Raw genomic sequence first — 114,821 nt, 5'->3', positions numbered from 1 at the left:
GTGGAAGACCGGTGACGGTTGGCGCGATACCGATACGCGGCTGGCGGTGTGGCCGGACTAGCTTTGGTGCTCGAAACTGCGCACGGATCGTCGAAACTGCGCACGGATCGCAAAATCGCCGCGAAACGCGATCTGGGCGCAGACTCGGCGGACTAGTGCGCAGACTCGCAGGCTCAGCGCATGACGTCGCGGACCTTGACGCTCTCGATGTCCTGCAGCATCAGGATGCGCGCGGTGTCGAGATGCTTGCGCCAATGAGCCTCGGCGGCGTCGCCGTCACCGGAGCGGATGATCTGGATCAGTTTGCGGTAGGACCGCATCAACTTTTCATAGTCGGTCTTGGAAACCGGCCGGCGCTCTTTGAACAGGAAGGCGTGGTGGCGCACGGTGATCTCGTGCAGCATGCCGGCGATGATGCCGAGGGTGGCGTTGCCCGACAGCTCCACGACGCGGCGGTGGAAATCGCCGGTGGTCTCGGCCAGCCGGTCCGACTGGTGGTCGGTCGGGATGTGCTCGTCGAGCATCTGTTCCAGTTCGGCGATCGCCGCCTCGTCACCCTTCTCGGCCAGCAGGCGTGCGGCCATCGGTTCGATCGCGGCACGCCCCACCAACAGGTCGGCGATATCGGCGCCGGAGAGCTCGAGCAGCAGGCCGGCCGGGCGGGCGACGATCTCGGGGCCGGGAACGCGCACGCGCGCCCCGGTGCGGGAGCCGCGCCGGACCTCGACCAGACGCTCGGATTCCAGCACCCGCACGGCCTCCCGCAGCGTCGGCCTGCTGACCCCGAAATGCTCCATGAGCTCGGCTTCGTTGGGCAGGAAGTCGCCCTCTTTGAGCTGGCCGTCGACGACCATGCGCCGCAACGTGCCTGCGACGAGTTCAGCGGTCTTCGGGGAACGGACCGGCGCCTGCGGTGCTATCGCGTCAGGGCCGATCATCGGCGCCAGTGGTGTGGTTCGAGCCACCAGACACTCCCAGGTGAGACAACTTTAAGCTGGCCGGATGGTCAGCTGTACAACTCAGTAAACCATCTGTACCCCGCAAGGACGGTACATCGGCATCTACCAACCAGTAGGTTGACCTAGTAAACCTACTGGTCTATTTTCACCTCGAGCGCCCCGTTGAGCTCCATGGGGGTCGCGCCACCCACCCTTCAAAGGAGAAGTCATGGCTGAAGCCGTCATCGTCGAGGCCGTCCGGTCGCCAGTCGGGAAGCGCAACGGCGCCCTGTCCGGTGTGCACCCTTCGGATCTGTCGGCCCAGGTGCTCAACGGCCTCGTGGAGCGCGCCGGCATCGACCCAGCCCTCGTCGACGACGTCATCTGGGGCTGCGTCATGCAGGCCGGTGAGCAGGCCCTGGACATCGCCCGCACCGCCGTGCTTACCGCCGGCTGGCCCGAGACCGTTCCGGGCGTGACGGTCGACCGTCAGTGCGGTTCGAGCCAGCAGTCCCTGCACTTCGCCGTCGCCGGCGTGGTCGCCGGCCACTACGACGTCGTCGTCGCCGGTGGCGTCGAGTCGATGTCGCGCACGCCGATGGGCTCCTCGCTGGCCAACGGCGGACACCCCTACCCGGAGGCCTTCCGCGAGCGCTACGACCACAAGACCCCCAACCAGGGTGTCGGCGCCGAGATGATCGCCGAGCAGTGGGGGCTGTCCCGCACCCAGCTCGACGAGTTCTCCCTCCGTTCGCACGAGAAGGCCGCGGCCGCACAGGATTCCGGTGCGTTCAAGGATCAGATCGTCGGCATCAAGGACCAAGACGGCAACGTCGTGCTGGAAGACGGCGGCATCCGCCGCGGCGGCACCGTGGAATCCATGGCTGCCATCAAGCCGGCCTTCAAGGAAGACGGCGTGATCCACGCCGGTAACTCCAGTCAGATCTCCGACGGGTCGGCCGCGCTGCTGATCATGTCGGCCGACAAGGCAAAAGACCTGGGGCTCAAGCCGCTTGCGAAGGTGCACACCGCGGTGCTCGCCGGCGCCGACCCGGTCATCATGCTGACCGCGCCGATCCCGGCCACCCAGAAGGCGCTGGCCAAGTCCGGCCTGACCGTCGACCAGATCGGCGCGTTCGAGGTCAACGAGGCGTTCGCCCCGGTTCCGATGGCCTGGCTCAAGGACATCGGCGCCGACGAGAGCCGGCTCAACCCCAACGGCGGCGCGATCGCCCTGGGCCACCCGCTCGGCGGCTCCGGCGCCCGCATCCTGACCACGCTGCTGTACCACATGCGGGACAACAACATTCAGTACGGCCTGCAGACCATGTGTGAAGGTGGCGGCCAGGCCAACGCGACCATCCTGGAGCTCCTGTGACCGACGAAGGCGCCCTCGGCGCGATTGTTGAAAAGCGCGGCAACGTCCTGCTCATCACGATCAACCGGCCCGAGGCGCGCAACGCGATCAACGGCTCGGTCAGCACCGCCGTCGGCGATGCGCTGGAGCAGGCCCAGAACGATCCCGAGGTCCGGGTCGTCGTGATCACCGGATCGGGCGACAAGTCGTTCTGCGCCGGCGCCGACCTGAAGGCGATCTCGCGGGGCGAGAACCTCTTTCACCCCGAGCACCCGGAGTACGGATTCGCCGGCTACGTCAGCCATTTCATCGACAAGCCGACGATCGCCGCGGTCAACGGCACCGCTCTGGGCGGCGGCACCGAGCTGGCCCTGGCCAGTGACTTGATCGTGGCCGAGGAGAGCGCCAAATTCGGTCTGCCGGAGGTGAAGCGGGGCCTGATCGCCGGTGCCGGCGGCGTCTTCCGCATCGCCGAGCAGCTGCCCCGCAAGGTGGCCAACGAACTGCTGTTCACCGGTGAGCCGATGTCGTCGGCCGACGCGCTCCGCTGGGGCCTGATCAACCAGGTGGTGCCCGACGGCACCGTCGTGGACGCGGCACTCAAGTTGGCCGAACGGATCACCGGCAACGCACCGCTGGCCGTGCAGGCCAGCAAGCGGGTCGCCTACGGTGCCGACGAGGGCGTCATCACCGGCGACAAGGATGGCTGGAAGCGCACCAATCGTGAGTTCAGCACCTTGCTGCAGACCGAGGACGCCAAGGAAGGGCCGCTGGCCTTCGCCCAGAAGCGCGAACCTGTTTGGAAGGCAAGGTAAGACATGAAGCGACAGATCTATACCGCAGAACACGAAGCGTTCCGTGAGACGGTCAAGGAGTACATCGAGCGCGAGCTCGTGCCCAACGCCGAGAAGTGGGAGACCGAGCGCATCGTCGACCGGTCGGCGTACACCGCTGCCGGCAAGTACGGCCTCATCGGTTTCAACATGCCAGAGGAGTTCGGCGGCGGCGGCTCGGATGACTTCCGGTTCAACGCGATCATCGATGAGGAGATCGCCAAGGCCGGTGTGCACGGCCCGGCGCTGAGCCTGCACAACGACGTTGTCGGCCCCTACTTCAAGGAGCTGGCCAACGACGAGCAGAAGCAGCGCTGGATGCCCGGCATCACCAACGGCGAACTGATCATCGCGATCGCGATGACCGAGCCGGGCGCGGGCAGCGACCTGGCCGGCATCCGCACCTCGGCGGTGCGCGACGGTGACGACTGGATCATCAACGGCTCCAAGACCTTCATCTCTTCGGGCATCAACTGCGACCTGTGTGTCGTGGTCGCCCGCACCGATCCAGAGGCCGGCCACAAGGGCTTCACGCTGTTCGTGGTGGAGCGGGGCATGGAGGGCTTCACCCGCGGCCGCAAGCTCGACAAGATGGGCCTGCACAGCCAGGACACCTCAGAGCTGCACTTCGAGAACGTGCGCGTGCCGAATGCCAACCTGCTGGGCAAGGAAGGTCGTGGTTTCTACCACCTGATGACCAACCTGCCCTCCGAGCGGCTCGGGATCGCCATCTCGGCGATCTACGGTGCGCGCGCGGTCTTCCAGGAGACGCTGCAATACGCCAAGGACCGCAAGGCCTTCGGCCAGCCGATCGGCAGCTTCCAGCACAACCGGTTCCTGCTCGCCGAGATGGAGACCGAGCTCGAGGTCACCGAGAACTACCTCGACCGCTGCCTGCAGGGCGTGGTCGACGGTGAGCTGACCGCCGTCGAGGCGGCCAAGGCCAAGTGGTGGGCCACCGAGGTCGCCAAGAAGGTCGTCGACCAGTGCGTGCAGCTGCACGGCGGCTACGGCTACATGATGGAATACCGCGTCGCCCGCGCCTACGTGGACGGACGAATCCAGACGATCTTCGGTGGCACCACCGAGATCATGAAGGAGATCATCGGCCGCGAGCTCGGCGTCTAACCCTTCGACGACAAGACGCGAAAGTCCCCCAAATCAAATGATTTGGGGGACTTTTGCTGGGGCCCCACCCGCTTGCGGGGGACTGCTCGCGCAGAGAAGCCGATCAGCCGATCGGCGCGTCGGCAGCCGGGGTCGCCTCCGGGGCCTTCGTGGTGGTCATGGTGCTGGTGCCCGTGATCGTCGGCACCAGGGCCTCCGGCGGGGTGTTGGGATCGAGCACGGTGTCGATCAGGTAGATCCGGGCGTTCTGCGCCTGGATCGGACCGCACACCAGCTTGGCGGTGTCGTTGACCTTGATGTCGCCGCCCTTGCCGGTCACCTTGACCTCGGCGCCCTGCTGGGTGGGCCGCTGGCCCTTGACGTCATCGGGGCCGAGCAGGCCGAGGAATGCGTGGTAGTAGTCGAAGCTCGTCAGCGCGGCCACATCGGCCTTGAGCGCGTCGAGCTTGCCGGGCTCCATGGCGGCGAACGCGTCATTGGTCGGCGCGAAGATCACGTACGGGCCGTTGTCGAGCACCGGCACGACGTTGACGCTCGGGTTCAGCCCGCCGGACAGCGCGGCGTTGAACGTGCTGATGTCGGGGATGCTGGCCAGAACTTTGCCCGCCGGCAGTTCGGCGAGGTTCTTCCAATCCGGCAGGGCCTTCTTGAAGTTGTCGCAGCCCGAGCCCTGCGGATCGGGGATCTCCACCACCGGGGTGGCAGTCGTCGTCGGCGCCGGGTCGGCGTAGGCGGTGACCGCCAACGGCAGCGAAGCCGTGATCGCGGCGACGGCCGCAGCAACGCCCAGTGTCTTGGTGCGAGTCTTCATTTGGTGGGTTTTCCTCCCGCTCATGCCTAGCCTGGTATTCGTCGGCTGTCGGTGACGCGTTACGCGGTTATCCGCGCGACTAAGGCGAGCAACCGCGAGCATGACAGCCTCAGCGTTCCCCGCGGCGCCGCATCGGATGGTAAGGGTAACGAAGCGGTTACGGCAAAGCCGAAGTGTCTACTCGCGGCAAATCGGGGGCTGTGAACTGGGCTTTTCGGATACTGAGGCAAAGTGCCGCGGCGACGAAACACAGGCCGGCAGCCAATTGGAAGGCCACGTCATAATTGCCGTTCAGATCGCGCAGCCAGCCCGCGCCCGCGGCGGCGATGGCCGCACCGACCTGGTGGGAGGCGAACACCCAGCCGAACACCACCGGCGAACGATCCCCGAAGTAGTCCCGGCACAGCACGATGGTCGGCGGCACGGTGGCCACCCAGTCCAGGCCGTAGAAGATGACGAACACCCAGGTGCTGGGTTCGGCGCGCGGGGACAGCAGTGACGGCAACAGCAGCAGCGACAACCCGCGGCCCGCGTAGTAGACGAGCAGCAGCAGCCGCGGGTCCACCCGGTCGGTGAGCCAGCCGGAGAACACCGTGCCCGCGACATCGAGGATGCCGATGGTGGCGAGCAGGCCCGCGGCCACCGTGGTCGGCATGCCGTGGTCGTTGGCGGCCGGGATGAAGTGCGTTCCGATCAGGCCGTTGGTGGTCATTCCGCAGATCGCGAAGCTGCCGGCCAACAACCAGAACACCCGGGTCCGCGCCCCGATGAGCAAGCCGTCGAAGGCCGTTCTGAAGCCACCCGCCGGGGTCGGGGCGGTAGGGGCGAGTTCGGTGGCGCCGTAGGGGGCCAGTCCGACGTCGGCGGGGCGGTTGCGCAGGAACGCGGCGACGAGGGGAACGACGGCCAGCGAGGCGGCCGCCACGATCAACGATGCCCAGCGCCAGCCGTGGTGTGTCGTGACGGCCGCGACGACCGGAAGGAACAGCAGTTGACCGGTGGCGCTGGCGGCGGTGAGCACGCCGGTGACGAGTCCTCGGCGCTGCTCGAACCAGCGGGTGGCGATGATGGCCACGAAACCCATCGAGATCGACCCGGTGCCGATACCGACCAGCACACCCCACAGCAGCACGAGCTGCCAGCTGGCCGTCATCGCGACGCTGCACGCCGAGCCGGTCGCGATCAGCAGCAGCGACACGGTCAGCACCGGCCGGACGCCGAAGCGGTCCATGAGTGCGGCGGCGAATGGCGCGGTGAGCCCGTACAACATCATGTTGACCGACATCGCCAGCCCGACCGTGCCGTGCGACCAGCCGAACTCGTGGTGCAGCGGGTGCATCATCACGCCCGGGATGGACCGGAACCCGGCCGCGCCCAGGATCGCCACGAAGCTGACGGCGGCGACCACCCAGGCCCAGTGGAGGTTTCGAGTCACCCGATCACTGTGGCCGAGGGGGCCAGTCGGTGCCAGTGGCATAAACGACAGCAATCATCAAAAACGTGCCACACTGGCGTCGTGCACCGTATCGCGGTCCTGCTGTTGGCTCCGGTGGTCGGCTTCGACGCCACCATCGCGCCGCTGCTGTTCTCCAATGCCACCGATGGCGACGGGAATCCCCTCTACGACGTGGTGACGTGTGGGCTCGCCACCGGCCCGGTGCCGTCGACGACCGGATTCGCGATGGTGCCCGCCTCGGGACCCGAGGCGTTGGAGTCCGCCGACACCGTGGTGATCCCGGGCACCAGATACGCCCCGGCGCGGGGCGACGGCGTGCTGGGTGCCGACGTGGCGGCGGCCCTGGCGCGGATTCGGCCCGGCACCCGGCTGGTGTCGATCTGCACGGGGGCCTTCGTGCTGGCCGCCGCGGGTCTGCTGGACGGGCGGCCGGCCACCACGCACTGGCGCTTCGCCGCGGATATGCGCCGGCTGCATCCACGGGTCCGCCTCGACGAGGACATCCTGTTCGTCGATGACGGTGACGTACTTACCTCGGCGGGCCTGGCGGCCGGAATCGACTTGTGCTTGCACATCATTCGCTCCGACCACGGTGCTCAGGTGGCCAATGCGGTGGCCCGGTACTGCGTGGTGCCGCCGTGGCGCGAAGGCGGGCAGGCGCAGTTCATCGATCACGGGTTCGCCGTCACCGATCACGCCTCGACCGCCGCCACCCGCGACTGGGCGCTGGGGCACCTGGACGAGGAACTGACCGTGACGCGGCTGGCCGCCCAGGCCCACATGAGCGCCCGCACCTTCAACCGTCGCTTCCGTGAGGAGACCGGACAGGCCCCCGGTGCCTGGATCCGCAGCCGACGGCTCGACCTGGCCCGCGAACTCCTGGAATCCGGCGATCTGTCCGTCGACGAGGTGGCCCGCCGGTCGGGTCTGGGCACGGCGGGCAATCTGCGCCATCATCTGCGACGCGGCGTCGGCATGTCTCCGTCGAGTTACCGCAAGGTCTACCAGGGCGCGTGAGCCGACCGCTCGGCCCTTTACCATGACCGGCATGCCTGAGCCCCTGATCGTGTCCGTTGCCGGTCATACCCCGCAGATCGACCCGGACGCCTGGGTTGCCCCCAATGCCAGTGTGATCGGCCAGGTTTCGCTGGCCGCCGGTGCCAGCGTCTGGTACGGCGCCACGCTGCGCGCCGAGGTCGAGCCCATCGAGGTCGGCGCGGGCAGCAACATCCAGGACGGCGTGACCGTCCACGTCGACCCCGGCTTCCCGTGCCGCATCGCCACCGGGGTGACGGTGGGTCACAACGTGGTGCTGCACGGCTGCACCGTCGAGCAGGACAGCCTGGTCGGCATGGGCGCGGTGGTGCTCAACGGCGCGGTGATCGGTGCCGGGTCACTGGTGGCCGCCGGTGCCGTGGTGCCGCAGGGCATGGTGGTGCCGCCGCGGTCGCTGGTGGCCGGAGTCCCGGCGAAGGTGCGCCGGGAACTCAGCGATGACGAGGTCGGCCACAACCAGCTCAATGCGGCGGCCTACACCCACCTGACGGGGTTGCACCGAGACGCGGAGTGACGCGTCCGACGATTGCCGCCGGCTCCGGCTGGGTACCAACCGGGGCGTGACGGACTCGGTGAGTAAACGGATTCTGGTGATCGGTGCGAGCGGCTACGTCGGTTCGCGCCTGGTGAGCGTGCTGCTGACAGGCGGGCACCGAGTAGTGGCGGCGGGGCGCAGCCTCGACAAGCTCGCCGACTACGGGTGGTTCCACGACGTCACCGCGGTGCAGCTCGATGCCGAGGACCCGTTGTCCACCGAGGCCGCATTCCGCGAGATCGGCCCGGTCGATCTGGTGTACTACCTGGCGCACGGCATCGGGCAGCCGGATTTCCGCGAGGCCGACAACCGCGCGGCGGCCAATGTGGCGGCCGCGGCCCGCGACGCCGGCGTCGAGCGGATCGTCTATCTCGGCGGCTTCGTGCCCGAGGGATCGCTGTCCGACCATCTCGCGGGCCGTGCCGAGGTGGCTGCGGCCTTGAACGTCGATGGCGGTGCCGAGGTGGTGTGGCTGGGTGCCGCGCTGATCGTCGGCGCCGGGTCGACGTCGTTCGAAATCCTGCGCTACGTGGCCGACCGATTCCCGGTCATGCCGGCCATGCCGTGGATGGACAATCGGACCGACCCGATCTCGATTCGCGACGTATTGCACTATCTGGTGGCTGCCGGGGACTCGGAGCGGGTTCCGGCCGGCAGCTATGACATCTGCGGACCGGAGACCACGACGTACCGGGCACTGGTGGCAACCTACGCGCGGTTGGCGGGCAAACGACGGCTGACGGTGCCGGTCCGCGGACTGACCGCGGGTATGACGGCACGGTTGTCGGCGGCGGCGCTGCCGGTTCCCGACGGCCTCGCAACGGATTTGATTGTCTCGCTTGATCATCCGACGATCGCGGCCGGTGAGAGCATCCGTTCGGTGGTGCCCGATCCACCTACCGGGTTGTTGGGTGTTGAAGAGGCGATCCGGCTGGCGCTCGGGCCCGGCGGGTCCGCTGCCGAGCGTGCGCCGGTCAATGCGCTGGCCGATCCACATGATCTGGCCGACACCGACCCGCAGTGGGCCGGCGGTGACACCGCACGGATCCGACAGCTCACCCCCGGATTCGTCCGGCCCGTCCTCGGGTTGATCCCGCCGATCCCGGGACCACTGGCGGCGGTGCTGCGCTCAGGTCTTGATGTGGCGGCCAGGCTGGTTCCGAGCGGGGCGTGACGCCGGGCCGATGACGACCACCACCGATCGGCAAGCCCCGAATGAGGGGCTGCGCCGGCCAGTCGTGGTCGCCGTCACCCTGTTGGCCGGAGCCGCGCTGCTGGCGGTTTCTCTCGGGACCGAACCGGGCGAAAGTTCTTTCTATTGGCTGACTCTGGCGCTGGCCGCGGTGTGGAGTGTGGGCGCCGTGGTGTCCGGACCACTGTTCCTGGGCAGCGCGTATCGGCCGGTGCTGCTCGGCAGCGCCGTGGGTCTTGGCCTCGGTCTAGGGTTCGTGCTGGGCGGGTTGGTCGCCCGGTTGATCCCAGGGATCCGCGAATACGTCAGTGCGGTACTCGAGTTCGCGAACCACGGCTCCCTGGCAGTGGTCGTGCTGATCACCCTGATCAACGGGTTGGCCGAGGAGTTGTTCTTTCGCGGCGCGTTGTACACCGCACTGGGTAACCGTCACCCGGCGACGATCTCGACGGTAATCTATGTCGCCGCGGTGATGGCGTCCGGCAATCCGATGCTCGGCTTCGCCGCCATCCTGCTCGGTGCGGTCTGCGCGTATGAACGCCGGATGACCGGTGGTGTGCTGGCGCCCATGCTGACCCACTTCTTCTGGGGCCTGATCATGGTGCTGGCACTGCCACCGATCTTCGGTGTCTAGCGCAGTGGGTGCGCCAGCTCGTCGCGCGGCATCCTGGCCGCCGTCACGGCCACCGCGGCCAGCAGGGCCGGCAGCAGCCCGGCCACCAGGAAGATGGCCTCCATCGAGACCACCTTGGACAACGGGCCGACGATCGCGAACGACAGCGGCATGAACGCCAGCGATACGAAGAAGTCCAGGCTCGATACCCGGCCCAGCATCTCCGTCGGCACCCGGCGCTGCAGCAGCGTTCCCCAGATCACCATCCCCGCACCGTCGGTGACACCGATGCAGAACGTGGCCAGCGCCATCAACGGGAACGACGATGTGACACCCACGATCACCAGCGGCACCGATCCCAGGCCCCACATCAGCATCATCGTGGTCAGGTAGCGCCGCGGCATCCGGCGGGAAGACACCGTCAACGCTCCCAGTGCGCTGCCGAATCCGAAGAACGCCAGGATGAATCCGTAGGCGCGGGCACCGTCGGCGAACCGGTCTTGGGCGATGAACGGCAGCAGCACCTCGATCGGCCCGAGGACGACGAGGACGAACATGCTGGCGAACAGCAGCGTCCACAGCAACCACGGGGTGCGCACCATGAATGCGAAACCCTCGCGCAGATCACGCAATACGTGCGGGCGCTCGTCATCGTCCTGCGCCGCAACCGAATCCACCGTGGGCCGGGTGGCGACCAGCAGGGCCAGGCCCAGGCCGAACAACACTGCCACCACGGCCGCGCCCAGTGACGGGAACGTCGCGGCGATCACCATGCCCGCCACCGCGGGCCCGACCGAACGCTGGAACACCGGGCGTACCACGCCCTCAACGCCATTGGCCGCCAACAGTTGTTCCGGCGGCAGGATGCGCGGCAGCAGCGCGCTGTAGGCGGGGAAGAAGAACGCCGCGGCGATACCGAGAATGCCTGCGGCGACGGCCAGATGCCAGATCTTGAGCAGGTCGAGCAGACCCAGCGCCGCGACGATCGTGACCGTCACCAGGTTGACCGTCTCCACCGCGATGATGATGGTGCGCTGGTTGACCCGGTCGGCGGTGATGCCGCCGACCAGAACGAACGCCACCAGGCCGAGCCCGAGGCAGGTGGCAACCAGGGACAGCGAGGCCGGATCGTTGTCGATCGCGATGACCTGCAACGCCATCACCACCGACCACATGCCCTCGGCGAAGATCGACAACGTGACCGCGGCGATCAGCAGCCGGTATTCGCGGATGCGGAACGGAGCGAGCACACGCCAGCCGCCGGTCTGGTCGACCGGCGGCTCCCCTTTCGCTACGGAGTGCTGCATGCTCACAGCATTCGATGGTGCCTACCCCGGGCCGGTTGAGTCCAACGATTTTCGGTGACCGTCCACGTCCTGCGGGTACTCTGTGGACGCATCGCTGAGGGGGAATTCGGAATGCGCACCGCGGTCAAGGGAATGATCTGGTTCGGCGCCTATCTGGCCCTCGTCGGGGCGCCGTTGATCTTCGCCGGGATCGGTGTCGCCGACGAGCACCGAGGCTTTTGGCGGGAGTTCGCGGTGGCGCTCGGCTTCGTCGGACTCGCCATGCTGGGCCTGCAGTTCGTCCTCGTTGCGCGGATCAAGGTGCTGGCCGCGCCGTTCGGCGAGGACGCCTTGGTGCACTTTCATCGCTACATGGGTTACGCCGGAACGCTGTTCATCCTGGCCCATCCGATCCTGTTGATCGTGCTGGTGGATCCCAGCTACATCGAGCGGGTGAACCCCCTGACCGCGCCGTGGGCAGGACGGTTCGGGACCTTGTCGATCGTGTGCCTGCTCGTCGTCATCGCGACGTCGGCGTGGCGGTTGGCGCTGCGCATCTCCTACGAGGTGTGGCAGGGCATCCATCTGGTGTTGTCAACCGTTGCGATCGTCGCTGCGGTGGCGCACGTCGAGATGATTCACCACTACGTCAACCATCCGTTGAAACGCGGGCTGTGGATCGTGATGAGCGCGGCATTTCTGATGATCTTCCTGTGGGTGCGCGTCATCCGCCCCATCATTCGGATGCGGCGCCCGTGGGAGATCGTGTCGGTGCACCGCGAACGAGGCGGCGTCAACACGATCACGATGCGGCCCGCGGGGCATCGCGGTTTCACGTTTGCCCCCGGGCAGTTCGGCTGGCTGTCTGTGCGCCGGTCTCCGTTCGCATTGACCCAGCACCCATTCTCGTTCGCGTCCAACGGTGATGACGCATCGGCTCTCCAGATGAGTGTCAAGGAGCTCGGGGATTTCACCCGCACCGTCAGTTCCATCGCGCCGGGAACCCGTGCCTACCTCGACGGCCCGCACGGTGTGTTCACACCCGATCGCTACAGCGGCCCCGGCTTCGTGTTCATAGCCGGCGGGGTAGGGATCGTGCCGCTGATGAGCATGCTGCGCACCTTCGCCGCGCGCGGCGAACGTCGGCCGTGTCACCTGTTTTTCGGCGTGAACCGCATCGAGGACGCCACCTTCGACGAAGAGCTCGAGACGCTGACGTCGAGGCTGTCCTTGACGGTGACATACGTCGTGAGTGATCCTCCGGACGACTGGACGGGCGAACGTGGTCACATCACGGCGGAAACGCTGCGCCGCCATCTGCCCGCCGGCCATGAAGGACTGCAATATTTCATCTGTGGCCCCGGGGTGATGATGGACGCGATGGAGGACGCGCTCGGTGCGCTCGGCGTCACCGACGACCGAATTCACACCGAGCGCTTCAACTTCGTCTGAGTTCTAGGAGATGAGCTGCCATGCGTCACCGGCACACCCGCTGGACCGCGGTCGCGGTGACCGCACTCATCCTGCTCGCCTGCGTGGCGTTCGCGCTGGTGCAGCAGTGACTTTCAGGAGTCGGTGAACTCCGGGCGCCGGTTCTGCTGGAAGGCCTGGGTGCCCTCGCGGAAGTCGTTGGACACCAGCAGTTGCAGCTGGCCCTTGCGCTCGCGGGCGAAGGCACCCTCGAGCTCGGTGAGCGTCGCGGCGTTGACGGCCTGCTTGGTCTCGCGCAGAGCCACTGCCGGGCCGGAGCGCAGCTTCGCGATGATCTTGTCCACGGCGGCGTCGAACTCGTCGGCCGGGTACACGGCGCTGATCAGACCCCAGTCGTAGGCGTCGGTCGCGGTGAGCCGGTCGGCGAGCAGGGCCAGGCGCATGGCGCGGATTCGGCCGATGTTGGCGGCGACGAGGGCTGAGGCGCCGCCGTCGGGCATCAGTCCGATCTTGGTGAAGGCCAACAGGAAGAAGGCGGCCTCGGAGGCCAGGACGACGTCGCAGGCCAGGGCCAGCGACACGCCCACGCCGGCGGCCGGCCCCTGCACGACGGCCACGACCGGCTTGGGCAGCGCGACGATGGAGGCGACCGCGCGGTTGGCGGCGTCGAGCACGCCCTCGGCGTCATGGCTGTCGGCGTTCTGGTCTTCCTCGCTGATGCCCGCGCCCGAGCTGAATCCGCGGCCCGCTCCACCCAGGCGGACCACCCGCACCTCCGGGTCGGAGGCGGCCAGGTCCATGGCGTCGGCGATCGCGACGAGCATGCCCTGGGTCAGGGAATTGAGACTGTCGGGCCGGCTGAGCGTCACCGACAGCACGCCGCCCTCGAGCGATACGGATACGTCTTTAACGTCGGGGTATTCGCGGGTCACGGTCATCTATGCACCTTAGGTCCGGCGGGCGGGAGGCCCGTTGGCGGCGGGGCCGGTTATGGCCATGCCGGTCGAGAAGGTTATACAAGTAAGCTATGTCACCGGTCAACCAAGGCCTAACACGCGAAGGGCGGAAGAGCATGGCAGGACCACTGCAGGGTTTGCGCGTTGTGGAGTTGGCCGGTATCGGCCCCGGTCCGCACGCGGCGATGATTCTCGGCGACCTGGGTGCCGACGTCGTGCGCGTCGAACGACCGGGCCGGAGCGGGGGAGTGCCCGCCGGTGAACGCGATTCGATGCTGCGCAATCGCCGCTCGGTGGCGGCGGATCTCAAGAGCGACGAGGGCCGCGAGCTGGTGCTCAAGCTGATCGCCAAGGCCGACGTGCTGATCGAGGGCTACCGGCCGGGTGTGACCGAACGTCTGGGGCTCGGTCCCGAGGATTGCGCCAAGATCAACGACCGGCTGATCTACGCCCGGATGACGGGGTGGGGTCAGCAGGGCCCGCGCGCCTTGCAGGCCGGCCACGACATCAACTACATCTCGCTCAACGGCCTGCTGCACGCGGTCGGCCGCAAGGGCGAGCGGCCGGTGCCGCCGCTGAACCTGGCCGGTGATTTCGGTGGCGGGTCGATGTTCCTGCTCGTCGGCATCCTCTCGGCCCTGTTCGAGCGGCAGACCTCGGGCAAGGGGCAGGTGATCGACGCCGCGATGGTCGACGGGTCGTCGGTGCTGATGCAGATGATGTGGAGCTTCCGTAGCCAGGGCATGTGGTCCGACGAGCGTGGCACCAACATGCTCGACACTGGCGCGCCCTACTACGACACCTACGAGACCGCCGACGGCAAGTACATGGCCATCGGCGCCATCGAACCGCAGTTCTACGCCGAGTTGCTCAAGGGGCTTGGACTGGAGGACGCCGACCTTCCGGGTCAGAACGACATGGCCCGCTGGCCCGAGCTGCGTGAGGCCTTCGCCAAGGCTTTCGCGGCCCACGATCGCGATCACTGGGCCAAGGTGTTCGCCGGCACCGATGCCTGTGCGACGCCGGTGCTGTCGTTCGCCGAGGTGCTCACCGAACCGCACATCGCCGAGCGTGACACGTTCTTCGACGACGGGGGCCACCTGCAACCGATGCCGGCACCGCGGTTCTCCCGCAGCACCACGGCCGAGCCGACGCCGCCGCGTCCCCGCGGAGCCGACACGGAAGCCGTTCTGCAGGACTGGGTTTAGTTCGACCACTGTTTGGTTCGACCAAAGGGGCCGGCGGAAGCCGGCTGGAAAGGAATGCGGTACATGGAGATCAAGGACGCGGTAGCCGTCGTCACCGGCGGTGCCTCCGGCCTGGGCCTGGCCACCACCAAGCGACTGCTGGATGCGGGCGCATCGGTGGTCGTGATCGACCTCAAGGGTGAAGAGGTCGTGGCCGAGCTGGGTGACCGGGCCAAGTTCGTCGCGACCGATGTCACCGACGAGGCTGGCGTGACCGAGGCGCTGGACGTCGCGGAATCGCTTGGCCCGGTGCGGATCAACGTCAACTGCGCGGGTATCGGCAATGCGATCAAGACGCTGAGCAAGAACGGTGCGTTCCCGCTCGACGGCTTCCGCAAGGTGGTCGAGGTCAACCTGATCGGCACGTTCAACGTGATCCGGTTGAGCGCGGAGCGCATCGCGAAGACCGAGCCGCTCAAGAACGAGGAGCGCGGCGTCATCATCAACACCGCCTCGGTGGCGGCGTTCGACGGTCAGATCGGGCAGGCCGCCTACTCGGCGTCCAAGGGCGGTGTGGTCGGCATGACCCTGCCGATCGCACGCGACCTGTCGCGTGAGCTGATCCGTGTGTGCACCATCGCGCCCGGTCTGTTCAAGACGCCGCTGCTGGGCTCGCTGCCCGAGGAGGCGCAGCGCTCGCTGGGGCAGCAGGTGCCGCACCCGGCCCGGCTGGGCGATCCTGACGAGTACGGCGCCCTGGCCGTGCACATCATCGAGAACCCGATGCTCAACGGCGAGGTGATCCGTCTCGACGGCGCCATCCGCATGGCCCCGCGATGAGCGCTTGCGCGAAGAGCAGAAAACACAGCTAAGGAATCCTTATGGCATTGAAGACGAAGTTCACCGAGACGTTCGGAGTCGAGCACCCCATCGTGCAGGGTGGTATGCAGTGGGTCGGCCGCGCCGAGCTCGTTGCGGCCGTGGCGAATGCGGGTGCGCTGGGTTTCATCACCGCGCTCACCCAGCCCACTCCGGCCGATCTGGCGAATGAGATCGCTCGCGCTCGCGATCTGACGGACAAGCCGTTCGGGGTGAACCTGACGATCCTGCCGACGATCAACCCGCCGCCATACGACGAGTACCGCCAGGTGATCGTCGATTCCGGCATCAAGATCGTCGAGACCGCGGGCTCCAACCCGGCGCCGCATCTGCCGATGTTCCATGACAACGGCATCAAGGTGCTGCACAAGTGCACCTCGGTGCGTCACGCGGTCAAGGCGCAGAGCCTGGGCGTGGACGGCATCAGCATCGACGGGTTCGAGTGCGCCGGGCATCCCGGCGAGGACGACATCCCGGGTCTGGTGCTGATCCCGGCCGCATCGGCCAAGATCGACATCCCGATGATCGCCTCGGGTGGGTTCGCCGATGCGCGTGGCCTGGTGGCCGCGCTGGCGCTCGGCGCCGACGGCATCAACATGGGCTCACGGTTCATGTGCACCGCCGAATCGGCGATCCATCAGAACGTCAAGGAAGCGATCGTGGCGGGCACCGAGCTCGACACCGAGCTGATCTTCCGCAGCCTCGGGAACACCGCCCGGGTCGCAAGCAACACCGTCTCGCGTGAGGTGGTGCAGATCCTCAAGGACGGTGGCCAGTTCGAGGACGTCAAGGATCTGGTGGCCGGCAAACGCGGCGTGAAGGTCTATGAGATCGGTGATCTCGACGCAGGCATCTGGTCGGTCGGAACCTCGATGGGCCTGATCAACGACATCCCCACCTGCGGCGAACTCGTCTCGCGGATGGTGTCGGAGGCCGAGGAGCTGATCAGTGGGCGCCTGGCGAACATGATCGGCGCGGGTGAGGCCGAGCCGGAGAAAGAAGCAGTCCTCGCCTGAAGCGAGGACTGCGGCCCGTAACGGGCAAACTCAAGATGGGAAACGCGCGCCGCGAGGCGCGCGTTTCCTCATACTGCGGTGGGCAGTTCTTGGAAGTCGTCAAACTGCTCGGAGGTTTCACCCTCGACGAGAACATCGCCGTGGTAGAGGGCCTCGAAGTCAACCTTGATGACATCGGCACTGGTGTCGTCGATCCACATGACACTGAGCGTATGGGTCACCATTAAGGAATCTTTGAGTCACGGTTCGGAAAATGGTGGCAATCCTACTTTTGGGTAGGTTTCTGGCGAGTAGCCCAGCCGCCGGCCGGTGTGTAGTGGCCGCGCCGATTCCTGCCGCAGAAGGGCCCAGCCCGGGTCTCATGCAGTAGGGCTGGTGAAGTGGATGGGGTTCGTCCCGTTCAGCGCGATCCAGGTCACCACCGCGACTGCGACGCCGATCACCAAAATGCCCACCGCGGCCCTGGCCGACAATCGGGAGCGGCCGAACGCCCGATCATCGACCGAGAACCGGCCGGAGCCGGTGAACAACAGCGCCGCGGCGGCGAACGCGACCAGGAACGGAACGTTGAACGGCTGGGACCAGAAGGCGTCCGCCGAGACGTTGACGGCCCAGGCGTCGACCATCGCGCCGATCACCGCGCAGGCCGCAAGTGGCGTGAGCAGGCCCAGGAGCAGGCCGATGCCGCCGAGGGTTTCGGCCGCGGTCACCAGGAACGCGCCGAACTGGGGGAGGCGCCAGCCGCTGGATTCCATGAATCCGACGGCGCTGCCGAAGTCGAATGCCTTGATCAGGCCGGCCTGCAACATGGTTGCGCCGGTGCCGATGCGCAGAATGAGCAGCCCGGTGTCGGTCATTGCGGTGGTGCTGGGCGCGGCGTCGAGGGTGTTGGTCATGACTTATTAGACGCATATCGGCGGCCCGATTCATCGCAGGTGCGTTCTTGGGTGAACCGCTGCGCGTCGGAGCCCGTATCCAGAGCGAGGCCCACATTGACGTCGGCAACTTACCGCTGTTAACTTAACGGCGATATCCATCGGGAAGGATGCCGAGTGCTGCACCGAATCGCCCATCTGGCCATCGCCGCGCCGCGCCGCGTCCTCGTGGTCGCCGCGCTGGTCATGGTGGCTGCCGGCATCTTCGGAATTCCGGTGGCCAACAGCCTGTCGGCCGGCGGCTTCCAGGACCCGACGTCGGAATCGGCCGAGGCCACCCAGCTGCTCTCGGACAAGTTCGCCCGGGGTGACATGCAGTTGGCCATCACAGTCACCGATGACCGCGCCGGGGCGGACAGTCCCGCGGCCAGGGCCGTGGGCACCGACATCGCCGCCCAGCTCAAGGCGTCGCCGTACGTGACCGAGGTCAGCTCGACGTGGACCGTGCCACCACCGGCGGCGGCCACCCTGATGAGTGAGGACGGCAAGACCGGTCTCGTCCTGGCTGGAATCACGGGCGGGGAGAGCGGGGCGCAGAAGCACGCCAAGGAGCTCACCGATCAACTCGTCCACGACCGTGACGGCGTGACCGTGCGGGCCGGCGGCGAGGCGATGATCTACGTCCAGATCAACGGGCAGAGCGAAAAAGACCTCCTGATGATGGAATCCATCGCGATTCCGCTGAGCTTCGTCGTGCTGGTGTGGGTGTTCGGCGGATTGCTCGCCGCGGCGTTGCCGCTCGCTGTCGGCGGATTCGCGATCCTCGGATCCCTGGCCGTGCTGCGCGGGTTCACGATGGTCACCGACGTCTCGATCTTCGCGCTCAACCTCACCGTGGCCATGGGCCTGGCGCTGGCCATCGACTACACCCTGTTGATCGTCAGCCGGTACCGCGACGAACTCGCCGAGGGCGTCGACCCGGACCGCGCGCTGGTGCGCACCATGGTCACGGCCGGGCGCACCGTGCTGTTCTCGGCGATGACGGTGGCGCTGTCGATGGTGGCGATGGTGCTGTTCCCGATGTACTTCCTCAAGTCGTTCGCCTATGCGGGCATCGCGGTGGTGGCGCTGGCGGCGTTCGCGGCCATCGTGGTGGCCCCGGCGGCCATCGCGTTACTGGGTGACCGGCTCGACGCCTACGACGTGCGCCGGTTCATCCGCCGCATCCTGGGCCGGCCCGAGCCGGTGGCCAAGCCCGTCGAGCAGACCTTCTGGTACCGGACGACCAAGCGCGTCATGCGTCGCTCGATCCCGATCGGGCTCGCGGTGATCGCGTTGCTGCTGATGCTGGGCGCACCGTTCCTCGGCATCAAGTGGGGCTTTCCCGACGACCGCGTGCTGCCGTCCTCGGCCTCGGCCCGCCAGGTCGGCGACGAGCTGCGCAACGATTTCGCCGTCGATTCCTCCACCGCTGTCACCGTGGTGCTACCCGATGTGACGGGACTGCCGCCGACCGAGATCGACCGTTACGCCGGGGACCTTTCGCGGGCTGCCGACGGGGTCTCGGTCTCGGCGCCCGGCGGCACCTTCATCGACGGTCGCCGGGTCGGCCCGCCGACCTCGGGAACCGGAATCGCCGATGGCAGTGCCTATCTGACCGTCGGCAGCGACGTGCCGCTGTTCAGCGACGCCTCCGAGGCCCAGCTCGACGCCCTGCACGCGGTGCCGGCACCGGCCGAGGTGAAGTTCACCGGCATCGCCCAGGTCAACCGGGACAGCTCGCACGCGATCACCTCACGCCTGCCGATGGTGCTCGGCATCATCGCCGCGATCACGTTCGTGCTGCTGTTCCTGCTCACCGGCAGCGTGGTGCTTCCGCTGAAAGCATTGGTGCTCAACGTGTTGTCGCTGTCGGCGGCGTTCGGTGCGCTGGTGTGGATCTTCCAGGACGGCCACCTCGGCGCGCTGGGTACGACGTCGACGGGCACGTTGGTCGCCAACCTGCCGGTGTTGTTGTTCTGCATCGCATTCGGGCTGTCCATGGACTACGAGGTGTTCCTGGTTTCGCGGATCCGCGAGTACTGGCTCGAATCCGGGCAGACCCGCGCCGACGGTACCGACCTTGCTCCTCGCGTCCGCAATGACGAGAGCGTTGCGCTCGGTCTGGCCCGCACCGGCCGAGTGGTGACCGCCGCGGCACTGTTGATGTCGATCTCGTTCGCGGCGCTGATCGCCGCGCAGGTGGCCTTCATGCGGATGTTCGGCCTCGGCCTGACCATTGCGGTACTGGTCGACGCCACGTTGGTGCGAATGTTGTTGGTGCCGGCCTTCATGCATCTGATGGGGCAGTGGAACTGGTGGGCGCCCGCCCCGTTGGCGCGCCTGCACAAGCGATTCGGGATCAGCGAGTCAGGTCCGGCCGAGTTGGACCCTGACGGGCCCGGCGACGGTCCCCCGGGTGGTGGCAACCGCGAACGGGCCGGCGCCGGTGTGACGGACGCGGGCTGAGCGTGGGGATCCAACCGTGTAAGCGGCGCCGCGCCCCCCGTGGCTCCGGTGAGCTGCTGCGTGATGAGATCCTCGATGCCACCACCGAATTGCTGTTGGAGACCGGGCATGCCAAGGCGGTTTCGATCCGCTCGGTTGCCCAGCGGGTCGGGGTCACCTCGCCGTCGATCTATCTACATTTCGCCGACAAGGATGCGCTGCTGGACGCGGTGTGCTCGCGGTATTTCGAAAAGCTAGACGAGGAGATGCAGCGGGCGGCCGCCGCTCATTCCTCGACCATCGAGGTGCTGCGGGCCCAGGGGCACGCGTATGTGAACTTCGCCAGGCGCACGCCGGAGCTGTACCGGCTGGCGACCATGGGAGAGGGCAGGCCCGGCAGCGATGTCGACACCACGCTCAACAGCTCGGCGTTCCAGCACATGCGCGCGGCCATGGAAGCGCTGATCGCCGAGGGTGTCTACCCGCCCGGCGACGCCACGATGCTGGCCCTGGAGCTGTGGACCGCGGCGCACGGGGTGGCCGCCATCCTGATCGCCAAACCGTATCTGCCATGGGGAAATGTCGAGGAGTTCACCGATCGCGTGTTGCGGGCGGTGTGTACCGGCCAGATCGTGTCCGGAATCATCGGAGCAGACCTCGAGCCGGCCGAGACCATCGCCCGGCTGCAGGAATTGGCCGGTGAATACGCCGACGGAGGAAGATCTTGACTGACAAGACCGTGGACAACCCGTTTTTCGCCCGGGTGTGGAAGACGCTGTCGAGTTCGGAGCCCAAGGCTCTGCGCCGGCTGCGCGGCGAGAACCTCGCCGGGCTCAGCGGGCGGGTGCTGGAGATCGGTGCCGGCACCGGGACGAACTTCGCCTTCTATCCGTCGACGGTGACCGAGGTGGTCGCCATCGAGCCGGAACGTCACCTGGCCGAGGTGGCCCGCCGCGCGGCAGCGGCGGCTCCGGTGCCGGTGACCGTCACCAGTGACACCGCCGAGAGGTTCAGCAGCGCAGAGCCGTTCGACGCCGTTGTGTGCTCGTTGGTGCTGTGCTCCATCGATCAACCCGACAGTGTGCTGCGCCAGTTGTTTTCGTTGCTCCGACCGGGCGGTGAGTTGCGATATCTGGAGCATGTCGCGGGCAGCGGCTGGCGGGCCGGGATGCAGCGCGTGGCCGATGCCACCGTGTGGCCGCGGTTGTTCGGAAACTGCCACACCCATCGGCACACCGAACAGGCCATCACCGACAGCGGATTCGAGGTCGCCGTTGCTCACCGCGAACTGGCGATGCCGGCCTGGGTGCCGCTACCGGTCACGGAGTTCGCGATCGGTCGCGCGGTCAGGCCTGCCTAGATCCGAGCAGCGTGGGCAACCGCTGCAGCAGGTGCGGCAGGGAGCCGGCCGCGGTCTCGCGCAGGGAGACCGTCGCGCTGTCGGACAGCGGCGTGCGTTCCGGATTGACCTCGATCACCACGGTCCCTGCGGCCACGGCGGCTTCGGCCAGCCCTGCTGCGGGATAGACCACCGAACTGGTGCCCACCACGATCACCACGTCGGCGTTGCCGACCGCCTGTACCGATCGTTGCCAGGCATCGTCGGGCAACGGCTCGCCGAACCACACGACACTCGGCCGGATCAGGCCGCCGCACGGGCACACCGGGGGTTCGATCGTCTCGACCGGCTCCGGCATCTGCGGCAGGTCGCCCTCGAACCTCGAACCGCAAGCATCGCAACGGAACTCGAACAGATTGCCGTGCAGGTGGTAGACGTTCGTACTGCCCGCACGCTCGTGCAGATTGTCGACGTTCTGGGTGATGACGTGGACGTCAGCGAAGTCCTGCCAGGCGGCCACGGCCCGATGCGCGTCATTGGGCTGCACGTGGGCCATCATGTAGTGGCGCCACAGGTACCAGGCCCAGACCTTCTCGGGGTGTCGCTGCCACCCTTCGATGCTGGAGATTTCGTAGGGGTCCACCTGTGCCCACAGACCCGTCTCGACGTCGCGGAACGTCGGCACACCGCTTTCAGCCGAGATTCCGGCACCGGACAGGACAGTCACTTGCACATCACCAACGTAGTCGGTTTGGGTGATACTGGGCACGTGGCCGAGTTGGGGGATTGGGTTCTGATTGATTCGAGCGCGGAAAAGCCGTTGTTCGATCAATTGAGAATCCAGATTATCGATGGGATAAGGCAGGGGCGTCTGGCGCCGGGTACCCGGCTGCCGACAGTTCGTGAGCTGGCGGGGAAGGTTGGGCTCGCGGTCAACACCGTGGCCAGGGCTTATCGCGAGTTGGAGTCGGCAGGGGTCTTGGAGACCCGAGGGCGGTACGGCACATTCGTCGCCCGGGCCGATCCGGCCGATGCCGCGATGGCCGCGGCCGCGCACTCGTTCGCCGAGGCCGCCCGTGCGCTGGGGATCGGCAAGACCGACGCCATGCGGTACCTGGACACCGCATTCGATTGATCTTGGCCTCACCCGGTCCGGTTGCCGTGCCAGCGCAGCACATCGAGCGCGACGGCGACCGCGATGCTGTTTTCGGCAAGTGGGCGGGGCAGGAGTTCATCGGCGCGGGCGAGCCGGCGCAGCAGCGTGTTGCGATGCAGGTACAGCCGTGCCGCGGCGCGCGAGGCGTTGCACTGCTCGTTGACGAAAACCCTTACCGTTTCCTGTAATTCGGTATCGGCGGTTTCGAAGGCGCCCAGGTTGTGGCTGATGAAATCAGTGGCGCGATCGGGCTCGGCGGTGATCAGGGCGACCAGTTCGACATCGGCGAACCGCGCGATCTGCTGTGTGGAGTGCAGCCGGGCCATCATCTGCTGGGTGGTGATGGCATCGAAATGACTGCGCCGGAAGCCATCCAGACCGTCGGCGGCCGGTCCGACGGCGATCCGGACGCCGTCCCACTCTGCGGCGGCACGGATCAGCGCCGGGAAGCCGTCCTGGACGCCGGGGCTGCCGGCGGCCCACACCCAGCGGGTGGCGGTGCTGGCCAGGACACTCAACGGCCGGGGATCGCCGCAGTCCTGGCCGAATGCCTCGGCAGCCCGGTCCAAACCGGACAGGTCGCCCGCCGGGTCTTCGCTCCAGATCACCGCCGCGGTGTGCGTTCCGGTGAGCGCGTGACCCAGTCGCGCCTCGGCGCGCTGCCGGGGGATCGGGGCGCCCTCCAACAGGAGCGCGACGGTCTCGCGCCGTTCGGCGTGGGTGCCGCGGGTCAGGTCGTCGCGTTCCAGCTCGATCTGGGCGGCGATTCCGGCCAGCGTGGCGTCGACGAACGCACTGATGGACTGCGAACACACGTCGAGCAGCTCGTGCAGTTCGGCTGGGTCGGACGTGAGCTCGAAGGCGATCTCCATGAGCCGACGCCACGCCACCCCTTCGCCTACCCGGTAGGCATCGAGGGGGAACTCGCTGACGCCGCGGCGCACCAGCTCCCGCGCGATGCTCAGCGGCTCCGGTCCGGTGTTGGGCGGCACGGGCGCACCCGGGTCGCGTACGTTCGCCGTGCCCCAGAAGAACAAGTTGGCGTGGTTGCTGCGGACCACCGCCGCGGCGAGTTCAGGGTCGGACGCAATGGTCGGGCTGGCGGCCAGGACCGCAGCGTCGAACTCGTCGAGCCATTCCTGGCGTGGGTTGAGGACGATGTGTGCGCACTGCCGGATCAGGTCCCTCACCCGTTGCGACGGTGGATGCCACACCATCAGCCCAGCGTAGATCTGTGGTGCAAAGTGCACCATCAGATGGGGGATGTTTGGCAGTTCCGACCTTGGGTGGCGGTGGGCCCGCGGCCACCATTGAGACATGAACCACACCGAGCACGTCGACGTACTGATCATCGGCGCCGGCATCTCCGGCATCGGTGCCGCCTATTACCTGCAGCGTGAACATCCGGGCCGCAGCTACGCGATCCTGGAGGCCCGTGGCGCCACCGGCGGCACGTGGGACCTGTTCCGCTACCCGGGCATCCGGTCGGATTCGGACCTGCACACCTTCGGCTACGAGTTCAAGCCGTGGCGCGACGAGCATGCCATCGCCACCGCCGACAAGATCCTGGCCTACCTGCGTGAGACCGTCGCCGAGAACGGCATCGACGGCCACATCCGGTTCCACCACAAGGTGTTGGGCGCGGCCTGGGATTCGGTGCAGGCGAGCTGGACGGTGGACATCGAGCGGACCGACGGTGAGGGCGCGGATCCCGAATTCGTGCAGATCTCGGCGAGCTGGTTGTTCTGCGGGGGCGGCTACTACCGCTACGACCAGGGTTACACCCCGCGCTTCGAAGGCCAGGAGCGGTTCACCGGACGCATCGTGCACCCCCAGCACTGGCCCGAGGATCTCGACTACACCGACAAGAAGGTCGTCGTGATCGGCAGCGGTGCCACCGCGGTCACGCTGGTCCCGGCGATGGCGGGGACCGCGGCCCACGTCACCATGTTGCAGCGCTCACCGACCTACGTGATGCCGGTGCCGGCCAAGGACAAGTTCGCCAACACCGCCAAGCGGCTGCTGGGCGACAAGCGTGGCTACGCGCTGACCCGGCGTAAGAACATCCTCAAACAGCGTGGGGTCTACACGTTCTGCCAGAAGTACCCGACGGCGGCCCGGGCTGTGATCCGCTGGATCAACGCCGCCAAGCTGCCCGCGGGGTATCCGGTGGACGAGCATTTCAGCCCCCACTACAACCCGTGGGACCAGCGGTTGTGCGCAGTGCCTGACGGTGACCTGTTCGCCGCGCTTGGTAACGGCGGTGCTTCGGTGGTCACCGACCGCATCGCGACGTTCACCGAGAAGGGCATCCTGCTGGAGTCCGGCCGCGAGCTCGACGCCGACATCATCGTCACCGCAACCGGATTGAACATCCAGCTGTTCGGCGGGATGACGCTCACCGTGGATGGCCAGCCGGTGAACTTCGCCGAGACCGTGGCCTACAAGGGCATCATGCTCTCGGGCGTGCCGAACTTCGCGTTCGCCTTCGGCTACACCAACTCGTCGTGGACGCTCAAGGTCGGGCTGCTCTGCGAGCACTTCTGCCGGCTGCTGAAGCACATGGACGACAACGGATTCGACACCGTGTCTCCGGTGTTCGACGACCCCGGCATCGCGACGCTGCCGCTGCTGGACTTCGCCGCGGGCTACGTGCAGCGCGCTGCCGACGAATTGCCGCGCCAAGGTGTCACGGGGCCGTGGGTGATGTCGATGAACTACACCTACGACGCCGATCTGCTGCGCAACGGTCCGGTGACCGACCCCAGCCTGCGGTTCGAGGCGGCCCGGGTGGAAAAGGTCGGCGCGACCGTCTGATTCGGCGGTCTAGCCGAACTCCAGCAGCCCGACCACCGGGCGGACGGGGTCGAAGAGCGCCAGCTGGTAGGTCTGCAGCAGGAGGTTGAAGATCCTGCCCCGGCCGGGCGGCATCGGCACGTCGCGCACCGCCCGCACCCCGGGGACGGTGTTGACCAAGTCGGCCAGCTCGGTGGGGGACAGGCTGAACGGCATGGGCGGCACCCGGTAGCGCATCGACGTCGGCAGCCCCTTCCGGGTCAGGAACGCGAAGAATGCCGGTGGCAGGTCGAACAGCATCTGCCCGCCCGGAAAACGTTGCGCGCAGGCGCGGATCAGCGACATGGCCTCCTCGGGCTGCAGATACATCAGCAGGCCCTCGGCCGTGATGAAGACGCCGTTCTCGTCGTCGACGCGGTCCATCCAGGTGAGATCGAGTGCTGACTGGGCACACTGGGTGACCCGGTCGGGCTTCGGCAGCAGCTTGTTGCGCAGCGCGATCATCGGCTCCAGATCAACTGAGAGCCAACGGAACTCATGTCCCAGTCCGGCGGCGTCCAGCCGATAGAAGCTGGTTTGCAGCCCTTCGGCCAGTGCCACCACCGTGGCCTTCGGATGGTCGCGCAGGTAGTTGCCGGTCATCCGGTCGAACAGCAGCGACCGCAGGGCCATGTCCTGGCGCCGGGTGTAGCCGAACTTGGCGAAGTCGAAATCGATCGAATCGACCAGCTGCACGGCCACCGGATCGTCGATGAGACCGTCCGCGCGCCGCGCCTCGTGGGCGCGGACCTGCAAGGTCATCAGTGCAGTCTCGGAAACACCGGTGAGCACGCTGCCGCTCACCTTGCCTGAGGTACCGGTCATTGGCGCGAATGTACCCGCGATCGGGCGGGGGGTGCCATCGCAGCCGGCGGCACGCGCAAAGATGACATCAGCCGCTGATCAGCTCAGTTGGAAGGAGCCTGCCGTGCCACGCTTTGCGGCCAACCTCTCCATGATGTACGCCGAACATGCCTTTCCCGACCGGTTCGCCGCCGCGGCGGCAGATGGATTCACCGCGGTGGAGTACCTCTTCCCGTACGAGTATCCGGCCGGGCAACTGCGTGGGCTGCTCGACGCCAACGGCCTGCGTCAGGCACTGTTCAACGCGCCACCCGGGAACTTCGAGGCCGGGGAACGCGGCACCGCGTCGCTGCCCGGGCGCGAGGCCGAGTTCCGCGACGGATTCGGCCGTGCGCTCGACTATGCCGAGACCCTGGACTGCCCGCGGGTGCATGTGATGGCCGGCGTCGTCCCTGCCGGTGCCCCCCGCGAAGACCGGTTGGCGGTGTATCGCGGCAACCTCAGCTGGGCTGCCGAACAGGCTGGGGAACGTGGCGTCGACGTGTTGATCGAACCGATCAACCAGCGTGACATGCCCGGCTACCTGCTGAGCCTGCAGGACGAGGCACACCGGATCGTGACCGAGATCGGGGCACCGAACCTCAAGGTGCAGCTCGACCTCTACCACTGCCAGATCACCGAGGGCGACGTGACCGTCCGGCTGCGGTCGGACATTCCGACCGGGCGGGTAGGGCATCTGCAGATCGCCGGAGTTCCCGACCGGCACGAGCCGGACAGCGGCGAACTGGCTATCGACTACCTGCTGGCGGTCATCGACGAGACGGGCTTCGACGGCTGGGTCGGATGTGAGTACCGCCCGGCGGCGGGCACGAGCGACGGGTTGGGGTGGCTGCGACGAGCGCGCGGGTGACGCCTCAGCGCAACACCTTGTCGAGCGTGCGCAGGTTTCGCGTCGTCGTCGAGGACTTGTAGCGCTTCTTGCCCATGGTCTTGCCGATCGTGCTGTCCAGCGTGGTGGCGCGCGCGACCTGCCAGTACAGCACACCGTCACCGCGCTGCACCTTCTCGCCGTGGCCCGGCGTCAGGGCTGCGAGCTCGTCGAGCATCTCGGTGTCACTGACGAACGTGACATAGGAGTGGTGGTCGGGCACCTCGCGCTCGAACGGGTATCCGTCGGAGATCTTCTGCAGCGTCGCCAGGTCGTACACCAGCACCCAGGCCTCGTAACCGAAGGCGTCGCGCAGTGCCCGCTCGGCCGTACTGCGCACCTTCGCGGCACCGGAAGTGCTGTCCAGCAAGACGTTTCCGCTCGCCAGGATGGTCCGCACCTCGGTGAACCCGGCGGCCTCCATGGCCTTGGCGACCTCGGCCATCTTGAGGTTGACGCCTCCGACGTTGACGCCACGCAGGAACGCGATGTAGCGGGTCACCGCTCCAGCGTAAACGTCACTTGACCGGAAGCTGGTCGGGTTCGGCCTCCGAAGTGGCGGTGATGAGCTGTAGGACCCGCCGGAAGCCGGGGGAGCGCGTCGACATGATCGACGTGTGGTTCTCGCCGGGCAGCAGTTCGACGCCGGCGCGGCCGCCGCGCTTCTTGAGCGCCGCGACATACCGCTGCGAATTGGCCGGTGCCACAACAGTGTCGAGCGTCCCGTGGATCGCGATCACCGGCACCGCCGGGTCGAGGTTCTGGATCGGGTCGACCGAGGCGTACCGCTGCGGCACCTCCGCCGGGCGGCCACCGAGCACCGCGACGATGTGCCTGTCTCCGTGGTTGGCGGCGTAGACCATGTCGAGCGGGCCGGCCAGGGAGATGACCTTGGTCGGCCGGAAGAGGGGCCGGGAGCCGACCTCGCCGCCCTGCAGGTCGTGGCGGGTACTGGCCCACACCGCCAGCTGGGCCCCCGCGCTGTGACCGACCACCAGTGCATCGTCGACGGCCAGTTGCGGGTACTGAAGATTCATCTCGGCGACGTAGTCCATGGCGTGAGCCACGTCGTCGAACGTGGTGGGCCAGCCACCGCCCGAGCCGATCCTGCGGTATTCGATGTTGTAGACGGCCATTCCGCGGCCGGCGAGCTCACGGGCCAATCCGTCGAACACGACGGCACCCATCGTGCTCCGCCACCCACCGCCGTGGATGAGCACCACCAGCGGAACCGAGTTGAACGCCTGCGCGCCGGACGGCAGGTAGAGATCGGCCCAGTTCTGGTCCGGGTACCTGCCGCCGGCGTCGCCCTCGGACAGGTAGTGGAACCGCGTCACGGTCAGATCGGGCAGCGTCAGTACCTCGGGCACCACCGCGATCTGGGCGGTTCTCTTCTCCGTCGCCGGTGGCGTCGCGCAGGAGAGCGTGGCCCCGGCGACGAGCAGTGTGGCGAGCGCCGCCGGCAGGCGTCGGTTCCGTAGCGCCATATCGTCGCGGCTGGTCAGAAGTCCAGCACCGTGATGGACGGGCGGATCCGGTGGATCAGGCCGATCCGGTCCAGCCATGGCTCGGCGGCCAGCTTGAACAGGCCGCGCCCCGGCTGCAACGCCACGTCGCGGGCCGATCGCACGCCGGCGATGGCCCCCGGCCCCGTCCCGGCCATGGCCAGGCCCTCGTCGGCGGTGAGGGCGAACGGCATCGGCGGCGCGACGTAGCGGTTGGACAGCCGCAAGCCCTTGAGAGTGCGCCGGCTTGCCCAGTGCGGAATCGAGTCGAAGATCATGCGGCCGCCGGGGAACCGCGCGGCGCAGTCGGCGATCAGGCTGCGCACATCGTCGGGTTCGAGGTACATCAACAGCCCCTCGGCGGTGATGAACACGCCGTCGCTTGCGTCGACGCGGTCCATCCAGCTGCGGTCCAGAGCGGATTGGGCCAGCGCCACGATGCGGTCATCATGGGGCAGTAGGCGCTCCCGGATCGCCATGACGGGCGGCAGATCGACCGAATACCAGGTCAATTCGTCGGCCACCCCGGCCTGATCCAGCCGCCAGAAACTGGTCTGCAGTCCCTCGGCGAGGGCCACGACGGCAGCCTTCGGATGCGTCGAGAGGTAGTCGCGGGTCTCGATGTCGAAGGCGCGGTCCCGCAGGGCATGAGCCTGCGTCGGCCTGCCGAACTTGCGGTAGTCGTAGTCGATCGCGTCCAGCAGGGCGACCGCCCAGGGGTCGCGGATCACGCCGTCGGACCGCCGGGCCTCCAGGCCGCGATTGCTCAGGGTCCATAATGTGGTCGCCGAGACGCCCTCGAGGGTGTTGCCGTCAATCACGCTCATCGAACCGATGGTAAAGACGTACGCTCGTCTCATGGGGCGCCAGGTTTTCGACGACAAGCTTTTGGCCTTGATCGGCGGCAACTCGATGGGAGTTCTTGCGACGATCAAGCAGGACGGTCGTCCGCAGCTGTCCAATGTGTCCTACTACTTCGATCCGCGTGCCGTGCAGATCCAGGTGTCGATCACCGAACCGAGGGCCAAGACCCGCAATCTGCGGCGGGATCCGCGGGCCTCAGTTCACGTCAGCTCCGACGACGGCTGGTCCTATGCGGTTGCCGAGGGCGATGCGATCCTCACGCCACCCGCCGCTGCGCCGGACGACGACACGGTCGAGGGGCTTATTGCCTTGTACCGCAACATCGCCGGTGAACATCCGGATTGGGACGACTACCGGCGCGCCATGGTCGACGACCGCCGCGTGCTGCTGACCCTGCCGATCTCGCACGTGTACGGAATGCCGCCGGGCCGGCGCTAAAGCGCGTGACTGTGGCGTCGTGGTCGCGCTACGCTGCGGCGTATGGCTGACGACACACCGGAAGACGACAACAAGCGCAAATTCCGGGAGGCCCTGGAGCGCAAGAAGGCGCAGTCATCGGGAGGAACGGCGCACAAGGACGGCGGCCGTAATCAACCGCGGGCGCACGGCCCGGTGGAGAACCGCCGAGAATTCCGACGTAAGAGCGGATAGCGGCGGCCCTCACCCTCACCGAGACTGCGCACAGATCGCGAATTTCCGCAGAATCGCGACCTGTGCGCAGTCTCGATGTCTCAGTCGTCTGCCAGCACGCGGGCCGCGACGAGCGCGGCGAGCATGACCGCCACGCAGTACACGCCCTGATCCTTCAGACCCCAGGCCACCGAGGCCAGGGTGGCCGCACCGGCCACGCACAGCAGCCAGCCCACCGCGGCGCTGCGGATCCCGGTGCGGGCCACGCTGCCGCCGTCCCACAACGGCAGGGGTGAGTTCTCCAGCGGGCGCAGCGCCACGAATGCGATCGCGACCAGGCCGGCCATCACCGCCAGCTGCAGTACCGACAGGGCGACGAATCCGGGGGACGAGGGGTCGTAGCGGTCCAGTCCGAGGTAGTCGAACACCAGGTGCAGGCCGAGCAGCAGCGGCATGTGCCACAGGTAGAGCGTCATCGCGCCGGAGTTGCCGATCGCGGTCAGCCACCACACCCGCGGCCTCTGCGCCCAGCGGTTGATCGCCGGGGCGGCGGCAATCGCGAACGCGCACATCATGATTGCGTGACCAGCCAGCAGCAGTGACGGCGGGGTCATGTTCTTCAGCTGCTGGGTCTCGATGCCGACCAGGCTCAGCTCGTAGGGGCCGAAGTACAGCAGCGCCAGGTTCACCCCGAGCATGCCGATCCCGATCTTGAGGGCGGCGCCGCTGGGCAGCAGGTTGCGCCGGTAGGCCACACCGAACACGCCGGGGATCAACCACACCACGGTGTTGAGGTAGCCCAGCGAGGCGTAGCCCTCCATGTTGATCCGGATTGCGTCGATCGCGGCGATGAGCCCGTAGGTGCCGATGATCGCGCCGGCCATCTGCGCGGTCGTGGTGATGCGGGCCAGCAGTGGCACCGCCGCGAGCACCAGGACGTAGGCACCCAGGAACCACAACAGCTGGATCGAGATCCCGGCGATGGGTTCGTAGACGTGCTCCGGAAGCACGAACCGCAGCACCGCCAGGGTGACGGTCCAGAACGCCAGGTAGTAGAACACCGGCCGGTACAACCGGGTGCAGCGCTTCAACAACCAGCCACCCCAGGAGGAGCCGGGCCGCCAGGACTGCACCGACGCGGCCACTCCGGCGAAGAAGAACAGCGGCATGATCTGGAACACCCAGGTCAGGGCCTGGAAGACGGTGGAGGAGGTGAGCAGGTTGCTCCAGATGAAGACGTCGTCGCGGATCGTGCTGGTGGCCATGACGGTGTGGCCGAGAACCACACCGACCAGCGAGACGATCCGGATGACGTCGATGGCCCGGTCCCGGTCGGCGGGGGTTTGAGCCTCGACCTCGGCGGGGGACGGGAAAAGCGCTTTCGCCGGGGCTTTCTCGGCAGCTGTGTCAGCAGCAACGGTCATGGCTAGAACGCTATGGTCCCGCGGCTGCGTAGTCCCTAGGTAGAAGCACTCAACTTCTCCCGGGACTCGGCGACCAGGATCGCCGCCAGGCAGATGGCGGCCAGCAGTGCGACGGCGATCGCGAAAGTCACCCCGGCGGTGCGCAGCCCCAGGGATTGCGCGGCCAAGCCTTCACCGATCACCGGCAGTGAGATGGCGACGTAGGCGACGACGAAGTAGGTGGAGCTGACCTCGGCGCGGCGTTGGGCCGGCGCCCGCTCGACCACCGCGGCCAGCCCGCGGCTGAAACTCATGCCCTGGCCGACACCGGACACCACCGCGGCCGCGATCAGGCCGGCCAGCGACGAAAAGTGCAGTGCCGCAGTCAGGATCGTCATCCCCGCGATCAGCAGGGCGCACCCCACTGCGACCGCCCGCTCGGCGGCCATGCGATTGGCGGCGATCTGGGTCAATGCCGAGGACGCGAAGATGGTGCAGGCGATCGCACCGGCCACCGCGTGGTTGCCGATACCGATCACCGTGGACAGGAACGACGGCGCGACCGCCGTGAACAGCCCGGTGACCGCGAATCCGGCGAAGGCCGCCAGCGCGGCGATGACGAACACGGTCCGCACCTCAGCGGGCACCGACAGGCGCTGCAACCCGATCCGGCCGGTGCGCGACGAGGTCTCGGGGACCACCAGCACCGCGATACCGGCCAGCAGGGCCAGTCCGATGTGCACGACGAACGGCAGGTGAAGTGGTTGCGGCGCGTACTGCACCAGCAGGCCGGCCAGCAGCGGACCTGCGCCGAGGCCGCCGATGTTGGCCACGGTCGCCACGGCCGCGGCCCGGGTCTTCCAGGCCGGTGGGGCAGCCTCGATGACGGCCGCAGTGGCGGTTCCGGGGAAGAGACCCGCCGACAGGCCGGAGAGCACCCGTCCGATCAGCAGCGTCGGGACCGAGTCGGCGACCAGGAACACCGCGGCGCTGGCCAGGGCTGCTGCCACACCGGCCAGCAGCATGGGTCGCCGGCCCACGGCGTCAGACCAGCGGCCGAACACCAGCAGCGCGAACAGCACGCCGCCGGCGTACGTGGCGTAGATGACGGTGGTGGTCAGGACCGCGAAATGCATGTGCTCGGCGTACAGCGCGTACATCGGGGTGGGCAGCGTGGTCCCCACCATGATCGCGGCGAACGCGTACGCGAGGAGGGGAAAGGCGAAACGCCCCCGGGAGTTGGGCATGTGCCATTGAAACGTCCCGGGGGCGCTTGAGCTTCCCTGCCTAGTGTGCGACGGCCTTCTCGGCGCCCACTCCGGTCAGCGACCGCACTTCCATCTCGGCGTTGAGCACGGCGTCCCCGGTGTCGCGCGAGGTGAGCGTGCCGATGATGCCGAGCGCGAACGCCAGTGGAATGGACACGATGCCCGGGTTGGCCAGCGGGAAGTACGCGAAGTCGGCACCGGGGATCATGGCCGTCTTGCTGCCGGACACGGCGGGGGAGAACACGATCAGCACGATGGTCGAGATCAGGCCGCCGTACATGCTCCACAGTGCGCCGCGGGTGTTGAACCGCTTCCAGTACAGCGAGTACAGGATCGTCGGCAGGTTGGCCGCGGCGGCCACGGCGAATGCCAGGGCGACCAGGAACGCCACGTTCTGGCCGTTGGCCAGGATGCCCAGTCCGATCGCGAACACGCCCAGCACGACCGCGGTGATACGGGAGACCCGCACCTGCTCGTCCTCGGTCACCTTGTGGGACTTGAGCACTGAGGCATAGATGTCGTGGGCGAAGGAAGCCGACGCCGTGATGGTCAGGCCGGCCACGACCGCCAGGATGGTCGCGAACGCCACTGCCGAGATGACGCCGAGCAGGATCACCCCGCCGAGTTCGAACGCCAGCAGGGGCGCCGCGGAGTTGACGCCGCCGGCCGCACCGAGGATCCGGTCGGGTCCGACCAACGCGGCCGCGCCGTAGCCGAGCACCAAGGTGAACAGGTAGAAGGCACCGATCAGCGCGATCGCCCAGACCACTGACCGCCGAGCCTCTTTCGCGGTCGGCACGGTGTAGAAGCGCATCAGCACGTGCGGCAGGCCCGCGGTGCCGAGCACCAACGCCAGCGCCAGCGAGATGAAGTTGATCTGCGAGGTGAGCGATCCGCCGTACTGTGCGCCCGGGGCCAGCACGTCGCGGCCGGACACGCCCTTGGTGGTGGCCTCGGAAATCGCCGACTGCGCCGAGCCGAGGATTTCGGAGAAGTTCAGCCCGAACTTGCTGAGCACCATGAAGGTCATCAGTCCGGCACCGGCGATCAGCAGCACGGCCTTGATGATCTGTACCCAGGTGGTGCCCTTCATACCGCCGACGAGGACGTAGACGATCATCAGGACGCCGACGACGGCGATCACGATCGACTGTCCGGCCCGGCTGTTGACGTCGAGCAGCAGGGCGACCAAACCGCCCGCGCCGGCCATCTGGGCCAACAGGTAGAACAGGGACACCGTCAGCGTGGAGATGGCCGCGGCCAGCCGCACCGGCCGTTGCTTGAGCCGGAAGCTCAGCACGTCGGCCATGGTGAATTTGCCGGTGTTGCGCAGCAATTCGGCGACCAGCAGCAGGGCCACCAGCCAGGCCACCAGGAAGCCGATGGAGTAGAGGAATCCGTCATAGCCGTACACGGCGATGGCTCCGGCGATGCCGAGGAAGCTGGCCGCCGACAGGTAGTCGCCGGCGATGGCGATGCCGTTCTGCGGGCCGGAGAAGCCGCGACCACCGGTGAAGAATTCGTCGGCGGTGGCGTTGCGCTTGCTGGCCTTGATCACCACGATCATCGTGACGACGACGAACAGGCTGAAGATGCCGATGTTGGCGGCCGGGTTGCCGACGGTTTCGGCGGCGAGGGTCGTGATGGTCATCAGGCGCCTTCCAGTTCTTCACGGATAGCCGTGGCCCGCGGGTCGAACTCCCTGTTGGCGAAGCGCACGTAGAGCCCGGTGATCACGAATGTGGTCAGGAACTGGCCCAACCCGATCAACAAGCCGACGTTGATGTTGCCGAAAACCCGGATGGCCATGAAGTCGTGGGCGAAAGCGCCGAGGGCGACGTAGAGGCCATACCAGACCAGGAAGAACGCGGTCATGGGAAAGACGAAGCGGCGCAGTCTGGTACGTAGTTCCTGGAATTCGGGACTTGCCTGCATGGCGAGGAACTGCTCGCCAGTGGGGGCAATCCTCTCGGAAAGGTCGGTTTCGGGCACCGAGGGCTCCTGACAGTTGGCTGTGCAAAGCGGATGGGCACTGAACCTAATTGAGAGGTGGGTCACACAGGAGTGGTATCGCCGTCGATACGCCGAATTCGGCCATCGTTGCGTTGAACGGTCGGTCGTCGGGGCTGAGCGGCAGGCGGTCAGCCCGCCGGGACCCGCTCGACGCCCAGGCCGAGGCGCTCCGGCACGTGCATGCGCGCGAAGATCTGCGCGACGCCGGGAGTCGGGTGGGTGAACAGGCTGACGACGATCATGGTGAGGAAGGCGATCGGCACGCTGACCGCCGCGGGGTAACCGACCATCACCGCGGGCCACCCGCCGAGCACCGCGTCGTCGACGCCGCCGGTGATCGCGACGAGCACCGCGCCGCCGCACACGCATCCCCCCACCACGAGCCCGCAGGCCGCGCCGACGACGGTCAGGCCGCGCCACCAGATCCCGAGTACCAACAGCGGGCACAGCGTCGAGGCCGCGACGGCGAAGGCCAGACCGACACTGCGCGACAGCTCCAGCCCGGACACCATCAGCGACAACGGAATCGGGATCAGGCCGCCGACCACCGCGGCGATCCGGAAATCGCGCACCCGGCCGCGCAGCACATCGGTGGCCAATGCGCCGGCGATACTGATCAGCAGCCCCGACGAGGTGGCCAGAAACGCCGCGATCGCACCGGCGGCCACCAGTGCGGCGAGCAGTTGGCCGCCGATCCCGCCGACGGCGGCGCCCGGTGCCAATAGCACTGCGGCATCGGCGGTTCCGGTGATCAGCAGCTGCGGGACGTACAACCGGGAGAACACGCCGAGCAGAATCGGGAAGAAGTAGAACGCCGACAGCAGCGCCACCACCGCGAGTGCGGTGCGCCGGGCCGCCCGCCCGTCGGGGTTGGTGTAGAAGCGGACCAGCACATGCGGCAGACCCATTGTGCCCAGGAATGTCGCGACGATGATCGACAACACCTGGTACAGCGGATGACCGCCGCCCAGGCCGCCGCCCGAGGCGATCCACTCGCTGCCGGTGCCCGGGGTGCCGGCTACCACGGGTGTGGCGGCGCCGGCCGCCAGCGTCAGCGTGGTGCCCGCGCCGAGGGTGTGTTGCCCCGGCACGGTGATCGTGGCGGATTCGACGTGGCGGCCGTCGAGATCGCCGGACACGGTGATGCCTGCCGGGTCGATCACCTGGACCATGACATCGTTTTCGATCTGCACGGTGGTCTGTTGCTGCACCGTCGGCGGCAGCGGTCCACCCAATTCGCCGCGATCGTTGATGAACAGCCCGAGCAGCGCCAGCGCCGGGACCGCGACGGCGGTGAGCTTGAGCCAGTATTGGAACGCCTGCACGAACGTGATCGACCGCATGCCGCCGGCCACCACGTTGGTGATGACGATCGCGGCGACCAGCAGCGGGCCGACCCAGACCGGAACGCCCAGAAGCGTTTTCAGGGCCAGACCGGCGCCCTGATACTGCGGGGCGAGATAGAACAGGCAGATCACCACGACGACGAGCATCGCCACCTTGCGCAGCCGGGCCGATCCGAGCCGGAACTCGGCGAAATCGGGCACGGTATAGGCCCCGGAGCGGCGCAGAGGCGCGGCCACGAACAACAGCACACCCAGATATCCTGCGGTGAAACCGACCGGGTACCACAGCGCGTCTGCGCCGTATTTCGCGATCAGCCCGGCTACCCCCAGAAATGAAGCGGCCGAGAGGTATTCGCCGGAGATCGCAGCGGCATTCCACTGCGGCCCGACGCTGCGGGAGGCCACCAGGAAGTCGGAGGTGGTGCGCGACAACCGGACTCCGTACGCGCCGATGGCGATGGTGGCCACCACGGAGGCCAGCAGGGCGGCGGCCGTCAGCGGTGCGCCGGTCATGGTTCGCTGTCGACGACGCGGACGAAGTCGCGCTCGCCCTGTTCGGCCAGCCGCACATACAGCCGCCCCACCCCGTACAGCAGCGGGTACAGCAGCCCGGCCAGGATCAGCCAGTTGAGCCGGATCCCGAACACGGTGAGCGCGGCCAGATCGGGGACGGCGGCATTGAGCAGTACGAGGGCGACGACGATCGTCACCACCACTGCCGCCAACCGCAGCGCGAGCCCGAGTTGCGTCCGCACCAGGCCCCGCACCAGGGCGTCGCCCACCTGCGTCTGCTCCTGAACCTCGACGCGGGTGCGGACCATGCGGGTGCCGCGGCGGTGGGCGAGCACGACCCGCTGCCGTTGCGGAGTGGGCCGGTCACTCATCGGTGCCCGCCGGCTTGAGATTGCGCATCGGGTCGCGGACCAACCGGTCGCGCAGTTCGCGGGCCTGACGTCGGCTCACCGGCAGTTCCACGGCGGGGGAGGATCCGTTGGCGCGCAGCCGGACCAGCACCGCGCCGTCGGCGGTGCGGAGTCCGGTGACCTGTCGCAGTGACACCAGGTAGGACCGGTGGATTCGCTGGAATCCGTGGTCGCGCCAACGGGTTTCCAAGGTGCTCAACGGGATTCGGACCAGATGGGCGCCGGTGGCCGAGTGCAGCCGGGCATAGTCGCCCTCGGCCTCGACCCAGCCGATGCTGTCGCGGGGCACCAGGTGGGTGATACCGCCCAGCTCGGCGGGGACCACATTCCAGTCCCGGTCCTCGGACTGTGCCGGTCCGGCCGGTTCGGCGGCGGCTTTCGGCGCCGCGGAGGCGACCCGGCGCACGGCCTCGTCGAGGCGGTTCTGCCGGATCGGCTTGAGCAGGTAGTCGACGGCGCCGACGTCGAAGGCGGCCACGGCCTTGTCCTCGTGGGCGGTCACGAACACCACGGCGGGCCGGTTCGTGTAATTGGCCAGCACACCGGCCAATTCGATGCCCGACAGGCCGGGCATGTTGATGTCGAGGAACACCGCGTCGATGGCGTGCTGGTTGAGTTCGCGCAGCGCCGAGGTGGCGTCGGATGCGGTGTGGACCTCGCCGATGTCGGGATGCCGGCCCAGCAGGTAGGCCAGCTCGTCGAGTGCGGGTGCCTCGTCGTCGACGGCGAGCACGGTCAGGCCAGAACTCATCCGAACGCACCTCCGCTGGCTCGCACTCCCGAGCGGAACTTCGGCACGCGCATCACCACTTTGGTGCCGGCACCGACCGCTGTCTCGACCACCAGACCGTAGTCGTTGCCGAATGCCGCGCGCAGCCGATGGTCCACATTGGTCAGCCCGACATGGGCCGATTCGCCGGTGCGGTCGGCCAACGCGTCGCCGGGCCCGGCGCGCAGCCGCTCCGGGTCCATGCCTGCGCCGTCGTCTTCGACGGTGATCACGCATTCGGTGCCGGCGTCGCGCGCGACGATCTCCACCGATCCGCCGCCGGTCCCGGCCAGCCCGTGCCGTACCGCGTTCTCCACCAAGGGTTGTAGCGCCAGAAACGGCACCACGACGTTGAGGACCTCGGGTGCCACCTGCAGCCGCACCTTCAGGTTGGGGCCGAATCGTGCGCGCTCCAGGGTGAGGTAGCGGTCGATGTTGCGCAGCTCGTCGGCCAGCGTGGTGTACTGCCCGGCCGCGCGGAACGAGTAGCGGGTGAAGTCGGCGAATTCGAGGATCAGTTCGCGGGCCCGGTCGGGGTCGGTGCGGACAAACGACGCAATCGTGTTGAGCGCGTTGTAGATGAAGTGCGGACTGATCTGGGCGCGCAGTGCCAGCACCTCAGCCCGATCCAAACGGGCGCGCGACGCGTCGAGCTCGGCGAGCTCGAGCTGGCTGGCCGCGTAGCGGGCCACCTCGCCGACCGCGCCGAGCATGCCCGGGCCGGGGCCGGCCGGTGTCAGCACGACCAGGGCGCCGAGCACCTCACCACCCTCGGTCAGCAGCGGCTGGGCCACGACCGCCGTCGAACGTGCCGTGTGCAGGACCCGGCGCCCGGCGCTTATCGACTCCCGTGCGGTGTCGGCGCAGACGTCGACGGTCCCGGACTGCCAGATCGACTCGTCGTCATGATCGCGGGCAAGCAGCGCCGCGTCGTCATCGAACAGGGCCAGGCCGGCGGTGCCGGTGAGCTCGCGCAGGTAGGGCGCGGCGGTCTGGGCGGATTCGGTGTCCAGGCCCTGCCGCAGCGCGCGTGCGGCCTGGGCGGCGGTGTGCAGCGCGGCGTGCACGGCGCGTTCGGTGGGGGTGGCGACCACTCTTCGGGTGCGCACCACGACGACGGCGGCGACCGCCGCCAGGATCAGCGCCAGGGCCAGCGCGACTGCAACTTCGCCGGACATCGTGCGGCCAACCTTAGATGGCCATCCGGCGAAACCGCAGCTAGGTCACCTATTGAACGGGGCAGGCGTACTTTCTGGCCACGTCGTACACACGCTGCTCCGAACCCGGACCGAGAACGCCCTGGGCAGCCAGCTCCCAACTGATGTATCCCGGGATGCCGCCCATGCAGGCCTGGTGCGCGACGCGCCATGCAGTGTCGGGATTCAGGTGGAAGCCGTTGCGTTCCAGGCCCTGCATGTAGTTGTCGAACTCCGGCGTGCCCTGATCGGGAATGGCGCCGGCCGGGGCCGCCAAGGCAATCGCGGTAGCCACCGCTGCAAATAGAAGTGCAACGACGCGTCTCATGTCCATCTCCTATGGGCATATCCACCGGTTATCGCGTACACATTCGCACACCGTGCCGACACAGGCGTCAAAATCCCCATGACCCGGGCATTCGCGAGAATCTCGCCGAAAGCGATGTTGTACTGGGCGCGTGACCCCAGAACAGTCGGTGCGTGCCGAACTCGAAGCATGGTCGACCCTGGACGTCGAGCAGATCGTGGCACCGTTTGCGCCGGACGCCGTCTGGGTTGCCCAGAGCACGGTGACCTTGCGCGGCATCGAAGAGATCCGGGTGGCGGTGACCGACTGGGTTGCCCGGATAACGTTCGCCGAGCTTCGGCTGGTCAACATCGCGACCAACGGCGACGTCGTGCTGACCGAGCGGGTCGACGCCTTCACCTTCACCGACGGCAAGAAGATCGAGTTGCCCGTCATGGGTGCGTTCGAGGTGGCGGACGGCAAGATCACGGGGTGGCGTGACTACTACGACCCGGGCGCGCACGGCTGACCCGTCGGCAGCGCGGAGCCCTAAACTGGCGACGTGGGAAAACTGCAGCTAGTCCAAGATCCGGAGGCCGACGCTCTGCTGGAGTCCAACCCGTTCGCGCTCTTGGTCGGGATGTTGTTGGACCAGCAGATCCCGATGGAGACGGCGTTCGCCGGGCCCAAGAAGATCGCCGACCGTCTCGGTGGCGTCGATGCGCGCGAGATCGCCGACTACAACCCGGACGCATTCATCGAGCTGGTGTCGCAAACCCCTGCCATCCACCGGTTTCCGGGGTCGATGGGCAAGCGGGTGCAGGACCTCGCGCGGGCCATCGTCGACGAGTACGACGGTGACGTGACGGCGCTGTGGACCGGCGGCGATCCGGACGGCAAAGAGGTGCTGCGCCGGCTCAAACGGCTGCCCGGGTTCGGTGATCAGAAGGCCCGGATCTTCTTGGCGCTGTTGGGCAAGCAGTACGGTGTGACACCGAAGGGCTGGCGTGAGGCGGCAGGGGATTACGGCGCGGCGGGCAGTTTCATGTCGGTGGCCGACGTGGTGGATCCCGGGTCGTTGCAGAAGGTCCGCACGTACAAGAAGCAGATGAAGGCCGCCGCGAAAGAAGCCAAGGCCGCCAAGTCTTGAGCGACTCGGGCTTGAAAGCTGGGCTACCTATGCAATGGTGAACATATGGCGAAGACACATCTGAACTGCCCTTGTGGCGAAGCGATCAGCGGGACCGACGAGGACGACCTGGTGGAGAAGGCACAGGCCCATCTGGCCCAGCAGCACCCCGGGCGTGAGTACGACCGCGAAATGATCCTCTTCATGGCCTACTAGGCCCAGCTTTCAGCCCTACACAAAATTCCCGGTCGCCGGCCATCAGGCCAGCGACCGGGAATTTCGTTTCCCCATTCATATGGTGTGGTCAGGGCACCACCGTGGATCCGATGGTGGGCATGAACTGGCACTGCTTCTCGGTCGTGGTGACCTGGCCGAAGATCGTCGACATGATGCTGCCGGAGCCGGTGTCGGCGATGGCGGTCAGCGTGGTCGGCCCTTCGGGGTTGATGTCCGAGCGCGGCTGAAGCGTCGCGCTGCCGGACTTGCCGGTGGTCAGGTTCACCCACGTGACGTTCAGCGGCAGCTTTTGCTCGGCGGCCGGGCCGGGCGTGCCGATCGCGGTGAACACGTACGCGGTCTGGCCGGCTTTCGGGCCGGGCAGCGGAATCGTGGCCGGGCCGGCCACTGAAATCGCCGTCGCCAGAACGTTTCCGCCGTCCTTGAGGCATCCGTTGCTGATCGACGGGTACATGAAGTCCTGCGTCGTCGGGGCATCGGGTCCGAAGCCAGGAGGAGGCGTGGGGGCCGGGGCCGGCAGAGCTTCAGGAGCAGGTGCCGGGATGGTGGCCGCCGCCGGAACAGCCCCGGGCGCGGGCGCCGCTTCGGGAGCCGGTGCGGGTGCGGGAGCCGGAGCAGCTTCCGGAGCCGGGGCGGGCGCCGGAGCGGGCAGTGCCTCAGGGGCCGGCCCGGCCGCATGGGCCGGGTCGACACCCATCGGCAGGTGAGCGTCGTTGCCGGCACCCAGAGCGGGAACATGCTCGGGTGCGGCGACGGGCTGTGCTGCGAAGTGGTTGACCGCCGTCGCGACGTTGCGGGATTCCGCCGTTTCCGACTTGTTGGCCGCGAAGGCCTGCGCGGCTGCCATCAGCAGCTGCACCGCGCCACCCGGGTCGGCCGCAGCCTGCTGGATGATCGGGCTCAGGTTCTCCATCGCCGGCAGGCCGGGGGCCTGCAGGTTGTCGATCGGCAGCGGTGCCGGGTCGGCATTGGCGACGGCGCTGCTGAACAGCAACAGGGTGGTGGACCCGATTGCGGCGGCGGTGCCGAACATCAGTTTCAGGGACTTACGCGGTGACATGGCTTTCCCAATCGTTTCGGGCGGTCAGACCAGTTCGGGGATCAGGGCAGGCCGGCGGTCAGCAGCGGAGCCAGCGCTGCGACACCCGGGTTGCTCATTCCGGGGGCCGCGGCCGCGGGAGCCGCCACTGCCGGAGCTGCGGCCCGGAACCAACGATCCCAGGGGCGCGTTGGCCGCCGCCGGCGTCACGGCAGTGGGCGCCTGCGGGAGGGTCACCGATGCAGTGGCCGACGGGGCCGGCGCCGGTGCGGCGGCGGGGGCGCCGGTCAGTGCGGAGCTCACGCCCTGCAGCAGCTGGGGCGCGGCTGCCGGCACGTTGGCGAGTTGGTTGACGATCGGCAGGTTCGGCGCGCCGGGGATCGCCGGGGCCGGTGCCACCGGTTCGGCGTTCGCTGTGGCACTGAGGGCCAACGCGACCGGGACTGCGCCGGCGGCCGCGATCATGCTGGTGGAAAGTGCTTTCCAGGTGAAGATCATGGTTCTCCCAATCGGTTGCTTGTGGTCTGAAGGCGAAACTATCGAGTTACTGGTGTTACTCAAGTGACACGTGTGGCGGTTATTCAACCGTTACTGCACCGGGCGAATTCGTTATCGCGCAGTGCCTCGGGCGTGATGCGCGGGCCCGGCGTCACCGCCCAGCGTCGTCAAGGCGAAGGCGTCACCCCGAATGCCACGCTGGAGTGGCCCTCGACCTCAGCAGCCACTCCAGCGTGACGATGTGGGCGAGTGTGGCGGTGTCTCGGCACTCCAGCGTGACGCTCGCCCTCGGGAGCCACTCTGACGTGACATACGGCCGGCGGGACCAACCCCTGGGATGCCGAACCGGATGAGCCGGGTCGCTAAAGTCGTGTCCGTTAACACCGAACCGGCCACCCACGTCTCAGCAACCGCGCGGCTCTACCGCCTGGCGCCTGTGTTGCTGGTCCTCAGCATTGCGGCACGACTGGCCTGGACCTACCTCGTCCCGAACGGCGCCAATTTCGTCGACCTGCACGTCTATGTCGGCGGCGCAGCCACGCTGGACGGCCACGCGGGCGCGCTCTATGACTACGTCTACGCGGACCAGACGCCGGATTTCCCACTGCCTTTCACCTATCCGCCGTTCGCCGCGGTGGTGTTCTATCCGCTGCATCTGCTGCCCTTCGGGCTGGTCGCGTTCTGTTGGCAGGTCGGCATCGTCGCGGCGCTGTACGGCGTGGTCCGGATCAGCCAGCTGTTGCTCGGCGGGCCGGCGCCCCGGCGTGTCGCGATGCTGTGGACCGCCGTCGGCATCTGGACCGAGCCGCTGCGCAGCACGTTCGACTACGGACAGATCAACGTGGTCCTGGTGCTCGCGGTGCTCTACGCCGTCTACAGCAACCGCTGGTGGCTGTCGGGGTTGCTGGTCGGCCTGGCCGCGGGGGTGAAGCTCACGCCTGCGGTGTCGGGGCTCTACTTCGTCGGCGCGCGCCGGTGGGGCACCGCGGTGTTCTCGGCGGTGGTGTTTTTCGGCACGGTCGCGTTCTCGGTGTTGGTGATCGGGGATGAGGCGCGCCGGTACTTCACCGAACTGCTCGGTGACGCCGGCCGGATCGGGCCGATCGGAACGTCGTTCAATCAATCGTGGCGCGGCGGGATCTCGCGAATCCTGGGCCATGACGCCGGATACGGTCCGGCGGTGCTGCTGGGCATCGCCGTCACCGCGGTCCTTGCCGTGCTGGCGTGGCGGGCTGTCGGCGGCAGTGCCGACCGACTCGGAGCGATCGTGATCGTGAGCCTGTTCGGGTTGCTGCTTTCACCGATTTCGTGGACGCACCACTGGGTCTGGCTGATCCCGCTGATGATCTGGTTGCTGCACGGCCCGCTGGCCGACCGGTTGGGGGCGCGGATCCTGGGCTGGGGCTGGCTGGCGCTGACGCTGGTCGGCGTGCCGTGGCTGCTCAGTTTCGCCCAGCCGACGATCTGGGTGATCGGCAGGCCGTGGTACCTGGCCTGGGCCGGGCTGGTCTACATCGTCGCGACGCTGGTGACACTGGCCTGGATCGCGGCAACCCCGACGAGCGGGCCTACGCGGACTGGTCGGACAGAATCCGGTTGATCTCCTCGGCCATCTGGACGTCCTTTTCGGTGATGCCGCCGGCAGAATGCGTCACCAGCGCGAACGTGACTGTGCGCCAGCGGATGTCGATGTCGGGATGATGGTCTTTTTCCTCGGCGAACTCGGCCACGCGGCGCACCGCGTCGATGCCGTCGAGGAACGTCGGAAATTTGGTGGATCTGCGCAGGGCGCCCGCCGCGCGTTCCCAGCCCGGCAGATCGGGCAGTGCGGCGTCGACCTGATCGTTCGATAACACGGCCATACCCGACGGTATACCGTCGGGCGCGATGGATGCGCAGATCGTGGTGGCCGGTGCACTGTTCTCGGCGGCTCGGCTGTTGGTCGCTCAACGGCAGCGGCCCCCGGAGCTGGCCGGTCTGTGGGAACTCCCCGGCGGCAAGGTGGGTGCCGGCGAGACCGACGCCGACGCGCTGGCCCGCGAGCTATACGAGGAGCTCGGTGTCGAGGTGGCCGTCGGTGCCCGCCTCGGGGTGGACGTCGCGCTGAAGGCGGGTATGACGCTGCGCGCCTACCGGGTGGCCCTCACCTCGGGCAGTCCACAACCGCACGATCACCGGGCCTTGCGCTGGGTCACGGTCGACGAGCTCGATGACCTGCCGTGGGTGCCCGCCGATCGGGCCTGGCTGGCCGACCTGGCCGCGACGCTGCGTTCGGGTGCCGCACTGGAATAGCCGCACTGCGGCGGGTGCGGACATTACTGTTCGGGCACATGCGGGTGCTGCAGTTCATCTGGCGAGGTGTGCTGGCGTTCGACCGGATAGGCTCGCGAATCCCGCAATTGATCCAGATCTGGCTGGTGGAGTTCTTCTTCGCACTGCCGTTGGCCTTCTTCGTCGCGAAGGTCGTCGACATCCGCGGCGGGTTCGGGGTTCCCGGCACGGGCGGATCGGTGCCCGGGGTGTTCTGGGGCGGGTTGGCGGTGTCACTGGTCTGTGGGTTCTTCTTCGTGCGCAACCTGATCCGCCCGCGCCTGGTGTCCGGCTCGTGGACGCCCATGGTGCATGCCGATGTCGGCGACTACACCGTGATGGCGGGGAATCGGGCGTGGAAGGTCGACTACCGGTACCTCACCAGTCACCCGTCGTACGCCCTGCTGCTCACACTCACCGCGCCGGTCCCGGCGGTGATGGTGCTGGCCACCGTCAATCACGGAGATGCGACGTTCTATTGGCGCGTGGCCGGGATCGCCGGACTGGTGATCCTGGCGTTGATGGCGCTGGCCCGCGTATTGGCTTGGTACGTCTTCCGTTTCGGCCGGAGCGCACTCGCCACGGAGGTCGAGGGGATGTCGTCGCGCCGGCTTAGCTGGGAGATCGCCTGGAAGCCGGTTTTGATGCTCATGGTGTTGATGTACGCCATCGTCGGTATCCCGCTGGGCTGGATGTGGTGGCAGGAGAAGCGCACGATCGCCGGGCTGCCGGAGGTGACGGTGGCCGACGGCGTCGACGCCGCAGGCCAGTACCGCCGGGTGCGGGGCAGCGTGATCGGCGAACCGGTGTACTGGGCCCCGCGTGGGACGGGCCGCGGCGGCAACAACTATTCGGGTGCCGGAGTGTTGGTCGAGTTGCCCTCGGGCGGACAGGCGCTGTTGCTGGCCGAGTCGTTGTCGGTGCCCGACTTCGTCGGGGCGCTCAAGCGGGTCGACGACGGTCACCTGGCGGCGCAGGGAAAGGTGGTCGATCATCTCACCGAGGATCAGCTCACCTACTACGGCTTGGACGAGAATGCCTTTCCCGCGGCCCCGGCCGAGGGGCGGGTAATGGTCCTGCTGTCCTATCCGTGATGCCGTTGCTGTCGGTCCCGCGAGTTAATCGGTGGAGCCGCAACGACATTAATTTCGGCATACTCATGTTGCGGATTACATTTCCGTGAAACTGCCTGCAACGTTTCCGGCAAAATGACGCGACCGCGCCGAACATGGTGTTTTGCTGTTGTGGTGACCACGGCAACTGCGCCGTACCTGGGCCAAGGGCAGAGAATCAATCTCTTGCTGGCCACCTGGGTCTCGGCCATCAACTTCTGGGCCTGGAACATGATCGGCCCGCTGTCCACTACTTACGCCGGCGACATGAAGCTGAGCAGCACGCAGGCTTCGATGCTTGTCGCCACTCCGATCCTGGTCGGCTCGCTCGGCCGGGTAGCAGTCGGCGCGCTGACCGACAGGTACGGCGGTCGCACGATGTTCCTGGCGGTGACACTGGCCTCGATCGTTCCGGTGTTGGCGGTCGGGGCGGCGGGGGAGGCCAGGTCGTATCCGATGTTGTTGGTGTGCGGGTTCTTCCTGGGCATCGCCGGCACCATCTTCGCGGTCGGAATCCCGTTCGCGAACAACTGGTATGAGCCCTCCCGCCGCGGCTATGCCACCGGTGTGTTCGGTATGGGCATGGTCGGCACGGCGTTGTCGGCATTCTTCACACCGAGATTCGTCCGCTGGTTCGGCTTGTTCCCCACCCATCTCATCATCGCGGTCGCCCTGGCGCTGACCGCGGTGTTGTGTCTGGTGGTGATGCGTAATTCACCGGTGTTCCAGCCGAATACCGATCCGGTGCTGCCGAAACTCAAGTCGGCCCTGAAACTTCCCGTCACATGGGAGATGTCGTTCCTGTACGCGGTGGTATTCGGCGGATTCGTGGCGTTCAGCAATTATCTGCCCACCTACATCAAGAATGTGTATGAATTCTCCGCCGTCCAAGCCGGTAGCCGTACAGCGGGATTCGCGTTGGCCGCGGTGCTGGCCCGGCCGATCGGCGGCGCGCTGTCGGACCGGATCCCGCCCAAGTACGTGGTGCTGACATCATTCGCGGGGACCGCCGTGCTGGCATTCATCGCGGTGTTCCAGCCGCCGCCGGACGTGTGGTCGGCGGCGACGTTCATCGGCCTGGCCGTCTTTCTGGGCATCGGCACCGGCGGCGTCTTCGCCTGGGTCGCGCGCCGGTCACCGGCCAAGGAGGTCGGTTCGGTCACCGGCATCGTCGCCGCCGCAGGCGGTTTGGGCGGCTACTTCCCGCCGTTGGTGATGGGTGCGACGTACGACGCGGTGGATCACGACTACACGGTCGGGTTGCTGTTGCTCGTGGCGACGGCGCTGCTGGCGTTCGGGTACACCGCACTCCGACTCCACGCTCATGAGCCCGAGCAGGCCAAGGAGGCGCGTCAATGACCAAGCCCCACATCGGCGGGTCGATCGAGGAGTTGCTCGAGCGCAGTGGCAGGTTCTTCACCGCCGGTGAGTTCTCCGAGGACCTCAGGACGGTCACTCGGCAGGGCGGCCGTCAGGGCGACGTCTTCTACCGCGACCGGTGGAGTCACGACAAGGTGGTGCGTTCGACCCACGGGGTGAACTGCACCGGGTCATGTTCCTGGAAGATCTACGTCAAAGACGGGATCATCACCTGGGAAACCCAGGAGACCGATTATCCGTCGGTCGGGCCCGACCGGCCCGAGTACGAGCCCCGCGGATGCCCGCGCGGTGCGGCGTTCTCGTGGTACACCTACTCGCCGACACGGGTGCGCTACCCGTACGCGCGCGGCGTGCTTGTCGAGATGTACCGGGAGGCCAAGGCACGCCTGAAGGATCCGGTGTTGGCGTGGGCCGACATTCAGGGCGATCCGGAGCGCCGCAGGCGCTATCACCAGGCCCGGGGCAAGGGTGGTCTGGTCCGCGTGGGCTGGGCCGAGGCCACCGAGATGATCGCGGCCGCGCACGTGCACACCATCAAGACCTACGGGCCGGACCGGGTGGCCGGATTCTCGCCGATCCCGGCGATGTCGATGGTGTCGTTCGCCGCCGGTTCGCGGTTCGTCGAACTCCTCGGTGGCGTGATGACGTCGTTCTACGACTGGTATGCCGACCTTCCGGTGGCCTCTCCGCAGGTGTTCGGGGACCAGACCGACGTCCCGGAATCGGGCGACTGGTGGGACGCGTCGTATCTGATGATGTGGGGTTCCAATGTCCCGGTGACACGCACCCCCGATGCGCACTGGATGGCCGAGGTGCGTTACCGGGGCACCAAAGTGGTCACGGTCAGCCCGGATTACGCCGACAACACCAAGTTCGCCGATGAGTGGATGCCGTGCGCGGCGGGCACGGACGGCGCGCTGGCCATGGCGATGGGCCACGTCATCCTCGACCAGTGCTTCGTGCAGAACCGGGTTCCGTACTTCGTCGACTACGTCCGCAAGTTCACGGATCTGCCGTTCCTGGTGAAGCTCGAAGAGCGTGGCGGTGTGCTGGTGCCCCGTAAGAACCTCACCGCCGCCGACCTCGGCGGGGTAATCGCAGAACAGGAGAACGCGGCGTTCAAGCCCGTTCTGCTCGACGGGGCCAGCAACAGTGTCGCGGTCCCGCAGGGCTCGCTGGGATTCCGATACGGCAACGACGGTCTCGGAAAGTGGAACCTCGACCTGGAAGACCTGGTCCCCGCGCTGACCGTGTTGGGAGACAGCTTCGAGACCGCCGAGATCACGCTGCCGCGCTTCGACACCGTCGACGGTAGCGGCGCGACGCTGCAGCGTGGTGTGCCGGTGCGGCGCGTCGGGCAACACCTGGTGTGCACGGTGTTCGACCTGATGCTGGCCCAGTACGGCGTGCGCCGGCCGGGCCTGCCGGGTGACTGGCCAGAAGGATACGACGACGCCACCCGGCCCTACACCCCGGCCTGGCAGGAGCAGATCACCGGGGTGTCCGCCGCTCAGGCGATCCGGGTGGCACGCGAATTCGCCCGCAACGCCGAGGAATCCGGTGGCCGGTCGATGATCATCATGGGCGCAGGCATCTGCCAGTGGTTCCACGGCGACGCCACCTACCGGGCCGTGCTGGCGCTGCTGCTGCTCACTGGTTCGATGGGGCGCAACGGCGGCGGCTGGGCCCACTACGTGGGCCAGGAGAAGTGCCGGCCTGTCACCGGATGGGCCGCCATGGCGATGGGCACCGACTGGTCGCGACCGCCGCGGCAGATGGCCGGTACGTCGTACTGGTACGCCCACACCGACCAGTGGCGCTACGACGGGTACCGTGCCGACGCGCTGTCCAGTCCGGTGGGCCGCGGACGGTTCCGCGACAAGCACACGATGGATGTGATGGCTTCGGCGGTGGCCATGGGATGGACGCCGTTCTACCCGCAGTTCGACCGGTCCAGCCTGGATGTGACCGACGAGGCCAAGGCCGCCGGCCAGGAGGTTCCGGACTATGTGGCCGGTCAATTGGCCAGTGGCGGGCTGAAACTCGCGGTCACCGACCCGGACAATCCGGCCAACTGGCCGCGGGTGCTCAACATCTGGCGAGCCAATCTGCTGGGCTCCTCCAGCAAGGGCAACGAGTACTTCTTACGGCATCTGCTGGGTACGACATCCAACGTACAGGCCGAGCCCACCGTCGAGGAGTTGCGGCCGAACGACGTGGCCTGGACCGACGACATCCCTGAAGGCAAGCTCGATCTGCTGATGTCGATCGACTTCCGGATGACGTCGACGACGCTGCTCTCTGACGTGGTGCTGCCCGCGGCCACCTGGTACGAGAAGGCCGATCTGTCCAGCACCGATATGCATCCGTACATCCACGCCTTCAGCCCGGCTGTCGACCCGCCGTGGGAAACTCGTTCGGATTTCGAGGCTTTCGGGGCGATCGCCCGCACCTTCAGTGCGTTGGCCGCCCGGCATCTGGGCACCCGCACCGACGTGGTGATGGGCACGCTGCAACACGACACCCCGGGGGCGATGGCCTATCCCGGTGGGACCGAACACGATTGGCGGACCACCGGTGAGACGCCGGTGCCGGGCAAGACGATGGGCCCACTGGTGGTGGTGGAACGCGACTACACCGCGATCGCCGACAAGTGGTCCACCCTGGGCCCGCTGGTCAACACCCTGGGGCTGACCACAAAGGGCGTCACCACGCATCCGGAGCAGGAGGTCGCCGAACTCGCCGCGAAGTTCGGAGTGATGGATTCCGGTGCCGGCCAGGGCCGCCCGGCGATCACCACCGCCGAGCGGATGGCCGACGTGATCCTGGCGCTCTCGGGCACCTCCAACGGCCGGCTGGCCGTGGAGGGATTCCGCGAACTCGAACGGCGCACCGGCCGCAAGCTCATCCATCTGGCCATCGGTAACGAGGAACGCCGGATCACCTACGCCGACACCCAGGCCAGGCCGGTGCCGGTGATCACCAGCCCGGAGTGGTCGGGCAGTGAGACCGGCGGTCGCCGCTACGCACCGTTCACGGTGAACATCGAGGAGCTCAAGCCCTTCCACACGCTCACCGGCCGCATGCACTTCTACGTCGACCACGATTGGTTGGAGGAACTGGGCGAGCAGTTGCCGATCTACCGCCCACCGTTGGACATGGCCAGATTGTTCGGCGAATCCAAGCTGGGGCGCGACGGAATCGGCCTGACCGTGCGGTATCTGACCCCGCACTCCAAGTGGTCGATCCACTCGGAGTATCAGGACAACCTGTTCATGCTGTCGCTGTCGCGGGGCGGTCCGACCATGTGGATGAGCCCGGCCGACGCCGCGAAGATCGAGGTGAACGACAACGACTGGATCGAGGCGGTGAACCGCAACGGGGTGCTGGTGTGCCGGGCGGTGGTCAGCCACCGGATGCCCGAGGGGGTGGTGTACGTCTACCACGCCCAGGAACGCACCATCGACGTGCCACTGAGCGAAACCACGGGGACCCGTGGCGGGATCCACAATTCGCTGACCCGGCTGTTGGTCAAGCCCAGCCACCTGGCCGGCGGGTATGCCCAGCACTCGTTCGCCTTCAACTATCTCGGCCCCACCGGAAATCAGCGCGACGAGGTGACGGTGGTCCGCCGCCGTTCGCAGGAGGTGAAGTACCAGTGAAGGTCATGGCCCAGATGGCGATGGTGATGAACCTCGACAAGTGCATCGGGTGTCAAACCTGTTCGGTCACCTGTAAACAGGCGTGGACCAACCGGGCCGGAACCGAGTACGTCTGGTTCAACAACGTCGAAACTCGTCCGGGGCAGGGTTACCCGCGCACCTATCAGGATCAGGAGCGCTGGCGTGGCGGGTGGAAGCTGGACCGGCGCGGCCGGCTGCGCCTGCGTGACGGCGGCCGGCTGGCCAAGCTGGCCCGGATATTCGCGAATCCGAAGCTGCCGTCCATCGAGGACTACTACGAGCCGTGGACGTATGACTACGAGAACCTGACCTCGGCACCCCTGGGCGAACACATCCCGACCGCGCCGCCGCGAAGCCTGATCACCGGCAAGCCCATGAAGGTGTCGTGGTCGGCGAACTGGGACGACGACCTGGCCGGCTCGCCGGAGATCGTGCCGGGGGATCCGATCCTCAAGCAGGTCAGCGAGCAGATCAAGCTCGAGCTCGAGCAGACCTTCATGTTCTACCTGCCCCGGATCTGCGAGCACTGCCTGAACCCGGCGTGTGTGGCGTCCTGCCCGTCGGGCGCAATGTACAAGCGGTCCGAGGATGGCATCGTGCTGGTCGATCAGGACCGCTGCCGCGGCTGGCGGATGTGCGTGTCCGGATGCCCTTACAAGAAGGTGTATTTCAACCACAAGACCGGCAAGGCCGAGAAGTGCACGCTGTGCTACCCGCGCATCGAGGTCGGGCTGCCCACGGTGTGCTCGGAGACCTGTGTGGGCCGGCTGCGTTACCTCGGGCTGGTGCTCTACGACGTCGACAAGGTGCTGGAGGCCGCCTCGGTGCCCGACGACAAGGATCTCTACGAGGCGCAGCGGCAGATCCTGCTGGACCCGACTGATCCGGAAGTGATCGCCGGGGCCCGTGCCGAGGGCATCTCCGACGAATGGATCGAGGCGGCCCAACGCTCTCCGATATACAAGCTCATCCACACGTTTGGTGTTGCGCTGCCACTGCATCCGGAGTTCCGCACTGTGCCGATGGTCTGGTACATCCCGCCGCTGTCCCCGGTGGTCGACGCGGTCAGCCGCGACGGACACGACGGCGAGGACATCGGCAATCTGTTCGGCGCGCTGGAGGCGCTGCGAATCCCGATCGAGTACCTGGCCGGGTTGTTCACCGCCGGGGACACCGCCGTCGTCGAGGGGGTGCTGCGCCGTCTCGCCGCGATGCGGTCCTACATGCGCGACATCAACCTCGGCCGGCAGACCCAACCGCACATTCCCGCCGCGGTCGGCATGACCGAGGAACAGACCTACGAGATGTACCGGCTGCTGGCGCTCGCGAAATATGAGGAGCGCTACGTCATTCCGACTGCCTACAGCTCGGAGGGCATACCCGGGGCGGAGGAGCCCGGGTGTTCATTGTCGTTCGAGGGCGGGCCCGGAATGTACGAGTCGGGTCCGTTCGGCGAGGCCAGCGGTGGGCCGGTGCCGGTGGCGGTGGAGACCTTCCATGCGCTGCAGCACCGGCAGACCACCGGCGGGATGGCCGCCAACGCCGAGCGCCCATCGAGGGTCAACCTGCTCAACTGGGACGGCAGGGGCGTTCCGTCGGGCATGTTCCCGCAGGACTAGCCAGGGAGAACCAGTGAGGAAGCGTAGGAACCGATCCGATGACAGCCTGCAGGATCGCCTGGTGTGGCAGGCGGCCTCGCTGATGCTCGCCTACCCAGACGACGGCCATGCCGATCGGCTGCAGACCGCCGCGCGCCTGCTGGACCACGTCACCGGTGAGCGACGGGCACTGCTCGGCGAAACCGTTGTCGGGTTGAGTCTTCGGTCCACCATGGAGCTGGCGCAGGAGTACGTGGAGACCTTCGACCTGCACAAGCGGTGCACCATGCTACTGACCTACTGGACGTCGGGGGACACCCGGAACCGCGGCGCGGACATGGTCGAGTTCACCCAGACCTACCGGGCCGCCGGCGTGGAGATTCCGAAAGGTGAAGCCCCCGATCACCTTCCGGTGGTGCTGGAATTCGCCGCCACCGTCGACCCGGAAGCGGGGCGGCGGCTGCTCGCCAAATACCGCGTGCCGATCGGTGTGGTGGCCCGCGCGTTGGCCGAGGCGAGATCGCCGTATGCGCCCGTGGTCGCGGCGGTGGACGCCACCCTGCCGTCCCTGTCCTCCGTCGACGACGTATCGCGTTTGATGCGGTGCGGGCCGCCCGCGGAATCTGTCGGGTTGCAGCCCTTTCAGCTGACCGTTCCGCCCCGCCGGGTACAGGAGGTGCGCTGATGTCGGGCTGGGAGATCTTCTGGGACGTGGTGCCGTACGTGACGCTGGCGGTGGTGGCCGTCGGAACCTGGTGGCGCTATCGCTACGACAAGTTCGGTTGGACGACACGATCGTCACAGCTCTACGAGTCGCGGCTGCTACGTATCGCCAGCCCGATGTTCCACTTCGGCATGCTCGTGGTGTTCATCGGTCACGTCATCGGCCTGTTCATCCCGGAATCGTGGATGGATCTGGTGATGAGCGACCACGTCTATCACCTGCAGGCGGTGATCCTGGGTGGTATCGCCGGCATCGCCGCGCTCGTCGGCATCGCGCTGCTCATCTACCGGCGCCGTGCCACCGGCCCGGTGTTCATGGCCACCACCGTCAATGACAAGACGATGTACCTGGTGCTGGTGGCCGCGATGGTGGCCGGCTTCGCCTGTACGGCGATCGGGGCCACACCCGAAGGCGCCGAGCATGATTACCGCGAAACCGTGTCACCCTGGTTCCGCTCGATCTGGATCCTGCAGCCCCGCGGCGACCTGATGGTCCAGGCGCCGCTCTACTTCCACATCCACGTCATCATCGCGCTGGTGCTGTTCTGCCTGTGGCCGTTCACCCGGCTCGTGCACGTGTTCAGCGCCCCGATCGGTTACCTGTTCCGTCCCTACATCGTCTACCGGGGCCGCGATGTCGCCGAGCGCAGTGAGCTGGTCGGATCGCGGCCGCAGCGCCGGGGCTGGTGAGCGCGCCGCCAATACCGATCTCGCCGGGGTCAGACATTGGGGACCTTTGGCCCTCCCCGACCAGGCACGTCAGGCGGACCATCGTTCTATGGAGCAGTTGACCGCCCTGGACGCGGGGTTCCTCGAAGCCGAGGACTCCGATCGCCACGCGAGCTTGGCGATCGGGGCGATCGCCGTGCTGGACGGGCCGATGCCCCGCCCCGACACCATCATGGCCGGCCTGGCCGAACGGGCGCTGACGGTGCCCCGCCTGCATCAACTGCTGCGCACCCAGCCGCTCGACCTCGGGGCGCCACAATGGGTGGAGGACACCAACTTCGATGCATCCCACCACATTCGGTATGCCGCGCTGCCGCAGCCAGGTGATGATGCGGCGCTGTACCGATGGGCCGCCGACATCATGGAGCGGCGCCTCGACCGGGACCGTCCGCTGTGGGAGTGCTGGGTCGTCGACGGCCTCGAATACAATCGCTGGGCGATCCTGCTCAAGGTTCACCACTGCATCGCCGACGGCATCGCTGCGGCACGGCTGTTCAGCCGGCTCTGTGACGACGGCGGCACGCCCGGCAAAGGTGTGGTGCGTCGAGCGGCGAGAGGCACCGGTGCGTTCAGCCCGGCCGATTGGCTCGGTGAGGCATGGCGTATCTCGACCGGGCTCCCCGTCGCCGCCGTGCAGGCGGTCCGCGGAGCCCTCGGCATCGTCACCGGGCTGCTGCGCCCGGCGGCCGCCAGCTCGTTGACCGGGCCGGTGACGAGCATGCGGCGCTACGCGGCCGGCGAGGTGTCGCTGGATGAGGTCGACTCGGTGTGCCGGGAATTCGGTGTGACGGTCAATGATGTTGCGCTGGCGGCGATCACCGACAGCTTCCGCAACATACTCATTCGCCGCGGCGAGAAGCCGAGGCGGGACGCGCTGCGTACCCTGGTGCCGGTTTCGGTGCGGTCCGACGACGCGCGTGACCGCGCTGACAATCGGGTATCGGTGATGCTGCCGTACCTTCCGGTCGACAAGGCAGACCCCGTGCACCAGCTGCGCACCGTGCATTCACGGCTGTCCAGGGCCAAATCCAGTGGACAACGTGAAGCGGGCAACATCCTGGTCTCGGCGGCAAACGTGATCCCGTTCGCGCTCACCGCGTGGACGGTGCGGGCACTGACCCGGTTGCCGCAACGCGGCGTCGTCACCGTCGCCACGAATGTGCCCGGCCCGCCGAAGCGGTTGCGCGTGATGGGCCGCGACATCGTGCGGTTGCTGCCGATTCCGCCGATCGCGATACAACTGCGCACCGGTGTCGCCATCATGAGTTATGCCGACCGGCTGGTCTTCGGTGTCATCGGCGATTACGACACGGCTCCCGATGTGGACGAACTCGCCCGCGGCATCGAGCGTGCCGTTGCCCGTCTGGTCGATATCAGCGCCGGGCACTGGCGCTCCACCCCGGTGGGAACTCTGCAACTCGTACAGGGAGGTTGATCGATGAAGGGACAGGAACTCGGCGTTCTCACCCGCAGGCAATGCCTGGATCTGTTGGAGCGGGTGCGGGTGGGCCGATTGGTGTTCACCGAGGATGCGCTGCCGGCCGTGCAGCCGGTCAACTTCCGCGTGTGGCATGACGATGTGGTGATCCGCGTTGCCGGCGGGGCCAAGCTGAGCGCCGCCATCGAGCATCAAGTGGTCGCCTTTCAAGCCGATGAGCTCGACGCCGATCTACGGACGGGGTGGAGCGTGACGATCGTCGGGCATGCCGAGCCGATCACCGACGTGGATGAGCAGGTGGAAGTCGCCGGGACGTTCGTACAGCCGTGGGCCGAGGGGCGGCGCGACCACTTCGTGCGGATCCGGGCCGAGAAGGTCACCGGGCGTGAGCTCCGGGACCACGCGATGCCGCACTACCAGGGCAACAACGCAAATGGTGAATTTCAGAATTCGGCAGGCCAAGTTCACAGGTAAGTCATAGAGTTTGGGCAGGATCGTCCCGCTCCACCGCTCGAGAACGGGAGACGGATCCGTGGGGGGCCCATGTTCAAACAGCCTGTTGGCGCCGGGATCAATCATGTTGTCCGCGTTGGCGCCGTGGCACTCGCTCTCGGACTGGGCGCCGCCATCGCCTCTCCCGTAGGGGTGGCCACGGCCGATGACACGGGTACTTCGGTGTCATCGGAATCGCCGTCCTCGGAAGCGAATAGCGCCGCCGCGCCGGATCCGCAACCACCTGCATCCGCTGCGCCCACACCGACGGGTCCGGCCGGTTCGCCCCCCGGCAGATTCGGGCGACCGGGCAAAGAGCTTGTCTCAGAGTTGTTGAAGGGGAAGCGATCTAAGTCGAAGCAAACCGTTGTCACCCTCGACGACGGTGTGGTCATCCGGAGTTCGGGTGGGGCGCACACGGCGGGTGCCGACGAGCCCGAATTGCCTGTAGTGGTCGATCAAGCGGTAGATGTCGTCGACCCGGAGCCCCAGGACGTGGCGCCGGTCGAAGAGGCTGTAGCAAACGACACCGGCGCGGTGGATTCGCCGAATCGGCCTACCGGCGAGCTGTATTCGAAGAACCGCAAACTCGACCCTGAATCGAAGCAGGCGGATGTTGCCGACCGGGCGACGTTGCTCGGCGCCGTGCGAGCCAAGGTCGAAGCGTTCGCCACGGCATCGCCATCGCCGACACTGCAGACCCAGACACAGACCCAGACGCAGGAGCGGGCAACCATCACCATCCCGCCGCTGCCACTTCCGGGGCCGGACTCACCGGAGCCGGTCAAGAAGGCCTGGGGTTGCTTCTGCAACGTCTTCACCACGGTGGCTCCGATCGCCCAGAAGATCGGCGGCCTGATCAACGAGTACATCCTTCCGGTTCTGGCTACTCCCGCCCCTGGCGAGACTCCGGACTCGCCGGTGCTGTGGGCCGTGCTCGGCTGGGTGCGCCGACAGGCCGACCAAATACTCTCCGCCCCTCCGATTTCGGACTTCACGGAAGCGGTCACGGCGTGGGGCGCATTGACGCTTCAGCAGGTGACGCAGTCCTGCGGGGAGCCCACTGCGGGGCTGCCGGAGGAGCTCGAACGCACCGTGATCGTGTCGGGGCTGTCCGAACCGGTGGATTTCCGGTTCCTGCCGGACGATCCGGACAACCCGGACGACGGCGGGATCCTGATCGCCGAGAAGGGCGGGGCGATCAAGCTCTACAAGGAGGGCCAGGGGACGACCACGCTGGTGGAACTGCAGACGCAGACCGACTTCGAGAGTGGGATCGGCGGCATCGAGGTCGACCCGAACTTCGCCGAAAACCACTACGTCTACGTGTCATACACCAACGGCAACGACACCGATGTGCTGTCGCGCTTCACCCTCTCCGGTGATGAGGCCGCCATCCTGGCCTCCGAGCAGGTGCTGATCGCGTCGGACGAGAAGGCCGGGCCGATCCACCATGGCGGCGAAATCTATTACGAGGACAATCCCGGCGACGCTGCCGACTACATCTACTGGGCCAAGGGCGACAACTCGGTCAGCACCAACGCGCAGGACCTCACCAACGTCCACGGCAAGATCATGCGGATCCACCCCGACGGAACGATCCCGACGGACAATCCCTTCTACAACACACCCGGTGCCCGCAAGGAGATCTGGGCTTACGGGCTGCGCAACCCGTTCCGGTTCGACGTTGCGCCGAATGGCCAGCTGCTCGTGGGTGATGTGGGCGACACCTCTTGGGAAGAGCTCAACGTCGTGACGAAGGGTGCCAACTACGGTTGGCCCGGGGCGGAAGGCGTGTGCGTCGGCTGCGGCTACGTCAATCCGATCTACTCCTACGACCACAACACGCCGGCCGGAACCGCCTCGATCACATCTGTCCTGGTGTACACCGGTGACACCTTCCCCGAGGAGTACCGCGGCAAGGTCTTTGTCGCCGACTACACGCTCGGCTGGATCAAGGTGCTGACCCTCGATGAGGACTACGACAGCTACGTCAGCGAGCAGCCCTTCGACGGCCAGGCGGGGACACCGGTGCGGCTCATCCAGGGTCCGGACGGCAACATCTATCAACTGAACATCTATCCCGGCGAGCTGTCGATGATCGCGCCGTCGGGCGGCAACCGGGCGCCGACAGCCGTCGTGACGGCGACGCCGACCAACGGGTATTCGCCTCTGGTGGTGAACTTCTCATCACAGGGTTCGGCCGACCCCGATCCGAACTCCACCCTCACATATCACTGGGATTTCGGTGACGGCACGACGTCGACGGAGGCCAACCCGACCAAGACCTACGGCACCAACGGCACCTACAACGTGACGCTGACCGTGAGTGACGGGGAGAAGACGGGCCAGGACACGCAGTCGGTCACCGTCGGCAGTACCGCGCCGCACGACCTGACGATCACGACACCGCAGGGCGCACCGCTGGACAACTCGAAATACAATGCCGGCGACACCATTTCGTTCACCGGCTCGGCTCTGGATCAGGACGAGACACTTCCCGACAGCGCCTACAACTGGACCGTGGTGTTCCATCATGCCGATCACATCCACCCGGTCACCAGCAACATCGTCGGCAAGACGGGCAGCATCACCGTTCCGACCGACCCGCACAACTCCGCGGACACCTGGTACGAGGTTAGGCTGACCGTCACCGACAGCAGCGGCCTGTCGACGACCTCCTCGGCCAACGTCTACCCCAACACCGTCACGCAGACGTTCACCGCGAGCGACCCGGACGCGGTCTTCACGATCGACGGCAAGCCGTACACAGGGTCCTACACCGAGACGTCGGTGGTGGGTGTGCAGCGGGTGCTGGGAGTCTCGTCGCCGCAATTCGTCGACGACGGTCAGCTGGTCTTCGTCAGCTGGTCCGATGGCGGAGCGCAAACCCACACGATCGTCACCCCGGGCACGGACACCAACTACGTCGTGACCTTCAACAAGGTTCCGTCGGTGCTGTGAGCGTCCTCAGTACCGCAACCGGTCGTTGACCACCCGCACGGCGTGGCCCGGATGCTGCGTCGCGTACAGCGGGTGCAGCAGCATCGGGTGGCGGCAGTGCGCGCAGGAAGCCTGCGGCTGGTTCGCCGACGCGAACGTGAGGTGGTGGCACTCACTGCACCGGACCATGTAGCAGGCCCCGATCCAGTTGGCCATGCCCACATAGATCGCCACCGTGGTCCCCGCGGCGAGGACCATGATCAGAGCGACCGTGAGCGCTTCGTAAACCGTCATGTCGGCACCTCCAAGCACGCTCATCGCACACGTGACGGATACCTAAAACGGTACGCCCGAACGTCAGGATTTCCTGGCCCGTTTGAAGACCTTGTCCAGTTCTTTGCCGCTCACTCCGTGGTGCTGGGCCTTGCGGACCTTGTGCAGCACCAGGGGGCAGCGTTTGCAGCGCGGCTTGCTCCTGCAGCACTTTTTCTTGGCCTTCAGGCCGGCGATCTTGGTGGACTTCAACGTGACGGGGCTCTCTCGTTTTCGTGATCGACCGGCCAGCCTGCGAGAATGTCCGGGTGGATTCACGCCCGAGCTTTCGCAATGTCGCCATCGTCGCCCACGTCGACCACGGCAAGACGACCCTAGTCGACGCGATGCTGCGGCAGTCCGGTGCCTTGACGCACCGCGGCGACGACGCGGTCGAGCGCTTGATGGACTCCGGTGACCTTGAGAAAGAAAAGGGCATCACCATCCTGGCCAAGAACACCGCGGTGCACCGGCACCATGCGGACGGCACCATGACGGTGATCAACGTCATCGACACCCCTGGTCACGCCGATTTCGGTGGCGAGGTGGAGCGCGGCCTGTCCATGGTCGACGGTGTGGTTCTGCTGGTCGACGCCTCCGAAGGCCCGCTGCCGCAGACCCGGTTCGTGCTGCGCAAGGCCCTGGCCGCGCACCTCCCCGTGATCCTGGTGGTCAACAAGACCGACCGTCCCGACGCCCGTATCGCCGAGGTGGTCGAGGAAAGCCACGACCTGCTGCTCGACGTCGCCTCCGACCTCGACGAGGAAGCCCAGGCGGCCGCCGAGAAGGCGCTGGACCTGCCCACGCTGTACGCATCGGGCCGGGCCGGGATCGCATCGACCACGCAGCCCGCCAACGGGGAGAATCCCGACGGGGAGAACCTCGACCCGCTGTTCGATGTGCTGATGGAGCACATCCCGCCGCCTTCGGGTGATCCCGAGGCCCCGCTGCAGGCGCTCGTCACCAACCTCGACGCGTCGGCCTTCCTCGGCCGTCTCGCGCTGATCCGCATCTATAACGGCCGGATCAAGAAAGGCCAGCAGGTGGCCTGGATGCGCGAGGTCGACGGGGCGCCGGTGATCACCAACGCCAAGATCACCGAGCTGCTGGCCACCGAGGGCGTCGACCGCAATCCCACCGAGGAAGCCGTCGCCGGGGACATCGTCGCCGTCGCGGGCATTCCCGACATCATGATCGGCGACACCCTGGCCGACCCCGAGCACGCGCACGCCCTGCCGCGCATCACGGTCGACGAGCCCGCCATCTCGGTCACCATCGGCACCAACACCTCGCCGCTGGCCGGCCGGGTGTCCGGGCACAAGCTGACCGCCCGCATGGTCAAGAACCGCCTCGACGCCGAACTCGTCGGCAACGTGTCGATCCGGATCGTCGACATCGGCCGCCCCGACGCCTGGGAGGTGCAGGGCCGCGGTGAGCTGGCGCTGGCCATCCTCGTCGAGCAGATGCGCCGCGAGGGCTTCGAGCTGACTGTCGGCAAGCCGCAGGTGGTCACCAAGAACATCGACGGCAAGCTGCACGAGCCGTTCGAAGAGCTGACCATCGACTGTCCCGAGGAGTTCGTCGGCTCCATCACCCAGCTGATGGCCAACCGCAAGGGCCGCATGGAGCAGATGACCAACCATGCCGCCGGCTGGGTGCGCATGGACTTCGTGGTGCCCAGCCGCGGGCTGATCGGCTTCCGCACCGACTTCCTGACCGAGACCCGTGGCACCGGTATCGCCAACGCGGTGTTCGAGGGCTACCGGCCGTGGGCCGGGGAGATCCGGGCCCGCCACACCGGCTCGCTGGTTTCGGACCGGTCCGGTTCCATCACCCCGTTCGCGATGATCCAGCTGTCCGACCGCGGCCAGTTCTTCGTCGAGCCGGGCCAGGACACCTATGAGGGTCAGGTTGTCGGGATCAACCCGCGCGCCGAGGATCTCGACATCAACATCACCCGCGAGAAGAAGCTGACGAACATGCGGTCGTCGACCGCCGACGTCATGGAAACACTTGCGCGGCCACTGGAACTCGGCCTCGAGCAGGCCATGGAGTTCTGCGCCGAGGACGAGTGCGTCGAGGTGACCCCCGAGGTCGTCCGGGTGCGCAAGGTCGAGCTGACCGCCTCGCTGCGGGCGCGGGCCAAAGCCCGGGCCAAGGCGCGCGGATAGCTTCTGGGCGTGGGCGCTGACTCTGCGTCCAGGGCGCAAAAGTGCGAGTGATCAGCGCCCTCAACGCAGTGTCGATGCCGCTGAAAAGCAGTAGGCCCCCTCTCAGTCGGATGAGGAGGCCTACTGGGGTCTGCGGGTTACTCGGCGGCGCTCCCTGAATCAGAGCTGGGCTTCTCGGCCTTCTTGCCACTCAGGCCTTGGGCGGCTTTCTTGATCCCGTCGGCGGCCTTCTTGATTCCGGCGCTGAGGTTCTTGGCCGATTCACGCGCGCTGTTGTTGATGCGTACGTTGGCACGAGGTGCCTTGACCGCCGGAGCTGCTTTGGTCCTGACGGCCACAGGTGCTGTCTGTTCCTTTGCAGCAGAAGCAGTTTCGTCGGCCTGCGGCGTTGATTCTTCCGGCGCCGCGGTCAGCGCCGGCGTCGTTGCGGTCTCGACGGCTGCCGTGGTGGTGGGCAGGCCGGGTCGGAACGGCGCGGCAAGACGGGTGCGCGCGGACTGGACGGACGTATAGACCGTTTTGGCGGTGCCCACCATCACCGAGGCGATGTCCGCCAGGCCATGCTGAACGGCATTGGCGGCGGCCTCGGGATTGCCGCTGGCGATTGCCGTGCCGACAGTCTGGATGGCCCCCAGGGTGGTACGGGCGAATCCCGCGAACGAGAGCGCCGGGACCGTCACGAAACTCCACGCCACCTGGTAGATGAGCGGGCGGACCAGCGCCTGCATCACCCCGGCGTCGGCGGTGAGCATGTTCTGCAGTTTCACGACCTGGTTGAACAATCCGAGGAACGGGCCGATGAACGCAGGGACGACGGCGTCGTACCCGCCGACGAGATCGCCCGCCGCGTAACGCTCGACAGCATTGGCAAGTGCCGGGGGCAGATTGGTTGCCACCGCTGTCGCTGCGGCAGCCAAGCCGTTGCCGATCTCTCCGAGCGTTTGGCCGTCCGCGCTGGCCCGCGCGATGATCGCGTTCAGAAGTGGTGCGGGATTGGCGGTCTCGTTCGCGATCATGAGCTGGACCAAAGCGCTGGCCTGATCGAAGACCGGGGTGAAGACTTCGATCGGGTTGTCCAGCGCCACCATCTGGACTGCGCGGGTTTGGATTTCGGTTGGGGGCAGGATTGCCGGGGTAGCCGCGATGACGCCGGCGGTGGCCAGCGCCACCCCGGCAGCGGCATAGGGTCGTAGGGCTAGGTGCACTGTGTTCTCCTTGCATTCATTGTCCGACCGGCGCGAACGTACAAGGAATGCCAGAAAATAACATTCAGATTCTTGTGGGCAACCTTCGAATTGTTGATCCACGGCGGGAACGGGCGGCTACTCCGCGGGGCTGGTGCTACCTGAACCCGAATCCTTCTTGTCGGGCTTGGTGAACGCTTTCTTGACGGCCGTAGAAATGTGATCGCTGATCGACTTGGCGAGCTTGGGTGCCTCGCTGCGGTGCTTGCCGGTCAACCCGACCTTTCCCGGCACCGCCTTCGCACTGGTACGGACGAGCGTTGGCTTCGCCTCCGGTTCCGGCGCGGCCGGCTTCTCCGCTCCATCGGAAGCTGCTGTTTCCGTTGTGGTTTCGTCCGCGATACTGGCGATGCGGGCGGGTGCCTTTGCGGAAGCAGTCGCGCCTTCGGGAATCTCTCGGGGCGGCGCACCGAGGGCTTCGGCGATGGTCTCGCGTGCCAGCACCAGGTGCTTGATGACGCCGTTGATCAGGCCGGTGTTTCCCTCCGGGTAGCCGCCGATGAGGAATCCGCTCGCGATCTTGGCCGGCGCGGTGAGCACCGCGTTCAGCACTGCGGTCGGGTCGCCGGAGCTCGCCGAATCGACGATGCTTCGGATGGATGCGGTCACCGCTCCGACGGTGCTGTTGGCTGTCGCAAGAGCGTCAAAACCGAGGCCCATGACCATCATTGGGGTGGCGGCAACGACATTGGCGATATTCTGACTGATCGCCACCGGGATCTGGAGGGCCGGTACGAGTGGCAAGCCAACGGCCATCACAGAACCCACCACCACGTTGTTCCACAGCGTCGTGATCGCTGCGGCGGGATCGCCGGCCATCAGTTGCGCGGCTGCCGTGCTCAGATACTCGGGCACCTGCTCCAAGGTCCACAGCAGGTTCGTCGCCCCGGTCACGGTGCCCATGGTGAGGATATTCGCGTACCAGAACTGATTGGCCAGGATCTGGCTGAGGATCGGTGTCGGATTGCTGACGATCGGCGCGATGGCGTCCATCACGTAGGCCGCGGTCAACATCGCGAAGTACTGGTAGGCCTCGGCCGGGGTCAGCTCTGGCGGTATGGCATTGGCCGCCGCCTCGGCGGTGAGCTGACTGTCGAGGCTCTGGACAGACCCCGAGAGGTGGACGGACGAATATTGGACCGAAGGCTGCGGTGGGGGAGTTGATACCGGGGTGACGGCGATGACGCCGGCGCCCGCGATCGCGATGCCGGCCGTTACGTAGGGCCGCAGTGCTTGTGCCAACGGTGACTCCTTCCTTGAGTGTGATGCCGGTCACTCCGGCTGACGGCAGACGGTATATGAGAATGCTCTGAGATGGATGCAAAAAGCGGGTAACGCGGCCAAGTTCGCTGTCAGCGGCCTGATTTCGGGGCGGAATCTGTGCAGCTCAACGCCTAAACAGCTGGGCAGCGCCGATTTATTGCACCTTGAAAGACTTGGATACATCGAACCGGATCTGATAGCTGGCGGCGCAGTGCCGGTGCGCGGCTGTGGCAGCCCGGAAGGGTCGATACGCTGAGTGGCGTGCCGACACCCCTCCGCCGCGCCCGCCTGACGATCGGCGCGTTCGTTTCGGTGCCGGCGCTTCTGTTCAGCGGCTGCACGGTCAGCCCACCGCCGGCCCCGCAGAGCACCGAGACCACGGAGACCACGCCGCCGCCTCCGATGAAGGCGACGCAGATCATCATGGCCATCGACTCGATCGGCCCGGGGTTCAACCCGCACCTCCTGTCGGACCAGTCTCCGGTGAATGCGGCAGTTGCTTCGATGGTGCTGCCGAGTTCGTTCCGCCCGGTGCCCGACCCCAAGTCTCCGACGGGGTCACGCTGGGAGCTCGACCCGACGCTGCTCGAATCGGCCGAGGTGACCAACCAGAGCCCGTTCACGGTCACCTACAAGATCCGGCCGGAAGCGCAATGGACCGACAACGCTCCCATCGCCGCCGACGACTACTGGTACCTGTGGCGCCAAATGGTCAGTCAGCCAGGCGTTGTCGACCCGGCCGGCTACGACCTGATCACCGGTGTGCAATCGGTGGAGGGCGGCAAGCAGGCAGTGGTGACCTTCTCCCAGCCCTATCCGGCATGGCGGGAGCTGTTCAACGACATCCTGCCGGCCCACATCGTCAAAGACATTCCCGGCGGTTTCGGTGCCGGCCTGGCCCGCGCGATGCCGGTCACCGGCGGACAGTTCCGGGTGGAGAGCATCGACCCGCAACGTGACGAGATCCTGCTCGCCCGCAACGACCGGTATTGGAGTCAGCCGGCCAAGCCCGACCTGGTGCTGTTCCGCCGGGGTGGCGCGCCGGCAGCGCTGGCCGACTCCATCCGCAACGGTGACACCCAGGTCGCCCAGGTGCATGGTGGCGCAGCCACTTTCGCGCAGTTGAGTGCCATCCCGGATGTCCGCACGGCCCGCATCGTCACGCCGCGGGTGATGCAGTTGACCCTGCGCGGCGGGCAGCCCACGTTGGCGGAGGCCCAGGTGCGCAAGGCGATCCTGGGCCTGATCGACGTCGACCTGCTGGCGTCGGTGGGTGCGGGCGACGACAACACCGTGACGCTGGCGCAGGCGCAGGTGCGCTCCCCGTCGGATCCCGGCTATGTACCGACCGCGCCGCCGGCAATGTCGCGGGAAGCCGCGCTGGACCTGTTGCGCGGCGCGGGATATCAGATCGAACCGGTGGCCGAGCCCCCCGAGCCCGGTGAGCCGCCGGCGCCGAACAACGGCAGGCAGCGGATCACCAAGGACGGTGCCCCGTTGGCGTTGGTGCTCGGTGTGGCGTCCAACGATCCGACCTCGGTCGCCGTGGCCAATACCGCGGCCGACCAGCTCCGCAATGTCGGCATCGATGCTTCGGTGCTGGCCCTGGATCCGGTTGCGCTCTATGGCGATGCGCTGACCAACAACCGGGTCGACGCCGTTGTCGGCTGGCATCAGGCCGGGGGGGACCTGGCCACCAGCCTGGCCTCGCGCTACGGCTGCCGCGCACTGGAAGCGACCGCCGTCTCGACCTCGGTGCCCGGTGTCGCGCCGTCGTCGTCACCGAAGCCGACGACCAGTGCTGCGCCCGCGCCGACCACCACACCGACACCGACTCAGCCGATTCCGGCGCCGGACTCGGGTGAGCTGGTGCAGGCGCCCAGCAATATCACCGGCATCTGCGACCACAGCATCCAGCCGAGAATTGATGCGGCACTGGATGGTTCGCAGAACATCGCCGAGGTCATCCAGGCCGTCGAGCCACGGTTGTGGAACATGTCGACCGTTCTTCCGATCCTGCAGGACACCACGATCGTCGCGGCCGGGCCCAGCGTGCAGAACGTCAGCCTGACCGGGGCCGTGCCCGTCGGCATCGTCGGCGATGCGGGCAACTGGGCAAAGGCCCGGTAGAACACAAACAGTGGGCCCCCTCATCCGAGGAGGCCCACTGCTTTGATGGTGAATCAGGCTGCGTTGCTCGAGCCTGACGATGCTGACTCCCCGCCGGACTTGGCGTCCTTGCCGGCCTTGGCGCTCTTGCCGCTCAGTCCCTCTGCGGCTTTCTTGATTCCGTCGGTGACGTTCTTGACGGCGCCCTGAACGCCCTCGCGGACCTGTTTGGCCGAGGTGGATCGTTTGGTCGACAGGGTTTTGCCGGGCTCGGCTTTCAGGCTGTCCTTGACCACCGGGGTGGCGGCACCGGCCGGTGCCTCCGCCGTTTCCGTCGTCGGTGCTTCGGCGGCCGGTGCCGCTTCGACAGGTGCTGCTTCAACCGGAGTCGAGGTCGCCACCTTCGGGCTGACGTCCAGCGTCACCACCTTCGCCGCGGCCAGCGTCGCGTCCGCAGCCGAGCGTGCCTCCTCGGGTGCGGGCGGAGTGATTGCGGCAGCGATCATTTCGCGGGCTTGCCGCAGCGTGGAGAGCAGGCCCAGGCTCTGACCGAAGACGCCGCCGCCGAGGTCGCCACCGTTGAGGAATGCATCGGTGATCACGGCAGGTCCGCCGAGCATGGCGTTGGCTACACCGAGCGGATCACCGGCCCTGATCGAGTCGACGATGTCCTGGCCGACCTGTGCTGCGGTAGTGACCGTCACATAGCCGACGTTGAGCGCCCCCAGGAGCGGCAGCACGACGGCGAGTTGGGTGTCCACGACGTTGAGCAGGTTCTGGATCGGCTGCCGGATTGCGGCGGTGATCGGCTCCAACAGCGGAAGTCCGGCGTTCAGCACGGGGCTCAGCAACGCACCCCAGGCATTGTTCACCGCGCCGGTGATGTTTCCGGCGAGCAGGTCTGTGAGGGCCTGCTGCAGCTGAGCCGGAATCCCGAAGGGATTGGCCGGGTCGAGGATGTTGGCGAGGCCCTCGGCGGCGCCCTGCAGGCCTTCCCCGAGATTCGTGGCGGTGCTGATCTGGTTGGCGATCACCTGCCGCAGGATGGGTACCGGATTGTCGAGTTCGGCGGCAATGGTGGTTTGCAGGTTGGTGACGGTGTTGGTGATGAGGGCGACGTAGGCCTCGAAGGCGCTGGTTGCTGCAGAAAGCTCGACATGGGCTGAGGCAATGGCCGGAACGGTGATGTCGGGCATCGGCGGCGCGACCGGGCTTATCGCGATGGCGCCGGCCCCGAGGAACGCGACGCCGGCGGTGAGATAGGGACGGGCTGCGACTTGCATTGCTTCTCCTCTGATCGATGCAATCCCCCGACGAGGCTGAAGCTACCTGAGAGTAACTTTACAAATTTGCGTTTTTGAAGAGTTGAATCCAATGTCGAATCGACGGTTAATTGGGTCGTGAGGAACATGAACTAGCTGTAAATCACTGGTCATTAGCATGACGAATAAGTCATGGTGGCGGCAGTGACGATGGCCCGCCAGAGTCGCCGCACGCACGGGCCGTGGAGTGATTTCGCTTAGCTGCCGACACGGACCCGGAGCGGAAATGCCAGTGAAAATGCGGGGCTGACCCACTCGACGATTGCGCTGGGTGGTGCGTCGTGCGGCGCTGTGCGATGACCCCGGGGTGGAGTCGGCGCCGCCTCGAATTGTGGTGCCGACCGCGCGGGCAGCCGCGCCAGGAGAGGTTTGCCCACATGTTGTTCTGGCAATCAAATGTCGGAATCAGCCAATTTTGCCGAAGCCGCGTCGCGCGACCGTCGGGAAGGGGTCCGCCTGAGCGCAGGCTGAGACTTTCCCAAGAATGTGGGAGGCCCCCTCCACCGAGGTGTGGAGGGGGCCTGCCGGACTGAGTGGCGGGGGTACTCGCTGTCCTTCGCGGAGCCGGAGGACGAGTCCGCTTTCTTCTCGGGGCCGGCCTTCGCGGGGCCGGCCTTGTCCTTCTTCAGGCCGCCGGTCACCTTCGAGACGGCCGATTTCACCTGATCCCGAACGGACTTGGCGGGACTGACTGCCTTGGCCGGCGCCTTGGGCGAAGCCTTCACCGAAACCTTGGTGGGCACCTTGGACGGCGTCGCCGCGCCGGCGTCGCCACCCTCGGGGGACGCCTCGTCGATGTCGACGGCCGGTGCGGTGTCCGACGCAGCGGCAGCCGGTGCGGTGATGACTTCGGTCCGCGCGACGGTCTGCGCGACATCCAGCGTCACGGTCTTGGCCGTCGGAGCGAGCGCGGAGCTCACCGCGACCGCCTCTGCGGTAGCGGAGGTCCCCGTCAGGCTGGGTGGAGTGCCGAAGAGGTTGTCCCGGTCTACGCCGGGAGTGGCCAGCGAGTCGGCGATCTGGGAGATCACACTCAGCACTGTCGAGACGGCTCCGCCTGGGACGAAACCGTTCTCGGGGGTCAGCAGGCCGGCCATGAAGGTCGGTGGCAAGCCTGCGCCGTTGTCGATCTCGAATCCGTTCAGCAACGCGCCAGTGATGGTCGCGGGCGAATTCACCAACGTGCCAACGAATTCGGTCACGTCGCCGGCGGTGGTGGCGGCGGCCAGGTTCTCCAGGACGTATCCACTGGCCGCCGCGGTTGCCGTGAGCGGGGAGATGATTCCGTTCAACAGCAGTGCCGGTGCGCCCTCCGGAAGGTTCTCGACGAGGTTGGCCAGGTTCGCGAACGGTTGAGCGATCACGGACCAGGCACCGGGAACCCATTGATTCCCCACGAAGTCGAGCAGCGGCAGTCCGAGCATGAGACCGCTGGTGACCAGGCCGGCGAAGCCCATTTGGAGGTCGCCGGCTGCGATCAGGTCGACGGCACTCTTGACGGCTGCCTGAAAACTCAGAAAATTGTCGGGATCGAGGGCGGCGGACATGCCCTCGATGAGCCGCTGCGTCGCCCCTCCGAGGACATTCGCGCTGTGCAACTGGTTGGCGATGATCTGGCGCAGGATCGGGGCGGGATCCGCCGAGAACTGTTCGCCCAGGCCGCCCAGGTTCTCGACGGTGGCACCGATGACGTCGGCCCACAGTTGCAGGGGATTGGCGGCGGCGGTCAGATTCACTGCAGCGGACGATGCGTCGATCGCCGGTACCTGGACATCGGGCATGGGCGGCGCCAGGGGGCTGACTGCGATGGCGCCGGCACCGACGAGTGCCACACCTGCGGTCAGATACGACCGGGCAGCGAGTTGCATGAGATCTCCTTACGGGAGTGGATATTTGGGACTGAGGTGCCCTCGAGGAAGGCGGGCAGGCACCCTCGGGGGTGGAGGGTGCCTGCCCGGGTGGTGCGGTTGGTCTACTCGGCGTCGGAGCCCTTGGCGGAGTCGTTGGAGGATTCCGCCTTCTTCTCGGTGCCGGCCTTCTCCTTCTTCAGACCGCCGGTCACCTTCTTGACGGCGGACTTCACCTGTTCCCGAACGGTCTTGGCGGGGCTGTCCGCCTTGACCTGCGCCTTGGGCGAGGCCTTCACTGCAGCCTTGGTGGACACCTTGGTGACGGTGCCGGCGGCCGTGCCGGTGTCGTCACCATCGGCCTTGGGTGCCTCGGCTGCAGTCTCGGTCTCGGTTCCGGTCTCGGTGGCTTCGGCATCAGAAGCGGTGTCGGCCTTGGCAATCGGAGCCGGTGCGGACACTTCGTCCGCCACGGAGGCGGCCACCAGGGTCGCCGGGGCCGGGGCGGCCAGGGCCTTGGCGGTCGGGATGGTGATGTCCGGAGGGGTGAACGGCTTGGGAGCGATCTGCTTGAGCGCATCGACGAAACCGTCGACCGCGAAGTTGATCGAATCATTCATCTGGCCGGCCTGGCCGATGACGTCGAGGGCGAACTTCGCCACTCCGTGCTGGACGGAGTTCACGAAGGTGGCCGGATCACCGGACGCTGCACCGGCCAGCACGGTTTGCACACCGGAGATGAACCCCTTGACCACCGGCTGCGGATCTCCGAGGTCGAACCCGATGCCGACCGTGGAGATGATCGCTCCGAGTGCGACACCGATGACGGCATTGGCCGCGGCGTCGGTGAGCGGCTGCGGAACGCCGAGCAGCTGACCGATCGCATTCATCTCGGGCGTCAGCACGTTCATCAGGAGGTCGACGCCCGGCTGCAGACCGGCAAGCATGATCGCGTCGATCGCGCCGTTGGGATTGCCGGCGGCGAGCTGCGCACCGGCCGCCTGCAGCAGGGCGGGTAATCCCTCGCCCATGTCGCCCAGGATGGTGGCGAGTGCGGTCAACGACTCCGACGTGACGGTCCCGAAGTTGTTCAGGTTGGGGCCGAACTCCTGGGCGCCGATGACGACGTTCGTGAGTGCGTATGCGATGAGGTACGCCGGGGGAGTGGACATGAACGACTGGTAGCCGGCCACCGCATTGGCGCCGAGTTGCCGCAGGATCGGGGCCGGGTTGCTGGTCTGGCGTTCGATGACGCTGGCGATCAGTTCCTGAGTCGCGGTGGCCACCGGTGCAAAAACCGTCACCGGATTGTCGATTGCCGCCGTCAGTGCGACTGGCGTGTACACCTCGGGGGTGGATGGCGCCACTGGGCTGACGGCGATGGCGCTGGCACCCACGAGTGCCACTCCTGCGGCCAGATACGACCGGGCAGCGAGTTGCATTGAATCTCCTTACGGGAGCGTAACTAAGGTCGGCGCAGAAGTTACCCCAAAGTAAGTTTCGTTGTCTGCAAATTTTCTTAACTATTTTTCAGCCAGTCGGAGCCTTCCTGTCGCTTGGCAAATAAACTCCGAGTATCCGAAATATGGCTGGTAGTGCGCATTTCCCGAGGTCGTGCCATCTCGTTGCGATACTGCGTGTAGCGATATTTGGGCAGATGCAAGGCTGGTCGTGGCAAACTAGTGACAGGCACAGACAGTTATTTGCCAGCGAAGGCCTGGACGATAAGTGTGGTTACGTTACCCAGCGGTAATGCGTCCGTGATCCGGGTTGCCGAGTTAGCGCGCACACAGTGGACATAGCGGTGTGATCTGTAAAACAGACCCCGCGTCGATGAGGCCCGGCGCACTAATGGGACTGTTGGTCTCGGTATTCGCCTGTGCTTGCGTTGGCAACTAAGTGGCAGGCTCGGTCAGTTTGAAAAACTACGGATTCCGTTGTCTGGAGTTTGCCCGCGGTTGGTCAGTCGACCATCACTTCGGTGCGCCGCTCGACGAGCGCTTGCAGCCAGTGAGCGGCCAGCGCAGCGGCCAGAAACGGCAACAGCACCCACAGTGGTGGCCGCGCCAACTCCCATACGAACAGCGCTGCCCAGATCGGCGCGCGCTGTGTCACCGCGAGTACTCCGGCAGCACACGTCAACGACACTGCGGCGACGCTGACGGGGTGAAGGTCGAGGGTGTTGATCGCCAGGGCGACGACTGAACCGAGCGCGGCTCCGGTCGCCAGCGCGGGCGTCAGCATGCCGCCCACCGCGCCGGCACGCAGGAAGACCGCCGTGAGAACGGGCTTCAGAAGCAGGATCGCCGCCGCGGATCCGAGTGTCATTCCGCTGTCGAGACTGACCGTCAGGATGCTCTTGCCGTTACCCGGTAGTTCCGGCCACCACACGGAGCCGAGTCCGACCAGCAGGCCCGCCGCGGCAATGCCCGGGATGATCGTCCACGAGGTGACTGGTGCCGAGGCCCGCGCCCTCGCCATGATCCGGTTGAATGCCATGCCCACCGCCAGCGCCAGCGGCGCCAGGACCAAGGCGAAACCGGTCAGCAGGTAGGACAGGCTCGGATCCGGCCAATCCAGCGGCGCCCGAACATGTGTCACCGGTGCCGCGACCGCAACGGCGAGCGCCGAGGTGATCAACGCTGCGCCGACGGCCCGCGGGTGCCACGTGTGCATCATGATCCGGATCGCGAACAGGGCTCCACCGACCGGCACGCTGTACACCGCTCCGAGCCCGGCGCCCGCGGCGCAGGCAAGCAGAATCTCGCGGTCACGAGGTGTCAGCGCCCACTGGGAGGTGCCGGCGTCGCCGAGCACCGCGGCAACCTGACGGGGTGCGCCTTCACGGCCCAGGGACGCGCCGGAACCCACCACCACGATCTGCAATGCGGCATCGATCGTCATCGGAACTCGGGGGATGGGCCGGTGATCGGCGATGGTCGAGGCCAGCCCGGGCACCGCGTAGTGCCGCCGCAGAAGCCACCAACCGAACCCGGCCAGTGCCCCGCCGATCATCGGACCGACTGCGCGGCGCACCGGACTGCTGCCGGTGACACCGTCGAGCAACGAACCGAACGTGTAGGCGTAGGTGAGATGTTCGACGAAGTGCAGCAGGACCGTCGTCGCCATGCCGGCCAGCCCCGCAAGCAGCCCGACCACGATGACGCTGCAGCCGAACGCAAGCTCTCGCCGGGTCACTCCGTGAATGTATGCGGGATATGCGGATTCGTCAGCGTGCCGCGGAAAGCCGTTGACGTGGGTCGTCCCCCGCGGCCGGGGCCGCACGGCTATCGTCGGTCACGATGCCCAGCGAAACGCCCCGCCTGCTGTTCGTCCATGCCCATCCGGACGACGAAACCCTCACCACCGGTGCCACGATCGCGCATTACGCCGCGCTCGGTGCCGACGTGCGTGTCGTGACGTGCACCCTCGGCGAGGAAGGTGAGGTGATCGGTGATCAGTACGCCCGGTTGGCCGTCGACCACGCCGACCAACTCGGCGGATACCGGATCAGTGAACTGACCAAGGCGCTGAGCGCGCTCGGCATCGGTGCGCCCCACTACCTGGGCGGCCCGGGTCGTTGGCGCGACTCGGGTATGGACGGATCGCCGGCGCGCAAGCAGCAGCGCTTCATCGACGCCGACTTCGACGAGGCCGTCGGCGAACTGGTGCGGATCATCGACGACCTGCGGCCACACGTCGTCGTCACCTACGACCCCGACGGCGGCTACGGGCACCCAGACCACAAGCAGGCCCACCGCGTCACCACCGCCGCGGTCGAGGCCGCCGCCTGGAAGGTCCCCAAGTTCTACTGGACGGTCATGGCCAGCACCGCGATGCGTGCCGGACTCCAGGGCCTGCAGGACGTTCCTGATGACTGGATCCGGATCGACGTCGGCGATGTTCCGTTCGGCTACAGCGACGACCAGATCGATGCCGTCGTCGACGCCACCGCGCAGCTGCCCGCCAAGATCGCCGCGATGCGCGCGCACGCCACCCAGGTCACCGTCGCCTCCGACGGCGGCGCATTCGCGCTGTCCAACAACCTCGCCCTGCCGATTCTCGGTGAGGAGCATTATGTCCTCGTGTCCGGCGAGGCCGGGGAGCGCGACGAGCGCGGGTGGGAAACCGACCTGCTGCACGGACTGAATCTGCAATAGCCAAAACTGGACGCGGTAAGCTCCGGTCAATCAGAGGCGTCGAAGGGACATTCATGGACCCCGATCTGGATCCGAACCTGCAGCACTGGCAGGACCGTGCGGACAACTTCCAGTGGGTGGTGGGTTCGCTCGTCGGTCTGCTCGACAGCATCCCGACCTGACCCCGCCCTCCGACCCAGTGCTGGGTCGCGTAGTCCTGGCACTGCTCGCGGTTGACGGCGTCATCTCGGCCGTCGTAGGCGCACTACTGCTGCCCTCATATGTCGGGTCGATCCCATTCCCGGTGAGCGCACTGCTGGCCGGAGCCGTCAACACCGCGCTCGTCTGGGCCGCCACGTATTGGGCCGATTCCATGCGGATTGCGGCACTGCCGTTGTGGACCTGGCTGGCCACGGTCGTGGCGATGACTTTCGGCGGTCCGGGTTCGGACATCATCTTCGCCGGCCAGGGCCTGCTGGCTTACAGCTCGTTGATATTCATCGCCACCGGTGCGTTACCACCGGTGGCGATGCTGCGGCGGCGTTACCGCCGCTGACCTACTTCTTGTCCTTGGCAGGCTTGCCGTTGTCGCTGGAATCCTTGGTCCCCTGGGAATCCTTGGACGACACGGCCTTTTCCTTCTTCAGCTTTGGCTTCGGCGCCACGTGCTTGACGGCGGCCTTGACCGCGTCGCGAGCGTCGTCGCCGGCCTTCTTCGCCGCGTCCGCGGTGGACTTGCCAACTGCGTCGCGCAGGCCCTGCCGCACCGACCGGACGGAGCGGGCCGGTGCCTCGTCGGCTTGTGCCGTGTCCTCACTGTCGGTGATTGTCGTCGTATCGCCGGCAGTACTGCGCAGTGACTGCCGAACCGATTTGGGGACCGCGCTGATCTCGGCTGTGGCCGGATTCAACTGCTGTTCGGCGTCGTTCGAATCTGCCTCGACGGTGTCATTCACGCCGTCGGTGACTTCGGTGACCAGGGTCTGCTCGGCACCCGCAACCTGTGCGTTCAGCCGGTCCGCGAGGGACTCGATTCCCGTTCCCTCGGCGAGTTTCTCGAGCGTCGTCGCCAAGTTCTCGCCGACCTTGGTGAGTGCGGCGGTGACGGACTCCAGCGGGCGCTGCGTGATCCCCTCGGAGATCGCCGTGGGTGCCGCAAGGCTGGTCATGAAATCCGCCGACGGCCGCACCACCAGATCGCCGACCAGGTCTCGCAGGCCGGATGCCAAGGGCGTGGCCAGTGTCTCGGTCGTCGCGACGGATGCGACCGTGGGGAATGGTGGCGGCAGCGGCGGGATGATCCAGCCGAAGAACTGGTTGAACTCAGCGACACCGAAGTTGACCGCGGCCTGCAACGACTGCGTGATGGCCGCACCCGCCGAGTTGATCCACACGCCGAGATTCAGCGGGTCGTTGATCACCGGGACCAGGAAGGTGAGAGCGACGGCATTGGCGATCGGTCTGATCAGTTCCCAGTAGAAGATGTCGACCTGAGTGGTGATGGGGCTGACGAACGGAACCCATTGCCCGACCCAGTAGGCCAGATCGGTGCCGTAGTCGACAGCCCAGTCGACCCATTCCTGGATGCCGAGGTATGCGGACTCCACGAAGTTGCCCGCCGCGTTCTGGACACCCACCTCGGGGGTCGTGGCGGCGGCCGGGGCTAGTCCCAGCGTGGGGGCATCAGCGGTACCGGAAAGGTTTGGCGCCACCGCGGCCGTCATCCGGCTGGCCGCGGCGAGCAGATCGATCATGGCCTGCGTCAGCTGCGGCTGGGCGGAGGTCGGTTGCGCGGGGACGGCGATGTCGGCGGGAGCTGCTTGTACCGGGGTGAGCGCGATGGCTGTGGCAGTGGCTGCGGCGGCACCCGCCACCAGATACGAACGAACACTTGTGGACATCACGACTCCTTCGGTATCCCCTTCCCGACGCAATGAACTTACGCGGTCGACAACTCGATTGCCGCATCTTTACGCTCCGTGTCCAGTAAGGGCGGCGCACTGCGGCAACATGCTGGGTCTACTGTGGCCGGTATGCCGGGCGCATTGGTTTCAGAATGTGAGACGCGTGGATGATCGTGCACAACGACGGGGTTACACGGAAGTGGCTCTGAACCCTCAGCACGGCGCCGATCTGCCCATCCCGGCCGTCCCACCGAAGCCTGCTGCGCCCAGCGCAGCGACCACCTCGGCGGCCCTGCGGCGTGTGTTGCGCCGGGCTCGTGACGGTGTGGCCCTCAATGTCGATGAGGCTGCCATTGCGATGACCGCCCGCGGTGAGGATCTGGCCGATCTGTGCGCCAGCGCCGCCCGGGTGCGTGACGCCGGACTGGAATCGGCGGGCCGGCTTGGAGTCAACGGACGGCTTCCGGTCAGCTACTCGCGCAAGGTGTTCATCCCGGTGACGCATCTGTGCCGCGACACCTGCCATTACTGCACGTTTGTCACCGTGCCCGGAAAGCTGCGCGCGCAGGGCATGGGCATGTACATGGAGCCCGACGAGATTCTCGACGTGGCCCGCCAAGGCGCCGAGCTGGGCTGCAAGGAAGCACTGTTCACCCTCGGTGACCGTCCCGAGGATCGCTGGGACGAGGCCCGGCAGTGGCTCGACGAGCGCGGCTACGACTCCACACTGGACTACGTGCGGGCCATGGCCATCCGGGTCCTCGAAGAGACCGGACTGCTGCCGCACCTGAACCCCGGCGTGATGAGCTGGTCGGAACTGTCGCGCCTGAAGCCGGTCGCGCCGTCGATGGGCATGATGCTGGAGACCACCTCCCGGCGCCTGTTCGAGACCAAGGGCGAAGCCCACTACGGCAGCCCTGACAAGGACCCGGCGGTGCGGCTGCGCACGCTCGACGATGCCGGTCGGCTGTCGATCCCGTTCACCACCGGCCTGCTGGTGGGGATCGGTGAGACGCTGACCGAACGTGCCGAGACTATGCATGCCATCCGCAAGTCGCACAAGGAGTTCGGTCACGTCCAGGAAGTGATCGTGCAGAACTTCCGGGCCAAGGACCACACCGCGATGGCGTCAACACCCGATGCCGGGATCGACGACTTCCTGGCGACCATCGCGGTGACGCGCCTGGTGCTCGGGCCCAAGATGCGTATCCAGGCCCCGCCCAATCTGGTGTCACGTGAGGAATGCCTGGCGCTGATCGGGGCCGGTGTCGACGACTGGGGCGGCGTATCACCGCTGACTCCTGACCACGTCAACCCGGAACGGCCCTGGCCGGCGCTGGATGATCTGGCCGATGTCACCGCGCAGGCAGGCTATGACCTGGTGCAGCGGCTGACCGCGCAACCGCAGTACGTGCAGGCCGGAGCGGCCTGGATCGATCCTCGGGTGCGTGGACATGTCGACGCGCTGGCCGATGCCGACACCGGGTTCGCCCTCGACGTCAATCCGGTGGGCCGGCCGTGGCAGGAGCCCGATGAGGCGTCGGAATCGTTGGGCCGTATCGATTTGCATTCGGCGATCGACTCCGAAGGCCGGCTGACCGAGACCCGAAGCGACCTCGATAGTGCGTTCGGGGACTGGGAGTCGATCCGGGCCAAGGTGAACGAGCTGGCCGCCCGGGCGCCTGAACGCATCGATACCGATGTGCTGGCCGCGCTGCGTTCGGCGGAACGCAATCCGGGCGGCTGCAGCGACGACGAGTATCTGGCGCTGGCCACCGCGGACGGTCCGGCGTTGGAAGCCGTTACCGCACTGGCTGATTCGCTGCGCCGCGATGCCGTCGGAGACGACGTCACCTTCGTCGTCAACCGCAACATCAACTTCACCAACATCTGCTATACCGGCTGCCGGTTCTGCGCGTTCGCCCAACGCAAGGGCGACGCCGACGCGTACTCGCTGTCCACCGACGAGGTGGCCGACCGCGCCTGGGAGGCCCACGTCGCCGGGGCCACCGAGGTCTGCATGCAGGGCGGCATCGATCCGGAACTGCCTGTCACCGGGTACGCCGATCTGGTGCGCGCGGTCAAGGCGCGGGTGCCATCGATGCACGTACATGCGTTCAGCCCCATGGAGATCGCCAACGGCGTGACCCGCAGCGGGCTGTCAGTCCGGGAATGGCTGACGTCATTGCGTGAGGCCGGGCTGGGGTCGATTCCCGGCACCGCCGCCGAGATCCTCGATGACGAGGTGCGCTGGGTGCTGACCAAGGGCAAGCTGCCGACGTCGGAGTGGATCAACGTGGTGACGACCGCGCACGAGGTGGGGCTGCGCTCGTCGTCGACGATGATGTACGGCCACGTGGACACGCCGAAACACTGGGTGGGCCACCTCAACGTGCTGCGGTCGATCCAGGACCGCACCGGTGGGTTCACCGAGTTCGTGCCGCTGCCGTTCGTCCATCAGTCCTCGCCGCTGTATCTGGCCGGCGGGGCGCGGCCCGGGCCCACCCACCGCGATAACCGGGCGGTGCACGCGTTGGCCCGGATCATGTTGCACGGCAGGATCTCTCACATCCAGACCAGTTGGGTCAAGCTCGGCATCGAGCGCACACAGGTGATGCTGCGCGGTGGTGCCAACGACCTGGGCGGCACGTTGATGGAGGAGACCATCTCCCGGATGGCCGGCTCGGAGAACGGCTCGGCCAAGACGGTGGCCGAGCTCGTCGCGATCGCCGAGGGCATCGGCCGCCCCGCCCGTCAACGCACCACGGATTACTCACCTCTCGCGGCATAAGCCCCCTGCACGGCGACCACCCCTGCACCGCGAGCGTGCGTGTTTGCCGGTGCACACGCCGCCAAATGTGGGCATTCCGCGCACGCTCGCGAGCTACGACAGTGCGCTCGCGCGGGTCAAGCAGGTCACGTCGTGTCCGTCGCCCGCGGTTCCCGAGTCCACCAGCAGCCCGTCGAGGATCTCGCAGGAGAGACTGCCGGCCTCGCCGATGACCGGATCGGCACCGACCATCTGGTCGCCGACGCCGTTACTGAACAACTGGGCCCGGCCGCCGCAGTGCGAGGCGGTCTGTAGCGTGCCCGCGGCACCGGATGGCGCCGTGATGTCGATGCAATTCGCGCCCGTCCAGGTGACGACGGTGGTGTAGCCGCCGGTGGTGGCGGGAGCCGCCGGCGCTTGTGTGGCCGGCCCGGCTGCGGCCGGAGCGCTGCCGTATCCGCCATACAGCGGAAGGCTTCCACCGCCGGATGCAGAACCGCCGCCCGTCTCGCAAGCGACGCCGTCGCCGTCGCGGTCCAGCTTTGAGCTGTACCCGGGTTGGCCTGCATAAAGGGGAGCGGCGCCGGCTGCGCGGGCCGCGGCGCAACTCGGATAGGCGCCGGCCATGGGTGCTGTGATGAGGCCGGTTGTTGCTGCGACACAGGCCAGCGTCAGGCTGAGTAGGCGCATACCAGTAGTTCCGATCTTAAAATTGACAGATGTGCAAATTGCTGACCTGTGCATGATGCACTGCTGTCCTCAGGACTGAGGAAAAAATCCGGAAAATCGGGAATTGAATCGGACTACGGTCCGGTTATCCTCGGTGAAGGTGCCGGAGCGACCGGCTCTCGAACCAACAAGGAGACACCATGACCGTCGCAGTAGCCACCGACCTGACCGCAGGCACCTGGGCCATCGACCCCGTGCATTCATCGATCAACTTTTCGGTCCGCCACCTCATGGTGAGCAAGGTTCGTGGCAGCTTCCAGACGTTCAGCGGCGCGATCACCGTGGCCGAGGACGGCACCCCGTCGGTCAGCGCCACCATCGACGTCAATTCCATCGACACCCGCAACGAGCAGCGCGACGCGCATGTGCGCTCCGCGGACTTCTTCGACGCCGAGAACTACCCGACCGCCACCTTCGTTTCCACCGGCGTGCGTCCCGATGGCGACGACTACATCGTCGACGGCGACTTCACCCTCAAGGGCGTGACCAAGCCGGTGGCGCTCAAGCTTGAGTTCAACGGCGTGAACCCCGGTATGGGGCAGGGCGCAGTCGCAGGCTTCGAGGCCTCGGTTGTGTTGAACCGCAAGGACTTCGGCATCGACATCGACATGCCGCTGGAGACCGGCGGCACCGTCGTCGGCGACAAGGTCACCATCACCCTCGAGATCGAGGCGCTCAAGCAGGCCTGACGCTTACCTGGACTGCCCTTGTCACGCTGGAGTGGCGCTCAAGCTCCGTCGCTGCTCCAGCGTGACAATGCCCGATCAGGCGGCCCCGCCGGCACGATGTCTGAACCGACGAGACCTCGGCGAGGGCGATGGTCGACCATGGCTCTCACCTAGTCAACGAGGTTGCCCCCAGGCTGACGCGATAAACACGTGTGTATTGACGCCCGCGTGGGAATCCTTGACCGCATGGCCGAGTTATCGAGGCACGACTTGGCTGTGCGCATGGCGGACCTCGCCCGCACGGTTGCCACTCCACGCACGGTCGACGAGATTTTGGCCGACGTCACTGCCACGGCCACTGAGCTGATCGCGGGTGTGGACACGGCCGGGGTGCTGCTGGTCGCAGCTGGCGGCAAGTTCGAATCGTTGGCGGGGACCAGTGATCTGCCACATATCCTCGATGAGCTGCAGATGACGTTTCAAGAGGGGCCGTGTATGCAGGCCGCACTCGACGACGTGGTGGTACGCACGGACGACTTCCGTGAGGAGACACGCTGGCCGAGCTACTCGAAAGTCGCTATCGAGATCGGCGTTCTGAGCGGCCTGTCCCTCAAGCTCTACACCGCTGACCGCACGGCCGGCGCGCTCAACCTGTTCGGATTCCAGCCCAGGGCGTGGGACTCCGAGGCCGAGACCATCGGGACGGTGCTCGCCGCGCACGCCGCCGCCGCGCTGCTGGCCGGAAGGCATACCGAGCAGCTGACATCGGCACTGTCGACCCGCGATCGCATCGGCCAGGCCAAGGGCATCATCATGGAGCGCTACCAGATCGACGACATCCAAGCCTTCGAGTTGCTCAGACGCCTGTCGCAGGAAAGCAACACCAAGCTCATCGACGTCGCCCAGCAGGTCATCGACACCCGCGCCTAGCGGACCTACAGACGCGCGGCCAATTCGGTGCCCTGCTTGATGGCCCGCTTCGCGTCGAGTTCGGCCGCGACCGCGGCGCCTCCGATGATGTGCGGCTCGATGCCGGCGGTGCGCAAGCCATCCTCGAGATCGCGCACCGATTCCTGCCCCGCGCAGATCACCACATTGTCGACGGGGAGCACCCGCCGGTCGCGACGCTCGGCGCCGAAGCTGATGTGCAGGCCCTCGTCGTCGATCAGCTCGTAATTCACGCCGGAAAGCTGATGCACCCCTTTGGCTTTCAGTGACGCACGGTGGACCCAGCCGCTGGTCTTCCCCAGGTTGCGGCCCTGTGCGCCCTTGGTGCGCTGCAGCAGATACACCTCGCGGACGGCCGGGGCGGGCAGGGGAGTGGTCAGTGCACCGCGTGCCTCCTGGGGATCGGCCGCACCCCACTCGGCCTTCCATTCCTTGAGGTTGAGTGTCGGGGATTCATCGGTGGTGAGGAATTCACTGACGTCGAAACCGATTCCGCCGGCACCGATCACCGCGACCGACTTGCCCACCGGCGCGCCGGTGATGGCCTGTGCGTAGGTGAGCACCTTCGGATGGTCGATGCCGGGAATGGCGGGAAGCCGCGGGGTGACCCCGCTGGCCAGCACAACATGATCGAAGCCGGCCAGATCCTCGACCCCGGCCCGGACGCCCAGCCGCACATCGACCTCGAGCTTGGCCAGCATCGTGGTGTAGTAGCGGATGGTCTGGTTGAACTCTTCCTTGCCGGGAATCCTTCTGGCCAAGTCGAATTGGCCGCCGATGGCCGATCCCGCCTCGAACAGTGTCACCTGGTGGCCGCGCTGGGCGGCACTGACGGCGGCGGACAGTCCCGCGGGTCCGGCGCCGACGACGGCCACCGACCGGGCGCGGCGCGTCGGGCTGAGTACCAGCGTGGTTTCCCGCCCGGCCCGCGGATTGAGCAGGCACGAGACCTTCTTGTGGACGAAGGCATGGTCGAGACAGGCCTGATTGCAGGCGATGCAGGTGTTGATCTCGTCGGCCCGCTCCTCGGCGGCCTTGAGGACCCAGTCGGGATCGCTGAGGAAGGGCCGGGCCATCGAGATCAACTGGACGTGGGTATCGGCCAGGGTCTGTTCGGCGGTCTGCGGCATGTTGATCCGGTTGGAGGCCACCACCGGGATCGAGATGTGCTCGGCCAGCGCACTGCTGATGTCGACGAACGCGCTGTTGGGCACCGATGTGACGATCGTGGGCACCCGTGCCTCGTGCCAGCCGAACCCCGAGTTGACGATCGTTGCTCCGGCTGCCTCGACTTCGGTTGCCAGCGCGACGATTTCGTCCCACGTCTGGCCGTCCTCGACGTAGTCGGCCATCGACATCCGGTAGCAGATGATGAAATCGGAGCCCACCGCCTCACGCACCCGGCGCACGATCTCGACCGGGAAGCGGCGGCGTTTCTCCGGGGTGCCGCCCCACGCGTCGGTGCGCTTGTTGGTGCGCGGCGCGAGGAACTGGTTGAGCAGATAGCCTTCGCTGCCCATGATCTCGACACCGTCATAGCCCGCCTCGCGGGCCAGCAGGGCGCAGCGCACGAAATCGCCGATGGTGCCCTCGACATCGCGCAAGGCTCGTGGCCGGAACGGGTTGATGGGGGCCTTGATCGCCGACGCGCTCACCGAAAGTGGATGGTAGGCATAGCGTCCGGCGTGCAAGATCTGCAGCAGGATCTTGCCGTCGGCCTCGTGCACGGCGCCGGTGATCCGGCGATGGCGCCGCGCCTCCGAGGACGACACCAGTTGTGAGGCGAACGGCAGCAGCCAGCCGGTCTTGTTCGGCGCGTAGCCGCCGGTGATGATCAGCCCAACGCCACCGCGCGCCCGCTCGGCGAAATACTCGGCCAGCTTGGCGGTGTCCCCGGCACGATCCTCCAGGCCCGTGTGCATCGACCCCATCACCACGCGATTGCGCAGTGTGGTGAACCCGAGGTCCAACGGTGACAGAAGGTTCGGATAGGCCAGCCCCATGTCGGCAGGGTAAGTGGGACCGGCGGTCCTATGCAACTAGTTGTATGACATTGCCGCAGTGAAGTTGTAGGTCGTGGCGACTAGGCGAGGGGTATCTGCGACGTTTAGTATCTGTTACTACGCGCCACCCTTAAATGTGTGGTGCGTGAAGTTAGGGCACACTGAGACGAACGTCCAAGTATGGGCAACGCATACTGTGACGTCGACTCATCAGAGTCCCGAACACCGAGCCCAGCAGCCCACTGGACAGGAGAGACATCAGTGACGTACGTCATTGCCGAACCCTGCGTCGACGTCAAAGACAAGGCATGTATCGAGGAGTGCCCGGTCGATTGCATCTACGAGGGTGCACGCATGCTGTACATCCACCCCGATGAGTGTGTGGACTGCGGCGCATGCGAACCCGTCTGCCCGGTCGAGGCCATCTACTACGAAGATGACGTCCCGGACCAGTGGAGCAGCTACGCGCAGGCCAACGCTGATTTCTTCTCCGAACTGGGCTCGCCCGGCGGCGCCTCCAAGGTCGGCCAGACCGACAATGACCCGCAGGTCATCAAGGACCTGCCGGCCAAGGCCGAGGACTGAGCACGGTCGAAACCGGCTTCGAGACTGACGTGGTGCGACAGCGTCGTTCGGCGGTACTGCCAGAGTTCCCCTGGGACACCCTGGCCGACGTCACGGCTCTGGCCCGCTCGCACCCCGACGGAATCGTCGACCTTTCGGTAGGCACTCCGGTAGACCCGGTGGCGCCGGTGATCCGGGATGCGCTGGCCGCCGCCAGCTCCGCCCCGGGCTATCCGACGACCGCCGGTACGCCGGCACTGCGTGCCTCCGCCGAGGCGGCACTACGACGCCGGTACGGCATCACCGGGCTGGCGCCGGATGCAGTGCTGCCGGTCATCGGCACCAAGGAGCTGATCGCCTGGCTGCCCACGCTGCTGGCGATCGGCGCCGGCGATACCGTCGTCGTCCCCGAGCTGGCCTACCCCACCTATGAGGTGGGCGCCCTGCTGGCCGGGGCCCAGGTGCTGCGCGCCGATTCGCTGACCCAGCTGGGTCCGCAGCGTCCCGCGCTGATCTACCTGAACTCGCCGAGCAACCCGACCGGCCGTGTCCTCGGCGTCGACCACCTGCGCAAGGTGGTGTCCTGGGCCCGCGAACGTGACGTGCTGATCGCCTCGGACGAGTGCTACCTCGGCCTGAGCTGGGACGCCGAGCCGCTCAGCGTGCTGCACCCATCGGTCAGCGACGGTGACCACACCGGGCTGCTGGCCGTGCACTCGCTGTCCAAGACCTCCTCGCTGGCCGGCTACCGCGCCGGATTCGTCGCCGGAGACCCCGCCGTGGTGGCAGAACTGCTCGCGGTGCGCAAGCACGCCGGAATGATCGTGCCGACGCCGGTGCAGGCCGCGATGGTGGCCGCTCTCGACGACGACGAGCACGAGGCCGTCCAACGCGAGCGGTACGCGAAGCGCCGCGCGGTGCTGCTGCCCGCCCTGCAGGTAGCCGGGTTCACCGTCGAGCACTCCGAGGCGGGCCTGTACCTGTGGGCCACCCGCGGCGAGCCTTGCCGCGACACCGTCAAATGGCTGGCCGGACGCGGGATCCTCGCCGCACCGGGCGAGTTCTACGGCCCGGCCGGAGCCCAGTACGTGCGGATCGCGCTGACGGCGACGGACGAGCGCATCGCCGCCGCCGTCCAGCGTCTGTCAGCCCAGTAAACCCAGCGACATCGCTGTGGTGACCGCCGCCGTGCGGTCGGACACCCCGAGCTTCTGGAACGCGCGTAGCAGGTGCGTCTTCACCGTGGCCTCGCTGATGTGCAGGGCCAGGCCGACATCGGCGTTGGTGGCGCCCTTCGCCACCAACGCCAGGACCTCCGCCTCGCGCGCCGACAGCGTCACCGACGGTGCCCGGACCGCGTTCACCAAGCGGTCGGCGAGCCCCGGGGCGAGCACCGTCTTGCCCAGCGCGGCGTCGCGCACCGCCCGGGCCAACTCGGCGCGGGACGCGTCCTTGAGCAGATAGCCCGTCGCCCCGGCCTCGACGGCACGAAGGATGTCGGTGTCGCTCTCGTAGGTGGTGACCACGACGATGTGCGTCGACGGATTGTCGGCCAGAATCCGGGCGGTGGCAGCGACGCCGTCGATCCCGGGCATCCGCAGATCCATCAGGATGACATCGGGGCGCAGCGTCCGGGCCAGTCCGATCGCCTCAGTTCCGGAGCCGGCCTCACCGACCACGGTCAGGTCCTCCTCGGCCTCGATCATGCCGCGCAGCCCCTCCCGGACCACCGGATGGTCATCGACCAGCAGCACGGTGGTCATGCCGGCACCGCCACGTCGACCCGCACGCCGCCGCCTTCGGCTGTGGACAGCGTCAACGTTCCGCCGACCTGATCCAGCCGGGCCCGCATGCCGCGCAGTCCGAATCCGTCGGCGTGATCGGGCCGCAAGCCGATACCGTTGTCGGACAGGGAAAGTCGTACCCCGTTGGCGGCCGGCTCCAACCGCACCCTCAGCTCACTGGCGTGGGCATGCCTGCGCACGTTCGCCATCGCCTCCTGCGCGCTGCGCAGCAGCACGACGTCGGTGGCCATGCCCAGTTGCGGCAGGTCGTCGTCGATCCGCACGTCGACGACGATGCCGGTCTCGGCGGCCAAGCCCTCGGCCTGGCGGCGCAGCGCGGCGGGCAGCGAACCTTCTTCCAGCGCGGCGGGGGTCAGCCGGGTCACCATCGTCCGGGCCTCCGCCAGGTTGTCCCGCGCGGTGCTGCGGATCAGCTCGACGTGGCGGGCGGCGGCGGCCGGATCGGTCTCGTTCTCGGCCTGCACCGCCTGTGCGAGCGCCACGATGCTGGTGAACCCCTGAGCCAGGGTGTCGTGGATTTCCCGGGCCAGCCGCTCGCGCTCGGCCGCCACCCCGGCCTTGCGGGACAACTCGGCGGCCTGGGCCCGGCTGGCCGCCAGCTCGGCGACCGTCTCGGCCAACTGCTGCCGCTGGCGCATCGTGGTCATGATCGTGGTGCCGATGATCGGTGCCGCCACCGCGCCCACCAGCGTCACCGCCGCCACGGCCGGCAGGCTAGGCCACCCCAGCCCATGGCTGGCCACGGCCAGACCCAACGGTGCCAGGGTGACCAGGAACGTCAGCGTCAACGCCGCCGCCAGCGGCAACGTGGCGAAGATCAGCGGATACAGCGCCGGGATTGCCGCAACCGCAGGCGCCGCCGCCAACAGCGCGACGAGCCACAGGCCGATCATCACCGCCACGAACATCGCGGTGCGCGCCCGCACCGGGCCGACGATGGGATCCGCATCGTGAATCACATTGCGGCCGAACATCAGAACGATCACGACCATCGTGATGAGTGCACCGCAGGCCAGCGGTACGTTGCCGCCGAGCGTGTGCCGCAACAGCACGACAGCGACGATCGCCGCGATGCACAGCCCGCAGACGTAGGTCTCCCACATCCAGTGCCAGTCCGACGGTGCACCGACGGTGGGCCTCGAATCCGGGGGCGTGGCCGGACCGGTTTCGGTCATCTGCCGATGCTAACGGGCGGACGGGCTTTCGGATGCCACCCAATTGCCGTGGAAGCCGTGCGGAACCCGGACCGGAATGTGCACGGTGGCAACGGGTGCCAGGCTCTGCCCGTCGAGCAGCACGAGATCACTGCGATTCTCGGCACGGTCGTAGACGAATCCCATCACCACGCCGTCGTTCTCGTCGGCGTCCGGTCCGGACGGGACGAAGACGAACTCCCCGGGCTCACGTCCGGGCCCGAAATCGATCCGCTCCACATCGCCGTCACGCAGGTCATGACGCAGGATCGCGGCCGGTGCCGCATCGGGGTCCGACGGCAGGCTGACGGTGTAGCCGTACCGGTGCCGGCGGCCGGTGAGCCGGTCATCGATGCGGGGAAACTCCTGGACCGAGTCGTCGAGTTGCTGCTCGTGCACACGGTCGGAGCCAAGATCAATGGTCCAGCGCGCCAACGTGATCGAATCGGTGAACAGCCGGTCGCCGGTGGTGAACACCGCCGGGTGCCGCACCACATCGAGCACCACCTGCTCGCCGTCCGGCCCGGTCTGGTCGTAACCGTTGAGGGCGTGGAACACGTAGCACGGTGCCACGTCGAACCACCGGATGTCGGCCGCCGAGCCCTCGCGCGGCAGTACACCGACGCGGGCACCGTGCTCCGGCGCCCACCGATAGGGCATCGATGTCGTCGGCAATGCGGCCCGTTCCGATCCGCGCATCGCCGCGCGCAACACGAAGTCCGGTGCCGCGTGCCGGGCGGCGAACCCGGTGAGCAACCGCGCCGCGGCCCGCGCCGGTGCACTCTTGACCATGGTCGTCAGGTCCAGCACCACCGGCAGGTCATAGATCACCACATACTTCTCGGTCAGCGTGAAATCGTGCATCATCGTGTGCGCGGGCAAGGCGATGTCGACGGTGCGCCGCACCCTACCGTCCACCCCGGTGACGGAATAGCTCACCAGGTTGCCGCGCAGCGGGTTATACGTGACCGCATGCAGCTCACCGGTTTTCGGATCGTGCTTGGGGTGTGCGGTGAATCCCCCGAACAGCGTGCCGCAGAAGTCAGACGGGCCCACCGTGTCGAGTTCCTCGGTGAGCTCGTAGGGCCGCGCCCCAGCCTCGGTGATCACCAACGTCTTGCCGGCATGGCCGATGATGTTGGTGTTGGCCGGGAAATCGAATCCTGCAGTGTGCGCGCCGCCGGCCCACTTCTCACCGAGCAGCCGCGACACCGAGCTCGAGCGCACCCAGCGGTTGCGGTACCAGGTCGCCGCGCCGTCACGCAGCCGGATCCCGTGCGCCATGCCGTCGCCGAGGAACCAGTGATGGCGCTGCGGATCGGGAGCCCGCAGCGGATTGGGTCCGGTGCGCAGATAGCGCCCGTCGAGATAGTCCGGGATCGTCCCGGTGACCTTGAGGTCGGTGACCGTGACCTCGTCATGCACCGGTGCGAAGTTCCCGCTGAGATACGGATGCTCGGATTCCTGCTGAACCGCTTCGGTAGTCATACCCCTACGGTGCCCCTCTGGGCGCCTGCCCGCGACGACTTCACGGCTGATTCGTCTGTCAACCGAACGATGGACAGGCTCACATGGTGGCACGCAGGCTCAACGACAGCAGCAGCCGCACATCGGCATCGTTGAGTGAGGCGCCCAACAGCCGCTCGACCCGGCGGATCCGGTAGCGCACGGTGTTGGGGTGGACATGTAGGTGCAGCGCGGCCGCAGCCACGTCACCGAAGCAGTCCAGGTACACGCCCAGGGTTTCGGCGAGCACCGGCTCGTCGGCGCGCAGTGTGCGCACCCGCGGATCGATCAACCGCTCGTCGGCCGCGATCGCGGTGACGATTTCGTCGAGCAGCACCGTGGTGCGCGCCTCGGCAAGGGAGGTGACCGCCGCCAGCGTTCCCGGATGACGTTCGGCGGTGTCGAGCACCCGGTCCACATCGGCGCGGGCAGCGGCGGCACCGGACAACCCGGCCACCGGGCCGGCGACCACCGCATGCAACTGCAGACCCAACTCGGCCCGCAGGGCGGCCACGGTGCCCCGCACCCACGACGTCACGGCCTTGCCGGTGCTGGGGAACAACACGTAGACGCGGAACCCCGCCGATGCCATCTGCGCGTCGTGGCGAAAAGCGCTGGCGCTCAATGCCAGGACATCGGCCAGGCGAGTACCGGGGGCGCCGCCGTCGAAACCGATCACCGCGGCCCGGCCGTCGGCCGCCACACCCAGTTCCCTGGCGATGAGTTCCACCTCGACCGGCGCATCCGCCTCGCCCAGCCCAAGCAGTTCCTGGACCCGCACGGCATGCGTCGACGGGGCCGCCGCCAGCCGCGCCATGATGCGCGCGGCCAGTACCGCGGCTCCGCGCAGCACATCCTCGGCGTCGTCGGCGAACGGGCGACTGCCCTGCTGCACCCAGATCGTGCCGACGAAGGCTGCGGCCCGACGCTCGTCGACGGCGGGGGCGAAGATGCCGATCGCCAGCCTGGGCCGCAGCCCGAGTTCCGGGCGTTCGGCCACCCACACCGCCTCCGGCCGGGACCGCAGCGCATCGAAGATGCCCCATTGCGCGATCCAGGCCAGATGCTCCGGTGGCCCGGCCCGGCCGAGAATCGACAGCCGCCGCAACTCGTCGGCCTCGTCGCTGGAGGCCGAATAGGCCAACACGTGGGATTGGGCGTCCTCGATGCTGACCATGCCGTGCGTGCGCTCGGCCACGGACTGCGCCAGGCCGAACAGGTCGGTGTCCGAATCGTGCAGCGCGCCGTCGCCGTGGTGCTCGAAGACGTGGTTGACCAACCGGTAGAGCCGCTCCCAGCGGGCCCGCGGGTCGACGGCGACGACTGCGGTGCCGCCGGCCACCGCACGCTCGACGACGGCACTCGACGGTTCTTTGATGAAGATGGCCGCGGGGGCCCGGCGCACATTCTGGTGTTCGACCCAGCGCAGCGCCTCGGTTTCGGAGACGCCCAGCAGGAAGAACACATCGGCAGCGCCCGCCGACGGCGCCAGGCCCAGCCGCACGTCGTCGGAATCGATCAGCGCGGCCGAGGCCACCGGCAGATCCAGGCCGCGCGGTGCCTGCACCAGCCGGACCAGCGTGGCGTCCAGCGCCAGCAGCAGTTGTCCCAGGCTGACGCCGGTGGTGCGCATGTTGTCCGATTCTACTGATACTGCCGGTGAGGCTTGTGTATATGGACAAATGTTGCGTGGGTCACGTCGGGGATTCTTGACGTATGGATGCCATCACCGACGTGCCGTCGCCGGCCAACGAGCCGGTCCATGACTACGCCCCGGGCTCGGCGGAACGCGCCCGGCTCACCACCGCGCTCGGCGAACTGACCGGCGCCCCGATCGACCTGCCGCACGTCATCGGTGGCAGACACACCATGGGCAGCGGCGCTCGCATCGACGTGGTGCAGCCGCACTGCCACAACGCGCGGCTTGGCACACTCACCAACGCCGAACACGCAGACGCCCGCGCGGCGATCGACGCCGCACTGGCCGCCAAGAGTGACTGGGCGGCGATGCCGTTCGACGAGCGCGCCGCGGTGTTCCTGCGCGCGGCCGACCTGCTGTCCGGACCGTGGCGGGAGAAGATCGCCGCGGCCACCATGCTCGGCCAGTCCAAGACCGCCTATCAGGCCGAGATCGACGCGCCCTGCGAGCTGATCGACTTCTGGCGGTTCAACGTCGAGTTCGCCCGCCAGATCCTGGCCCAGCAGCCGATCAGCAGCCCCGGGGTGTGGAACCGTACCGACCACCGGCCGCTCGAGGGCTTCGTCTATGCCATCACACCGTTCAACTTCACCGCGATCGCCGGCAACCTGCCCACCGCGCCCGCCCTGATGGGCAACACCGTGGTGTGGAAACCCTCACCCACCCAGACCTTCGCGGCCTACCTGACCATGCAACTGCTGGAGGCCGCCGGCCTGCCGCCCGGGGTGATCAACCTGGTGGCCGGCGACGGAATCGCGGTTTCGGATGTGGCACTGGCCGATCCGCGACTGGCCGGCATCCACTTCACCGGGTCGACCGCCACGTTCCAGCACCTGTGGCGTGCGGTCGGCACGAACATCGACCGCTACCACACATATCCACGGCTGGTCGGCGAAACCGGTGGCAAGGACTTCGTTGTCGCCCACACCTCGGCCCGCCCGGATGTGCTGCGCACCGCCCTCATTCGCGGCGCCTTCGACTACCAGGGCCAGAAGTGCTCAGCGGCCTCCCGGGCCTTCATCCCGCGCTCGGTATGGCACCAGATGGGCGACGACTTCCTCTCGGCCACCTCGGACCTCACATACGGCGATGTCACCGACCTGACCAACTACGGCGGAGCCGTGATCGATGAACGCGCCTTCGCCAAGAACGTCGCGGCGATCGAGCGGGCCAAGAGTGCCGCAGGCGTCACCATCGCCGCGGGCGGCGAATACGACGACAGCGAGGGCTATTTCGTGCGGCCCACCGTCCTGCTGTCCGACGACCCGACCGACGAGGCGTTCTCCACCGAGTACTTCGGTCCGATCCTGGCCGTGCACGTCTACCCGGACGAGGACTACGAGCGGATCCTGGACGTCGTCGACACCGGCGCCCGCTACGCCCTGACCGGGGCGGTCATCGCCGACGACCGTTCCGCGGTGCGGACCGCCGCCGACCGGCTGCGCAATGCGGCAGGCAACTTCTACGTCAATGACAAGCCCACCGGCGCGGTCGTCGGCCAGCAGCCGTTCGGCGGCTCCCGGGCCTCGGGCACCAACGACAAGGCCGGCTCCGCACTGAACCTGCTGCGCTGGACCTCGGCCCGCTCCATCAAGGAGACGTTCGTACCGCCGACCAACCACGCCTATCCGCACATGGAGGCCTGACATGGGCGTGTTCCAGCGGGTTGCCCGCCCGGCCATCCTGGCCGCATCACACTCGCCGCGGCTCCGCCACACCGCCGAACGCCTCCCGATCACCCGCAAGGTGGTCGACCGGTTCGTCGCGGGGGAGACGGTGCCCGATGCGCTCGACACCGTTGGTGCACTGCGGGATTCGGGGCGCTTCGTCACCGTCGATTACCTCGGTGAGGACACCACGAGCAACGACGACGCCGAACGCACGGTGCAGGCCTACCTCACCCTGCTCGACGGCTTGGCCCGCCGCGACGACACCGACAGCGGTGTGCGGCCGCTGGAAGTGTCGCTCAAGCTCTCGGCCCTCGGCCAGGCCCTGCCCCGTGACGGCGACAAGATCGCCTACGAGAACGCGCACACCATCTGTGCCAAGGCCCGCGAGGTGGGAGCCTGGGTGACCGTCGATGCCGAAGACCACACCACCACCGACTCGACTCTGTCGATCGTGCGTGATCTGCGCACCGAATTCGACTGGCTCGGAACGGTTCTGCAGGCCTATCTGCGCCGAACCGAAGCCGACTGCCGCGAGTTCGCCGCCGCCGGAGCCCGGATCAGACTGTGCAAGGGCGCCTACGACGAACCGGCTTCGGTGGCCTACCGCGACGCCGAGGAGGTCACCAACTCCTACCTGCGGTGCTTGCGGGTGCTGATGGCCGGATCGGGTTACCCGATGGTGGCCTCACACGACCCGGTGCTCATCGACGCCGTGCCGGCACTGACCGCTGAATTCAGCCGGGACGTGGACAGTTTCGAATACCAGATGCTCTACAACATCCGCGACGCCGAACAACGCCGGCTGGCCGATGAAGGCAACCATGTCCGGGTGTACGTCCCCTTCGGCAACGAGTGGTACGGCTACTTCGTGCGACGGTTGGCCGAGCGCCCGGCCAACCTGGCGTTCTTCCTGCGTGCTCTGGCCGAACGGCACTGAGCCACAACCTCAGTGCGGACTCAGGTCATACGCGACCTTGAACTTGTTGAGCAGATACGGTCCCGACACCACTGGCTCATACCGCGGTGGGTTGTCCGCTGAGGCGCACGTGGGAATGCACTCGATCACGGCGTTGAAGTTGGGCTGGTGGAAGAACGGCAGCGTGAACCGCTCGGCCGTGGGTGCTCCGGTGCTCACCACCCGATGCAGCGTGCTGACCCACCGGTCATTGGTCCACCGGGCCAGCAGGTCACCGATGTTGATGACGAATGCGCCTGGCACCACCGGTACATCCAGCCACTCGCCGCGATCGCCCCGAACCTGCAGTCCGCTCTGGTATTCGTCCTGCAGCAGGATCGTGAGGTTGCCCCAGTCGCTGTGCTGGCTCAACCGGATGTGGCCGGCCGGCTGATCATCGGCCGGGTAGTGATTGGCCATCAGGTTGGAGTTGTGCCGGTCGATCGAGGTGTCGAACCAGTCTTCGCGCAAGCCCAGGGCCAAAGCGAACAGGCGCGACAACTCGGTCGCAAGCGACGCCATCTCGGTGTAATAGCGTTGATAGGCCGTGCGGAATCCCGGCACCTCGGGCCATTGCTCGGCGACGAAGACGCGTTCGTCGGTCCATCCCGGCCCGTCGAACCCCTCTGGATTGCCCAGCGGAAAGTACACGAATTTCTCTACGTGATCCGGTGATTCGTGCTCGGCGGCGCGATCGGCTCCGTCGTTGGTGGCCGCGAGGCTGCCGGCACTGCTGAACCCACGTGCCAGGGGATCAGCGGGATCCGCCCCGGTTTGTTCCTTGATTGCCCGTGGCAGCGAGAAGAACTCGCGCAGCGCGCGGTTGACGTCCTCGATCACCGCTTCGGGCACGCCATGGCCGACGAGCAGCAGGAAGCCGCTGCTCTCACAGCACCGGCCGATCGCCTCGGCCACTGCCTGACGCTGGCGCGGGTCGCCGTTTCGGGCGCTGCTGATATCGATCAACGGCACGAAGCCGTCTCGTAGGACAACTTGGTCGACTATCACCTCTGGTTGGTTCACGCGCTCGACGCTAGAACCTGAACCTAAGTTGATGTCAACGCTGAATCCGGCTCTCCCGCAACAGCAGAAATGTCAACGCGGCGAGACTCTGGGCGTCGGTGATCTCACCGTCGCGGATCATCCGGTCCAGCTCGGAGCGGGAGAACCACGCGCTGTGCATGTCTTGTTCCTCATGCTCACGTTCGTGCTCACCCTCGGTGAGGCCGGTCGCCAGGAACACCCAGCCCCGCTGGCTGCTCATGCCGGCAGCCACGTCGAGCTGGCCGAGCCGTTGCATGCTCTCCGCGCGCAGGCCCGTCTCCTCCCGAAGCTCGCGGTGAGCGAGCGCGGTCGGATCCAGGTGCTGCTGTTCGGGTGCGGTGCCCTGCGGAAACTCCCAGCGCCGCAGCCCGAGTGGATAGCGGAACTGCTCGACGAGGTGAAACCGATCCTGCTCGGGGTCATACGGGATCACCAGGGCATAGGTCGGTTTGTCCACCACGGCGTAGACGCCGGTGCTGCCGTCGGGACGGACGATGTCGTCCTCGCGCAGCGTCAACCAGTCGTTGCGGTACACCTCGCGCGTCGCCGTCTGCCGGATGGCGGCGGTGAGCTGGATATGTAGCCGCTCGGTGATGACGTCGTTCTCGTCGACGTCATCGGCGAGGGTCTCGGCGTAGGTGACCAGTCCGGCCACGTCGACGCCGTAGGGCGCCGGTTGAGCCACACCGGAGAGCCGTGCCGAGGCGCGTCGCAGCAAGGTGGCCGCGCCAATCAGATTGCCGCGCTGCACATGTGTGATGCCGACGGCCAGCTGGGCCAACCCCTGCCAGAGGGCACGCTCCTGTTCCGGGCCGTTCTTCCATGCCGCTTCGAGCACTTCGTGCGCGCTGAACGCCTGACCGCGGTCGAGCAACTCCTGCGCATAGGCAAGAGTCTCGGCCGGCGAGAGCTCCAGGTCATCGGGGATCCGGGCGACGCCGTCACTGCCGTAGGGCAGCGGCCGGCCGAGTGCGTCGCGCGGACGGGTACTGCGCGGCCGGCCCGAGTCGTCGCGGTCGCGTCCAGCTGCTGGGCCCATACCACCCGACGGTAGCCTCACAAGGGTGTTGCTGGCCTCTTTGAACCCCGCAGCTGTCGCCGCAGGCGCCGAGCTGGCCGACGCCGTGTCCATCGATGGTGCCGTGCTGAGCCGCAGTGATCTCGTCGGCGCCGCCACCTCGGTGGCCGAGCGGGTGGCGGTCGCGCAGCGTGTCGCAGTCCTGGCGACACCCACCCCGACGACCGTCCTCGCCATCATCGGATGCCTGATCGCCGGCGTCCCGGTGGTCCCGGTACCCGCCGACGTCGGTGCCGCCGAACGCCGGCACATCCTGACCGACTCCGGCGCCCAGGCCTGGCTGGGGGAGCGGCCAGAAGAGACCGAGGGGTTGCCGCACATCCCGGTACGGCTGCACGCGCGGTCCTGGCACCGCTATCCCGAGCCGGCACCTGACTCGACCGCGATCATCATGTACACCTCGGGCACCACCGGCGCCCCCAAGGGCGTGCCGATGAGCCGCCGGGCCATCGCCGACGACATCGACGCGCTGGCCGCTGCGTGGCAGTGGACCGCCGCCGACACCCTGGTGCACGGTCTGCCGCTGTTCCACGTGCACGGTCTGGTGCTGGGGCTGCTCGGGTCACTGCGAATCGGAAACCGCTTCATACACACCGGGAAACCGACCCCGGCCGCGTACGCGCAGGCGCAGGGCACGCTGTACTTCGGGGTGCCAACGGTGTGGTCGCGCGTGGTCAAGGACCTCGACTCGGCGCTGGCCCTTTCCACGGCGCGGCTGCTGGTCTCCGGCAGTGCGCCGCTGCCGGTGCCGGTGTTCGACGAGCTGGTGCGACTGACCGGGCACGCCCCGGTGGAGCGCTACGGCAGCACCGAATCGCTGATCACGCTCAGCACCCGAGTCGACGGTGAGCGCCGGCCCGGCTGGGTCGGGCTGCCGCTGGCCGGAGTGCAAACCCGGCTGGTCGACGACGACGGCGCACCGGTGCCGCACGACGGCGAGACCATCGGACGGCTGCAGATCAAGGGCCCCATGGTGTTCAGCGGCTACCTCAACCGGCCCGACGCGACCGCCGACGCTTTCGACTCCGAGGGTTGGTACCGCACCGGCGACGTCGCCGTCATCGACGCCGACGGCATGCACCGCATCGTCGGGCGCGAGTCGGTGGACCTGATCAAGTCCGGCGGCTACCGCATCGGTGCCGGCGAGATCGAGACCGTGCTGCTGGGCCATGACGGGGTCGACGAGGTCGCTGTGGTCGGGATGCCCGACGACGATCTGGGGCAGCGCATCGTCGCCTTCGTCGTCGGCACCGCCGAACCCGAGGCGTTGATCGAGTTTGTCGCCCAACAACTTTCGGCACACAAACGGCCCCGCGAAGTCCGGCTGGTCGACAACCTGCCCCGCAATGCGATGGGCAAGGTGATGAAAAAGGAACTGGCGCAATGGGGCTGAGGTTCTCCGAGATCTGCATCGACGCGCACGACCCCGAAGCGTTGGGGGCCTGGTGGTCGAAGGTGCTCGGCTGGCCCGCCCACACCGACTCCGACGGCGACGTGATCCTCACCCCGCCAGACGGCGCCGGCCCCACCTGGCTTTTCACCCCCGTGCCGGAGGACAAGGTGGTCAAGAACCGCCTGCACCCGGACTTCACCCCCGATGATCAGCAGGCCGAGGTGGACCGGCTGATCGGCCTCGGCGCCCGCCACGTCGATGTCGGCCAGGGCGACGAGACCTGGGTGGTGCTGGCCGACCCCGAGGGCAACGAGTTCTGCGTGCTTGCCGCTGAGTAGGGGTACCTTGGGTAAAGACGGGGCATGAACTGCACGTCAGTGCCGTGCCTCGGTTTGGAGGCCAGCATGAATCTCAAGAAAGCCGCCGGAACAGCACTCATTGCCGGTGCGCTCGGTATCGGCTCCCTTGCACTTGGCGCGGGTTCGGCCCAGGCTGACCCGCGTTGGGGTCCCGACATTCCCTGGATTCCGGACCCTGGCTGGGTTGACTGGAATCCTGGGGTCAACTGGGGCCCGCCCGGACAGGTCAAGAAATGGTGCCCCGGAAACGTTCCGCCTGGTCATAAGATCGGCGGCCCGCACGGCCCGTTCCCCTGCTTCTGAGCGTTCAGTCCTCGAAAGTTGGCTTGTGTGTCAAATTTCCGCGAAGTGTGACACACAAGCCGACGTTCGGCGGAAGAAAACTAGTTGGCGTGCAGCGCCTCGTTGAGCGTGATGCCGGTGCCGTCGCGCTTGACCACCTCGACCGCGCCAGAAAGTGAGTTGCGGCGGAACAGCAGGTTGTTGGCCCCGGACAGCTCGACGGCCTTGGTCGTCTGACCATCGGCGGTGGTCACCTTGGTACCGCCGGTGACATACAGCCCGGCCTCGATCACACAGTCATCGCCCAGCGAGATACCAAGGCCCGCGTTGGCGCCCAGCAGGCAGCGCTTGCCCACCGAGATGACCTCTTTGCCGCCGCCGGACAGCGTGCCCATGATCGACGCGCCGCCACCGATGTCAGAGCCGTCGTCGACGACGACACCCGCGGAGATGCGGCCCTCCACCATCGAGGTGCCCAGCGTGCCGGCGTTGAAGTTCACGAAGCCCTCGTGCATCACCGTCGTGCCCGAGGCCAGGTGCGCGCCCAGGCGGACCCGGTCGGCGTCGGCGATACGTACACCCGACGGCAACACGTAGTCGACCATCCGCGGGAACTTGTCGACGCCGTAGACCGCGACGGCGCCGCGGCGGCGCAGCTTGGCGCGCACTGTCTCGAAGCCCTCGACCGCGCACGGCCCGAAGTTCGTCCACACCACGTTGGCCAGCGCACCGAAGATGCCGTCCATGTTGGCGCCGTGCGGGGCCACGAGCCGGTGCGAGAGCAGGTGCAACCGCAGGTAGGCATCATGCGCATCGGCCGGCTTGTCGTCCAGCGAGGCGATCGTGGTGCGCACCGCGACCACCTCGACACCACGGTCGGCATCGGGGCCGGTCAGGTCCGCGAACTCGGCGGGCACATCCTCGCCCGTCAGCTTCACCGTGCCGGCTTCGCCGGAGGCGCTCAGCTCAGGGGCGGGAAACCAGGTGTCCAGGACGGTTCCGTCGGTGGTGATGGTGGCCAGGCCGACGCCAGATGCTGCAGTCACGTTGGCCTAGGTTACTGGACTACCGTTGAGCATCGTGGGCCTGGATTTGACTGCCGATCCGATCGCGCTGACCGCTGCCTTGGTGGACATCCCCAGCGAGTCGCGTCATGAACAGCGCATCGCCGACGAAATCGAAGCTGCCCTGCGTGCGCAGGCACCGTGGTTCGAGGTGATCCGCAACGGCGACGCAGTGCTCGCCCGCACGAACCTGGGCCGTCCGTCGCGGGTGATGCTGGCGGGGCACATCGACACCGTCCCCATCGCCGACAACCTGCCCAGTCACATCGCCAACGGCGAGCTGTGGGGCTGCGGCACGTCGGACATGAAATCCGGTGACGCGGTCTTCCTGCACCTGGCCGCCACGATCGCCGAGCCCAGCCACGACATCACCCTGGTGATGTATGACTGCGAGGAGATCGAGTCCAGCGCCAACGGGCTCGGGCGCATCGAACGCGAGCTGCCCGACTGGCTGCAAGCCGATGTCGCGATTCTCGGCGAACCGTCCGGAGGTTTCATCGAGGCCGGCTGCCAGGGCACCATCCGCGTCGTCGTCAGCGCCACCGGCACCCGCGCCCATTCCGCCCGATCGTGGCTGGGCGACAACGCCATTCACAAACTGGGCGCGGTGCTCGACCGGCTCACCGCCTATCAGCCCCGCAACGTCGACATCGACGGCTGCGTCTACCGCGAAGGACTCTCGGCGGTACGGATCGACGGCGGCATCGCCGGCAACGTCATCCCCGACGCCGCATCGGTGACGGTCAACTTCCGCTTCGCCCCCGACCGCAGCATCGAGGCGGCCGTCGCCCACGTGCACGAAGTGTTCGACGGGCTCGACGTCGCCATCGACCTGACCGACGCCGCTGCCGGCGCCCTGCCCGGTCTGGCCAAACCCGCCGCCGCCGCGCTGGTGGCCGCGGCCGGAGGACAGGTCCGCGCCAAATACGGCTGGACCGACGTGTCCCGCTTCGCCGCACTGGGAATCCCCGCGGTCAACTACGGGCCGGGCGACCCCAACCTCGCCCACAAGGTCGACGAACGGGTCGAGGTCGCCCAGATCACCGCCGTCACCGACATGCTGCGGCGTTATCTGACATGAGCACCGTCCGCGTCGACAGCTGGATCTGGGCCGTGCGCATCACCAAGACCCGGTCGGCGGCCGCTGCCGCCTGTCGCGGCGGCCATGTCCGGGTCAACAACGTGCCCGCCAAACCGGCGCAGCACGTGAGCCCCGGCGACGAGGTGCGGGTCCGGCTCGACGGACGCGAACGGATCGTGGAGGTCATCCGGCCGATCGCCAAACGTGTGGGTGCATCAGTGGCTTCGGAATGCATGATCGACCGCAGCCCGCCACCGCCGCCCAAGGAGATTCTGGCCGCGGTTCCGGTCCGTGATCGTGGAGCCGGACGGCCCACGAAACGTGAACGGCGACAACTCGATCGGCTGCGCGGAACGTTCTGAACCGTAAATCGGTTGCGCCGGTGCGTACTATGGGTAACGCATCTGCTGTCAACCGAGGTGGGCCGAAAACATGCTGGGAGACGACATCTCCGGGTGATCCCGAGAGTCGATTCATTCCTGTCCCTCCGCGCGGTGCCCTGCTGCCCGCATCACTTTGGAGTACCAGCATGTCTATTGTCTGTTCCCATCTGTCGTTCTCCTGGCCCGATGACGTCGAGCTGTTCTCGGACCTGTCGTTTACCGTCGGACCCGGCCGCACCGGGCTGGTCGCCCCCAACGGTGCTGGAAAGAGCACACTGCTCAAACTGATCGCCGGCGAATACCAGCCCTCCTCGGGCTCGGTGACGGTCGACGGCGGCCTCGGCTATCTGCCCCAAAGCCTGCCGTTCACCGCCGATCTGACCGTGGCCGCGGTGCTCGGGGTGGCCCCGGTGCTCGACGCGCTGGCGGCACTGGCCGACGGTGACGCCGGCGAAGCGGTGTTCACCACCATCGGCGACGACTGGGATATCGAGGAGCGCTCCCGCGCCCAGCTGGACCGGCTCGGGCTGGCCGGCGTGGCATTGGATCGCCGGCTGGGCACGCTGTCCGGCGGGGAAGTGGTGTCGCTGGGACTGGCGGCCCAACTGCTCAAGCGGCCCGCCGCCCTGCTGCTCGACGAGCCCACGAACAACCTGGACAGCGACGCCCGGCACCGCCTGTACGACGCACTCGACAGCTACACCGGATGCCTGCTGGTGGTCAGCCACGATCGGGTACTGCTGGATCGGATGGACCAGATCGCCGAGCTGTACCGCGGCGAAATGATCTTCTACGGCGGCAATTTCACCGCGTATCAGGAGACGGTGGACGCCGCGCAGGCGGTGGCCGAGGGCAACATCCGCAACGCCGAACAACAGCTCAAACGCGAGAAGCGCCAGATGCAGGAAGCGCGGGAACGGGCCGCCCGCCGCTCATCGAACGCGGCGCGCAACGTCAAAGATGCCGGGCTGCCGAAGATCGTGGCGGGCAAGCTCAAACGCGATGCCCAGGAATCGGCGGCGCGCGCCGACGATGTGCACGCCCGGCGGGTCGATGATGCTCGGACCCGGCTCGACGAAGCCGAACGAGCCTTGCGCGATGACAAGGTGATTGCGCTGGATCTGCCCGACACCGTGGTGCCTGCCGGGCGCACCGTGTTCACCGGAGACGGCCTGCAGATCAGCCGTGGCGGCCGGAAGTTGTTCGCCGACAACGGGATCAGTTTCTCCATCCGCGGCCCGGAGCGGATCGCGCTGACCGGCCCCAACGGCGCGGGCAAGTCGACCCTGCTGCGGATCGTCGACGGCGCACTGGAACCCGACGCCGGAACGGTGCAGCGGGCCGACGGGCGCATCGCCTCCCTGTCCCAGCGCCTGGATCTGCTGTCCGAGGACCGCACCGTGGCGGAGAGTCTGGCCGCCGCCGCGCCGAGCCTGTCGCACACCCGGCGCATGCACCTGTTGGCGCAGTTCCTGTTTCGCGGCGACCGAATCCACCTGCCGGTGGCCGCGCTGTCGGGTGGAGAACGGCTGCGCGCGACGCTGGCATGCGTGCTCTATGCCGAACCCGCGCCCCAACTGCTGCTCCTGGATGAACCGACGAACAACCTCGATCTGGTCAGTGTGGGGCAGCTCGAATCGGCGCTGAACGCCTACCGGGGGGCGTTCGTGGTGGTCAGCCATGACGAGCGGTTCCTCGACGCCATCGGCATCGACCGGTGGCTGCGGCTGGACAGCGGCGAGCTGAGCGCTACAGCCGGCGCGGATTGATGTTGTGGACCTGGGTGGGCACCGGGCCGACGCCGAAGCCGTCCTCGGCTGCCGCACCGGCCGAGGCGCGATTGCCGAGTTGCTCGGTGTGCCGATCCGCAGCCGCCCCATCCTCGCCTTGGCCGGGGCGAGCCTCGTCCTTCTTGTCGTCCCTGTCGTCGTGCTGATCGGCCGGTCCCTGGTGGTCGGCCGCCTTGACGGCCTGCTCGGCCCCCGAGCCGCCGGCGTCGGCCGCCAGTGAGGCGGCTTCGCCGCCGCTCCCGGCTGCCTGGGTAGCGCTTTCGACGATGCCCTGCACACCCTGCATGACCTGCTGCGGAACCTGTGTCATGGCCTGGGTCAGGCCTTGGAGCGGCTGGGTGATCGACTGCGCCATCTGCCCGGCCATCTGGCTGAACTGGCCCATCATCTGGCCCGCGCCACCTGCACCCGAGCTCGCGGCTTCGGAGGCCCCTGCGCCGCCACCGGCGGCCGCCGGCGAACTTCCGCCACCGAGCGCGTCCGCCTGGGCCTTGAGCCGCTCGGCGGCATCCGTGTCACCACGTGCGTATGCCTGCGAAGCCTTGCCGAGCAATTCGGCCATCCTGCCCGCGGCGACCTGGGTGGCGCCCAGGGCGCCCTCACGGGCGGACGACGCGCCGTCGAACGCGTTCTGCATCGGAAAGCCGATGGCGCCGTGGCTGGACGCGAGGTCCGTCGGGCCGCTGAACGAATTCTTGAAGCTGTTGATGTCACCGCTGACTCCGTCGACGATGCCTTGCAGGCCGGTGATGGCACCTGTGTTGGCGACGAGCTGGTTCATCGAGCCCCCTGGAGGTCGTGCGGTCTAACTGGGCATTTTACCGTCGGCTCGGGTGGGTGCCGCGCGGGAAATTGGTTACGCGTGGGTCTGACGCTCCGCATCGTCGGCCGCGGCAACCATCCCGACTTCGCGGTATCGAGCCGAGACATCGCGCAATGCAGCGCCATCCCGGGCTGCCAGCGCACGGGCGTGCTCCAACGTCAGCTGTCCGAACATGCAATCCAGATCCACCCTGGCCAGCGCATCGATGGCGCGGGTATCGCCCAGCCGCACGCAGTCGTGCAATGCCCGCAGCATCACCGCGGACTGGCCGCCGCGCTCGGCGGCTTTGGCGGCCTCGCGGGCAGCGGTCAGCGCGCCCACCGAATCCTTGCGGGCAAAGGAGGTCCAGGCTCGGGCCAGCGCCAACTCTGGCGCGAACAACATCGACTTGAGCCCGTGCCGGGAGTCCGCGCGGGACAGTGCCTTTCCGGCCTCGACCGGCATTCCGCGTTGGCCGAGCGCCTGCGCCAACAACATCCAGGCCAGCGGACCCCAGGAGTAGCCGGTCGGTGCCAGCGCGGCGGTTGCCTTGCGCAACAAGGCAATCGCCTCATCGCATTGGCCCCGGGCGAGCAGAACGTCAGCCATCAGCACCTCGCCGATGGCGCGGCCGGGCTGCAGTAGCTGGGTGAAGTCGGTGATGCTCTTGGCCATTTCCTGAGCCTGGTCCAGCTGACCGGTCATCAGCAGCGCCGTGGTCTGGCCGAACCCGCTGGTGAACCGCAGCAGTCCGGGATGCCCGGCCGTCAGCGCGCGTTGCGCCATCGGGTCGACCTGATCCAAGAGCCCGGTCCGCGCGCAACTCAGCGCTGCCGTCGAGGCCGCCCAGCCGACCGCGGTGTCGTCGGCGGCGGGGGAGGCCAGCACCTCCAGGGCCAGGCCCAAAGCGCGTTGTGGCGCACCGGCATTCATCGCGAAGGTCGCCGCCAGGGCATCGAGTGTGGTCTGCGCCGTCGAAGTCGACACCCGGCGGCGGGTGGCGCGCAGGAACGCGGTGGCGCGTTCGGGTTCCGACAACATCCAGAACTGATTGGCTGCCTGCGGCAGTGCCCACGCCATCAGTTGGTCCTCGGACAGGCCGGCCGGATCGATCTGTCCCAGCACGGCATCGGCCTCACGCCCGCGGCCCTGCCAGGCCAACGCATACGCGAGTGTCAGCAGACCGTCGAAATTGTCACCCGATGCTGTCGCGGCCCGGGCCAGTCGCTCACTCAGTTCCAGGTCGCCCAGGCGCAGGGCCTCGGAAGCCGCGCCGACAAGCTCATCCGCCGGCAGACGGACGTCGCTGTCGAGCGCCAGCACCGCCACCCTCAGCCGGTCCACCACGCCGGGCCGCGGCGCCGCGGACAACCGCTCGACCAGCGAGCTGCGCAACCGCCGTAGCCCGGGACCACCGATCGTGGCGCGCGTCGCGCTCAGAAACAGCGGGTGCACACAGCGCGCCATCGCGTCGTCGACGCGCACCACCCCGCACCGCTGTGCCTCCCGAACGGCATCGGTGCTGGTCAGCGCCGTCAGATCGGCGACGGGCAGCGGATCGTGGACCGCCAGTTGACACAGTACGGCGACTGCGTCGTCGGGCAGGTCGGCGAGAAAGGTTGTCACCTGGTCGGCCAGCCGGGCGTCATCATGGCCCGGCGGTGACATTTCAACCCGGCTCACCAAGCCGTCATCCCACAACGCCGCGACGTCATCGGGTGCCTGCGCCGCGGCTGCGGTGACGATGAGTTTGGCCGCGCCGCTCACCACGAGTTGGTACACCAGGGCCGCCGACAGACGGTCCAGTAGATGTGCGTCGTCGACGACCAGCAACAGGTCTGACCCGAGCGTGTCGCGGGCGGCCCGCAACACGTCGGCGGTCTTGCCCGCGGAGGGGATGTCGATCAGGTACGCGACCGCCGCGAACGGAACCGCCGCAGCCGATTCGGTGCCGGTGATCCACACGACCCGCCGGAAATCCGTCGCGAGATGCTCGGCCGCCGTCCGGGCGACAGACGTCTTGCCGACACCCGCGGGGCCGAGTAGCGCTGCGCCGCAGCGTTCGTGCAGGCCGGCCTCGAGGCCATCGAGTACGCGGTCACGCGGTGCGATCACCCAGTCGACAGCCATCCATCGAATCCTATGGGGGGTGGTGGCCGTCCAACGCCGAATTGAGGTCGGGGTGTGCCGACACGGCATCGTCCATACCGCATTGGGTGATGACGCGCATGATGCTCGGCTGGCGGATGACAAGCCGCAGCGTGACCCCGCGCTGGCGGCTGTCGACGGTCTGCTTGGCGAGGGCGACGAGTGCCCCGCAACTCATGAAGTCCAGGGACCCGGCATCGACGACGAGCATCGACGCGTCGGGTGTGGCGGCAGCGGATTCGCTGAGCATGCGTTGCCAGACGGACTCGTTGTGGGCATCGACCTGTCCGGAGACCTGAACGATGAGGCCTTCGGGAGCGGTGCGAGCTGTCCAGCGCAGCTCCTGATTCTGCTGGTTCGATTCCACGATGAAACCGAGCATAACCGCCGATGTTTACGTTGTAAACGCGAGTGATCATGTTCCCGATCAGGGATTGTTCAGCCAGTGCTCAATGCGGTCGAGCAGTGCTTCCAGTGCTTCCTCGAACTCGTCGCCGCTGTGGTCCTCGGCCAGCATGGGCTGCAGCCGGCGCAGGTTCGGGTAGTCGGCCAGCGACGTATCGGGTCGTGGCTCGTCGTCGAGAACCGCCTCATCGGGGCTCAGCGCCACCCCACGCGCGGACACCTCGAGCAGCAACTGGCCGACCAGGAACGTGGTGTACGTCCGGTACGCGGCCACCGCGGCGGTGTCGCTGAACCCGTAGGAGATCAGCGTTTCCAGAAACGTCTCCATCCAGCGCAGGCTGCGCAGCGGAGGCCGGACCCATGGGGCCTCTGGCGCCTCTGTCGCGACAAGGGGGAACACCTCGGGATGTTCGAGGGCGATCTGACGCACGCCGTGACCGAGCCGGAGCAGGAAGTCCTGCCAGCCGTCCTCCTGCCGGCGCGCGGCGAGCTGATCGGTGTACAGCCGGTCCACGATGTGATTGACGACGCCGGTCAGCAGGTCACCGCGGCTGTGCACATAGCGGTAGAGCGCCATCGCCTCGACCCCACAGGCCGCGCCCAACCGCCGCATCGTCAATTTCGCCAGACCATCGCGATCGATCAGCTCGATCGCGGTATCCAGGATGTACTCGCGACTCAGCCGTGCCGGTTGATCGACACCATCTGTCACCTGGACCGTCCCTCCGCGTTCCGTACAGTGTCCTCGCGTCGCGGGGTCACGTCCATCGCCCACCGGACATCGGTGGTTCACCGGCACCGTTTACGTTGTGTACGTGTCCGGTGAATTCGACCGCGAGTTTGCGGTGTGTGTCTATTGCGCTTCGGGTCCCACCCATCCTGAGCTGCTGGCACTGGCCAGTGAGGTCGGGGTGGCGATCGCCAAACGCGGATGGACGTTGGTCTCCGGCGGCGGCAACGTCTCGGCGATGGGTGCGGTAGCCCGCGCTGCGCGCTCGTCCAACGGCCGCACGGTCGGCGTGATCCCCAAGGCGCTCGTGCACCGCGAGCTCGCCGACGTCGACGCCGCCGAACTGGTGGTCACCGACACCATGCGGGAACGCAAGAAGGAGATGGAGGACCGCTCCGACGCGTTCATCGCGCTGCCTGGCGGCATCGGCACGCTGGAAGAGTTCTTCGAGGCCTGGACTGCGGGCTACCTGGGCATGCACGAAAAGCCTGTTGTGCTGCTCGATCCGTTCGGTCATTACGACGGTTTGTTGACCTGGTTGCGCGGACTCGTCGACTCCGGTTACGTGAGTAGTCAGGCCCTGGACCGGCTGGTGGTCGTCGACGAAGTCGCCGCGGCGCTCGACGCCTGCGCGCCGCTTACCTAGAACCGGCGGTAACGGCGGTTACCAGCGCGGTTATGGTGTTGCCCACACGACAGCCATCTCGACACCCACACAACGCGCAGGGGGAGACCGCATGACCGACCAGAAATCGGGCACCAGGAGCAGCGTCGGCTTACTCGACCTCGCCAGCCAGGTACCCGGTCTGCTGATGGATGCGCCGGTCATCGCTCGCGGCGTGATCACCGGAATGATGGCCCGCCCGACGGCCAAGACCTCGATCGGCAAGGTGTTCCAGGAGCGGGCCGCCCAGTACGCCGACCGAGTTTTCCTCAAGTTCGGCGACGAGCGCATCACCTACCGTGAGGCCAACGAGACCGTCAACCGCTACGCGGCAGTCCTGGCCGCCAAGGGCGTCGGCCACGGCGACGTGGTCGGGGTGATGTTGCGCAACTCGCCGGACGCGGTGCTGTTGATGCTCGCGATCGTCAAGTGCGGCGCCGTCGCGGGCATGCTCAACTACCACCAGCGCGGCAAGGTCCTGGCCCACAGCATCGGCCTGCTCAAGGCCGCGGCCGTGGTGGCCGAGACCGATCTGATCGAGCACATCACCGAATGCGGCGCCGAGGCCAACGGCCTCATGACGGTCGAAGAGCTGCGCCGGTTGGCGTCGACCGCACCAACCACCAACCCGGCCAGCACGTCGGCCGTGCTCGCCAAGGACAAGGCCTTCTACATCTTCACCTCTGGCACCACCGGCATGCCCAAGGCCAGCGTCATGACGCACTACCGCTGGCTGCGCGCGCTGGCCGGCTTCGGTGGGCTGGGGCTGCGGCTGCACAGCGATGACACGCTGTACTGCTGCCTGCCGCTCTATCACAACAACGCCCTCACCGTCTCGGTCGGATCGGCGCTCAACTCGGGAGCCGCCCTGGCGCTGGGCAAGTCGTTCTCGGCATCCCGGTTCTGGGACGAGGTCATCGCCTACGACGCCACCGCGTTCGTCTACATCGGCGAGATCTGCGGCTATCTGCTCAACCAACCGCCCAAGCCGACCGACCGCGCGCACAAGGTACGGGTCATCGTCGGCAACGGGCTGCGGCCCGCCATCTGGGACGAGTTCACCGAGCGGTTCGGCATCCCCCGGGTGTGCGAGTTCTACGCCGCCAGCGAGGGCAACACCGCCTTCGTCAACGTCTTCAACGTCTCGAAGTCCACCGGTATCTGCCCAAGCCCGGTCGCGTTCGTCGAGTACGACGCGGACAGCGGCGAACCCGCGCGCGGCGCCGATGGCCGGCTGCGCAAGGTCAAGCGCGGCCAGCCCGGCCTGATGCTCTCCAAGATCAACGCGCTGCAGCCGTTCGACGGCTACACCGACAAGGCCGCAAGCGAGAAGAAGCTCGTGCGCAACGCCTTCAAGGACGGCGACGTCTGGTTCAACACCGGTGACCTCATGCGTTCGCAGGGGCTGGGCCACGCCGCGTTCGCCGACCGCCTCGGTGACACCTTCCGGTGGAAGGGCGAGAACGTGGCCACCACCGAGGTGGAGGCGGCCGTTGCGAGCCATCCGCTGATCGAGGAGTGCACCGTGTTCGGCGTCGAGGTGCCCGGCGCCGGTGGCCGCGCCGGGATGGCCGCGGTGCAACTCAAGGACGGCAAGGAATTCGACGGCAAGGAACTGGCCGACGCGTTCTACGGCCACCTGCCGGCCTATGCCGTGCCGTTGTTCGTCCGCGTCGTTTCCGAGTTGGCCCACACCTCGACGTTCAAGAGCCAGAAGGTCGACCTGCGCAAGCAGGGCTATGGATCCGACATCGAGGATCCGCTATACGTGCTGGCCGGCCGCGAGGAAGGCTACGTGCCGTTCTATCCCGAATACGCCGACGAAGTGACGGCCGGGAAGCGGCCCAAGTAGTAGGAGCGCCCAGCGGAAGCTGCCGCGAATATTGCCGCGCACGCGGCACCAGGCACTATGGAGGCGTGTTGTCGACGTTCTGTGGTCGCCCGGTCGCGGGTGACCGTGCGCTGATCATGGCGATCGTCAACCGCACGCCCGACTCCTTCTACGACCGCGGGGCCACCTTCACCGACGACGCCGCCAAGGCCGCGGCGGCCCGGGTGATCGAGGAGGGCGCCGACGTGATCGACGTCGGCGGGGTCAAAGCCGGTCCGGGCAGCATGGTCGACGCCGACGAGGAGATCGCGCGGGTGGTGCCGTTCATCGAATGGCTGCGCACCACCTATCCGGACCAGCTGATCAGCGTCGACACCTGGCGTGCTGCGGTCGCCAAACAGGCCTGCGCTGCCGGGGCCGACCTGATCAACGACACCTGGGCGGGGGCGGATCCGGGGCTGCCCGAGGTGGCCGCCGAATTCGGCGCCGGCCTGGTGTGCTCACACACCGGCGGCGCGGTGCCGCGCACCCGGCCGTTCCGGGTGAACTACGGGATCACCGAGCACGGCGTCGTCGACGACGTCATCGCCGAGGTGACCGCCGCGGCCGAACGGGCCGTGGCAACGGGCGTGCCGCGGGATCGGATCCTGATCGACCCAACCCATGATTTCGGTAAAAACACTCATCACGGTCTTAGTTTGTTGCGCCACGTAAAAGATCTTGTTAAGACCGGATGGCCGGTCCTGATGGCGCTCAGCAACAAGGATTTTGTCGGGGAGACTCTGGGTGTGGATCTGACCGAACGCCTGGAGGGCACGCTGGCCGCGACGGCACTGGCCGCTGCGGATGGAGCCGCCATGTTTCGGGTACACGAGGTCGGACCCACTCGGCGCGTACTGGAGATGGTCGCGTCGATCCAGGGAGTGCGGGCACCCGCACGAACAGTGAGGGGGCTGGCATGACCGCAATACCTGAACTGGACGTCGCCGCCGGAGTGGTGGGACACCGCTGGCTGACCGACCACAGCTGGAACCGGCCGAGCTGGACCATTGCCGAGCTGGAGGCCGCCAAGGCCGGCCGCACGGTCTCGGTGGTGCTGCCCGCCCTCAACGAGGAAGAAACCGTCGCCTCCGTCGTCGAGACCATCACCCCGCTGCTGGGCGGGCTGGTCGATGAGCTGATCGTGCTCGACTCGGGATCCACCGACGACACCGAGATCCGGGCGGTGGCCGCCGGGGCCCGGGTGGTCAGCCGCGAGGTCGCGCTGCCCGAGGTCGCACCGCAGCCGGGCAAAGGTGAGGTGCTGTGGCGGTCGCTGGCTGCCACGACGGGCGACATCATCGCGTTCGTCGACTCGGACCTGATCGACCCCGACCCGATGTTCGTCCCGAAGCTGCTGGGCCCGCTGCTCACCGCCGACGGTGTGCACCTGGTCAAGGGGTTCTACCGGCGGCCGCTCAAGGTCAGCGGCGCCGAGGACGCCAACGGCGGTGGCCGGGTCACCGAACTGGTGGCGCGCCCGCTGCTGGCCTCGCTGCGGCCCGAACTCAACTGCGTGCTGCAGCCGCTGGGCGGCGAATACGCGGGCACCCGTGAGCTGCTGACCTCGGTGCCGTTCGCACCCGGCTACGGCGTGGAGATCGGTCTGCTGGTCGACACCTACGACCGGCTCGGCCTGGATGCCATCGCCCAGGTGAACCTGGGGGTGCGCGCGCACCGCAACCGGCCGCTGACCGAGCTGGCCTCGATGAGCCGGCAGGTCATCGCGACCCTGCTGTCGCGCTGCGGGATCGCCGATTCGGGCGTGGGCCTGACCCAGTTCTTCGCCGACGGTGACGACTTCACCCCGCGGGTGTCGCCGGTGTCCCTGGCCGACCGCCCGCCCATGGTGACCCTGCGCCCGCGCTAGGTGTCGCATGCGTGAGGCAGTATCGAAGGCGTGACACTGATACTGCTGTACCTGGTGGTCCTGGTTCTGGTGGCCACGGTGCTGTTCGGGTTGGGCAGCGTCATCTTCGGCCGGGGCGAGACATTGCCGCCCCTTCCGCGCGGCACGACCGCCACGGTGCTGCCCGCTTCGGGCGTCACCGGTGCCGATGTGGATGCCATCAAGTTCGCCCAGGTCCTGCGCGGATACAAGACCAGCGAGGTGGATTGGGTGCTCGACCGGCTGGGCCGTGAGCTCGACGCCGTGCGGGGAGAGCTGGCCGCGGTCCGTGCGGCCTACGGCGTGCCCGAGGACCTCGACGACTTCGATGAGGACGACGACGAGGACGAGGTGTCGGCCACCGCTGGGGAAGTCCGCGCCACGGAGGAGTCATGAGCGACGACGGCCGCGTCCGGTGCGGCTGGGCGGTCGACGCGGCGGGGGATTCCACGCTGTACCGCGACTATCACGACACCGAGTGGGGCCGTCCGCTGCGGGATTCGGGGGCGCTGTTCGAGCGCATCAGCCTGGAGGCCTTCCAGAGCGGGCTGAGCTGGCTGATCATCCTGCGTAAGCGGGAGAATTTCCGGGCCGCGTTCGACGGGTTCGACGCGGGCGCGGTGGCGGAATACACCGACGACGACGTCGAACGGTTGATGGCCGACGCAGGCATCGTGCGCAACCGGGCCAAGATCCTGGCGACCATCGCCAACGCCAGGGCCGTCAGCGAGCTCGACGTCGACCTGGGCGAGCTGTTGTGGTCCTTCGCCCCTGAACCCCGGCCGCGGCCCGCTGACCTGGCCCAAGTGCCCGCGGTGACCCCGGAATCGACCGCCATGGCCAAGGAGCTCAAGCGGCGGGGCTTCAAGTTCGTGGGCCCCACCACGGCCTATGCGTTGATGCAGGCCACCGGCATGGTCGACGATCACGTCGCGTCCTGCTGGGTTCCGGTGGCATAGAAAGTTGACCGGTAAAACATGCTTCCGGTCGGTATCGGCCGGGTCTTTGCACACCCACCGCTGCGGATAAGGAACAATAGGGGTAGTTCAGTAGCAGTTCAACGCCGGGTGCCGCCAACGAGTGGGCGGCTTCGGCCCCAACCTGGCCCGCTGACGCGGGTCGGCACTGTTGGAGGGAGCACTCGATGGCGGCGATGAAGCCCCGGACTGGTGACGGTCCACTGGAAGCAACCAAAGAGGGGCGAGGAATCGTTATGCGAGTACCGCTGGAAGGCGGTGGGCGCCTCGTTGTCGAACTGACTCCCGACGAGGCCGCTGCGCTGGGCGACGAACTCAAGTCCGTCACCAGCTGATCGACTCGCAAGGTGTCCGCTCAGGCGGACACCTTGCGGTATATCTCCAGGGTCTGTTCAGCGATGTGGGCCCAGGAGAACTCTGCGATGCAACGCTGACGTCCGGCCTCGCCGTACTTGCGGGCGGTTTCCGGTTCGGCCACCAGTGAGTTGACCGCGTCGGCCAGGCGCATCTCGAAGAACCGCGGGTCGCCGGCGTCGTAGTGCACGAGCAGCCCGGTCTGGTGGTCGGCAACCACCTCAGGGATACCGCCGACGTCGGAGGCGACCACCGGCGTCGAACATGCCATCGCTTCCAGGTTGACGATGCCCAACGGCTCATAGACCGACGGGCACACGAAAACTGTTGCAGCGGAGAGTATTTCGCGGATCTTGTTGATCGGCAGCATCTCACGCACCCAGAACACGCCGGTCCGGGCCCGGGCCAGCTCGGCCACGGCGGCGGACACCTCGGCGGCGATCTCGGGGGTATCGGGGGCGCCGGCACACAACACCAGCTGCACCTCGGGGCTGAACCGGTGGGCCGCGGCCACCAGATGGGCCACGCCTTTCTGCCGGGTGATGCGCCCGACGAACGCCACGATCGGGCGGCTCAGATCGACACCGAGTTCGGCGAGCACCGAGTCGGCGTCGGCCGGCGGAGTCGGATACCACACATCGGTGTCGATCCCGTTGCGCACCACGTGGACCCGGTTGGGATCCAGCGCCGGATACGTGCGCAGCACGTCGTCACGCATCCCGGAACTCACCGCGATCACCGCGTCGGCCGCCTCGATCGCGGTGCGCTCGACCCAGGACGACACCCGGTAGCCGCCGCCGAGCTGCTCGGCCTTCCACGGGCGCAGCGGCTCCAGTGAATGCGCGGTCAGCACGTGGGGGATGCCGTAGAGCAGCCCGGTCAGGTGCCCGGCCATCCCGGCATACCAGGTGTGCGAGTGCACCACCGTGGCCGCCGCCGCGGAGTTGACCATGTTGAGGTCCGCGGACAGCGTCGACAGTGCCGCGTTGGCGCCGCGCAGCGCCGGATCGGGCTGTGCCACGAAGGCGCCGTCCCGCGGGGCGCCCATGCAATGGACGTCGACGTCGCACAGCTGACGCAACTGCGCGACGAGTTCGGTCACGTGCACCCCGGCACCGCCGTACACCTCGGGTGGATATTCCCGAGTCATCATGGCCACCCGCATATCCGAGACGGTAGTAGGTCGCGGTGGGTCCAGCTACACGCCGGACACTTCTGTTGCCATTGGCTGGCCGCGTTGCTGGTTGGCGGATAGGTTTGGAGCCATGAGGGAGTTGCCACATGTGCTGGGCATCGTTCTGGCCGGGGGAGAGGGCAAACGGCTGTACCCGTTGACGGCCGACCGTGCCAAGCCGGCAGTTCCCTTCGGCGGTGCCTACCGGCTGATCGACTTCGTGCTGTCGAACCTCGTGAACGCCCGCTACCTCCGGATCTGCGTTCTGACGCAATACAAGTCGCATTCACTGGACCGTCACATCAGCCAGAACTGGCGATTGTCGGGCCTGGCCGGTGAGTACATCACCCCGGTGCCTGCGCAGCAGCGGCTCGGGCCCCGCTGGTACACCGGATCGGCGGATGCGATCTACCAGTCGCTCAACCTGATCTACGACGAAGACCCGGACTACATCATCATCTTCGGCGCCGACCACGTGTACCGCATGGATCCCGAGCAGATGCTGCGGTTCCACATCGACAGCGGAGCCGGGGCGACCGTCGCCGGGATCCGGGTGCCGCGTGCGGAGGCCAGCGCGTTCGGCTGCATCGACGCCGACGATTCCGGGCGCATCAGGGAATTCGTGGAGAAGCCCGCGGACCCGCCCGGCACACCCGACGATCCTGAGCAGACCTTCGTGTCGATGGGCAACTACATCTTCACCACCAAGGTGCTCATCGACGCGATCCGTGCCGACGCCGACGACGACCACTCCGATCACGACATGGGCGGCGACATCATTCCGCGGCTGGTGTCCGACGGGATGGCTGCGGTGTACGACTTCAACAACAACGAGGTGCCCGGCGCCACCGAGCGCGACCACGGCTACTGGCGCGATGTCGGAACCCTCGACGCGTTCTACGACGCACACATGGACCTGGTGTCGGTGCACCCGGTGTTCAACCTCTACAACAAGCGCTGGCCCATCCGCGGCGAGTCGGAGAATCTGGCCCCGGCCAAGTTCGTCAACGGCGGTTCGGCGCAGGAGTCGGTGGTGGGCGCCGGGAGCATCATTTCGGCTGCCTCGGTGCGTAATTCGGTGTTGTCCTCCAACGTGGTGATCGACGACGGCGCCATCGTGGAGGGCAGCGTGCTGATGCCCGGGGTGCGGATCGGCCGCGGCGCGGTGGTGCGCCACGCGATCCTGGACAAGAACGTGGTGGTCGGTCCCGGCGAGATGGTCGGCGTGGATCTCGACAAGGACCGGGAGCGGTTCGCGATCAGCGCGGGCGGCGTGGTCGCCGTCGGCAAGGGTGTCTGGATCTGACGCGGCTCGTCGTCAGCGCGGGTTCACTCCCAGGGGTCTACCGCGGCAGGTCGGGGCGCGGCATTGGTGCGGGCGTTGACGCCGACCTTGGCCTCACTGCGTCGCCTACGCCACCGCCACAGCCGGAAGGCACCCCAGATCAGGGCGAGCAGCGCAACGAGCACCAGCACCGGTAGCAGGATCGCGACGAACACCAGCCCGATGCTCGTGACGTCCTCGACGGTGGAGAGCACGGGCGCCGCGACCCCCGCGGTGGCGACGTTGGCCGCGGGTCTGACCGTGGACTTGGTCAACGACACGACCAGCGCGGTGACCGCGCCGATCGCCACCGGAATCCATTGACCGGACTGCGCGAACGCGCCCGGGTCGGCGACGGCGGCGGTCTGCGACGCGGTGCCCGACCCGAACACGATGCCGCCCGCGGTCGGCCGGACGAACGTCTGGATGGTGTCGTTGACGGAGTCCAGAGCGGGGATCTTGTCGGCGACCACTTCGACGATCAGCAGCACCGCGACGATCGCCATCACCCAGCCGTTCTCCAGCCAGGACCACCCGGGCGGCAATGCCACCAGATGGGTGAAGCGTGACAGCAGGCCCAAGGCCAGCAACGGGATATAGGCATTGAGCCCCGCCGCAGTGGCCAGGCCGAAGCCGGTCAACAGTTCCATTACTGCAGTATGCGGCTAACTCGGCCTGGTGCCCGGCAGTTCGCGTTATCCGCTCCGGGTCGCGTTGCGCCAGGCCAGTGGATTCAGTTCGCGGTAGGGATCCTCGGCACGCAGGGTCAGCAGCCCGCCCAGGCTCTGTTCCAGCGATTCCTGAGTGCGTTCCTTCACCGTGGCCACCCATCTGGCGTCCGTGGTGCGCGCCGGCTTCGCGGTGCCGATCGGCTCGGCGAAGCGCAGGTACATGCGTTGGGGGCGCGGGATCAAAGTGGGACCGATGCCGCGGACCAGCGGCACGGCCATGTCGCGCTGCCCGGTCAGCTTCTCGCCGATCGACTGGCTGAGCCGGCCGAGCCAGTGGTCGCGGGTCGTCACGCCCACGTACACGTCGTCGCCGCCGACCAGCGCGACCGGAACGATCGGGTAACCGTGCTCGATGGCGACGCGGGCGAACCCGGCACGACCCTCCCAGCGCAGCTTGTACTGCTCGCCCTTGAACTTGCCGATCTCGCGGCCGCCGCCGGGAAACACCATGACAGGCTCGTCGTGTGCCATGAGTTCTCCGGCGCCCTCGGGGGATCCGACGACGGCTCCGCAGGCCGCCATCACATCGGAGACGGGTCGCGGCATGTCACCGAATCGGCGGTCGGTCAGCGGCCTGACCCGCATCCCGATCTCGCGGCGCACCACGTAGGGGATCAACAGGGTCTCGGTACCGAACTGGGTGTGGTTGCCCACCAATAGGAACCGGCCGTCGCGGGGCAGGTTCTCCAGGCCGTCCACGTAGGGCCGGTAGAGATTGACCAGGGGGTCGACGCCGTCGGCGACGGCTTCCACCGCGCGGCGCAGGGTCTGGACGTGGCTGGGTTGGTTCATGATCTCGTCGATCTTGGTGACGGACATGAGGACGATGATACCGAACGAACTGGTTCGTCTGGTTATGATCCAGCTGTGAGAAGCACGACGGAGCTGCGCGACGAGATCCTCGCCGCGGCGCGGGCCGAATTCGCCCGGTACGGATTGGCCGGGGCCCGGATCGACCGCATCGCCAAAGCCGCACACGCCAGCAAGGAACGCCTCTACGCCCACTTCGGCGACAAGGAGACCCTGTTCCGCGAGGTGTTCGCCGCCGACGGGGCCGAGTTCTTCCGGTCGGTCTCGCTGCGGCCCGAGGACGTGCCCGAGTTCGTCGGCGACATCTTCGATCTGGCCTGCCGCCGGCCAGAGCATCTCCGCATGATCACCTGGGCTCAGCTGGAGGGGTTCACCCTCGACGAACCTGCGACCGACGGTCCGTCACCACATGCCCAGGCGGTCGCCGCGATAGCAGCCGCCCAGGCCGGCGGCCATGTCGACCCGGGCTGGGATTCGACAGAGCTGATCGTGCTGCTGTTCGGCATCGGACTGGCCTGGGCGCATTTGCCGAGCCGCGAAGCGGTCACCGATGACCCGGACGTCATTGCCTCCCGCCGCGCGGCGGCCGTCGAAGCCGCTGCCCGCGTCGTGGCTCACCAGAGGTAGGGCAACAGCCGGTAGCCGACCTTTTCGGTGTACTCGTCGTACCCGTCGAGTTCGGTGCGCAGCATCTTCTCCTCGTCGCTGATACGCAGCGCCAGCAGAGCCAACCCCGGGATGAGCAACAGCAGTGCCCAGTACGAGCCGAGGGCCAACGGCAGGCCGATCATCATGATCACGTTGCCGGAGTACATCGGATGCCGGACCAGCCCGTACAAACCCGTCGACACCACCGCCTGGCCGGCCTCCACCTTGACGTTGGCGGCTGCGTAGCTGTTCTGGATGACCACGAGCATCGCGATGCCGAGCCCGATCGCCACCAACGCATCTCCCAGGACCGAGACGACCGCGGGTACGGCCGACCACCCGAACCGGTAGTCCAGCGCACTGGTCACGATCATCACCGCGAGCAACAG

At 67.2% G+C, this 114,821-nt stretch carries 110 protein-coding genes and 1 pseudogene (2 of these 111 running past the window's edge); 59 read left to right on the top strand and 52 right to left on the bottom strand.

Annotated features, from left to right (window positions below):
* Positions 1–61, top strand: partial view of a hypothetical protein gene (locus BN2156_RS25795; RefSeq protein WP_090517838.1) — the 3' end only. 323 nt of this gene lie to the left of the window's left edge; only the last 61 of its 384 coding nucleotides appear in the window; its start codon lies beyond the left edge, outside the window; its stop codon occupies positions 59–61.
* Positions 62–173: 112 nt separating this feature from the next.
* On the opposite strand, the gene BN2156_RS25790 is transcribed toward BN2156_RS25795, so the two are convergent.
* Positions 174–965 (bottom strand): FadR/GntR family transcriptional regulator, encoded by a 792-nt coding sequence (locus BN2156_RS25790; RefSeq protein ID WP_090517837.1) that lies wholly within the window; start codon positions 963–965, stop codon positions 174–176.
* 202 nt (positions 966–1,167) lie between these two features.
* On the opposite strand from BN2156_RS25790, the gene BN2156_RS25785 reads away from it, so the two are divergent.
* From BN2156_RS25785 to BN2156_RS25775, 3 genes are read left to right on the top strand one after another with little or no spacing between them, the layout of a single operon-like run.
* Positions 1,168–2,316: a thiolase family protein gene (locus tag BN2156_RS25785; protein ID WP_090517836.1), complete on the top strand. Its 1,149-nt coding sequence runs from the start codon at positions 1,168–1,170 to the stop codon at positions 2,314–2,316.
* Positions 2,313–3,110 carry a crotonase/enoyl-CoA hydratase family protein gene (locus tag BN2156_RS25780; protein ID WP_090517835.1) on the top strand — a complete coding sequence of 266 codons (798 nt, stop codon included), beginning with the start codon at positions 2,313–2,315 and terminating at the stop codon, positions 3,108–3,110. Before BN2156_RS25785 ends, BN2156_RS25780 begins: the two co-directional genes overlap by 4 nt.
* 3 nt (positions 3,111–3,113) lie before the next feature.
* A complete protein-coding gene (locus BN2156_RS25775) occupies positions 3,114–4,256 on the top strand; it encodes an acyl-CoA dehydrogenase family protein (protein WP_090517834.1) in 1,143 nt (380 codons plus the stop codon).
* 103 nt (positions 4,257–4,359) lie between these two features.
* Here the strand turns inward: BN2156_RS25775 and BN2156_RS25770 are convergent, their stop codons facing one another.
* Both BN2156_RS25770 and BN2156_RS25765 read right to left on the bottom strand, forming a co-directional pair.
* On the bottom strand, positions 4,360–5,067 hold the full coding sequence (locus tag BN2156_RS25770; RefSeq protein ID WP_090517833.1) for a fasciclin domain-containing protein: 708 nt from the start codon (positions 5,065–5,067) through the stop codon (positions 4,360–4,362).
* A 157-nt stretch (positions 5,068–5,224) separates the two neighbouring features.
* On the bottom strand, positions 5,225–6,544 hold the full coding sequence (locus BN2156_RS25765; RefSeq protein ID WP_090517832.1) for an MFS transporter: 1,320 nt from the start codon (positions 6,542–6,544) through the stop codon (positions 5,225–5,227).
* A 39-nt stretch (positions 6,545–6,583) separates the two neighbouring features.
* On the opposite strand from BN2156_RS25765, the gene BN2156_RS25760 reads away from it, so the two are divergent.
* From BN2156_RS25760 to BN2156_RS25745, 4 genes are read left to right on the top strand one after another with little or no spacing between them, the layout of a single operon-like run.
* A complete protein-coding gene (locus tag BN2156_RS25760; protein WP_090517831.1) occupies positions 6,584–7,540 on the top strand; it encodes a GlxA family transcriptional regulator in 957 nt (318 codons plus the stop codon).
* Between the two features lie 31 nt (positions 7,541–7,571).
* On the top strand, positions 7,572–8,093 hold the full coding sequence (locus BN2156_RS25755) for a gamma carbonic anhydrase family protein (RefSeq protein WP_090518556.1): 522 nt from the start codon (positions 7,572–7,574) through the stop codon (positions 8,091–8,093).
* A gap of 46 nt (positions 8,094–8,139) precedes the next feature.
* Complete coding sequence (locus BN2156_RS25750) at positions 8,140–9,288, top strand: NAD(P)H-binding protein (protein ID WP_235625500.1); 1,149 nt, start codon at positions 8,140–8,142, stop codon at positions 9,286–9,288.
* 10 nt (positions 9,289–9,298) lie between these two features.
* A complete protein-coding gene (locus tag BN2156_RS25745; protein ID WP_090517830.1) occupies positions 9,299–9,940 on the top strand; it encodes a CPBP family intramembrane glutamic endopeptidase in 642 nt (213 codons plus the stop codon).
* On the opposite strand, the gene tet(V) is transcribed toward BN2156_RS25745, so the two are convergent.
* On the bottom strand, positions 9,937–11,226 hold the full coding sequence (gene tet(V), locus BN2156_RS25740; protein WP_090518554.1) for a tetracycline efflux MFS transporter Tet(V): 1,290 nt from the start codon (positions 11,224–11,226) through the stop codon (positions 9,937–9,939). The genes BN2156_RS25745 and tet(V) overlap by 4 nt on opposite strands.
* A 54-nt stretch (positions 11,227–11,280) precedes the next feature.
* Here tet(V) and BN2156_RS25735 point away from each other — a divergent pair, with 54 nt between their 5' ends.
* Positions 11,281–12,657: a ferredoxin reductase family protein gene (locus BN2156_RS25735; protein ID WP_131725205.1), complete on the top strand. Its 1,377-nt coding sequence runs from the start codon at positions 11,281–11,283 to the stop codon at positions 12,655–12,657.
* Positions 12,658–12,770: 113 nt separating this feature from the next.
* Here the strand turns inward: BN2156_RS25735 and BN2156_RS25730 are convergent, their stop codons facing one another.
* Complete coding sequence (locus tag BN2156_RS25730) at positions 12,771–13,574, bottom strand: enoyl-CoA hydratase (RefSeq protein WP_090517828.1); 804 nt, start codon at positions 13,572–13,574, stop codon at positions 12,771–12,773.
* 134 nt (positions 13,575–13,708) lie between these two features.
* Here BN2156_RS25730 and BN2156_RS25725 point away from each other — a divergent pair, with 134 nt between their 5' ends.
* The 3 genes from BN2156_RS25725 to BN2156_RS25715 all read left to right on the top strand — a co-directional run bounded on the left by BN2156_RS25725 (position 13,709) and on the right by BN2156_RS25715 (position 16,674).
* Positions 13,709–14,800 carry a CaiB/BaiF CoA transferase family protein gene (locus tag BN2156_RS25725; RefSeq protein WP_090517827.1) on the top strand — a complete coding sequence of 364 codons (1,092 nt, stop codon included), beginning with the start codon at positions 13,709–13,711 and terminating at the stop codon, positions 14,798–14,800.
* A 63-nt stretch (positions 14,801–14,863) separates the two neighbouring features.
* On the top strand, positions 14,864–15,619 hold the full coding sequence (locus BN2156_RS25720; protein WP_090518553.1) for a 3-hydroxyacyl-CoA dehydrogenase: 756 nt from the start codon (positions 14,864–14,866) through the stop codon (positions 15,617–15,619).
* Between the two features lie 41 nt (positions 15,620–15,660).
* Positions 15,661–16,674 (top strand): NAD(P)H-dependent flavin oxidoreductase, encoded by a 1,014-nt coding sequence (locus BN2156_RS25715; RefSeq protein ID WP_090517826.1) that lies wholly within the window; start codon positions 15,661–15,663, stop codon positions 16,672–16,674.
* A gap of 68 nt (positions 16,675–16,742) precedes the next feature.
* Here the strand turns inward: BN2156_RS25715 and BN2156_RS31410 are convergent, their stop codons facing one another.
* A complete protein-coding gene (locus BN2156_RS31410) occupies positions 16,743–16,874 on the bottom strand; it encodes a hypothetical protein (RefSeq protein ID WP_003882239.1) in 132 nt (43 codons plus the stop codon).
* Positions 16,875–17,033: 159 nt separating this feature from the next.
* Positions 17,034–17,570 carry a DoxX family protein gene (locus BN2156_RS25705; protein WP_090517825.1) on the bottom strand — a complete coding sequence of 179 codons (537 nt, stop codon included), beginning with the start codon at positions 17,568–17,570 and terminating at the stop codon, positions 17,034–17,036.
* A 156-nt stretch (positions 17,571–17,726) separates the two neighbouring features.
* Here BN2156_RS25705 and BN2156_RS25700 point away from each other — a divergent pair, with 156 nt between their 5' ends.
* Genes BN2156_RS25700 through BN2156_RS25690 form a run of 3 tightly spaced genes read left to right on the top strand, consistent with a single transcriptional unit; the run spans position 17,727 to position 21,396 of the window.
* Entirely contained in the window at positions 17,727–20,057 is a 2,331-nt protein-coding gene (locus BN2156_RS25700) for an MMPL family transporter (RefSeq protein WP_090517824.1), read from the top strand.
* A 2-nt stretch (positions 20,058–20,059) separates the two neighbouring features.
* A complete protein-coding gene (locus BN2156_RS25695; protein WP_162490968.1) occupies positions 20,060–20,764 on the top strand; it encodes a TetR/AcrR family transcriptional regulator in 705 nt (234 codons plus the stop codon).
* A complete protein-coding gene (locus BN2156_RS25690; RefSeq protein ID WP_090517822.1) occupies positions 20,761–21,396 on the top strand; it encodes a class I SAM-dependent methyltransferase in 636 nt (211 codons plus the stop codon). Before BN2156_RS25695 ends, BN2156_RS25690 begins: the two co-directional genes overlap by 4 nt.
* Here the strand turns inward: BN2156_RS25690 and BN2156_RS25685 are convergent.
* Complete coding sequence (locus tag BN2156_RS25685) at positions 21,383–22,108, bottom strand: NAD-dependent deacylase (protein WP_090518550.1); 726 nt, start codon at positions 22,106–22,108, stop codon at positions 21,383–21,385. The two genes, BN2156_RS25690 and BN2156_RS25685, sit on opposite strands and share 14 nt — an antisense overlap.
* A gap of 36 nt (positions 22,109–22,144) precedes the next feature.
* On the opposite strand from BN2156_RS25685, the gene BN2156_RS25680 reads away from it, so the two are divergent.
* Complete coding sequence (locus tag BN2156_RS25680; protein ID WP_162490967.1) at positions 22,145–22,510, top strand: Rv1152 family transcriptional regulator; 366 nt, start codon at positions 22,145–22,147, stop codon at positions 22,508–22,510.
* A gap of 8 nt (positions 22,511–22,518) precedes the next feature.
* Here BN2156_RS25680 and BN2156_RS25675 read toward each other — a convergent pair whose 3' ends face one another.
* Complete coding sequence (locus BN2156_RS25675; protein WP_090518552.1) at positions 22,519–23,748, bottom strand: Rv1453 family transcriptional regulator; 1,230 nt, start codon at positions 23,746–23,748, stop codon at positions 22,519–22,521.
* A gap of 100 nt (positions 23,749–23,848) precedes the next feature.
* On the opposite strand from BN2156_RS25675, the gene BN2156_RS25670 reads away from it, so the two are divergent.
* Positions 23,849–25,348 carry a flavin-containing monooxygenase gene (locus BN2156_RS25670; RefSeq protein ID WP_090517821.1) on the top strand — a complete coding sequence of 500 codons (1,500 nt, stop codon included), beginning with the start codon at positions 23,849–23,851 and terminating at the stop codon, positions 25,346–25,348.
* 9 nt (positions 25,349–25,357) lie between these two features.
* On the opposite strand, the gene BN2156_RS25665 is transcribed toward BN2156_RS25670, so the two are convergent.
* Positions 25,358–26,191 (bottom strand): class I SAM-dependent methyltransferase, encoded by an 834-nt coding sequence (locus BN2156_RS25665; protein ID WP_090517820.1) that lies wholly within the window; start codon positions 26,189–26,191, stop codon positions 25,358–25,360.
* A gap of 103 nt (positions 26,192–26,294) precedes the next feature.
* Here BN2156_RS25665 and otnI point away from each other — a divergent pair, with 103 nt between their 5' ends.
* Complete coding sequence (gene otnI, locus BN2156_RS25660; RefSeq protein WP_090518549.1) at positions 26,295–27,080, top strand: 2-oxo-tetronate isomerase; 786 nt, start codon at positions 26,295–26,297, stop codon at positions 27,078–27,080.
* 4 nt (positions 27,081–27,084) lie between these two features.
* Here otnI and BN2156_RS25655 read toward each other — a convergent pair whose 3' ends face one another.
* The 3 genes from BN2156_RS25655 to BN2156_RS25645 are packed head-to-tail and all read right to left on the bottom strand — an operon-like array spanning position 27,085 to position 29,430.
* Positions 27,085–27,600 (bottom strand): DUF1697 domain-containing protein, encoded by a 516-nt coding sequence (locus BN2156_RS25655; RefSeq protein WP_090517819.1) that lies wholly within the window; start codon positions 27,598–27,600, stop codon positions 27,085–27,087.
* A gap of 16 nt (positions 27,601–27,616) precedes the next feature.
* Positions 27,617–28,585: an alpha/beta hydrolase family protein gene (locus tag BN2156_RS25650; protein WP_090517818.1), complete on the bottom strand. Its 969-nt coding sequence runs from the start codon at positions 28,583–28,585 to the stop codon at positions 27,617–27,619.
* Between the two features lie 14 nt (positions 28,586–28,599).
* Entirely contained in the window at positions 28,600–29,430 is an 831-nt protein-coding gene (locus BN2156_RS25645) for a class I SAM-dependent methyltransferase (RefSeq protein ID WP_090517817.1), read from the bottom strand.
* A gap of 31 nt (positions 29,431–29,461) precedes the next feature.
* On the opposite strand from BN2156_RS25645, the gene BN2156_RS25640 reads away from it, so the two are divergent.
* A complete protein-coding gene (locus BN2156_RS25640) occupies positions 29,462–29,905 on the top strand; it encodes a PPOX class F420-dependent oxidoreductase (RefSeq protein WP_090517816.1) in 444 nt (147 codons plus the stop codon).
* A 42-nt stretch (positions 29,906–29,947) separates the two neighbouring features.
* Entirely contained in the window at positions 29,948–30,118 is a 171-nt protein-coding gene (locus BN2156_RS25635) for a DUF5302 domain-containing protein (protein WP_003882223.1), read from the top strand.
* An 80-nt stretch (positions 30,119–30,198) separates the two neighbouring features.
* Here BN2156_RS25635 and BN2156_RS25630 read toward each other — a convergent pair whose 3' ends face one another.
* From BN2156_RS25630 to BN2156_RS25590, 9 genes are all read right to left on the bottom strand, one after another.
* Positions 30,199–31,521, bottom strand: coding sequence for an acyltransferase family protein (locus BN2156_RS25630; RefSeq protein ID WP_090517815.1), 1,323 nt, complete (start codon positions 31,519–31,521; stop codon positions 30,199–30,201).
* A 35-nt stretch (positions 31,522–31,556) separates the two neighbouring features.
* On the bottom strand, positions 31,557–32,747 hold the full coding sequence (locus BN2156_RS25625; protein ID WP_090517814.1) for an MFS transporter: 1,191 nt from the start codon (positions 32,745–32,747) through the stop codon (positions 31,557–31,559).
* Positions 32,748–32,787: 40 nt separating this feature from the next.
* A complete protein-coding gene (locus tag BN2156_RS25620; RefSeq protein ID WP_090517813.1) occupies positions 32,788–34,419 on the bottom strand; it encodes a monocarboxylic acid transporter in 1,632 nt (543 codons plus the stop codon).
* Positions 34,419–34,760 carry a DUF485 domain-containing protein gene (locus BN2156_RS25615; RefSeq protein ID WP_090518548.1) on the bottom strand — a complete coding sequence of 114 codons (342 nt, stop codon included), beginning with the start codon at positions 34,758–34,760 and terminating at the stop codon, positions 34,419–34,421. Before BN2156_RS25615 ends, BN2156_RS25620 begins: the two co-directional genes overlap by 1 nt.
* Positions 34,761–34,909: 149 nt before the next feature.
* Positions 34,910–36,640: a sodium/solute symporter gene (locus tag BN2156_RS25610; protein ID WP_090517812.1), complete on the bottom strand. Its 1,731-nt coding sequence runs from the start codon at positions 36,638–36,640 to the stop codon at positions 34,910–34,912.
* Complete coding sequence (locus BN2156_RS25605) at positions 36,637–37,011, bottom strand: hypothetical protein (RefSeq protein ID WP_162490966.1); 375 nt, start codon at positions 37,009–37,011, stop codon at positions 36,637–36,639. The genes BN2156_RS25610 and BN2156_RS25605 overlap by 4 nt, the downstream gene beginning before the upstream one ends.
* A complete protein-coding gene (locus BN2156_RS25600; protein ID WP_090517811.1) occupies positions 37,004–37,801 on the bottom strand; it encodes a LytR/AlgR family response regulator transcription factor in 798 nt (265 codons plus the stop codon). Before BN2156_RS25600 ends, BN2156_RS25605 begins: the two co-directional genes overlap by 8 nt.
* Positions 37,798–38,997 carry a sensor histidine kinase gene (locus BN2156_RS25595; RefSeq protein WP_090517810.1) on the bottom strand — a complete coding sequence of 400 codons (1,200 nt, stop codon included), beginning with the start codon at positions 38,995–38,997 and terminating at the stop codon, positions 37,798–37,800. The genes BN2156_RS25600 and BN2156_RS25595 overlap by 4 nt, the downstream gene beginning before the upstream one ends.
* A gap of 49 nt (positions 38,998–39,046) precedes the next feature.
* The gene (locus BN2156_RS25590; protein ID WP_162490965.1) at positions 39,047–39,349 is read right to left on the bottom strand and encodes a DUF732 domain-containing protein; all 303 of its coding nucleotides are present in this window, start codon (positions 39,347–39,349) and stop codon (positions 39,047–39,049) included.
* Between the two features lie 124 nt (positions 39,350–39,473).
* On the opposite strand from BN2156_RS25590, the gene BN2156_RS25585 reads away from it, so the two are divergent.
* From BN2156_RS25585 to BN2156_RS25575, 3 genes are read left to right on the top strand one after another with little or no spacing between them, the layout of a single operon-like run.
* The gene (locus tag BN2156_RS25585) at positions 39,474–39,830 is read left to right on the top strand and encodes a limonene-1,2-epoxide hydrolase family protein (RefSeq protein WP_090517809.1); all 357 of its coding nucleotides are present in this window, start codon (positions 39,474–39,476) and stop codon (positions 39,828–39,830) included.
* Positions 39,831–39,863: 33 nt separating this feature from the next.
* On the top strand, positions 39,864–40,451 hold the full coding sequence (locus tag BN2156_RS25580) for an HhH-GPD-type base excision DNA repair protein (protein WP_090517808.1): 588 nt from the start codon (positions 39,864–39,866) through the stop codon (positions 40,449–40,451).
* Positions 40,452–40,496: 45 nt separating this feature from the next.
* A complete protein-coding gene (locus BN2156_RS25575) occupies positions 40,497–40,646 on the top strand; it encodes a DUF1059 domain-containing protein (RefSeq protein ID WP_003882209.1) in 150 nt (49 codons plus the stop codon).
* 88 nt (positions 40,647–40,734) lie between these two features.
* On the opposite strand, the gene BN2156_RS25570 is transcribed toward BN2156_RS25575, so the two are convergent.
* Both BN2156_RS25570 and BN2156_RS25565 read right to left on the bottom strand, forming a co-directional pair.
* Positions 40,735–41,727 (bottom strand): Rv1157c family protein, encoded by a 993-nt coding sequence (locus BN2156_RS25570; protein ID WP_090517807.1) that lies wholly within the window; start codon positions 41,725–41,727, stop codon positions 40,735–40,737.
* Positions 41,728–41,751: 24 nt separating this feature from the next.
* On the bottom strand, positions 41,752–42,204 hold the full coding sequence (locus BN2156_RS25565) for a hypothetical protein (protein ID WP_328287104.1): 453 nt from the start codon (positions 42,202–42,204) through the stop codon (positions 41,752–41,754).
* 337 nt (positions 42,205–42,541) lie between these two features.
* On the opposite strand from BN2156_RS25565, the gene BN2156_RS25560 reads away from it, so the two are divergent.
* Positions 42,542–43,804, top strand: coding sequence for a mannosyltransferase (locus tag BN2156_RS25560; RefSeq protein ID WP_090517806.1), 1,263 nt, complete (start codon positions 42,542–42,544; stop codon positions 43,802–43,804).
* Here BN2156_RS25560 and BN2156_RS25555 read toward each other — a convergent pair.
* Entirely contained in the window at positions 43,773–44,066 is a 294-nt protein-coding gene (locus tag BN2156_RS25555; protein ID WP_090517805.1) for a 4a-hydroxytetrahydrobiopterin dehydratase, read from the bottom strand. The genes BN2156_RS25560 and BN2156_RS25555 overlap by 32 nt on opposite strands.
* A 25-nt stretch (positions 44,067–44,091) precedes the next feature.
* On the opposite strand from BN2156_RS25555, the gene BN2156_RS25550 reads away from it, so the two are divergent.
* The 10 genes from BN2156_RS25550 to BN2156_RS25505 all read left to right on the top strand — a co-directional run bounded on the left by BN2156_RS25550 (position 44,092) and on the right by BN2156_RS25505 (position 58,633).
* Entirely contained in the window at positions 44,092–44,496 is a 405-nt protein-coding gene (locus BN2156_RS25550; protein ID WP_090517804.1) for a (deoxy)nucleoside triphosphate pyrophosphohydrolase, read from the top strand.
* 14 nt (positions 44,497–44,510) lie between these two features.
* A complete protein-coding gene (locus BN2156_RS25545; protein ID WP_235625498.1) occupies positions 44,511–45,608 on the top strand; it encodes a hypothetical protein in 1,098 nt (365 codons plus the stop codon).
* Between the two features lie 153 nt (positions 45,609–45,761).
* Positions 45,762–46,985, top strand: a complete 1,224-nt coding sequence (locus tag BN2156_RS25540; RefSeq protein ID WP_090518545.1) for a nitrate/nitrite transporter — start codon at positions 45,762–45,764, stop codon at positions 46,983–46,985.
* On the top strand, positions 46,982–50,668 hold the full coding sequence (locus BN2156_RS25535; RefSeq protein WP_162490964.1) for a nitrate reductase subunit alpha: 3,687 nt from the start codon (positions 46,982–46,984) through the stop codon (positions 50,666–50,668). The genes BN2156_RS25540 and BN2156_RS25535 overlap by 4 nt, the downstream gene beginning before the upstream one ends.
* Positions 50,665–52,308, top strand: coding sequence for a nitrate reductase subunit beta (narH, locus tag BN2156_RS25530; protein ID WP_090517802.1), 1,644 nt, complete (start codon positions 50,665–50,667; stop codon positions 52,306–52,308). The genes BN2156_RS25535 and narH overlap by 4 nt, the downstream gene beginning before the upstream one ends.
* Before the next feature lie 82 nt (positions 52,309–52,390).
* Complete coding sequence (gene narJ / locus BN2156_RS25525) at positions 52,391–52,972, top strand: nitrate reductase molybdenum cofactor assembly chaperone (protein ID WP_162491006.1); 582 nt, start codon at positions 52,391–52,393, stop codon at positions 52,970–52,972.
* Positions 52,972–53,700: a respiratory nitrate reductase subunit gamma gene (gene narI, locus BN2156_RS25520; RefSeq protein ID WP_090517801.1), complete on the top strand. Its 729-nt coding sequence runs from the start codon at positions 52,972–52,974 to the stop codon at positions 53,698–53,700. Before narJ ends, narI begins: the two co-directional genes overlap by 1 nt.
* Before the next feature lie 88 nt (positions 53,701–53,788).
* Positions 53,789–55,174 carry a WS/DGAT/MGAT family O-acyltransferase gene (locus BN2156_RS25515; RefSeq protein ID WP_090517800.1) on the top strand — a complete coding sequence of 462 codons (1,386 nt, stop codon included), beginning with the start codon at positions 53,789–53,791 and terminating at the stop codon, positions 55,172–55,174.
* Between the two features lie 3 nt (positions 55,175–55,177).
* Positions 55,178–55,651, top strand: coding sequence for a pyridoxamine 5'-phosphate oxidase family protein (locus tag BN2156_RS25510; RefSeq protein WP_090517799.1), 474 nt, complete (start codon positions 55,178–55,180; stop codon positions 55,649–55,651).
* A gap of 405 nt (positions 55,652–56,056) precedes the next feature.
* On the top strand, positions 56,057–58,633 hold the full coding sequence (locus tag BN2156_RS25505; protein WP_308207909.1) for a PQQ-dependent sugar dehydrogenase: 2,577 nt from the start codon (positions 56,057–56,059) through the stop codon (positions 58,631–58,633).
* 6 nt (positions 58,634–58,639) lie between these two features.
* Here BN2156_RS25505 and BN2156_RS25500 read toward each other — a convergent pair whose 3' ends face one another.
* Both BN2156_RS25500 and BN2156_RS30925 read right to left on the bottom strand, forming a co-directional pair.
* Complete coding sequence (locus tag BN2156_RS25500) at positions 58,640–58,906, bottom strand: hypothetical protein (protein ID WP_019343449.1); 267 nt, start codon at positions 58,904–58,906, stop codon at positions 58,640–58,642.
* A 63-nt stretch (positions 58,907–58,969) separates the two neighbouring features.
* Positions 58,970–59,137 carry a hypothetical protein gene (locus tag BN2156_RS30925; RefSeq protein WP_090517797.1) on the bottom strand — a complete coding sequence of 56 codons (168 nt, stop codon included), beginning with the start codon at positions 59,135–59,137 and terminating at the stop codon, positions 58,970–58,972.
* Positions 59,138–59,193: 56 nt separating this feature from the next.
* Here BN2156_RS30925 and typA point away from each other — a divergent pair, with 56 nt between their 5' ends.
* A complete protein-coding gene (typA, locus tag BN2156_RS25490) occupies positions 59,194–61,095 on the top strand; it encodes a translational GTPase TypA (protein WP_090517796.1) in 1,902 nt (633 codons plus the stop codon).
* A 137-nt stretch (positions 61,096–61,232) separates the two neighbouring features.
* On the opposite strand, the gene BN2156_RS25485 is transcribed toward typA, so the two are convergent.
* Together BN2156_RS25485 and BN2156_RS25480 are read right to left on the bottom strand one after the other, a co-directional pair.
* Entirely contained in the window at positions 61,233–62,264 is a 1,032-nt protein-coding gene (locus BN2156_RS25485; protein ID WP_090517795.1) for a hypothetical protein, read from the bottom strand.
* Between the two features lie 153 nt (positions 62,265–62,417).
* The gene (locus BN2156_RS25480) at positions 62,418–63,581 is read right to left on the bottom strand and encodes a hypothetical protein (protein WP_090517794.1); all 1,164 of its coding nucleotides are present in this window, start codon (positions 63,579–63,581) and stop codon (positions 62,418–62,420) included.
* Between the two features lie 273 nt (positions 63,582–63,854).
* Here BN2156_RS25480 and BN2156_RS25475 point away from each other — a divergent pair, with 273 nt between their 5' ends.
* A complete protein-coding gene (locus BN2156_RS25475) occupies positions 63,855–65,732 on the top strand; it encodes an ABC transporter family substrate-binding protein (protein ID WP_210436734.1) in 1,878 nt (625 codons plus the stop codon).
* A gap of 53 nt (positions 65,733–65,785) precedes the next feature.
* On the opposite strand, the gene BN2156_RS25470 is transcribed toward BN2156_RS25475, so the two are convergent.
* The 4 genes from BN2156_RS25470 to BN2156_RS25455 form a co-directional block, all read right to left on the bottom strand.
* Positions 65,786–66,994 carry a hypothetical protein gene (locus tag BN2156_RS25470; protein WP_090517792.1) on the bottom strand — a complete coding sequence of 403 codons (1,209 nt, stop codon included), beginning with the start codon at positions 66,992–66,994 and terminating at the stop codon, positions 65,786–65,788.
* 431 nt (positions 66,995–67,425) lie between these two features.
* The gene (locus BN2156_RS25465) at positions 67,426–68,901 is read right to left on the bottom strand and encodes a hypothetical protein (protein ID WP_090517791.1); all 1,476 of its coding nucleotides are present in this window, start codon (positions 68,899–68,901) and stop codon (positions 67,426–67,428) included.
* A gap of 104 nt (positions 68,902–69,005) precedes the next feature.
* Positions 69,006–70,322, bottom strand: a complete 1,317-nt coding sequence (locus BN2156_RS25460; RefSeq protein ID WP_090517790.1) for a hypothetical protein — start codon at positions 70,320–70,322, stop codon at positions 69,006–69,008.
* A gap of 520 nt (positions 70,323–70,842) precedes the next feature.
* Positions 70,843–72,078, bottom strand: coding sequence for a chloride channel protein (locus BN2156_RS25455; RefSeq protein WP_090517789.1), 1,236 nt, complete (start codon positions 72,076–72,078; stop codon positions 70,843–70,845).
* Between the two features lie 104 nt (positions 72,079–72,182).
* On the opposite strand from BN2156_RS25455, the gene mshB reads away from it, so the two are divergent.
* Entirely contained in the window at positions 72,183–73,040 is an 858-nt protein-coding gene (mshB, locus tag BN2156_RS25450) for an N-acetyl-1-D-myo-inositol-2-amino-2-deoxy-alpha-D-glucopyranoside deacetylase (protein ID WP_090517788.1), read from the top strand.
* 112 nt (positions 73,041–73,152) lie between these two features.
* Positions 73,153–73,575 carry a hypothetical protein gene (locus BN2156_RS25445; protein WP_162490963.1) on the top strand — a complete coding sequence of 141 codons (423 nt, stop codon included), beginning with the start codon at positions 73,153–73,155 and terminating at the stop codon, positions 73,573–73,575.
* A gap of 1 nt (position 73,576) precedes the next feature.
* Here BN2156_RS25445 and BN2156_RS25440 read toward each other — a convergent pair whose 3' ends face one another.
* Entirely contained in the window at positions 73,577–74,920 is a 1,344-nt protein-coding gene (locus BN2156_RS25440; RefSeq protein ID WP_131725204.1) for a DNA-directed RNA polymerase I subunit RPA34, read from the bottom strand.
* Between the two features lie 202 nt (positions 74,921–75,122).
* On the opposite strand from BN2156_RS25440, the gene BN2156_RS25435 reads away from it, so the two are divergent.
* Complete coding sequence (locus BN2156_RS25435) at positions 75,123–77,714, top strand: bifunctional FO biosynthesis protein CofGH (RefSeq protein ID WP_162490962.1); 2,592 nt, start codon at positions 75,123–75,125, stop codon at positions 77,712–77,714.
* 93 nt (positions 77,715–77,807) lie between these two features.
* Here BN2156_RS25435 and BN2156_RS25430 read toward each other — a convergent pair whose 3' ends face one another.
* A complete protein-coding gene (locus BN2156_RS25430) occupies positions 77,808–78,383 on the bottom strand; it encodes an excalibur calcium-binding domain-containing protein (protein ID WP_090517784.1) in 576 nt (191 codons plus the stop codon).
* A gap of 179 nt (positions 78,384–78,562) precedes the next feature.
* On the opposite strand from BN2156_RS25430, the gene BN2156_RS25425 reads away from it, so the two are divergent.
* Positions 78,563–79,111 carry a YceI family protein gene (locus tag BN2156_RS25425; RefSeq protein ID WP_090517783.1) on the top strand — a complete coding sequence of 183 codons (549 nt, stop codon included), beginning with the start codon at positions 78,563–78,565 and terminating at the stop codon, positions 79,109–79,111.
* A gap of 225 nt (positions 79,112–79,336) precedes the next feature.
* Positions 79,337–80,020 (top strand): GAF and ANTAR domain-containing protein, encoded by a 684-nt coding sequence (locus BN2156_RS25420; RefSeq protein ID WP_090517782.1) that lies wholly within the window; start codon positions 79,337–79,339, stop codon positions 80,018–80,020.
* Between the two features lie 5 nt (positions 80,021–80,025).
* Here BN2156_RS25420 and BN2156_RS25415 read toward each other — a convergent pair whose 3' ends face one another.
* Positions 80,026–82,041, bottom strand: a complete 2,016-nt coding sequence (locus BN2156_RS25415; RefSeq protein WP_090517781.1) for an NADPH-dependent 2,4-dienoyl-CoA reductase — start codon at positions 82,039–82,041, stop codon at positions 80,026–80,028.
* A 261-nt stretch (positions 82,042–82,302) separates the two neighbouring features.
* Between BN2156_RS25415 and fdxA the strand changes: the two genes are divergently transcribed.
* Entirely contained in the window at positions 82,303–82,626 is a 324-nt protein-coding gene (gene fdxA / locus BN2156_RS25410; protein WP_003882174.1) for a ferredoxin, read from the top strand.
* Positions 82,627–82,655: 29 nt separating this feature from the next.
* Positions 82,656–83,762: a succinyldiaminopimelate transaminase gene (gene dapC / locus BN2156_RS25405; RefSeq protein WP_090517780.1), complete on the top strand. Its 1,107-nt coding sequence runs from the start codon at positions 82,656–82,658 to the stop codon at positions 83,760–83,762.
* Here dapC and BN2156_RS25400 read toward each other — a convergent pair.
* From BN2156_RS25400 to BN2156_RS25385, 4 genes are all read right to left on the bottom strand, one after another.
* Positions 83,751–84,368 carry a response regulator gene (locus BN2156_RS25400; protein WP_090517779.1) on the bottom strand — a complete coding sequence of 206 codons (618 nt, stop codon included), beginning with the start codon at positions 84,366–84,368 and terminating at the stop codon, positions 83,751–83,753. The two genes, dapC and BN2156_RS25400, sit on opposite strands and share 12 nt — an antisense overlap.
* A complete protein-coding gene (locus tag BN2156_RS25395; RefSeq protein ID WP_235625497.1) occupies positions 84,365–85,585 on the bottom strand; it encodes a sensor histidine kinase in 1,221 nt (406 codons plus the stop codon). The genes BN2156_RS25400 and BN2156_RS25395 overlap by 4 nt, the downstream gene beginning before the upstream one ends.
* A gap of 9 nt (positions 85,586–85,594) precedes the next feature.
* Positions 85,595–87,091, bottom strand: a complete 1,497-nt coding sequence (locus BN2156_RS25390; RefSeq protein WP_090517778.1) for a carotenoid oxygenase family protein — start codon at positions 87,089–87,091, stop codon at positions 85,595–85,597.
* 79 nt (positions 87,092–87,170) lie between these two features.
* Positions 87,171–88,742 carry a PucR family transcriptional regulator gene (locus tag BN2156_RS25385; protein WP_090517777.1) on the bottom strand — a complete coding sequence of 524 codons (1,572 nt, stop codon included), beginning with the start codon at positions 88,740–88,742 and terminating at the stop codon, positions 87,171–87,173.
* A gap of 83 nt (positions 88,743–88,825) precedes the next feature.
* Between BN2156_RS25385 and pruA the strand changes: the two genes are divergently transcribed.
* Together pruA and BN2156_RS25375 are read left to right on the top strand one after the other, a co-directional pair.
* Positions 88,826–90,454, top strand: a complete 1,629-nt coding sequence (gene pruA / locus BN2156_RS25380) for an L-glutamate gamma-semialdehyde dehydrogenase (RefSeq protein WP_090517776.1) — start codon at positions 88,826–88,828, stop codon at positions 90,452–90,454.
* Position 90,455: 1 nt separating this feature from the next.
* Positions 90,456–91,415 (top strand): proline dehydrogenase family protein, encoded by a 960-nt coding sequence (locus BN2156_RS25375; RefSeq protein WP_090517775.1) that lies wholly within the window; start codon positions 90,456–90,458, stop codon positions 91,413–91,415.
* Between the two features lie 9 nt (positions 91,416–91,424).
* Here the strand turns inward: BN2156_RS25375 and BN2156_RS25370 are convergent, their stop codons facing one another.
* The 3 genes and pseudogenes from BN2156_RS25370 to BN2156_RS31300 form a co-directional block, all read right to left on the bottom strand.
* On the bottom strand, positions 91,425–92,456 hold the full coding sequence (locus tag BN2156_RS25370; protein ID WP_090517774.1) for an isopenicillin N synthase family dioxygenase: 1,032 nt from the start codon (positions 92,454–92,456) through the stop codon (positions 91,425–91,427).
* Positions 92,457–92,490: 34 nt separating this feature from the next.
* Positions 92,491–93,054, bottom strand: a complete 564-nt coding sequence (locus BN2156_RS31305) for an NUDIX domain-containing protein (protein ID WP_162491005.1) — start codon at positions 93,052–93,054, stop codon at positions 92,491–92,493.
* Positions 93,043–93,516 (bottom strand): annotated as a pseudogene (locus tag BN2156_RS31300) (DUF309 domain-containing protein); the annotation flags it as partial. The pseudogene BN2156_RS31300 and the gene BN2156_RS31305, both read right to left, overlap by 12 nt.
* A 25-nt stretch (positions 93,517–93,541) precedes the next feature.
* Between BN2156_RS31300 and BN2156_RS25355 the strand changes: the two are divergent.
* Both BN2156_RS25355 and BN2156_RS25350 read left to right on the top strand, forming a co-directional pair.
* Positions 93,542–94,948: an acyl-CoA synthetase gene (locus tag BN2156_RS25355; RefSeq protein ID WP_090517773.1), complete on the top strand. Its 1,407-nt coding sequence runs from the start codon at positions 93,542–93,544 to the stop codon at positions 94,946–94,948.
* Positions 94,939–95,286, top strand: a complete 348-nt coding sequence (locus tag BN2156_RS25350; protein WP_090517772.1) for a VOC family protein — start codon at positions 94,939–94,941, stop codon at positions 95,284–95,286. The genes BN2156_RS25355 and BN2156_RS25350 overlap by 10 nt, the downstream gene beginning before the upstream one ends.
* A 404-nt stretch (positions 95,287–95,690) precedes the next feature.
* On the opposite strand, the gene dapD is transcribed toward BN2156_RS25350, so the two are convergent.
* Positions 95,691–96,635 (bottom strand): 2,3,4,5-tetrahydropyridine-2,6-dicarboxylate N-succinyltransferase, encoded by a 945-nt coding sequence (gene dapD, locus BN2156_RS25340; RefSeq protein WP_090517770.1) that lies wholly within the window; start codon positions 96,633–96,635, stop codon positions 95,691–95,693.
* 34 nt (positions 96,636–96,669) lie between these two features.
* Between dapD and dapE the strand changes: the two genes are divergently transcribed.
* From dapE to BN2156_RS25325, 3 genes are all read left to right on the top strand, one after another.
* Complete coding sequence (gene dapE / locus BN2156_RS25335) at positions 96,670–97,734, top strand: succinyl-diaminopimelate desuccinylase (protein WP_090517769.1); 1,065 nt, start codon at positions 96,670–96,672, stop codon at positions 97,732–97,734.
* On the top strand, positions 97,731–98,096 hold the full coding sequence (locus BN2156_RS25330; protein ID WP_090517768.1) for an Hsp15 family ribosome-associated heat shock protein: 366 nt from the start codon (positions 97,731–97,733) through the stop codon (positions 98,094–98,096). The genes dapE and BN2156_RS25330 overlap by 4 nt, the downstream gene beginning before the upstream one ends.
* Positions 98,097–98,263: 167 nt before the next feature.
* The gene (locus tag BN2156_RS25325) at positions 98,264–99,886 is read left to right on the top strand and encodes an ABC-F family ATP-binding cassette domain-containing protein (protein ID WP_090517767.1); all 1,623 of its coding nucleotides are present in this window, start codon (positions 98,264–98,266) and stop codon (positions 99,884–99,886) included.
* Here BN2156_RS25325 and BN2156_RS25320 read toward each other — a convergent pair.
* From BN2156_RS25320 to BN2156_RS25305, 4 genes are all read right to left on the bottom strand, one after another.
* Positions 99,867–100,688, bottom strand: coding sequence for a type VII secretion target (locus BN2156_RS25320; RefSeq protein WP_090517766.1), 822 nt, complete (start codon positions 100,686–100,688; stop codon positions 99,867–99,869). The genes BN2156_RS25325 and BN2156_RS25320 overlap by 20 nt on opposite strands.
* Before the next feature lie 75 nt (positions 100,689–100,763).
* On the bottom strand, positions 100,764–102,839 hold the full coding sequence (locus BN2156_RS25315) for an AAA family ATPase (protein ID WP_090517765.1): 2,076 nt from the start codon (positions 102,837–102,839) through the stop codon (positions 100,764–100,766).
* A 10-nt stretch (positions 102,840–102,849) separates the two neighbouring features.
* Positions 102,850–103,239 carry an anti-sigma factor antagonist gene (locus BN2156_RS25310; RefSeq protein WP_090517764.1) on the bottom strand — a complete coding sequence of 130 codons (390 nt, stop codon included), beginning with the start codon at positions 103,237–103,239 and terminating at the stop codon, positions 102,850–102,852.
* A gap of 45 nt (positions 103,240–103,284) precedes the next feature.
* The gene (locus BN2156_RS25305; protein ID WP_210436716.1) at positions 103,285–103,974 is read right to left on the bottom strand and encodes a TetR/AcrR family transcriptional regulator; all 690 of its coding nucleotides are present in this window, start codon (positions 103,972–103,974) and stop codon (positions 103,285–103,287) included.
* A gap of 103 nt (positions 103,975–104,077) precedes the next feature.
* Between BN2156_RS25305 and BN2156_RS25300 the strand changes: the two genes are divergently transcribed.
* The 7 genes from BN2156_RS25300 to BN2156_RS25270 all read left to right on the top strand — a co-directional run bounded on the left by BN2156_RS25300 (position 104,078) and on the right by BN2156_RS25270 (position 109,726).
* On the top strand, positions 104,078–104,638 hold the full coding sequence (locus tag BN2156_RS25300; protein ID WP_090518539.1) for a cytokinin riboside 5'-monophosphate phosphoribohydrolase: 561 nt from the start codon (positions 104,078–104,080) through the stop codon (positions 104,636–104,638).
* A 91-nt stretch (positions 104,639–104,729) separates the two neighbouring features.
* Positions 104,730–106,508 carry a long-chain-acyl-CoA synthetase FadD6 gene (gene fadD6, locus BN2156_RS25295; protein WP_090517763.1) on the top strand — a complete coding sequence of 593 codons (1,779 nt, stop codon included), beginning with the start codon at positions 104,730–104,732 and terminating at the stop codon, positions 106,506–106,508.
* Positions 106,509–106,573: 65 nt separating this feature from the next.
* Complete coding sequence (gene folP / locus BN2156_RS25290) at positions 106,574–107,449, top strand: dihydropteroate synthase (protein WP_090517762.1); 876 nt, start codon at positions 106,574–106,576, stop codon at positions 107,447–107,449.
* A gap of 35 nt (positions 107,450–107,484) precedes the next feature.
* On the top strand, positions 107,485–108,396 hold the full coding sequence (locus BN2156_RS25285) for a glucosyl-3-phosphoglycerate synthase (protein WP_090518538.1): 912 nt from the start codon (positions 107,485–107,487) through the stop codon (positions 108,394–108,396).
* A 30-nt stretch (positions 108,397–108,426) separates the two neighbouring features.
* Positions 108,427–108,810 carry a DivIVA domain-containing protein gene (locus BN2156_RS25280; RefSeq protein ID WP_090517761.1) on the top strand — a complete coding sequence of 128 codons (384 nt, stop codon included), beginning with the start codon at positions 108,427–108,429 and terminating at the stop codon, positions 108,808–108,810.
* Positions 108,807–109,373, top strand: a complete 567-nt coding sequence (locus tag BN2156_RS25275; protein ID WP_090517760.1) for a DNA-3-methyladenine glycosylase I — start codon at positions 108,807–108,809, stop codon at positions 109,371–109,373. The genes BN2156_RS25280 and BN2156_RS25275 overlap by 4 nt, the downstream gene beginning before the upstream one ends.
* Positions 109,374–109,558: 185 nt before the next feature.
* Entirely contained in the window at positions 109,559–109,726 is a 168-nt protein-coding gene (locus BN2156_RS25270) for a DUF3117 domain-containing protein (protein ID WP_011211259.1), read from the top strand.
* Positions 109,727–109,746: 20 nt separating this feature from the next.
* On the opposite strand, the gene glgA is transcribed toward BN2156_RS25270, so the two are convergent.
* Complete coding sequence (gene glgA / locus BN2156_RS25265; protein ID WP_090517759.1) at positions 109,747–110,910, bottom strand: glycogen synthase; 1,164 nt, start codon at positions 110,908–110,910, stop codon at positions 109,747–109,749.
* Between the two features lie 100 nt (positions 110,911–111,010).
* On the opposite strand from glgA, the gene glgC reads away from it, so the two are divergent.
* Positions 111,011–112,225, top strand: coding sequence for a glucose-1-phosphate adenylyltransferase (gene glgC / locus BN2156_RS25260; RefSeq protein WP_036394784.1), 1,215 nt, complete (start codon positions 111,011–111,013; stop codon positions 112,223–112,225).
* Positions 112,226–112,248: 23 nt separating this feature from the next.
* Here the strand turns inward: glgC and BN2156_RS25255 are convergent, their stop codons facing one another.
* Both BN2156_RS25255 and BN2156_RS25250 read right to left on the bottom strand, forming a co-directional pair.
* Complete coding sequence (locus BN2156_RS25255; RefSeq protein WP_090517758.1) at positions 112,249–112,893, bottom strand: DUF4126 domain-containing protein; 645 nt, start codon at positions 112,891–112,893, stop codon at positions 112,249–112,251.
* Between the two features lie 45 nt (positions 112,894–112,938).
* On the bottom strand, positions 112,939–113,793 hold the full coding sequence (locus BN2156_RS25250) for a lysophospholipid acyltransferase family protein (protein WP_090517757.1): 855 nt from the start codon (positions 113,791–113,793) through the stop codon (positions 112,939–112,941).
* Between the two features lie 48 nt (positions 113,794–113,841).
* Between BN2156_RS25250 and BN2156_RS25245 the strand changes: the two genes are divergently transcribed.
* Entirely contained in the window at positions 113,842–114,411 is a 570-nt protein-coding gene (locus BN2156_RS25245) for a TetR/AcrR family transcriptional regulator (RefSeq protein ID WP_090517756.1), read from the top strand.
* On the opposite strand, the gene BN2156_RS25240 is transcribed toward BN2156_RS25245, so the two are convergent.
* Positions 114,399–114,821, bottom strand: partial view of a methyltransferase family protein gene (locus BN2156_RS25240; RefSeq protein ID WP_090517755.1) — the 3' portion only. 252 nt of this gene lie beyond the right edge of the window; only the last 423 of its 675 coding nucleotides appear in the window; the start codon falls outside the window, past its right edge; its stop codon occupies positions 114,399–114,401. The genes BN2156_RS25245 and BN2156_RS25240 overlap by 13 nt on opposite strands.

The sequence above is a fragment of the Mycolicibacterium neworleansense genome, assembly GCF_001245615.1.
GTDB lineage: Bacteria > Actinomycetota > Actinomycetes > Mycobacteriales > Mycobacteriaceae > Mycobacterium > Mycobacterium neworleansense.
The sequence above is the reverse complement of the archived record's forward strand: the minus strand, read 5'-3'. Positions and strand labels throughout refer to the sequence as shown.

Bases quoted from the DNA above. Each gene is read 5' to 3' on its own strand.
- BN2156_RS25785 (WP_090517836.1), top strand. From the start codon at position 1,168: ATGGCTGAAGCCGTCATCGTCGAGGCCGTCCGGTCGCCAGTCGGGAAG.
- BN2156_RS25775 (WP_090517834.1), top strand. From the start codon at position 3,114: ATGAAGCGACAGATCTATACCGCAGAACACGAAGCGTTCCGTGAGACG.
- BN2156_RS25770 (WP_090517833.1), bottom strand. From the start codon at position 5,067: ATGAAGACTCGCACCAAGACACTGGGCGTTGCTGCGGCCGTCGCCGCG.
- BN2156_RS25765 (WP_090517832.1), bottom strand. From the start codon at position 6,544: ATGCCACTGGCACCGACTGGCCCCCTCGGCCACAGTGATCGGGTGACT.
- BN2156_RS25755 (WP_090518556.1), top strand. From the start codon at position 7,572: ATGCCTGAGCCCCTGATCGTGTCCGTTGCCGGTCATACCCCGCAGATC.
- BN2156_RS25745 (WP_090517830.1), top strand. From the start codon at position 9,299: ATGACGACCACCACCGATCGGCAAGCCCCGAATGAGGGGCTGCGCCGG.
- BN2156_RS25730 (WP_090517828.1), bottom strand. From the start codon at position 13,574: ATGACCGTGACCCGCGAATACCCCGACGTTAAAGACGTATCCGTATCG.
- BN2156_RS25725 (WP_090517827.1), top strand. From the start codon at position 13,709: ATGGCAGGACCACTGCAGGGTTTGCGCGTTGTGGAGTTGGCCGGTATC.
- BN2156_RS25720 (WP_090518553.1), top strand. From the start codon at position 14,864: ATGGAGATCAAGGACGCGGTAGCCGTCGTCACCGGCGGTGCCTCCGGC.
- BN2156_RS25715 (WP_090517826.1), top strand. From the start codon at position 15,661: ATGGCATTGAAGACGAAGTTCACCGAGACGTTCGGAGTCGAGCACCCC.
- BN2156_RS31410 (WP_003882239.1), bottom strand. From the start codon at position 16,874: ATGTGGATCGACGACACCAGTGCCGATGTCATCAAGGTTGACTTCGAG.
- BN2156_RS25705 (WP_090517825.1), bottom strand. From the start codon at position 17,570: ATGACCAACACCCTCGACGCCGCGCCCAGCACCACCGCAATGACCGAC.
- BN2156_RS25675 (WP_090518552.1), bottom strand. From the start codon at position 23,748: ATGGTGTGGCATCCACCGTCGCAACGGGTGAGGGACCTGATCCGGCAG.
- BN2156_RS25670 (WP_090517821.1), top strand. From the start codon at position 23,849: ATGAACCACACCGAGCACGTCGACGTACTGATCATCGGCGCCGGCATC.
- BN2156_RS25665 (WP_090517820.1), bottom strand. From the start codon at position 26,191: ATGACCGGTACCTCAGGCAAGGTGAGCGGCAGCGTGCTCACCGGTGTT.
- BN2156_RS25650 (WP_090517818.1), bottom strand. From the start codon at position 28,585: ATGGCGCTACGGAACCGACGCCTGCCGGCGGCGCTCGCCACACTGCTC.
- BN2156_RS25645 (WP_090517817.1), bottom strand. From the start codon at position 29,430: ATGAGCGTGATTGACGGCAACACCCTCGAGGGCGTCTCGGCGACCACA.
- BN2156_RS25640 (WP_090517816.1), top strand. From the start codon at position 29,462: ATGGGGCGCCAGGTTTTCGACGACAAGCTTTTGGCCTTGATCGGCGGC.
- BN2156_RS25635 (WP_003882223.1), top strand. From the start codon at position 29,948: ATGGCTGACGACACACCGGAAGACGACAACAAGCGCAAATTCCGGGAG.
- BN2156_RS25630 (WP_090517815.1), bottom strand. From the start codon at position 31,521: ATGACCGTTGCTGCTGACACAGCTGCCGAGAAAGCCCCGGCGAAAGCG.
- BN2156_RS25625 (WP_090517814.1), bottom strand. From the start codon at position 32,747: ATGCCCAACTCCCGGGGGCGTTTCGCCTTTCCCCTCCTCGCGTACGCG.
- BN2156_RS25620 (WP_090517813.1), bottom strand. From the start codon at position 34,419: ATGACCATCACGACCCTCGCCGCCGAAACCGTCGGCAACCCGGCCGCC.
- BN2156_RS25610 (WP_090517812.1), bottom strand. From the start codon at position 36,640: ATGACCGGCGCACCGCTGACGGCCGCCGCCCTGCTGGCCTCCGTGGTG.
- BN2156_RS25605 (WP_162490966.1), bottom strand. From the start codon at position 37,011: ATGAGTGACCGGCCCACTCCGCAACGGCAGCGGGTCGTGCTCGCCCAC.
- BN2156_RS25600 (WP_090517811.1), bottom strand. From the start codon at position 37,801: ATGAGTTCTGGCCTGACCGTGCTCGCCGTCGACGACGAGGCACCCGCA.
- BN2156_RS25595 (WP_090517810.1), bottom strand. From the start codon at position 38,997: ATGTCCGGCGAAGTTGCAGTCGCGCTGGCCCTGGCGCTGATCCTGGCG.
- BN2156_RS25590 (WP_162490965.1), bottom strand. From the start codon at position 39,349: ATGGACATGAGACGCGTCGTTGCACTTCTATTTGCAGCGGTGGCTACC.
- BN2156_RS25575 (WP_003882209.1), top strand. From the start codon at position 40,497: ATGGCGAAGACACATCTGAACTGCCCTTGTGGCGAAGCGATCAGCGGG.
- BN2156_RS25570 (WP_090517807.1), bottom strand. From the start codon at position 41,727: ATGTCACCGCGTAAGTCCCTGAAACTGATGTTCGGCACCGCCGCCGCA.
- BN2156_RS25565 (WP_328287104.1), bottom strand. From the start codon at position 42,204: ATGATCTTCACCTGGAAAGCACTTTCCACCAGCATGATCGCGGCCGCC.
- BN2156_RS25560 (WP_090517806.1), top strand. From the start codon at position 42,542: ATGCCGAACCGGATGAGCCGGGTCGCTAAAGTCGTGTCCGTTAACACC.
- BN2156_RS25555 (WP_090517805.1), bottom strand. From the start codon at position 44,066: ATGGCCGTGTTATCGAACGATCAGGTCGACGCCGCACTGCCCGATCTG.
- BN2156_RS25550 (WP_090517804.1), top strand. From the start codon at position 44,092: ATGGATGCGCAGATCGTGGTGGCCGGTGCACTGTTCTCGGCGGCTCGG.
- BN2156_RS25535 (WP_162490964.1), top strand. From the start codon at position 46,982: ATGACCAAGCCCCACATCGGCGGGTCGATCGAGGAGTTGCTCGAGCGC.
- narJ (WP_162491006.1), top strand. From the start codon at position 52,391: ATGCTCGCCTACCCAGACGACGGCCATGCCGATCGGCTGCAGACCGCC.
- narI (WP_090517801.1), top strand. From the start codon at position 52,972: ATGTCGGGCTGGGAGATCTTCTGGGACGTGGTGCCGTACGTGACGCTG.
- BN2156_RS25515 (WP_090517800.1), top strand. From the start codon at position 53,789: ATGGAGCAGTTGACCGCCCTGGACGCGGGGTTCCTCGAAGCCGAGGAC.
- BN2156_RS25510 (WP_090517799.1), top strand. From the start codon at position 55,178: ATGAAGGGACAGGAACTCGGCGTTCTCACCCGCAGGCAATGCCTGGAT.
- BN2156_RS25500 (WP_019343449.1), bottom strand. From the start codon at position 58,906: ATGACGGTTTACGAAGCGCTCACGGTCGCTCTGATCATGGTCCTCGCC.
- BN2156_RS25470 (WP_090517792.1), bottom strand. From the start codon at position 66,994: ATGCAAGTCGCAGCCCGTCCCTATCTCACCGCCGGCGTCGCGTTCCTC.
- BN2156_RS25465 (WP_090517791.1), bottom strand. From the start codon at position 68,901: ATGCAACTCGCTGCCCGGTCGTATCTGACCGCAGGTGTGGCACTCGTC.
- BN2156_RS25460 (WP_090517790.1), bottom strand. From the start codon at position 70,322: ATGCAACTCGCTGCCCGGTCGTATCTGGCCGCAGGAGTGGCACTCGTG.
- mshB (WP_090517788.1), top strand. From the start codon at position 72,183: ATGCCCAGCGAAACGCCCCGCCTGCTGTTCGTCCATGCCCATCCGGAC.
- BN2156_RS25440 (WP_131725204.1), bottom strand. From the start codon at position 74,920: ATGTCCACAAGTGTTCGTTCGTATCTGGTGGCGGGTGCCGCCGCAGCC.
- BN2156_RS25430 (WP_090517784.1), bottom strand. From the start codon at position 78,383: ATGCGCCTACTCAGCCTGACGCTGGCCTGTGTCGCAGCAACAACCGGC.
- BN2156_RS25425 (WP_090517783.1), top strand. From the start codon at position 78,563: ATGACCGTCGCAGTAGCCACCGACCTGACCGCAGGCACCTGGGCCATC.
- BN2156_RS25420 (WP_090517782.1), top strand. From the start codon at position 79,337: ATGGCCGAGTTATCGAGGCACGACTTGGCTGTGCGCATGGCGGACCTC.
- BN2156_RS25415 (WP_090517781.1), bottom strand. From the start codon at position 82,041: ATGGGGCTGGCCTATCCGAACCTTCTGTCACCGTTGGACCTCGGGTTC.
- BN2156_RS25400 (WP_090517779.1), bottom strand. From the start codon at position 84,368: ATGACCACCGTGCTGCTGGTCGATGACCATCCGGTGGTCCGGGAGGGG.
- BN2156_RS25395 (WP_235625497.1), bottom strand. From the start codon at position 85,585: ATGACCGAAACCGGTCCGGCCACGCCCCCGGATTCGAGGCCCACCGTC.
- BN2156_RS25390 (WP_090517778.1), bottom strand. From the start codon at position 87,091: ATGACTACCGAAGCGGTTCAGCAGGAATCCGAGCATCCGTATCTCAGC.
- BN2156_RS25385 (WP_090517777.1), bottom strand. From the start codon at position 88,742: ATGCGCACCACCGGCGTCAGCCTGGGACAACTGCTGCTGGCGCTGGAC.
- pruA (WP_090517776.1), top strand. From the start codon at position 88,826: ATGGATGCCATCACCGACGTGCCGTCGCCGGCCAACGAGCCGGTCCAT.
- BN2156_RS25375 (WP_090517775.1), top strand. From the start codon at position 90,456: ATGGGCGTGTTCCAGCGGGTTGCCCGCCCGGCCATCCTGGCCGCATCA.
- BN2156_RS25350 (WP_090517772.1), top strand. From the start codon at position 94,939: ATGGGGCTGAGGTTCTCCGAGATCTGCATCGACGCGCACGACCCCGAA.
- BN2156_RS25330 (WP_090517768.1), top strand. From the start codon at position 97,731: ATGAGCACCGTCCGCGTCGACAGCTGGATCTGGGCCGTGCGCATCACC.
- BN2156_RS25325 (WP_090517767.1), top strand. From the start codon at position 98,264: ATGTCTATTGTCTGTTCCCATCTGTCGTTCTCCTGGCCCGATGACGTC.
- BN2156_RS25320 (WP_090517766.1), bottom strand. From the start codon at position 100,688: ATGAACCAGCTCGTCGCCAACACAGGTGCCATCACCGGCCTGCAAGGC.
- BN2156_RS25315 (WP_090517765.1), bottom strand. From the start codon at position 102,839: ATGGCTGTCGACTGGGTGATCGCACCGCGTGACCGCGTACTCGATGGC.
- BN2156_RS25310 (WP_090517764.1), bottom strand. From the start codon at position 103,239: ATGCTCGGTTTCATCGTGGAATCGAACCAGCAGAATCAGGAGCTGCGC.
- fadD6 (WP_090517763.1), top strand. From the start codon at position 104,730: ATGACCGACCAGAAATCGGGCACCAGGAGCAGCGTCGGCTTACTCGAC.
- BN2156_RS25275 (WP_090517760.1), top strand. From the start codon at position 108,807: ATGAGCGACGACGGCCGCGTCCGGTGCGGCTGGGCGGTCGACGCGGCG.
- BN2156_RS25270 (WP_011211259.1), top strand. From the start codon at position 109,559: ATGGCGGCGATGAAGCCCCGGACTGGTGACGGTCCACTGGAAGCAACC.
- glgA (WP_090517759.1), bottom strand. From the start codon at position 110,910: ATGCGGGTGGCCATGATGACTCGGGAATATCCACCCGAGGTGTACGGC.
- glgC (WP_036394784.1), top strand. From the start codon at position 111,011: ATGAGGGAGTTGCCACATGTGCTGGGCATCGTTCTGGCCGGGGGAGAG.
- BN2156_RS25255 (WP_090517758.1), bottom strand. From the start codon at position 112,893: ATGGAACTGTTGACCGGCTTCGGCCTGGCCACTGCGGCGGGGCTCAAT.
- BN2156_RS25250 (WP_090517757.1), bottom strand. From the start codon at position 113,793: ATGTCCGTCACCAAGATCGACGAGATCATGAACCAACCCAGCCACGTC.